At 70.8% G+C, this 110,471-nt stretch carries 113 protein-coding genes and 1 tRNA gene (2 of these 114 cut by a window edge); 62 read left to right on the top strand and 52 right to left on the bottom strand.

What is annotated here, in order from left to right; all coding sequences use genetic code 11:
* A protein-coding gene (locus tag AC4NN1_RS09215; RefSeq protein WP_491955111.1) for an amidase crosses the window boundary here: on the bottom strand, positions 1–1,356 show its 5' portion. 357 nt of this gene lie to the left of the window's left edge; 1,356 of the gene's 1,713 nt are visible here — the first part of the coding sequence; it begins with the start codon at positions 1,354–1,356; the stop codon falls past the left edge of the window.
* The gene (locus AC4NN1_RS09210) at positions 1,353–2,387 is read right to left on the bottom strand and encodes an agmatine deiminase family protein (protein ID WP_491955110.1); all 1,035 of its coding nucleotides are present in this window, start codon (positions 2,385–2,387) and stop codon (positions 1,353–1,355) included. Before AC4NN1_RS09210 ends, AC4NN1_RS09215 begins: the two co-directional genes overlap by 4 nt.
* Before the next feature lie 66 nt (positions 2,388–2,453).
* On the opposite strand from AC4NN1_RS09210, the gene AC4NN1_RS09205 reads away from it, so the two are divergent.
* A complete protein-coding gene (locus AC4NN1_RS09205) occupies positions 2,454–3,077 on the top strand; it encodes a TetR/AcrR family transcriptional regulator (RefSeq protein WP_491955109.1) in 624 nt (207 codons plus the stop codon).
* A gap of 74 nt (positions 3,078–3,151) precedes the next feature.
* On the opposite strand, the gene AC4NN1_RS09200 is transcribed toward AC4NN1_RS09205, so the two are convergent.
* Together AC4NN1_RS09200 and AC4NN1_RS09195 are read right to left on the bottom strand one after the other, a co-directional pair.
* Entirely contained in the window at positions 3,152–3,787 is a 636-nt protein-coding gene (locus tag AC4NN1_RS09200) for a hypothetical protein (RefSeq protein WP_491955108.1), read from the bottom strand.
* 1 nt (position 3,788) lies between these two features.
* The gene (locus AC4NN1_RS09195) at positions 3,789–4,490 is read right to left on the bottom strand and encodes a WXG100-like domain-containing protein (RefSeq protein ID WP_026302753.1); all 702 of its coding nucleotides are present in this window, start codon (positions 4,488–4,490) and stop codon (positions 3,789–3,791) included.
* A 284-nt stretch (positions 4,491–4,774) separates the two neighbouring features.
* Between AC4NN1_RS09195 and AC4NN1_RS09190 the strand changes: the two genes are divergently transcribed.
* Both AC4NN1_RS09190 and AC4NN1_RS09185 read left to right on the top strand, forming a co-directional pair.
* Positions 4,775–5,389, top strand: coding sequence for a hypothetical protein (locus tag AC4NN1_RS09190; RefSeq protein WP_336125971.1), 615 nt, complete (start codon positions 4,775–4,777; stop codon positions 5,387–5,389).
* 97 nt (positions 5,390–5,486) lie between these two features.
* Positions 5,487–6,329: a sulfurtransferase gene (locus AC4NN1_RS09185; RefSeq protein WP_491955107.1), complete on the top strand. Its 843-nt coding sequence runs from the start codon at positions 5,487–5,489 to the stop codon at positions 6,327–6,329.
* Here AC4NN1_RS09185 and AC4NN1_RS09180 read toward each other — a convergent pair.
* The gene (locus AC4NN1_RS09180; RefSeq protein WP_491955106.1) at positions 6,320–7,564 is read right to left on the bottom strand and encodes an NAD(P)/FAD-dependent oxidoreductase; all 1,245 of its coding nucleotides are present in this window, start codon (positions 7,562–7,564) and stop codon (positions 6,320–6,322) included. The genes AC4NN1_RS09185 and AC4NN1_RS09180 overlap by 10 nt on opposite strands.
* Before the next feature lie 52 nt (positions 7,565–7,616).
* Between AC4NN1_RS09180 and AC4NN1_RS09175 the strand changes: the two genes are divergently transcribed.
* The 5 genes from AC4NN1_RS09175 (at position 7,617) to AC4NN1_RS09155 (ending at position 11,938) form a co-directional block, all read left to right on the top strand.
* A complete protein-coding gene (locus AC4NN1_RS09175) occupies positions 7,617–8,651 on the top strand; it encodes a zinc-binding dehydrogenase (RefSeq protein ID WP_491955105.1) in 1,035 nt (344 codons plus the stop codon).
* Positions 8,648–9,604, top strand: a complete 957-nt coding sequence (locus AC4NN1_RS09170; RefSeq protein WP_491955104.1) for an aldose 1-epimerase family protein — start codon at positions 8,648–8,650, stop codon at positions 9,602–9,604. Before AC4NN1_RS09175 ends, AC4NN1_RS09170 begins: the two co-directional genes overlap by 4 nt.
* 27 nt (positions 9,605–9,631) lie before the next feature.
* A complete protein-coding gene (locus tag AC4NN1_RS09165; RefSeq protein ID WP_491955103.1) occupies positions 9,632–11,107 on the top strand; it encodes a serine hydrolase domain-containing protein in 1,476 nt (491 codons plus the stop codon).
* A gap of 49 nt (positions 11,108–11,156) precedes the next feature.
* Positions 11,157–11,801, top strand: a complete 645-nt coding sequence (locus AC4NN1_RS09160) for an asparagine synthase (protein WP_116228122.1) — start codon at positions 11,157–11,159, stop codon at positions 11,799–11,801.
* Between the two features lie 64 nt (positions 11,802–11,865).
* Positions 11,866–11,938, top strand: a tRNA-Arg gene (locus AC4NN1_RS09155).
* A 59-nt stretch (positions 11,939–11,997) separates the two neighbouring features.
* Here AC4NN1_RS09155 and AC4NN1_RS09150 read toward each other — a convergent pair.
* Positions 11,998–12,345 carry a DUF2185 domain-containing protein gene (locus tag AC4NN1_RS09150; protein ID WP_018185514.1) on the bottom strand — a complete coding sequence of 116 codons (348 nt, stop codon included), beginning with the start codon at positions 12,343–12,345 and terminating at the stop codon, positions 11,998–12,000.
* 16 nt (positions 12,346–12,361) lie between these two features.
* Positions 12,362–12,991 (bottom strand): ThuA domain-containing protein, encoded by a 630-nt coding sequence (locus tag AC4NN1_RS09145; protein WP_491955102.1) that lies wholly within the window; start codon positions 12,989–12,991, stop codon positions 12,362–12,364.
* Between the two features lie 100 nt (positions 12,992–13,091).
* On the opposite strand from AC4NN1_RS09145, the gene AC4NN1_RS09140 reads away from it, so the two are divergent.
* Positions 13,092–13,514, top strand: coding sequence for a MarR family winged helix-turn-helix transcriptional regulator (locus AC4NN1_RS09140; protein ID WP_020097976.1), 423 nt, complete (start codon positions 13,092–13,094; stop codon positions 13,512–13,514).
* A gap of 13 nt (positions 13,515–13,527) precedes the next feature.
* Positions 13,528–13,950, top strand: coding sequence for an organic hydroperoxide resistance protein (locus AC4NN1_RS09135; RefSeq protein WP_020097977.1), 423 nt, complete (start codon positions 13,528–13,530; stop codon positions 13,948–13,950).
* A gap of 12 nt (positions 13,951–13,962) precedes the next feature.
* On the opposite strand, the gene AC4NN1_RS09130 is transcribed toward AC4NN1_RS09135, so the two are convergent.
* A complete protein-coding gene (locus tag AC4NN1_RS09130; protein WP_491955101.1) occupies positions 13,963–15,393 on the bottom strand; it encodes an alpha-amylase family glycosyl hydrolase in 1,431 nt (476 codons plus the stop codon).
* A 45-nt stretch (positions 15,394–15,438) separates the two neighbouring features.
* Positions 15,439–17,490 carry a prolyl oligopeptidase family serine peptidase gene (locus AC4NN1_RS09125; protein WP_491955100.1) on the bottom strand — a complete coding sequence of 684 codons (2,052 nt, stop codon included), beginning with the start codon at positions 17,488–17,490 and terminating at the stop codon, positions 15,439–15,441.
* Positions 17,491–17,629: 139 nt separating this feature from the next.
* Between AC4NN1_RS09125 and AC4NN1_RS09120 the strand changes: the two genes are divergently transcribed.
* The gene (locus AC4NN1_RS09120; RefSeq protein ID WP_018185508.1) at positions 17,630–18,079 is read left to right on the top strand and encodes an Hsp20/alpha crystallin family protein; all 450 of its coding nucleotides are present in this window, start codon (positions 17,630–17,632) and stop codon (positions 18,077–18,079) included.
* A gap of 71 nt (positions 18,080–18,150) precedes the next feature.
* On the opposite strand, the gene AC4NN1_RS09115 is transcribed toward AC4NN1_RS09120, so the two are convergent.
* Positions 18,151–18,579, bottom strand: a complete 429-nt coding sequence (locus tag AC4NN1_RS09115) for a MarR family winged helix-turn-helix transcriptional regulator (protein ID WP_018185507.1) — start codon at positions 18,577–18,579, stop codon at positions 18,151–18,153.
* Between the two features lie 192 nt (positions 18,580–18,771).
* Here AC4NN1_RS09115 and AC4NN1_RS09110 point away from each other — a divergent pair, with 192 nt between their 5' ends.
* Entirely contained in the window at positions 18,772–20,598 is a 1,827-nt protein-coding gene (locus AC4NN1_RS09110) for an acid phosphatase (RefSeq protein ID WP_018185506.1), read from the top strand.
* A 200-nt stretch (positions 20,599–20,798) separates the two neighbouring features.
* On the opposite strand, the gene AC4NN1_RS09105 is transcribed toward AC4NN1_RS09110, so the two are convergent.
* Entirely contained in the window at positions 20,799–22,052 is a 1,254-nt protein-coding gene (locus AC4NN1_RS09105) for an acyl-CoA dehydrogenase family protein (RefSeq protein ID WP_018185505.1), read from the bottom strand.
* 241 nt (positions 22,053–22,293) lie between these two features.
* Between AC4NN1_RS09105 and sfnG the strand changes: the two genes are divergently transcribed.
* Positions 22,294–23,442, top strand: a complete 1,149-nt coding sequence (sfnG, locus tag AC4NN1_RS09100; RefSeq protein WP_491955099.1) for a dimethylsulfone monooxygenase SfnG — start codon at positions 22,294–22,296, stop codon at positions 23,440–23,442.
* On the opposite strand, the gene AC4NN1_RS09095 is transcribed toward sfnG, so the two are convergent.
* The 3 genes from AC4NN1_RS09095 to AC4NN1_RS09085 are packed head-to-tail and all read right to left on the bottom strand — an operon-like array spanning position 23,443 to position 26,267.
* Positions 23,443–24,477 (bottom strand): zinc-binding dehydrogenase, encoded by a 1,035-nt coding sequence (locus AC4NN1_RS09095; RefSeq protein WP_081416952.1) that lies wholly within the window; start codon positions 24,475–24,477, stop codon positions 23,443–23,445.
* Positions 24,478–24,501: 24 nt separating this feature from the next.
* Positions 24,502–25,029 (bottom strand): cyclophilin-like fold protein, encoded by a 528-nt coding sequence (locus AC4NN1_RS09090; protein ID WP_491955098.1) that lies wholly within the window; start codon positions 25,027–25,029, stop codon positions 24,502–24,504.
* Positions 25,026–26,267, bottom strand: a complete 1,242-nt coding sequence (locus tag AC4NN1_RS09085; RefSeq protein WP_491955097.1) for a multidrug effflux MFS transporter — start codon at positions 26,265–26,267, stop codon at positions 25,026–25,028. Before AC4NN1_RS09085 ends, AC4NN1_RS09090 begins: the two co-directional genes overlap by 4 nt.
* 101 nt (positions 26,268–26,368) lie before the next feature.
* Between AC4NN1_RS09085 and AC4NN1_RS09080 the strand changes: the two genes are divergently transcribed.
* A complete protein-coding gene (locus AC4NN1_RS09080; protein ID WP_491955096.1) occupies positions 26,369–27,250 on the top strand; it encodes a helix-turn-helix transcriptional regulator in 882 nt (293 codons plus the stop codon).
* 12 nt (positions 27,251–27,262) lie between these two features.
* On the opposite strand, the gene AC4NN1_RS09075 is transcribed toward AC4NN1_RS09080, so the two are convergent.
* Positions 27,263–29,329, bottom strand: coding sequence for a PhoX family protein (locus AC4NN1_RS09075; protein WP_491955095.1), 2,067 nt, complete (start codon positions 29,327–29,329; stop codon positions 27,263–27,265).
* 108 nt (positions 29,330–29,437) lie between these two features.
* Between AC4NN1_RS09075 and AC4NN1_RS09070 the strand changes: the two genes are divergently transcribed.
* On the top strand, positions 29,438–30,481 hold the full coding sequence (locus AC4NN1_RS09070; protein ID WP_491955094.1) for a S66 family peptidase: 1,044 nt from the start codon (positions 29,438–29,440) through the stop codon (positions 30,479–30,481).
* A 10-nt stretch (positions 30,482–30,491) separates the two neighbouring features.
* On the opposite strand, the gene AC4NN1_RS09065 is transcribed toward AC4NN1_RS09070, so the two are convergent.
* The 3 genes from AC4NN1_RS09065 to AC4NN1_RS09055 all read right to left on the bottom strand — a co-directional run bounded on the left by AC4NN1_RS09065 (position 30,492) and on the right by AC4NN1_RS09055 (position 32,757).
* Positions 30,492–31,559 carry a sodium:calcium antiporter gene (locus AC4NN1_RS09065; protein ID WP_491955093.1) on the bottom strand — a complete coding sequence of 356 codons (1,068 nt, stop codon included), beginning with the start codon at positions 31,557–31,559 and terminating at the stop codon, positions 30,492–30,494.
* A 64-nt stretch (positions 31,560–31,623) separates the two neighbouring features.
* The gene (locus AC4NN1_RS09060) at positions 31,624–32,136 is read right to left on the bottom strand and encodes a DUF2087 domain-containing protein (RefSeq protein ID WP_491955092.1); all 513 of its coding nucleotides are present in this window, start codon (positions 32,134–32,136) and stop codon (positions 31,624–31,626) included.
* Positions 32,137–32,145: 9 nt separating this feature from the next.
* On the bottom strand, positions 32,146–32,757 hold the full coding sequence (locus tag AC4NN1_RS09055) for a GNAT family N-acetyltransferase (protein WP_018185495.1): 612 nt from the start codon (positions 32,755–32,757) through the stop codon (positions 32,146–32,148).
* A gap of 74 nt (positions 32,758–32,831) precedes the next feature.
* Between AC4NN1_RS09055 and AC4NN1_RS09050 the strand changes: the two genes are divergently transcribed.
* From AC4NN1_RS09050 to AC4NN1_RS09040, 3 genes are all read left to right on the top strand, one after another.
* The gene (locus tag AC4NN1_RS09050; RefSeq protein ID WP_491955091.1) at positions 32,832–33,446 is read left to right on the top strand and encodes a TetR/AcrR family transcriptional regulator; all 615 of its coding nucleotides are present in this window, start codon (positions 32,832–32,834) and stop codon (positions 33,444–33,446) included.
* A gap of 67 nt (positions 33,447–33,513) precedes the next feature.
* Positions 33,514–35,223 (top strand): long-chain-fatty-acid--CoA ligase, encoded by a 1,710-nt coding sequence (locus AC4NN1_RS09045; RefSeq protein WP_491955090.1) that lies wholly within the window; start codon positions 33,514–33,516, stop codon positions 35,221–35,223.
* A gap of 76 nt (positions 35,224–35,299) precedes the next feature.
* Positions 35,300–36,184, top strand: coding sequence for an aldo/keto reductase (locus AC4NN1_RS09040; protein WP_491955089.1), 885 nt, complete (start codon positions 35,300–35,302; stop codon positions 36,182–36,184).
* A gap of 105 nt (positions 36,185–36,289) precedes the next feature.
* Here the strand turns inward: AC4NN1_RS09040 and AC4NN1_RS09035 are convergent, their stop codons facing one another.
* Positions 36,290–38,008 (bottom strand): RecQ family ATP-dependent DNA helicase, encoded by a 1,719-nt coding sequence (locus tag AC4NN1_RS09035; RefSeq protein WP_491955213.1) that lies wholly within the window; start codon positions 38,006–38,008, stop codon positions 36,290–36,292.
* Positions 38,009–38,074: 66 nt separating this feature from the next.
* On the opposite strand from AC4NN1_RS09035, the gene AC4NN1_RS09030 reads away from it, so the two are divergent.
* Positions 38,075–38,647 carry a cysteine hydrolase family protein gene (locus AC4NN1_RS09030; RefSeq protein WP_491955088.1) on the top strand — a complete coding sequence of 191 codons (573 nt, stop codon included), beginning with the start codon at positions 38,075–38,077 and terminating at the stop codon, positions 38,645–38,647.
* 44 nt (positions 38,648–38,691) lie between these two features.
* Entirely contained in the window at positions 38,692–40,776 is a 2,085-nt protein-coding gene (locus AC4NN1_RS09025; protein ID WP_491955087.1) for a S9 family peptidase, read from the top strand.
* Between the two features lie 21 nt (positions 40,777–40,797).
* Here AC4NN1_RS09025 and AC4NN1_RS09020 read toward each other — a convergent pair whose 3' ends face one another.
* The 3 genes from AC4NN1_RS09020 to coaBC all read right to left on the bottom strand — a co-directional run bounded on the left by AC4NN1_RS09020 (position 40,798) and on the right by coaBC (position 44,790).
* Positions 40,798–41,694: a DUF1295 domain-containing protein gene (locus AC4NN1_RS09020; RefSeq protein WP_116228139.1), complete on the bottom strand. Its 897-nt coding sequence runs from the start codon at positions 41,692–41,694 to the stop codon at positions 40,798–40,800.
* A gap of 25 nt (positions 41,695–41,719) precedes the next feature.
* The gene (locus tag AC4NN1_RS09015; RefSeq protein WP_491955086.1) at positions 41,720–43,522 is read right to left on the bottom strand and encodes an AMP-dependent synthetase/ligase; all 1,803 of its coding nucleotides are present in this window, start codon (positions 43,520–43,522) and stop codon (positions 41,720–41,722) included.
* A 62-nt stretch (positions 43,523–43,584) separates the two neighbouring features.
* Positions 43,585–44,790 (bottom strand): bifunctional phosphopantothenoylcysteine decarboxylase/phosphopantothenate--cysteine ligase CoaBC, encoded by a 1,206-nt coding sequence (gene coaBC / locus AC4NN1_RS09010; protein WP_491955085.1) that lies wholly within the window; start codon positions 44,788–44,790, stop codon positions 43,585–43,587.
* A 42-nt stretch (positions 44,791–44,832) separates the two neighbouring features.
* Here coaBC and AC4NN1_RS09005 point away from each other — a divergent pair, with 42 nt between their 5' ends.
* Together AC4NN1_RS09005 and AC4NN1_RS09000 are read left to right on the top strand one after the other, a co-directional pair.
* Positions 44,833–45,534, top strand: coding sequence for an NRDE family protein (locus AC4NN1_RS09005; RefSeq protein ID WP_311858972.1), 702 nt, complete (start codon positions 44,833–44,835; stop codon positions 45,532–45,534).
* A complete protein-coding gene (locus AC4NN1_RS09000; protein WP_491955084.1) occupies positions 45,510–46,208 on the top strand; it encodes a YdeI/OmpD-associated family protein in 699 nt (232 codons plus the stop codon). Before AC4NN1_RS09005 ends, AC4NN1_RS09000 begins: the two co-directional genes overlap by 25 nt.
* Here the strand turns inward: AC4NN1_RS09000 and AC4NN1_RS08995 are convergent.
* On the bottom strand, positions 46,188–47,129 hold the full coding sequence (locus AC4NN1_RS08995; protein ID WP_491955083.1) for an NAD(P)/FAD-dependent oxidoreductase: 942 nt from the start codon (positions 47,127–47,129) through the stop codon (positions 46,188–46,190). The two genes, AC4NN1_RS09000 and AC4NN1_RS08995, sit on opposite strands and share 21 nt — an antisense overlap.
* Before the next feature lie 67 nt (positions 47,130–47,196).
* Here AC4NN1_RS08995 and AC4NN1_RS08990 point away from each other — a divergent pair, with 67 nt between their 5' ends.
* Both AC4NN1_RS08990 and AC4NN1_RS08985 read left to right on the top strand, forming a co-directional pair.
* Positions 47,197–47,748, top strand: a complete 552-nt coding sequence (locus AC4NN1_RS08990; RefSeq protein ID WP_491955082.1) for a helix-turn-helix domain-containing protein — start codon at positions 47,197–47,199, stop codon at positions 47,746–47,748.
* A 31-nt stretch (positions 47,749–47,779) separates the two neighbouring features.
* The gene (locus AC4NN1_RS08985; RefSeq protein WP_491955081.1) at positions 47,780–48,361 is read left to right on the top strand and encodes a DinB family protein; all 582 of its coding nucleotides are present in this window, start codon (positions 47,780–47,782) and stop codon (positions 48,359–48,361) included.
* Between the two features lie 3 nt (positions 48,362–48,364).
* On the opposite strand, the gene AC4NN1_RS08980 is transcribed toward AC4NN1_RS08985, so the two are convergent.
* Together AC4NN1_RS08980 and AC4NN1_RS08975 are read right to left on the bottom strand one after the other, a co-directional pair.
* Complete coding sequence (locus AC4NN1_RS08980; protein ID WP_491955080.1) at positions 48,365–48,736, bottom strand: VOC family protein; 372 nt, start codon at positions 48,734–48,736, stop codon at positions 48,365–48,367.
* A 172-nt stretch (positions 48,737–48,908) separates the two neighbouring features.
* Positions 48,909–49,541 carry a hypothetical protein gene (locus AC4NN1_RS08975; RefSeq protein ID WP_491955079.1) on the bottom strand — a complete coding sequence of 211 codons (633 nt, stop codon included), beginning with the start codon at positions 49,539–49,541 and terminating at the stop codon, positions 48,909–48,911.
* A gap of 176 nt (positions 49,542–49,717) precedes the next feature.
* Between AC4NN1_RS08975 and AC4NN1_RS08970 the strand changes: the two genes are divergently transcribed.
* Entirely contained in the window at positions 49,718–50,941 is a 1,224-nt protein-coding gene (locus tag AC4NN1_RS08970) for an HNH endonuclease signature motif containing protein (protein WP_491955078.1), read from the top strand.
* Between the two features lie 9 nt (positions 50,942–50,950).
* On the opposite strand, the gene AC4NN1_RS08965 is transcribed toward AC4NN1_RS08970, so the two are convergent.
* From AC4NN1_RS08965 to aztA, 3 genes are all read right to left on the bottom strand, one after another.
* Complete coding sequence (locus tag AC4NN1_RS08965) at positions 50,951–51,214, bottom strand: hypothetical protein (RefSeq protein ID WP_491955077.1); 264 nt, start codon at positions 51,212–51,214, stop codon at positions 50,951–50,953.
* Positions 51,215–51,315: 101 nt separating this feature from the next.
* A complete protein-coding gene (gene pgi, locus AC4NN1_RS08960) occupies positions 51,316–52,998 on the bottom strand; it encodes a glucose-6-phosphate isomerase (RefSeq protein ID WP_491955076.1) in 1,683 nt (560 codons plus the stop codon).
* Positions 52,995–53,696, bottom strand: coding sequence for a zinc ABC transporter ATP-binding protein AztA (gene aztA / locus AC4NN1_RS08955; protein ID WP_491955075.1), 702 nt, complete (start codon positions 53,694–53,696; stop codon positions 52,995–52,997). Before aztA ends, pgi begins: the two co-directional genes overlap by 4 nt.
* 54 nt (positions 53,697–53,750) lie before the next feature.
* On the opposite strand from aztA, the gene aztB reads away from it, so the two are divergent.
* From aztB to aztD, 4 genes are read left to right on the top strand one after another with little or no spacing between them, the layout of a single operon-like run.
* Entirely contained in the window at positions 53,751–54,596 is an 846-nt protein-coding gene (aztB, locus tag AC4NN1_RS08950) for a zinc ABC transporter permease AztB (RefSeq protein WP_491955074.1), read from the top strand.
* Positions 54,593–55,786 (top strand): hypothetical protein, encoded by a 1,194-nt coding sequence (locus tag AC4NN1_RS08945; protein WP_491955073.1) that lies wholly within the window; start codon positions 54,593–54,595, stop codon positions 55,784–55,786. The genes aztB and AC4NN1_RS08945 overlap by 4 nt, the downstream gene beginning before the upstream one ends.
* Positions 55,783–56,679, top strand: a complete 897-nt coding sequence (locus AC4NN1_RS08940) for a metal ABC transporter solute-binding protein, Zn/Mn family (RefSeq protein ID WP_491955072.1) — start codon at positions 55,783–55,785, stop codon at positions 56,677–56,679. The genes AC4NN1_RS08945 and AC4NN1_RS08940 overlap by 4 nt, the downstream gene beginning before the upstream one ends.
* Before the next feature lie 23 nt (positions 56,680–56,702).
* Positions 56,703–57,875: a zinc metallochaperone AztD gene (aztD, locus tag AC4NN1_RS08935; RefSeq protein WP_491955071.1), complete on the top strand. Its 1,173-nt coding sequence runs from the start codon at positions 56,703–56,705 to the stop codon at positions 57,873–57,875.
* Positions 57,876–57,960: 85 nt separating this feature from the next.
* Here aztD and AC4NN1_RS08930 read toward each other — a convergent pair whose 3' ends face one another.
* From AC4NN1_RS08930 to AC4NN1_RS08920, 3 genes are read right to left on the bottom strand one after another with little or no spacing between them, the layout of a single operon-like run.
* Positions 57,961–58,818, bottom strand: coding sequence for a hypothetical protein (locus tag AC4NN1_RS08930; protein ID WP_491955070.1), 858 nt, complete (start codon positions 58,816–58,818; stop codon positions 57,961–57,963).
* Positions 58,815–59,507, bottom strand: coding sequence for a LuxR C-terminal-related transcriptional regulator (locus tag AC4NN1_RS08925; protein ID WP_491955069.1), 693 nt, complete (start codon positions 59,505–59,507; stop codon positions 58,815–58,817). The genes AC4NN1_RS08930 and AC4NN1_RS08925 overlap by 4 nt, the downstream gene beginning before the upstream one ends.
* Positions 59,495–60,766 carry a sensor histidine kinase gene (locus tag AC4NN1_RS08920; protein ID WP_491955068.1) on the bottom strand — a complete coding sequence of 424 codons (1,272 nt, stop codon included), beginning with the start codon at positions 60,764–60,766 and terminating at the stop codon, positions 59,495–59,497. Before AC4NN1_RS08920 ends, AC4NN1_RS08925 begins: the two co-directional genes overlap by 13 nt.
* Before the next feature lie 102 nt (positions 60,767–60,868).
* On the opposite strand from AC4NN1_RS08920, the gene AC4NN1_RS08915 reads away from it, so the two are divergent.
* The 7 genes from AC4NN1_RS08915 to AC4NN1_RS08885 all read left to right on the top strand — a co-directional run bounded on the left by AC4NN1_RS08915 (position 60,869) and on the right by AC4NN1_RS08885 (position 65,628).
* Positions 60,869–61,699, top strand: a complete 831-nt coding sequence (locus AC4NN1_RS08915) for an aldo/keto reductase (protein ID WP_491955067.1) — start codon at positions 60,869–60,871, stop codon at positions 61,697–61,699.
* Between the two features lie 144 nt (positions 61,700–61,843).
* The gene (locus tag AC4NN1_RS08910; protein WP_491955066.1) at positions 61,844–63,097 is read left to right on the top strand and encodes a hypothetical protein; all 1,254 of its coding nucleotides are present in this window, start codon (positions 61,844–61,846) and stop codon (positions 63,095–63,097) included.
* Between the two features lie 154 nt (positions 63,098–63,251).
* The gene (locus AC4NN1_RS08905; RefSeq protein ID WP_491955065.1) at positions 63,252–63,689 is read left to right on the top strand and encodes a hypothetical protein; all 438 of its coding nucleotides are present in this window, start codon (positions 63,252–63,254) and stop codon (positions 63,687–63,689) included.
* Positions 63,674–64,393 carry a S1 family peptidase gene (locus AC4NN1_RS08900; protein WP_491955064.1) on the top strand — a complete coding sequence of 240 codons (720 nt, stop codon included), beginning with the start codon at positions 63,674–63,676 and terminating at the stop codon, positions 64,391–64,393. Before AC4NN1_RS08905 ends, AC4NN1_RS08900 begins: the two co-directional genes overlap by 16 nt.
* Positions 64,394–64,518: 125 nt before the next feature.
* Complete coding sequence (locus tag AC4NN1_RS08895) at positions 64,519–64,854, top strand: hypothetical protein (protein WP_491955063.1); 336 nt, start codon at positions 64,519–64,521, stop codon at positions 64,852–64,854.
* Positions 64,851–65,429, top strand: coding sequence for a hypothetical protein (locus AC4NN1_RS08890; RefSeq protein ID WP_491955062.1), 579 nt, complete (start codon positions 64,851–64,853; stop codon positions 65,427–65,429). The genes AC4NN1_RS08895 and AC4NN1_RS08890 overlap by 4 nt, the downstream gene beginning before the upstream one ends.
* A gap of 49 nt (positions 65,430–65,478) precedes the next feature.
* A complete protein-coding gene (locus tag AC4NN1_RS08885) occupies positions 65,479–65,628 on the top strand; it encodes a hypothetical protein (protein WP_491955061.1) in 150 nt (49 codons plus the stop codon).
* Between the two features lie 3 nt (positions 65,629–65,631).
* Here AC4NN1_RS08885 and AC4NN1_RS08880 read toward each other — a convergent pair whose 3' ends face one another.
* Positions 65,632–66,426 carry an aspartyl protease family protein gene (locus AC4NN1_RS08880; RefSeq protein WP_491955060.1) on the bottom strand — a complete coding sequence of 265 codons (795 nt, stop codon included), beginning with the start codon at positions 66,424–66,426 and terminating at the stop codon, positions 65,632–65,634.
* A 20-nt stretch (positions 66,427–66,446) separates the two neighbouring features.
* Positions 66,447–67,013, bottom strand: a complete 567-nt coding sequence (locus AC4NN1_RS08875; RefSeq protein ID WP_491955059.1) for a TetR family transcriptional regulator — start codon at positions 67,011–67,013, stop codon at positions 66,447–66,449.
* Positions 67,014–67,094: 81 nt separating this feature from the next.
* On the opposite strand from AC4NN1_RS08875, the gene AC4NN1_RS08870 reads away from it, so the two are divergent.
* Positions 67,095–68,219, top strand: a complete 1,125-nt coding sequence (locus AC4NN1_RS08870) for a zinc-binding alcohol dehydrogenase family protein (RefSeq protein ID WP_491955058.1) — start codon at positions 67,095–67,097, stop codon at positions 68,217–68,219.
* Positions 68,220–68,241: 22 nt separating this feature from the next.
* Here the strand turns inward: AC4NN1_RS08870 and AC4NN1_RS08865 are convergent, their stop codons facing one another.
* Together AC4NN1_RS08865 and AC4NN1_RS08860 are read right to left on the bottom strand one after the other, a co-directional pair.
* Positions 68,242–69,078: a GNAT family N-acetyltransferase gene (locus tag AC4NN1_RS08865; RefSeq protein ID WP_491955057.1), complete on the bottom strand. Its 837-nt coding sequence runs from the start codon at positions 69,076–69,078 to the stop codon at positions 68,242–68,244.
* A gap of 25 nt (positions 69,079–69,103) precedes the next feature.
* The gene (locus AC4NN1_RS08860; protein ID WP_091351737.1) at positions 69,104–69,316 is read right to left on the bottom strand and encodes a hypothetical protein; all 213 of its coding nucleotides are present in this window, start codon (positions 69,314–69,316) and stop codon (positions 69,104–69,106) included.
* Positions 69,317–69,384: 68 nt separating this feature from the next.
* Here AC4NN1_RS08860 and AC4NN1_RS08855 point away from each other — a divergent pair, with 68 nt between their 5' ends.
* Positions 69,385–70,206, top strand: coding sequence for an alpha/beta fold hydrolase (locus tag AC4NN1_RS08855; protein WP_491955056.1), 822 nt, complete (start codon positions 69,385–69,387; stop codon positions 70,204–70,206).
* Positions 70,207–70,209: 3 nt separating this feature from the next.
* Here AC4NN1_RS08855 and AC4NN1_RS08850 read toward each other — a convergent pair whose 3' ends face one another.
* Both AC4NN1_RS08850 and AC4NN1_RS08845 read right to left on the bottom strand, forming a co-directional pair.
* On the bottom strand, positions 70,210–71,145 hold the full coding sequence (locus AC4NN1_RS08850; protein ID WP_491955212.1) for a DNA-3-methyladenine glycosylase family protein: 936 nt from the start codon (positions 71,143–71,145) through the stop codon (positions 70,210–70,212).
* 61 nt (positions 71,146–71,206) lie between these two features.
* Positions 71,207–71,923, bottom strand: coding sequence for a winged helix-turn-helix domain-containing protein (locus AC4NN1_RS08845; protein WP_018186821.1), 717 nt, complete (start codon positions 71,921–71,923; stop codon positions 71,207–71,209).
* 422 nt (positions 71,924–72,345) lie between these two features.
* On the opposite strand from AC4NN1_RS08845, the gene AC4NN1_RS08840 reads away from it, so the two are divergent.
* Entirely contained in the window at positions 72,346–72,645 is a 300-nt protein-coding gene (locus AC4NN1_RS08840) for a GNAT family N-acetyltransferase (protein ID WP_018186822.1), read from the top strand.
* On the opposite strand, the gene AC4NN1_RS08835 is transcribed toward AC4NN1_RS08840, so the two are convergent.
* Positions 72,642–72,974 carry a hypothetical protein gene (locus AC4NN1_RS08835; RefSeq protein WP_018186823.1) on the bottom strand — a complete coding sequence of 111 codons (333 nt, stop codon included), beginning with the start codon at positions 72,972–72,974 and terminating at the stop codon, positions 72,642–72,644. The genes AC4NN1_RS08840 and AC4NN1_RS08835 overlap by 4 nt on opposite strands.
* Before the next feature lie 120 nt (positions 72,975–73,094).
* On the opposite strand from AC4NN1_RS08835, the gene AC4NN1_RS08830 reads away from it, so the two are divergent.
* Genes AC4NN1_RS08830 through AC4NN1_RS08805 form a run of 6 tightly spaced genes read left to right on the top strand, consistent with a single transcriptional unit; the run spans position 73,095 to position 79,623 of the window.
* Positions 73,095–73,352 (top strand): hypothetical protein, encoded by a 258-nt coding sequence (locus AC4NN1_RS08830; RefSeq protein ID WP_116228164.1) that lies wholly within the window; start codon positions 73,095–73,097, stop codon positions 73,350–73,352.
* A gap of 42 nt (positions 73,353–73,394) precedes the next feature.
* The gene (locus tag AC4NN1_RS08825; protein ID WP_116228165.1) at positions 73,395–73,712 is read left to right on the top strand and encodes a DUF2277 domain-containing protein; all 318 of its coding nucleotides are present in this window, start codon (positions 73,395–73,397) and stop codon (positions 73,710–73,712) included.
* Between the two features lie 42 nt (positions 73,713–73,754).
* Positions 73,755–75,236: an MFS transporter gene (locus AC4NN1_RS08820; protein ID WP_491955055.1), complete on the top strand. Its 1,482-nt coding sequence runs from the start codon at positions 73,755–73,757 to the stop codon at positions 75,234–75,236.
* A 55-nt stretch (positions 75,237–75,291) separates the two neighbouring features.
* The gene (locus AC4NN1_RS08815) at positions 75,292–76,440 is read left to right on the top strand and encodes an exonuclease SbcCD subunit D (protein ID WP_491955054.1); all 1,149 of its coding nucleotides are present in this window, start codon (positions 75,292–75,294) and stop codon (positions 76,438–76,440) included.
* A complete protein-coding gene (locus AC4NN1_RS08810; protein WP_491955053.1) occupies positions 76,437–79,439 on the top strand; it encodes an AAA family ATPase in 3,003 nt (1,000 codons plus the stop codon). The genes AC4NN1_RS08815 and AC4NN1_RS08810 overlap by 4 nt, the downstream gene beginning before the upstream one ends.
* 4 nt (positions 79,440–79,443) lie before the next feature.
* Positions 79,444–79,623 (top strand): hypothetical protein, encoded by a 180-nt coding sequence (locus tag AC4NN1_RS08805; protein WP_018186829.1) that lies wholly within the window; start codon positions 79,444–79,446, stop codon positions 79,621–79,623.
* A 15-nt stretch (positions 79,624–79,638) separates the two neighbouring features.
* Here AC4NN1_RS08805 and AC4NN1_RS08800 read toward each other — a convergent pair whose 3' ends face one another.
* Positions 79,639–80,196, bottom strand: a complete 558-nt coding sequence (locus tag AC4NN1_RS08800; protein WP_018186830.1) for a nucleosidase — start codon at positions 80,194–80,196, stop codon at positions 79,639–79,641.
* Between the two features lie 22 nt (positions 80,197–80,218).
* Positions 80,219–82,285 (bottom strand): NAD(+) synthase, encoded by a 2,067-nt coding sequence (locus AC4NN1_RS08795; protein ID WP_491955052.1) that lies wholly within the window; start codon positions 82,283–82,285, stop codon positions 80,219–80,221.
* A 56-nt stretch (positions 82,286–82,341) separates the two neighbouring features.
* Here AC4NN1_RS08795 and AC4NN1_RS08790 point away from each other — a divergent pair, with 56 nt between their 5' ends.
* Together AC4NN1_RS08790 and AC4NN1_RS08785 are read left to right on the top strand one after the other, a co-directional pair.
* The gene (locus AC4NN1_RS08790) at positions 82,342–83,241 is read left to right on the top strand and encodes a hypothetical protein (protein ID WP_491955051.1); all 900 of its coding nucleotides are present in this window, start codon (positions 82,342–82,344) and stop codon (positions 83,239–83,241) included.
* 22 nt (positions 83,242–83,263) lie between these two features.
* A complete protein-coding gene (locus AC4NN1_RS08785; protein ID WP_491955050.1) occupies positions 83,264–86,800 on the top strand; it encodes a TM0106 family RecB-like putative nuclease in 3,537 nt (1,178 codons plus the stop codon).
* Here AC4NN1_RS08785 and upp read toward each other — a convergent pair.
* On the bottom strand, positions 86,785–87,417 hold the full coding sequence (gene upp, locus AC4NN1_RS08780; RefSeq protein WP_018186834.1) for a uracil phosphoribosyltransferase: 633 nt from the start codon (positions 87,415–87,417) through the stop codon (positions 86,785–86,787). The two genes, AC4NN1_RS08785 and upp, sit on opposite strands and share 16 nt — an antisense overlap.
* A gap of 68 nt (positions 87,418–87,485) precedes the next feature.
* Between upp and tadA the strand changes: the two genes are divergently transcribed.
* Entirely contained in the window at positions 87,486–87,914 is a 429-nt protein-coding gene (tadA, locus tag AC4NN1_RS08775) for a tRNA adenosine(34) deaminase TadA (RefSeq protein WP_018186835.1), read from the top strand.
* Between the two features lie 9 nt (positions 87,915–87,923).
* Here the strand turns inward: tadA and AC4NN1_RS08770 are convergent, their stop codons facing one another.
* A complete protein-coding gene (locus AC4NN1_RS08770) occupies positions 87,924–89,036 on the bottom strand; it encodes an alpha/beta fold hydrolase (protein WP_491955049.1) in 1,113 nt (370 codons plus the stop codon).
* A 59-nt stretch (positions 89,037–89,095) separates the two neighbouring features.
* On the opposite strand from AC4NN1_RS08770, the gene proC reads away from it, so the two are divergent.
* Positions 89,096–89,929, top strand: coding sequence for a pyrroline-5-carboxylate reductase (gene proC / locus AC4NN1_RS08765; RefSeq protein ID WP_020098032.1), 834 nt, complete (start codon positions 89,096–89,098; stop codon positions 89,927–89,929).
* Positions 89,930–89,938: 9 nt separating this feature from the next.
* Here proC and AC4NN1_RS08760 read toward each other — a convergent pair whose 3' ends face one another.
* On the bottom strand, positions 89,939–91,195 hold the full coding sequence (locus AC4NN1_RS08760) for an MFS transporter (RefSeq protein WP_311869151.1): 1,257 nt from the start codon (positions 91,193–91,195) through the stop codon (positions 89,939–89,941).
* Between the two features lie 65 nt (positions 91,196–91,260).
* Between AC4NN1_RS08760 and AC4NN1_RS08755 the strand changes: the two genes are divergently transcribed.
* A complete protein-coding gene (locus AC4NN1_RS08755; protein ID WP_018186839.1) occupies positions 91,261–91,758 on the top strand; it encodes a MarR family winged helix-turn-helix transcriptional regulator in 498 nt (165 codons plus the stop codon).
* Positions 91,759–91,767: 9 nt separating this feature from the next.
* Here the strand turns inward: AC4NN1_RS08755 and AC4NN1_RS08750 are convergent, their stop codons facing one another.
* On the bottom strand, positions 91,768–92,466 hold the full coding sequence (locus tag AC4NN1_RS08750; protein ID WP_371130025.1) for a potassium channel family protein: 699 nt from the start codon (positions 92,464–92,466) through the stop codon (positions 91,768–91,770).
* Positions 92,432–93,874 (bottom strand): TrkH family potassium uptake protein, encoded by a 1,443-nt coding sequence (locus tag AC4NN1_RS08745; protein WP_020098035.1) that lies wholly within the window; start codon positions 93,872–93,874, stop codon positions 92,432–92,434. Before AC4NN1_RS08745 ends, AC4NN1_RS08750 begins: the two co-directional genes overlap by 35 nt.
* A gap of 67 nt (positions 93,875–93,941) precedes the next feature.
* On the opposite strand from AC4NN1_RS08745, the gene AC4NN1_RS08740 reads away from it, so the two are divergent.
* The 5 genes from AC4NN1_RS08740 to AC4NN1_RS08720 all read left to right on the top strand — a co-directional run bounded on the left by AC4NN1_RS08740 (position 93,942) and on the right by AC4NN1_RS08720 (position 95,467).
* Entirely contained in the window at positions 93,942–94,346 is a 405-nt protein-coding gene (locus tag AC4NN1_RS08740) for an ArsR/SmtB family transcription factor (RefSeq protein WP_018186842.1), read from the top strand.
* Between the two features lie 99 nt (positions 94,347–94,445).
* Complete coding sequence (locus tag AC4NN1_RS08735; RefSeq protein WP_018186843.1) at positions 94,446–94,637, top strand: helix-turn-helix domain-containing protein; 192 nt, start codon at positions 94,446–94,448, stop codon at positions 94,635–94,637.
* An 80-nt stretch (positions 94,638–94,717) separates the two neighbouring features.
* Positions 94,718–94,816, top strand: coding sequence for a 30S ribosomal protein bS22 (locus AC4NN1_RS08730; RefSeq protein ID WP_003792170.1), 99 nt, complete (start codon positions 94,718–94,720; stop codon positions 94,814–94,816).
* A 97-nt stretch (positions 94,817–94,913) separates the two neighbouring features.
* A complete protein-coding gene (locus AC4NN1_RS08725; RefSeq protein ID WP_020098036.1) occupies positions 94,914–95,171 on the top strand; it encodes a glutaredoxin family protein in 258 nt (85 codons plus the stop codon).
* On the top strand, positions 95,168–95,467 hold the full coding sequence (locus AC4NN1_RS08720; RefSeq protein WP_020098037.1) for a Dabb family protein: 300 nt from the start codon (positions 95,168–95,170) through the stop codon (positions 95,465–95,467). Before AC4NN1_RS08725 ends, AC4NN1_RS08720 begins: the two co-directional genes overlap by 4 nt.
* Positions 95,468–95,472: 5 nt before the next feature.
* Here the strand turns inward: AC4NN1_RS08720 and AC4NN1_RS08715 are convergent, their stop codons facing one another.
* From AC4NN1_RS08715 to aspS, 6 genes are all read right to left on the bottom strand, one after another.
* Entirely contained in the window at positions 95,473–96,585 is a 1,113-nt protein-coding gene (locus tag AC4NN1_RS08715; RefSeq protein ID WP_491955048.1) for an ABC transporter ATP-binding protein, read from the bottom strand.
* Positions 96,582–97,385 (bottom strand): ABC transporter permease, encoded by an 804-nt coding sequence (locus AC4NN1_RS08710; RefSeq protein ID WP_491955047.1) that lies wholly within the window; start codon positions 97,383–97,385, stop codon positions 96,582–96,584. Before AC4NN1_RS08710 ends, AC4NN1_RS08715 begins: the two co-directional genes overlap by 4 nt.
* Positions 97,382–98,287 carry an ABC transporter permease gene (locus AC4NN1_RS08705; protein ID WP_491955046.1) on the bottom strand — a complete coding sequence of 302 codons (906 nt, stop codon included), beginning with the start codon at positions 98,285–98,287 and terminating at the stop codon, positions 97,382–97,384. The genes AC4NN1_RS08710 and AC4NN1_RS08705 overlap by 4 nt, the downstream gene beginning before the upstream one ends.
* Positions 98,284–99,417 (bottom strand): ABC transporter substrate-binding protein, encoded by a 1,134-nt coding sequence (locus tag AC4NN1_RS08700; RefSeq protein WP_491955045.1) that lies wholly within the window; start codon positions 99,415–99,417, stop codon positions 98,284–98,286. The genes AC4NN1_RS08705 and AC4NN1_RS08700 overlap by 4 nt, the downstream gene beginning before the upstream one ends.
* A 114-nt stretch (positions 99,418–99,531) precedes the next feature.
* Complete coding sequence (locus AC4NN1_RS08695) at positions 99,532–100,704, bottom strand: mechanosensitive ion channel family protein (protein WP_491955044.1); 1,173 nt, start codon at positions 100,702–100,704, stop codon at positions 99,532–99,534.
* Between the two features lie 88 nt (positions 100,705–100,792).
* Positions 100,793–102,133 (bottom strand): aspartate--tRNA(Asn) ligase, encoded by a 1,341-nt coding sequence (gene aspS, locus AC4NN1_RS08690; protein WP_311869167.1) that lies wholly within the window; start codon positions 102,131–102,133, stop codon positions 100,793–100,795.
* A gap of 108 nt (positions 102,134–102,241) precedes the next feature.
* Between aspS and AC4NN1_RS08685 the strand changes: the two genes are divergently transcribed.
* Genes AC4NN1_RS08685 through AC4NN1_RS08655 form a run of 7 tightly spaced genes read left to right on the top strand, consistent with a single transcriptional unit; the run spans position 102,242 to position 108,656 of the window.
* The gene (locus tag AC4NN1_RS08685; protein ID WP_311859030.1) at positions 102,242–102,931 is read left to right on the top strand and encodes a DedA family protein; all 690 of its coding nucleotides are present in this window, start codon (positions 102,242–102,244) and stop codon (positions 102,929–102,931) included.
* Positions 102,932–102,991: 60 nt separating this feature from the next.
* Complete coding sequence (locus tag AC4NN1_RS08680) at positions 102,992–103,621, top strand: histidine phosphatase family protein (protein WP_028497478.1); 630 nt, start codon at positions 102,992–102,994, stop codon at positions 103,619–103,621.
* Positions 103,618–104,217 carry a TlpA family protein disulfide reductase gene (locus AC4NN1_RS08675; RefSeq protein ID WP_018186854.1) on the top strand — a complete coding sequence of 200 codons (600 nt, stop codon included), beginning with the start codon at positions 103,618–103,620 and terminating at the stop codon, positions 104,215–104,217. The genes AC4NN1_RS08680 and AC4NN1_RS08675 overlap by 4 nt, the downstream gene beginning before the upstream one ends.
* Positions 104,214–105,020: a cytochrome c biogenesis CcdA family protein gene (locus AC4NN1_RS08670; RefSeq protein WP_020098046.1), complete on the top strand. Its 807-nt coding sequence runs from the start codon at positions 104,214–104,216 to the stop codon at positions 105,018–105,020. The genes AC4NN1_RS08675 and AC4NN1_RS08670 overlap by 4 nt, the downstream gene beginning before the upstream one ends.
* Positions 104,998–106,734, top strand: coding sequence for a cytochrome c biogenesis protein ResB (resB, locus tag AC4NN1_RS08665; RefSeq protein WP_491955043.1), 1,737 nt, complete (start codon positions 104,998–105,000; stop codon positions 106,732–106,734). Before AC4NN1_RS08670 ends, resB begins: the two co-directional genes overlap by 23 nt.
* A gap of 28 nt (positions 106,735–106,762) precedes the next feature.
* On the top strand, positions 106,763–107,782 hold the full coding sequence (gene ccsB / locus AC4NN1_RS08660) for a c-type cytochrome biogenesis protein CcsB (RefSeq protein ID WP_491955042.1): 1,020 nt from the start codon (positions 106,763–106,765) through the stop codon (positions 107,780–107,782).
* A 4-nt stretch (positions 107,783–107,786) separates the two neighbouring features.
* Positions 107,787–108,656, top strand: a complete 870-nt coding sequence (locus AC4NN1_RS08655) for an alanyl-tRNA editing protein (RefSeq protein ID WP_020098049.1) — start codon at positions 107,787–107,789, stop codon at positions 108,654–108,656.
* 60 nt (positions 108,657–108,716) lie between these two features.
* Here the strand turns inward: AC4NN1_RS08655 and AC4NN1_RS08650 are convergent, their stop codons facing one another.
* A protein-coding gene (locus tag AC4NN1_RS08650; protein WP_491955041.1) for a YhgE/Pip family protein crosses the window boundary here: on the bottom strand, positions 108,717–110,471 show its 3' portion. 549 nt of this gene lie beyond the right edge of the window; 1,755 of the gene's 2,304 nt are visible here — the last part of the coding sequence; the start codon falls outside the window, past its right edge; it ends in the stop codon at positions 108,717–108,719.

The raw sequence follows: 110,471 nt of genomic DNA, 5'->3' as shown, positions 1-110,471 counted from the left end.
GGTGCGGCGGACATCTTCGAGTGCGCGGAGGCCGTCAGCCAGCTCGGGCATGTCGTCGAGCGTCGCGCCCGGGTGCGATCGCACCCAGTCGGGGTACTCGCCGATGTCGTCGTCGAAGCCGGCGTAGCGGTCGGAGAGGGCGCCGGGCGGATGCGGGAAGATCGTCGCACCGTCGACGTCTGCGAGTGACGAGAGTGCGGGATCGCCGTTCGCGTCGAGGAAGTCCTCCCACGCCCACGCCGACAGGTCGACGATCTCGCGGCCCAGGTATCCCGCCGGGAGGCGGTCCTCGATCGTCCTGGCGCCCACGCGGTCGCCCTCGTAGTCGCTCACGACGGGGAAGTCGACCTCGACGACGGTCGCTCCCGCAGCCTCGAGGTCGGCACGGGCCGCGCGCCACAGCTCGAGCACCGACTCCCGCGTCTCGATGCGCTGACCGGTCGGACCGCCGATCGTCGTGCCCGTCCCGGCATCCGGGTCCTCACCGATGTACATGCGCGGGATGCCGAGGCGCACCCCGTCGAGCGAGGCGCCCTGCGCGAGCGCCGGGTACGACGGGGGCCGCACGGTCGACGCGGTGGGGAGCTCGACCCAGGGCTGAACGCGCCAGAAGTCGCCGCGCGTCTCGGGATCGTCGGCGACGACGACGTCGAGCACCTCGAGCAGGTCGGCCATCGTGCGCGTGTGCGGCACGACGACGTCCATCGTCGGGACGAGCGGCCAATTGCCGCGCACCGAGATGACCCCGCGGGACGGGGTGTAGGCGCAGAGCGCGTTGTTCGAGGCGGGACCGCGGCCCGACGACCAGGTCTCTTCACCGAGGCCGAACGCGGCGAAGCTCGCGGCCGTCGCGGTGCCCGAGCCGTTCGACGAGCCGCTCGCGAACGGAGCGGTGAGCCAATTCGCGTTGTAGGGGCTCTCGGCACGGCCGTAGACCCCACGCTGCATGCCGCCGTTCGCCATCGGGGGCATGTTCGTGAGGCCGAGGCAGATCGCCCCGCCGGCGCGGAGCCGTTCGATCGTGAACGCGTCGCGCTGGGCGACGAGCTCCGCGAACGCGGGGGAGCCTGCCGCAGCAGTGAGGCCCCGCACGAGGTAGCTGTCCTTCGCCGTGTACGGGATGCCGTCGAGCGGACCGAGCGTGTCGCCGCGGGCCCGACGGGCATCGGATGCCGCGGCCTCGGCGCGCGCGTCGGGGTTGTGCACCACGACGGCGTTCAGCGCCGTCTCGGTGTCAGGCCCGTCGTACCCCGCGATGCGGGCGAGGTAGGCGTCGACGAGCTCGACCGCGGTCGTCTCGCCGGATTCCAGCGTCGCGCGGAGCTCGGCGATCGTCGCTTCGACGACGTCGATCATCGGGTTACCTTCGGCTGCTGCTGCGTGATGCAGTGGATGCCGCCGCCGCGGGCGAACAGGCCACGGGCATCGACCGTGACGACCCTGCGGCCCGGGTACGCCATCGCGAGGATCTCCCTCGCCTCGGCATCCGCCCGCTCCTCGCCGAACCCGCACGCGATGACGCCGCCGTTCACGACGAGGTGGTTGACGTAGCTCCAGTCGACGGGGCCGTGCGCGTCGGTGAGGGTCTCGGGTGCGGGGAGCGACACGATCTCGAAGCGGCGACCGGCGGCATCCGTCTGCGCCTCCAGTTCTCGGCGCAGCGTTGCGGTGACGGCGTGATCGGGGTGCGCGGGATCGCGCTGATCGTGGAGCAGGATGCGGCCCGGCGAGGGGATCGTCGCGACGATGTCGACGTGCCCGTTGGTGCCGAGGTCGTCGTAGTCGCGGGTGAGCCCCTGAGTCAACCACACGGCGTGGGTCGCGCCGAGGGTGCGTGCCATCTCGGCTTCGATGCGCGCGCGGTCGGCAGTGGGGTTGCGTCGCGGGTCGAGCTGCACGGTCTGTGTGAGCAGGACGGTGCCCTCGCCGTCGACGTGGATGCCGCCACCCTCGTTGACGATGTCGGAGGGGATCAGCTCGGCACCGACCTCGCCGGCGATCAGTCGGGCGTGGGCCGCCGACTTCTGCCACTCGGCCCAGTCGGGGGCGCCCCACCCGTTGAAGATCCAGTCGACGGCGCCGAGGACGCCGGGCCGCTCGTCGTCGACGACGAAGGTAGGGCCGTGGTCCCGCATCCAGAACTCGTCGACGGGGGCCTCGACGATGGTCACGTCGCCCGGCAGCATGCGGCGCGCGCGGGCCGTCTCGGTCGGATCGACGACCATGGTCACCGGCTCGAAGCGCGCCACCGCGGCGGCGACGGCCGTCCAGGTCGCGTAGCCCTCTTCGCGCTCGGAATCGGTGTCGCCGAGGGTGAAGCCCTCACGGGGGAAGGCCATCCAGGTGCGCTCGTGCGCGGCGGTCTCGCTCGGCATGCGCCAGGCCATGGCGGGCTCCTCGATCCTCGGGTAACTTATTGATCAATTGATCAACAAGGGGAGGCTACCGAGTCGATGTCTCAGGCGTCAACTGCCCGGCGGGCCCGCAAGAGCCCCGCCGAGCGTCGCGAGGAGATCGCCCTCGCCGCTCGAGAGATCGCGCTCGCGGACGGTCTCGACGCCGTCACCCTGCGCGCGGTCGCCGCCCGGGTCGGCGTCGCGCCCGGGCTCGTCGCGCACCACGCCGACGGGATGGACGCGCTCGTGGCTGAGGCCTTCGGCGCGATCGTCTCCGAAGAGCTCGCCGCCGTCGTCGCCGCGATGCGGGTGACGGATGCCGCGACGACGCGCCTCGGCATCCTGCTCGACACCGTCTTCGGTGAGGAACCGAACGACGTCACCCTCGTGTGGGTGCAGGGGTGGGCGCTCGGCACGCGCAACGAGGAGCTCGCCGTGCGGGTGCGCGCCGAGATGGACGCGTGGCAGCGTGCGCTCGCCGCCGAGATCGACCGCGGCCGCGAGCGCGGCGAGTTCGGTGCGATCGACGCCGACGCGATCGCCTGGCACCTGCTCGCGATCATCGACGGCCTCGGCGCGCAGGGTCTCGTGCGCTGGCGCGCCGACCCCGCGCGCACCGACCTCACCCGCCGCGCGCTCGCCGCGCTGCTCGGCGTCGCGCCCGACGCATTGCGCGGCTGAGCCGTCGCCGAGGCGTCGCAGATGGTCGTCCCGCCGCCTTCACCGCGACCATCTGCGACCCCTCGACCGGCCGGTCACTCCTCGGGGCGGGAGACGTCGATGGTGACGAAGGTGGTTCCGGGTACGGGCCGGACCTCCCACGTCGCGCCGTCCAGCGCGCCGGGCGTGAGGCCGAACCGGTCCTCGATGCCGGCCTGATTCAGTCCGCGCAGGTCTGCCGCCTCGCCGCTGGGAGCAAGGAACTCCATGTCGCCACGGGTCTTCTTGCCGTACGCGTCGGGGTTGTCCTGCCCGATGGCGTCCTCGTACAGCTCCTCGACGACCTGCCCGGGGATCTTCTTCGGGGTGCCGAGCACGTCGTCCAGCACTTCGCGCGGGGTCTCTCGCACCGCTTTGCCGACCGAGGTCCCGAGGTCGTTGGCGACGTTGTAGTCGGGCGCAGCGTGGCGCCCGGTGCGGCCGAGCTGGTCGACTCCGCGACTGACATCCGTGAGCATGTCGTACTCCGCGGCGTGGGTGGCGACGGGTGCGTCGCGCCGGTGCTGCCCGGCGTCGGCGCTGTTGCGTCGGTCCGTGCCCCGGATGCGTGCGGCGTCCGCGCGGTGCTTGCCGCCGCGCTTGCGGAACGCGCCCCCGAACCCCTTCTTGAACTCGCGACCCGCGCCGTCGACGGCGTCGACGATCTCGCGCATGAGGCTCTTCATGGTCATGTCAGTCTCCCGAGATCTGCAGGTTGGCGAGGTCGGCGAGGAGCCGATCGGTGCGGTCCTCGATGTCGACGGCCTGCGCGTCCATCTCGTCGGCGGCTGCTTCCAGCGCCTCGAGGTCGGCTTCGAACTCGTCCACGTCGCCGATGGCACCCTCGACGACGGGGGCGTCCATGAGGGCCATGACGATCACCGGGACCTGCTCGGCGAGCGGCTCGACCGCTAGCGGCAGCACCTCGTTGATCACCTGCTCGATCGTCGCTTCCATCGCCATGGAGAGGAGCTTCTTGCGTGCGAGCAGCAGCAGCGCCGCGCCGCCGGCGCCGAGCGGGCCTGCGGCGAGCAACGGCACGAGCTGCATGAGGGTCAGGGTCACCTCGGCGATGACCTTGATCTTCATAGCGAGGACGATGCCACCCGCGATGTCGATCCCCGTCGCTGCGGGGCCGAGCACATCGAGGAGCTTCTGCATGTTGTCGGAGCGGTTTCGATTCCACCCCTCGACCTGTGCCGTGCCGGCGTTGCCCTGCAGCGCCGTGGCCAGGTCGCCGTTCACGCGGCTGTCGACGGCTTGGATGATCGACTCCATGTCGTCGCGGTACCCGCGCACGAGGTCGGCTGCCTTGTGGACCTCGTCCTCGTCGATGTCGGGCCACTCGAGCCCCATCTTGTCCATGATCCAGATCAACTCATTGGGCAACATCATCCCCACGGCGACCACCTCCGCCATCGACAGTAGTGACGGCACGCCTTCGGGCGCGATGGGGAGAACGCCCCATCGCGGTGGTCTCACCTGCGTCGGCTCGGCGGCGCCGCGGGGCGCCTCATAACAACTTTTCAGGATGCCGCTCGTCGCCCGGAATCCTGCGGGACGCGTGGGCTGGTCACCGCCCGGTCGGCGGCTGCCGCGGCATCCGATCCAATCCGATCTGCGGCCCTGACCGGACAACCGATCGTGCGAAAGCCGCACTGAAGGAAGGAAAACACACCATGCGTACCAACCTGAAGCGGACCATCGTCCTCGGCTCGACCGGCCTCGCGGCCGTCGCTCTCACCGCCGGATTCGCCCTCCCGGCGAACGCCGCGCAGAGCGAGGACACCACCACCACAACCACGGCGGCCGAGGGGTTCACCGACTTCCTCAACGCCAACAAGGCCCTCGAGAGCTCGATCGGCTCGCTGCTCGACGGCCCCCTCCTGGGCGACGTCTCTACGGGCGACCTGTCCGTCGGTGACATCGGCTCCGGCAACGACGCCCCCATCGGCTCGGGCAACGACGTGAGCGCTCCGCTCGGCTCGGGCAACGACACCAAGGTCGACGCGCCGCTCGGCTCGGGCAACGAGGTCGGCAACGGCAACGACGTGGGCTCGGGCAACACGACCGACGTCTCGCCCAAGACCGACGTCTCGCCCAAGGCCGACGTCGCCCCGAAGACCGATGTCTCCCCGAAGACGGACGTCTCGGGTGAGGTCGGCGACGTCACGAGCGATGTCTCCTCGAAGACCGGCGACCTCGTCAAGGACATCACCGGTGACGTCGACAGCACGGTCGGCGACGTCTCCTCGAGCGTGAACGACCTCGTCGACGGCGTTCTGGGCAACTGATCGCCTGCGCGCGGTAGATCCGCACTCCCACGCACATGCCGGGGCCCCGTCCGACGGGGCTCCGGCATCGTCGTGTCCGGCGTCGTAGGGTCGGGGCATGACGCGTGCGCGACTGATCAGCCCTGCAGAGCTCGACGACATGATCCGGGATGCCGCTGCGCTCACGGTCCTCGACGTCCGGTGGCGTCTCGACCGCCCCGACGGACGGGACGACTACGAGGCGGGTCATATCCCGACGGCGGTGTACGTGAGTCTCGACGACGAACTCGCCGCCCATGGCGCGCCAGAGGACGGCCGGCATCCGCTGCCCGAGATCGCCGACCTGCAGACGGCCGCGCGGCGCTGGGGCGTCGACCGCGGTGACACCGTCGTCGTCTACGACGACTGGCAGACGTTCGGCGCGGCGCGTGCCTGGTGGGTGTTGACGGATGCCGGTGTGCCCGACGTCCGCGTCCTCGACGGCGGCCTGCAGGCCTGGCGCGACGCCGGGCTTGCGCTCGAGTCAGGGACGGTCCACGCCGCCCGCGGAGACGTCGCGCTCACCCCGCGGCACCTCACCCGCCTCGACATCGACGAGGCCGCGGAGCTGCCGACCAGCGGCATCCTGTTCGACGTCCGTGCGCCCGAGCGCTACCGGGGCGACGTCGAACCGATCGACCCGCGCGCCGGTCACATCCCGGGCGCCGTGAACGCGCCCACCGGCGGGAACGTCGACGAGCACGGCCGGTTCCGTTCGCCGGAGGAACTCCGCGCACGCTACGAGGCGCTCGGCGTCACGGGCGACACGACCGTCGGCGTCAGCTGCGGCTCGGGGGTGTCGGCCGCGCAGGCGGCGTTCGCGCTCAGCCTCGCCGGCATCGACGCCGCGCTGTACGGCGGGTCGTGGAGCCAGTGGTCGAACCACCCCGACCGCCCCGTCGCGACCGGCGATCAGCCCTGACCGAGCACCGACGCTGCCGCGCGCTCGCCTGACACGAGGGCTCCTGCGATCGACGGCGTCTCGCGGTGATCGCCCGCGACGACCACCCGCTCCGACAGTCTCACCGGGGATGCATGCCGCATCGGCGGCGCGAACGCGGGCAGCGCGTGCGGGATGTCGTCGCGCCGCAGCAGCTCCCACGTCGCCGCCTCGCCGCCCCACATCCGCGCGAGCTGCGCGCGCACGCTCGTCTCGTCGGCGGCATCCCGCAACAGGCAGCTCGCGGCGACGAGGTGCCTCCCCGCGGGCGCGTACCCGGGAGCGGTGCGTGACATCACGACGCTGTTCACGATCGGACCCGCGCGCTCGCCGTCGACCGCGAGCAGAGCGGATGCCGGTGCCCCCGCCCCCGTCCCGAACCACCACGTCTGCAGACCCCGCATCGGCGGCGCCGGCTCGCCCGTCAGCCGCGACAGGTGCTCACCGCCGACCGCGACGATCACCTCGCGCGCCGTCACAGGCTCCGCGCCGCCGAGGTCGACCCGGTCGCCGTTCACCGTCACGCCGTCGACCGGGTGCGACAGTCGGATCTCCGCGCCGGCCGCGCGCGCGAGCTCGGCGAGCCGCCGCGGCAGCGCGGCGACGCCCGCCGCCGGAACGCCCGGCCGCCCGAGCGCGAACAACCGCGCGATCAGCGTCGCGTAGGCCGCCGAGGTCGCGGCGCCGTCGTCGGCGAGCACTCCGGTCAGGAACGGCTCGAGCACCGACCGCCGCAGCGGCCCCGTGAGGCCGACGCGGTCCCACGCCTCGTGCAGCGTCTGATCCGGGCCGTGGGCGACGGATGCCGGTCGCACGAGCCCCGGCAGCAGCCACCGCACGGCGCCCACGACGTCCGACGGCGTCACGAGGCCCGACAGCGCGCCCGCGATCGTGGCGGGCAGCATCCCGGGGTGGCGCACGGGGTGAGCGAGGACGTCCGACCGGGCGCCGCGCACCACGCGGACGCCGACGGGGAACGGCCGCAGATCGAGGTCGGCGGGGTCGACCGCGCGGGCCAGCGCGTCGTAACGGGGATTGATCACCTGGAACCCGCGGTCGAGCAGGAATCCGTCGACGCGGTCGGTCCGCTGTCGGCCGCCCACCTCGTCCTGCGCCTCGAGCACCACGACGTCCCGCCCGGCGCGGGCGAGCAGGGTGGCGGCGCGGAGCCCCGCGAGACCCGCGCCGACGACCGCCACATCATGGACCGCGCTCATGCCCACAGCCTGGCACGGCGCGCGGGCGCGGCATCCGTAGTTGAATCGGAGGATGCGAGCTGCTTACATGTACGGCCCCGGTGACGTCCGCGTGGTCGACGCACCCGAGCCCCGGATCGAACAGCCCACCGACGCCGTGCTCCGCACCGTCGTGGCGTGCGTGTGCGGCAGCGACCTGCACCCGTACCACTCCATGCAGCCGAACGACGCGGGCCGCTCGATGGGGCACGAGATGATCGGCGTGGTCGAAGAGGTCGGCGCCGACGTCCGCACCGTCTCGCCGGGTGACGTCGTCATCGTGCCGTTCGTCTTCTCGTGCGGCGAGTGCGAGTTCTGCCGAGCGGGCCTGCAGACCTCGTGCGTGAACGCGGGCACCACGAAGCCCACGGGAGCCGGCGGCGCGCAGGCCGAACGCCGCCGCGCCCCCTTCGCCGACGGCACGCTGTACCGCGTTGACGTCGCCGAGGACGACGAGCGGATGCCGGGGCTCCTCACGCTGAGCGACGTGTACGGCACGGGCTGGCACGCCGCGGTCACCGGTGGTGTGGAACCCGGCAAGGACGTGGTGGTGATCGGCGACGGTGCCGTGGGCCTGCTCGCCGTCCTGTCTGCTCGGCAGCTCGGCGCGGAGCGCATCATCCTCATGGGCCGTCACGAGGCGCGCACCGACCTCGGCCGCCGTTACGGCGCGACCGACCTCGTCGCCGAGCGCGGCGACGAGGGGGTCGCGGCCGTCCGCGGGCTCACGGGCGGGCTCGGCGCGCACGTCGTCATCGACGCCGTCGGCCACCTCCCCGCCTACGAGCAGGCGCTCGGCGCGGTGCGCGCGGGCGGCACGATGTCGCGCGTCGGCGCCCCGCAGTACACCGAGGCGCCGCTGCAGCGCGTGCAGTTCGAGAAGAACGTCACCGTCACCGGCGGCGTCGCGCCGGTCCGTGCCTACATCGACGAACTCCTGCCGGGCGTGCTGGACGGTACGGTCGATCCCGGGGCCGTCTTCGATCGCGAGCTGAGCCTCGGCGAGGCCGCCGACGGCTATCGCCTGATGGATGACCGCGCCGCCCTGAAAGTGATGCTCCGCCCGTGACCACCGCCACCCCGCCCCTCTCCGGCACCCAGCACACGATCCGTTCCGGCGCCTACGAGGCGGTCATCGCCTCGACAGGCGCCTCGCTCCGTGTGCTCCGCCACGGCGACCGCGACCTCATCGTGTCGTTCGACGCCGACGAGGTGCGCCCCGATTACCGCGGCACGACCCTCGCCCCGTGGCCGAACCGCATCGTCGACGGCACCTACACGTTCGACGGTCAGGAGATCGTCGCCGCCCTCACCGAGCCCGAGCGTTCGCACGCCCTGCACGGTCTGGCCTCGTGGGTGGACTTCGCCGAGGTCGCGAGCACCGAGAGCAGCGTCACCCTGGCGACGACGATCGTGCCGCAGTCGGGGTACCCGTGGCGGGTGCGGGTCGAGACGACCTACGCGCTCGCCGCGGACGGCCTCACCCAGACGGTGCGCGCCCGCAACCTCAGCGCGACGCCGGCCCCGTTCGGCACCGGCCCGCACCCGTACCTGAAGGCCGGCCCCGCGCCGCTCGACGAATGGACGCTCGCGCTGCCCGCGGCATCCGTCCTCGAAGTCACGCCCGACCGGCTCAGCCCCGTCGCCCTTCACCCCGTCACCGACCACGACCCCGACCGGTTCGACCGTCGTGCGCCGCGGCCCCTCGGCGACGTGCAGTTGGACCACGCGTTCACCGACCTCGAGACGGATGCCGCCGGAACCGCCGTCCTGCGCCTGACCGATCCGTCGGGCGTCGGCGTCGAGGTCACGTGGGGTGCGGAGTGCCCGTGGGTGCAGGTCTACACCGGCGACAAGCCCGACGGCGCCGCGAACCCCGCGCACCGTAACGGCGTCGCCGTCGAGCCGATGACCTGCGCGCCCGACGCGTTCAACGCGGCCGCGTACGATTACGACGCGGGACTGCTGGTGCTCGAGCCGGGTGCCGAGTTCGCGGCATCCTGGCGCATCTCGGCCCTCTGAGGGGGAAGCCCTTCGTAGGATGACGGCATGACGTCGATGTCCTCATCCCTGCCCCGGTCCACTCCGTCAGAGCAGGGAGTGGATGCCGCCGGTGTCGATCGTCTGATCGATGCGATCGGTCAGACCGACACCGAGATGCACAGCCTCATGGTGCTCCGCCACGGGCACGTCATCGCGGAGGGGTGGTGGGCGCCGTTCGCGCCCGATCTGAAGCACCTCGTCTACTCGCTGTCGAAGACGTTCACCTCGGCCGCGGCGGGCCTGGCGATCTCGGAGGGGCGCTTCGGGCTCGACGACGTGATGGTCGACCATTTCCCCGAACTCGTTCCCGACGACCTCGATGAGAAGTACCGTCGGTATCTCGTGCGGCACGCGCTCTCGATGTCGAGCGGTCACGAGAGCGAAGCCCTCGACCGCGCCGCGATGGCCTCGCGCGACGCGGGCGGCGATCTGCTCGGCGGCTTCTTCCGCGTCGCGCCGGATCGGGAGCCGGGCACGGTCTTCGCCTACAGTCAGCCGACGATCTACGGCGTCGGGCGGTTGGTCGCCAAGACGACCGGCGGCACGATCCTCGACTACCTGCGCCCGAGGCTGCTCGAGCCCCTCGGCATCGACGAGGCGCAGTGGATGATGATCGGCGACGTCGAGATGGGCTTCAGCGGCATCCACGTCTTCACCGAGTCGCTCGCCAAGACCGGTCAGCTCATGCTCGACAAGGGGCGTTGGCAGGGCGAGCAGATCCTCGACCCCGAGTGGGTCGCTGCGGCGACCTCGAAGCAGATGGACAACGACACCGCGCACCGCGGTCCCGGAGCCCCCGACCCGATCGACTGGCAGCAGGGCTACGGATTCCAGTACTGGATGAACCGGAACGGCTTCCGCGGTGACGGCGCGTACGGGCAGTTCATCATCGTCTGGCCCGAAGAGGACGCCGTCATCATCACGACGGCCGAGACCATCGACATGCAGACCCTCCTCAGCCTCATCACCGAGCACCTGCGTCCCGCGATGGCCGGTGCCGGCTCGAAGGACGCGGATGCCGCGCTCGCCGAGCGGCTGTCGTCGCTGGCCCTGCCGTTGCCGGATGACAGCGGCACGGGCTTCTCGGGAACGTTCGACGTGGACGCGGCCGTCTACCCTCCCGGACCCTTCACGAGCAACGGGCCGGTTCCCGGCGCTGAGCGCGTCGAGGTGACCGAGGCCGACGGCGGCTGGAGCATCCGATTCCTGGGCGAAGGGATCGACGTGACGCTGCCGATCGGGCGAGGCGACTGGGAGGCGGGGGAGTGGCCCGCGCCCGCCGCGGGACTCGACGCGGTGCCGTTCCGCTCCGTCGCCGGCGTCGGTGCCGACGGCACGTGGCACGCACGGCTGCGGATGATCCAGACCCCGCACACCCTTCACGTCGACATCGCGCCGAACGGCCCGGCGTCGCTCGCGTGGCGGTTCCCGCCGCTGCGCGGAGACGGGCCCGCAGGCCACGCGCTGCCGTCGCTCAGCTGACCGGCATCCGACACCCCCTGCTCGGTAGACTGGAGGCAAGGGGTGAGCGTTGACGGACAATGAGCGGGTCAGGACCCGGGACGTCGTCGCCGAGGGGCTCTACATCGCGTCCGCGGCGACACGTTTGGCGTTGAAGAACCGCATCCTGGTCGACATCCTCGTCGACGGCGACGACTTCGATTCCGATCGCTTCGTCGGCGATGCCCGCGACATCCTGATATCCCTCGCTGAAGAGGCCGAAGCGGATGCCGCCCGCACCGAGCGCGAGCGCAAGGCCGCCCGCAACCGCTACTCCGACTCGAGCGGCACGCACGACTACCGCAGTCGCGACGTCCGCAACCTGCGCCGCCGCCGCAAGCAGTCCCTGCACGTCGCGAAGGAGCTGCGCGTCCGCGCCGAAGATCAGGAAGAGCTGCGCAAGCTCATCGCCGATGCGCGCGATGCCGCCTGGGCCGAGGTGTCGAAGAACATCGACCGCTCGCTGAGGATCGCCGCGGCTCGTCCCGACCTGGACGCCGACTACGAGCGGATGCGGGTGGCCCGCATGCAGGCGCTGCGCCTGGTCGACCTGCCGAAGCTCCGCGCGCACCGTCGGAGCGTCGCGAAGCAGCAGGCGCTCCGCGACGGCGGCGTCGAACCCGAGCCGATCCTCGAGTCCGATCCCGCCGGGATCGACCCGGGAGAGCTGGAGTAGCGGCCCGATTTCGGATTGGGGCCCGACGTGACGTATGCTGTTCCTCGGCCCGGAAACAGGCCATGCGCCCGTAGCTCAATGGATAGAGCATCTGACTACGGATCAGAAGGTTAGGGGTTCGAGTCCCTTCGGGCGCACACTGTGTTGAGACAGTCCAGTAAAGGCCCCGCTTCGGCGGGGCCTTTACTGTTGACGGTCAGATGCCGGGGATGGCGGCCGGCTGACCTGTCTCGTTGTCGATGATGACGATGCGTCCGCCGTCCTGCCGGACGATCGTGAGGTCGGTGCCGACGGGCATGTGCAGGATCGGGAGCACCGCCGGTTCGAGGTGGATGACGGTGTTGAAGCTTACGACCGCCATGTTCGCGGCGTCGTTGATGTAGTCCTCGTCGTCGATCTCCGAGAGGAAGCGCCAGCCGTTGTCGACGGCATCCGCGGCGTCCTCCCGGAAGGCCCAGCGAACGGGCGCACGATGCTCGAGGACGTTCTTCGACACGACCGAGCCGCCGGAGTTCGGGATGTACTCGGGGATCTGCGGGGTCATGGGTCTCCTTCGATTCTCAGGCGAGCAGCCAGCGGGTGAGTCGCCGGATGACCTCCGGCGCGAGCGACGACGCGTAGGCCTCCGCGTCGTGTCCGAGCGCGCTGTAGGCGGCGCGGCATCCGTCGTTCTCGTGCGTCCAGGCGAGCGCGTGCGCGACTCCGTCGGCGTCGTCGTGCACGAGAAGGACGTCGGCGTCGGGAGAGACCCGCAGCGCCGTGTACGCCTCATCCACCGTGTCGAGGTCGGCCAGATCCGCCACGGATGCCGAGACGGGCCGCACGTGCAGCGGTCCGCGCTCGGGGTGAAAGGTCACGTCGCGCACCCAGCGTCCGCCGAGCCGTGCCTCCCACGCCGCGTGCTCCGGCAGCAGCGTCGCCGCGACGTGCAGGACGAGAAGCGGACCGCGGTACCCCGCGAGGATCTCGGCCAGGCGCGAGTCGAGCGGATGCGGCGCGGTGCCGCCGCCCGCATTGATCACGAGTAGGTCCGCAGCGTCGATCCGCGCGGCGAGGTCTTCAAGCGTGTCGACGACGGTGGCGTCGCCCTCCTCCCGGAGCACCTCCGCGACGATCGCACTCGTTTCGACGAACGGATGCCACGGGTCGGCGTAATCCGCACCGCCCGAGAAGACGAGTACACGACGCATCCGCTTACTCTACGAACGATCGCGAGGATCGTTCACCCTCAGTTAAGTTGTGCGCAACTCAATTGCGTGCAACCATAAAGACATGAGAGCGATCGAGCAGATGGTGTGCTTCGGGGTGTACTCGGCCAGCCACGCCTTCGGACAGGCGTATCGGCGCGTGCTCGCGCCGTGGAAGCTGACGTACCCGCAGTACCTCGTCATCGTCGCTCTCGGCGATCAGGAGCCCCGGTCGGTCAAGGAGTTGGGCGCTGAGCTCTTCCTCGATTCCGGGACCCTCTCGCCGCTCATCCGCCGCCTCGAGGCGCGCGGCATCGTCTCCCGTTCGCGCAGCCCTCACGACGACCGTGTCGTCGAGGTCTCGCTGACGGACGACGGCCGTGCGCTCCGCTCGGAGCTGTCCGTCGTCGGCGCGGAGATCGCGCGCTGCACCGGACTCGACGAGGAGAAGGCGCGGATGCTGCTCGACGTGGTCCACGACCTGAACCGCGTCATGCGTACCACCGACGAGGCAATCGCCTCCTGACCCGAAGGACATCATGGAAGCTCTCTACACCGCAGAAGCACTCGCAACCGGAGGCGGCCGCAACGGACACGTCCGCACCGTCGACGGCCTCGTCGACACCGACGTGCGCGTTCCCAAGGAGATGGGTGGCGCCGGTGGCGCCCCGAACCCCGAGGTGTTCTTCGCCGCGGGCTACGCCGCGTGCTTCCACAGCGCCCTGCAGTCCGTCGCCCGCGCGCAGAAGGTGACCCTGGAGGACACCAGCGTCGGCTCGCGCGTCAGCATCGGCTCCAACGGCGAGGGCGGCTTCGGTCTCGCTGTGCAGCTCGAGGTCGTCATCCCGAACCTCCCGCACGACCAGGCGCAGGCGCTCGCCGACGCCGCACACCAGGTGTGCCCCTACTCGAACGCCACGCGCGGCAACATCGAGGTCACCGTCACGGTCGTCGAGGACTGATCTCGGCCGGACTCAGACGACAGGGCTCACGCGCAGCCAGCGGAATCCGCAGGCGGGCAGCGTGAGCCCTTCGTCGATTCCGATCTCGACACCCTCGACCAGGTCGAGGGCGGCAGCTGCGAAGCCGGACAGCGTCACCGCCGGAACGTGCGCGGGCTCTGAAGCGATGTTCGCGAGCACCAGCACGACCGACCCGTCACCGGGGCGCTGATACGCGACGACCGACGGAGCGGGGACGTCGAAACCGATCAGGCGCGTCCCGTCGAACTCCGGCGTCGTGTGGCGGACGGCGATGAGCTTCGTGAGGTCGCGGTGGATGCGGCCGGCCGAGGTGGCGGCATCCGTCTTCTGCGCGTAGCGGTCACGCGGCTTCTGACCGCGATGCGTCCAGCGCGGGTCGTCGCGGCGCTCGGGATCGTCGCGGAACGTCGGGTCGTTCAGCTGACCGACCTCGTCGCCCAGCCACAGCACGGGAAGACCCGGCACGCTCAGCGCGAACGCGTGCGCGAGGGCCACGCGGGCTTCGCCGAGCGGGTCGCCCGCCTCGACCCCGGCGAGCGACGCGGTCGTTCCGGCCACGCCGTCCGCGGTCGCCAGGCCGCGCCCGAACGAGGAGCCGCCCGTGTAGCGAGCGGTGAGCTCGGCGGCATCCGCTCGCCACACCACCGCGTCCGCATCCCGCACCGCGGCGACGTCGATACTGCCGTCGCGTGCCTCGAGCGCGCGCTGCAGGGGTGTCGCGTCGCCCGTGGCGAGCGCGTGCCAGAGGGGAGCGGAACCGGGGGATGCCGGGAGCACATCGACTCCCGGTGCACCGATCGCCAGCACGGGGGCGAGGACGCCCACCGTGTCGCGAGCCGGAAGGAGGAAGACCTCGACCCCGCGCCCGGCGAGGAAGAGGAGATCGTCCACGAGTCCAGCGAGATCGTCGCGCGCGGGGACGTCGACCGCGAGCGAGATGCCGGACAGACGAAGGTGGGCAGCCAGGTCGGAGAGGCGGTCGATCGATCCGAGACCGGGGTCGCCGCGACGGAGGTCGATCGTGCCGTCCTCCCGGCGGGCGAACGGTGACTGGACGTGCAGCACGCTCAGGCCGAGGTCGCGGAGCGCGGGGATCTCGTCACGGAGCCCGGCGAGGTTGCCGGCGTACCTGTCGGCGTAGCAGGCGGCGCCGAGGGCGAACCGCGAACTCGTGCGCACGGGGTTCGCGGCGCGCTGCTCGCCGTGCACCTTGAGGTCGAGGGAGCGACCGTTCGCGGCGACGACCGCCGCCGTCACGAGGTCGACGAGATCGGCAGACGATCCGCGTCGGGCCAGCGCCGCGCGCAGCCCGGGGACGTGCTGGCGGATCCGCTCGGCCGCGGCGTCGTCGATGCGGACGCGCTCCGCGACAGCGGACAGCGTCGCCGCGAGGTCATCCTCGACGGCCCCGATGGTGCTCATGCGGTGGACCTCCCGCCCCCAGCGTAGAGGGCGGGCCCCCGCCGCTCAGTCGGCGCGCGCCACCGTGCGGTCGAGGAACGCGTGGATCGTCGCGTGCAGTGCGGCGGTCGAGGCCGCGTCGATCGCTCCGGAGTGACCGCCCTCGATGGGCTCGAGGTAGTGCACCTCGGCATCCGTCTCGTCTGCCAACCGTGCCGCCATCTTGCGCGCCTGCACGGGGCCGACCCGGTCGTCGCTCGCGGCCGCATAGATGAGGGATGCCGGGTACCGCCGCCCGGGCTCGATGAGGTGATACGGCGAGAAGGTCTTCACGAACTCCCACTCGGCCGGGTCGTCGGGGTCGCCGTACTCCGCGATCCAACTGGCACCGGCCGACAGTCGCGTGTACCGCCTCATGTCGAGGAGGGGCACGCCGCAGACGATCGCCCCGAAGTCGTCGGGGTACTGGGTCAGCATGTTGCCGACGAGCAGGCCGCCGTTGCTGCGGCCGTGGCAGGCGATGCGGTCGGGGGTCGAGACGCCGCGTGCGACGAGGTCGCGCGAGACGGCGGCGAAGTCCTCGTATGCGCGGTGGCGGTTCTCGCGCAGGGCGGCCAGGTGCCACTCGGGTCCGAACTCCCCGCCGCCGCGGATGTTCGCGACGACGTACACGCGTCCCTCCTCGAGCCAGGCGGGGCCGACGATCGTCGGATACTCCGGGGTGAGCGCGTGCTCAAACCCGCCGTAGCCGTTCATGAGGACGGGGAGAGTGCCGGAGCGCTCCCGCGGACCGACCTCGAAGTAGGGCACGCGCGTGCCGTCGGCCGACGTCGCCCAGTGCTGCTCCGCGACGAGTCCGGACGCGTCGAAGGTGGGGCGGCTGCGGTCGACGACGCGGGGCTCGGCGCCGGGGGCGATCACCAGGAGCGTCGGGGGAGTGAGGAAGCCGCGAGCGACCACCCACAGCTCGTCGTCCTCGTCGTCGTCGACGGTGGCGACGCTCGCGCTGAAGAGATCGGCGTCGCCGAGGCCCAGGTCGATGTCGACTCCGGTCAGCGTCTCGGGATCGAGCGACACGAGCCGGCTCTGCACGCGGTCGAGGATCGTGAGGACCAGGCGCGTGCGGGTCCACGTCCACGTTTCGAGCACCGCCGTGTCGCTCGGGGCGAAGGCGACGCGCAGGTCCGACCCGTCGCCCTCCGTGACGGTCTCGAGTGGACCGATGAGGAGGGTGCCCGACGGATGCGTCGTCTCGCCGATGCGCCACGGGGTCGTGGTCCGCACGGTGACGAGGTCGCCGTGAACATCGACGTTCGCGTCCTGCGGCACGGCGATCAGACGCGGCTCGCCGCCGTCCCAGACCCACGATTCGGAGTGGAAGAAGTCGTGCGCGATGACCACGATCGGCGTCGCCGTACCGCCGGTGCGGTCGACGTGCGCGAACACGCCGACGTCCGAGGCGACACCCGTCACGATGGGCGGCGCGTCCGCGAGCGACTCGCCCCGTCGCCAGGCGCGGGCGCTGATCGGATACCCCGAGTCGGTCACGCCGCCGCCGTGCAGTGCGGTGGCGACGAGCAGGGTGTCGCGGTCGACCCACGCGATCATCGTCTTCTCGGCGTCGAGGGCGAACGGGGTGTCGTCGACGAAACGACGTGCGTCGAGGTCGAACTCGCGCACGACGGTGGCGTCGCCGCCGTCGGGGCTCAGCCGCACGAGCGCCCGCCCGCTGCCCGCAGGTCCGTGAGCCGCGCCCGCGAACGCCCACGCCACGCCTTCCTCGCGGCCGAGCGCGTCGACGTCGAGCAGCACCTCCCAGGTCGGTTCGCCCGCTGCGAAGGCGGCGCGGGATGTCCGTCGCCACAGGCCGCGGGGGTTCGCGGCATCCCGCCACAGGTCGTACATGAGATCGCCGTGGCGGCTCGGGACGACGAGTCGATCGGGGTCCTGAAGGATGCCTGTCAGGCGGTGCTCGAGCGCGGTGCGGGTGTCGCCCGAGAAGGCCGCCTCGGTCTCGGCGGTCCGTTCGGCTGCCCAGGCGCGGGCCTCGGGTCCGTCGATCTCCTCCAACCAGAGGAACGGGTCGGCGGGCTCGGGGGCGGTCTCGTGGGCGCTCATGTCGCCAGCCTAAGGCCGTCTCCGACGTGGGCGTTCGCCGTGCGAGAACCGTTGGCACTCGGTGGGTCAGAGTGCTAATCTGAACGTACTTGAGCCGCAGGGGCTCAACTTTAAGACCACATCACCGAAGGAGAGAATCATGGCAACCTACGACCCGTTCCGTGACATCGACCGCCTGGCGTCGACCCTCTTCGACACGCGCCGCGGCCCGCGACGGATGCCGATGGACCTGTTCCGCGACGGCGACCACTACGTCCTGAACGCCGACCTGCCGGGCATCGACCCGGGCTCGGTCGACATCGACGTGGACGGCCAGCTGCTCACCATCCGCGCCGAGCGCACCGTGGGGGCGGCCGACGGGGTGAAGTGGATCACGCGCGAGCGTGAGACCGCGAGCTTCCTGCGCCAGCTGAACCTCGGCCAGGGCATCGACACCGACGCCATCACGGCGACCTACAGCAACGGTGTGCTCACCGTCACCATCCCGGTGAGCGAGAAGGCCAAGCCACGCAAGGTCGAGGTGGTCGCCGACGGTTCGGCCCCGACCATCTCCGCCCGCGAGAGCGATCCGCAGCCGATCGACCAGTGATCACCGCGGCATCCTCGCACTGACGCGAATCGCCCCGCATCCCGTCTCGGATGCGGGGCGATTCGCATGTGTCACACGCCGCGAAGGCGCGCGGTCAGCTTCTCGAGCTGTGCGAGTTCGTCGTCGGTGAGGACCGACATCCGTTCGGCGATCGTCCGACCGTGGACCGTCGCCAGCCGACGGAACATCGTCGCGCCCTTGTCGGTCGCGCGGAGGATCGCGCCGCGGCCGTCCTGCGGGTCGGGCTGCTTGGAGACGAGCCCGCGTGCCACCATCCGGTCGACCAGCCGCGAGACGCTGGGCTGGCTGATGAGCATGTTGGCGGTCACGTCGCGCAGGCGTGCGGTGTGCTCATCGCAGCGCGTCACCGTCAGCAGGACGTCGTACTCGGCACCGGACAGCTGATCGTCGTCGAAGTCCCGGGAGATCTCGGCCATGACCTCGTGCTGCGCGCGGAAGAGGCTCTCCCACGCGGCGATGGCGAGGCGTCGATCGGTCATGGCGTCAACTGTATCGCCGCGGGCAGACGCGCCGAGCGCCGATGGTCGCCTCGGCTTCACCGCGCCGTCACGTGCCGTTCGCACGCTCAGGAGAGCATTCTCATGAACTGTGTTGTCGCTATGTCCTGACAAACCCGCGTGTCATCGATAGTCTGCGACGACTCCCGCAACCGATGGAAGTGAGGCGCGCCCGTGAGCGTGAAGAAACAGACAAGACGAGCAGGCAGCCGGACTCGCGGCGCGATCGGGGGCCTCGGCATCCTCGTCGCGTGCACTCTGGCAGCCGTCCCCGCCTTCGCGGCGGACGGATTCACCGAGGCGCAGAAGACGGCGACCTACTCGTCGGACGCGACCGCCTCGACGGGCGATTCGAGCGCTCCCAGCGCCGACAACTGGTCGGTCCGGATGATGGATGTCTTCCAGAACCTCCGCACCGACCGCGGCCCAGGCGGCAATGCGGCCGTCATGGACTACAACGACGAGCTGACGAGCGAGATCAACCGGACGGCCTCGAAGGCGCAGGTCCAGCGGGCCATCGTCGACCAGTACCAGGACATGTCCGTCAGCATGGGCGACGCGTTCGGGAAGAAGCTCGGCGCGATCTACGCCGAGGCCATCGCCGACGGCGAACTGCCCAAGGTGACCTGGCTGCTCAACAAGGAGGGCGGCAAGCTCGGCTCGACCTCGTCGACGAACCCGCCCAAGAACTACTTCGACTACGACCGGCCGTACATCCGTCTCGACAAGACGAAGGACCTCGTCTACCGCGACAAGGAAGGCGGCGACGCGTGGGGTTCCACGAGCGGCTCCTTCCCGTCGGGCCACACGTCGCAGGCGTACTGGCAGGGCACGGCGCTCGCCGAGATGCTGCCCCAGCTCGCGCCGCAGATCCTCGCCCGCACGGCCGAGGCCGGCAACAACCGCGTCGTGATGGCTGCGCACTACCCACTCGACGTCATCAGCGGCCGCATGATGGGCCAGAAGATCATCGCGCTCCGCCTCGCCGACCCGGCCATGCGCGCGCTCGTCGACGAAGCCGCCGACGAACTGCGCGGCGTTCTGGAGCGCGGCTGCGGCGACACCCTCGAGAACTGCATCAAGAAGGACGTCCCGTACCTGCCGACCGACAAGGCGCTCGCGTACTACGAGGAGCACCTCGGGTACGGCTTCCCCGACATCGGCCCCAAGGGTGAGAAGGTCGTGGTGCCCGCGGGAGCCGAGGAGCTGCTCGTCTCGTCCCACCCCGACCTGACGCCGGCGCAGCGTCGACAGGTGCTCGCGCTGACCGCCGAGGACTCCGGCAACCCCCTCGACGTGGGTGAGCAGGAGAGCTGGCAGCGGATGAACCTCGCGGCGGCTATGGCCGCGAAGGTCACCGTGAAGGCGGACGGCTCGGTCGTGATCGGCGACGGAAGCGTCGAGCCCACCCCGCAGCCCCAGCCGAGCCCGGGCCCGCAGCCCGAGCCCACCCCGGCCCCGGAGCCGACGCCGGCTCCCACGGCTGAGCCCACTCCCGCGCCCGCACCGACCGGTTCGCCCGAGCCGACCCCCGCTCCCCAGCCGACGCTCCCGTCGACCGGCGGCACCCCTGGTGCGCCGGTCGCGAACGGTGACGACCTGCCGGCTGCGGCAGAGGGCGGCATCCAGGCGTCCGTCCGCGGCGACCGCGTCGTCGTCTCGGGGCTGACGGCCGGCGAGCGGTACTCCGGGTTCCTGTACTCGACGCCGACGGCGCTCGGACAGGTGACGGCGGATGCCGCCGGTGCCGCGAGCTTCGCGCTGCCGAACGACGTCGAGCCCGGCGCCCATCGGGTCGCCGTCGTCGACGAGTCCGGCGATCTCGTCGGATGGGCCGCGGTGACCGTCTCGAGCGGTGCGGTCGCGGCGGCTGACGGCGACGAGCTGGCGTCGACCGGTGGTCAGGCCGGGCCGCTGTGGGTCGCAGGCAGTGCCGGTGCGGCGCTTCTCGCGCTCGGGACGGTGCTCGTGATGCGCCGCCGCCGGAGCGAGACCGCCTGACGGGTGATGCAGTAAGGGCCGGCTGGAGAGGCATCCAGCCGGCCCTTGTCCCTTTGCACCAAGAGTGTCCTGCAATCACATGTCGGTAGCTGCCACAGCAAAACATCTACCGTGCAATGACTGTATAACGGCGAGATAACGGTGGCAAGGAATTCCTGTTATCAATTTGTGATGAGCAAGCTCGGTGTCCGGTGTGGCCCTCACCGCGCCGCGGCGGCGGTCGTCCGCTGCTGCCCGATCGCCCACACATAGGGGACGGGCGTGCCGTTGATCGCCCAGTCGCCGACGATGCGTTGCTTGAAGATGACGGGGTTGTGCGACGACACAGCGCGGGCGTTGCGCCAGAAGCGGTCGAGGCGCTTCGTCTCGGAGACAGCCGACGCGCCGAGCGCGTTGAGCACGGTGCTCGTCGCCTCGAGGGAGAGGGACGTGAGGACGATCTGTCCCTGGGCGGACTCGATCTCGGCGCGCTGATTGGCGCGTTCCTCGGCCTCGGGATCGCTCGCGAAGCGCGCCACGTAGGCGTCCTGCGCGGATTCGGCCGCCCGCACCGCGACCGCCCGGGCAGCGAACCCCTGCGCCGTCGCCACCCCGACGGTCTGCTGCACGAGCGGATCCTCTGCCCAGGTTCCGGCGGAGCCGTGGCTGAAGACACGCGTGCGGGCGCGGGCGTGTGCCGCGACCTCCCGCGCCGCGCCCGCGACGAGGCCGGCCTGCGTGGCGAGGTGGACGAGCTGGTAGAAGGCCGTCTGGTAGCGGAAGCGATCGGCGAAGACGGTGATGTCGTCGGGATCGACGCGGGCGTCCTCGAGGATCGTCGTGCCGCTGCCGGTCGTGCGCTGCCCGAAGCCGTCCCAGTCGTCGTGGACGGTCACGCCGGGTTGATCGGCGCGCACGATCGCGATCACGGGGACGCCGTCGTGCTCTGCGTACACGTCGAGCCAGTCGGCGAAGATGCTCCCGGTGCTGTAGAACTTGGTGCCGTTGACGACGAGGTCGTCGCCGCGACGGGTGACCTTCGTGTTGACGTCGCCGACCTTCACCTCGCCGATCTCGGTCCAGGCGTTCCCGGCGATCTCGCCCGAGACGAAGCGCGTGAACCAGGCCGACTGGTCGACGGTCGCGTGCTGGTTGAGGCGGTCCTCGACGTAGGCGAAGTGGCCCCGCAGCGCCTGCGGGATGTTGGAGTCGGCGGCAGCGAGCTCGGTGAGCAGCTCGATCAGCTGGGGGAGGGATGCCCCGGACCCGCCGTACGCACGCGGGACACGGACGGCGCCGAACCCGGCATCGGTGAGCAGCCGGATCTCCTCGCGCGGCAGCCGACGGTCGTTCTCGCGGTCCACCGCGCCGTCGGCGATCTGCGCGAACAACGGCCGGAACCGCGCCGCGAGCGTCTCGTAGTCGGTGCCGAGCGAGAGCTCGTCGTGGCGTGCGGGGTCGTGATGCCGGGTCATGTCGTCGCCTCTCAGCAGTGGGGGTCGTGGTCGTCGCACCCTTGCTACTCGCCGAATCCGCGCGGGGCGCGTTTGTGACGTGAATCGCGGCATCCCGTCGTCACGGGCCGACACACACCGTCACGCCCCGACACACGCGTTCACATCGATTGACACTGCCCGGCGCCCGGGCGGAAGGTTCCGGGGAACCCATCCGATCGCGTCGCCCGCCCGCCCGCGTCGCCAGCCCACGGAGAACACCATGACCGAGCAGACATCCTCGTTCGACCAGGCCTCGACCCACGAGCCGCTGAAGTTCGCGTACTGGGTGCCCAACGTCAGCGGCGGCCTCGTGGTGTCGAACATCGAGCAGCGGACGTCGTGGGACTACGACTACAACGTGAAGCTCGCTCAGACGGCCGAGCGCGTCGGGTTCGAGTACGCCCTGAGCCAGGTGCGCTACCTGTCGAGCTACGGCGCGGCTCAGCAGCACGAGTCGACGTCGATCAGCCTCGCCCTGCTCCTCGCGACCGAGAAGTTGAAGGTCATCGCCGCCGTCCACCCGGGCCTGTGGGAGCCGGCCGTGCTGGCCAAGTTCATCCTCACGGCCGACCAGTTCTCGAAGGGCCGCGCGGCCGTCAACGTCGTCTCGGGCTGGTTCAAGGACGAGTACACGAAGCTCGGCCTCCCGTGGCTCGAGCACGACGAGCGCTACCGCCGCTCCGCCGAGTTCATCGAGGCGCTGCGAAAGCTCTGGACCGAGGAGAACGTGCAGTTCCACGGCGACTTCTATCGCGTGAACGACTTCACGCTGCGCCCCGGCCCCTACCCGGTGCCCGGCCGCCCGCATCCGGACATCTTCCAGGGCGGCAACTCGACGGCCGCGCGCTTCAATGGCGGCGCTCATGCCGACTGGTACTTCTCGAACGGCAAGGACTTCGACGGGTTCACCGAGCAGTACGACGACGTCACCCGGGTCGCCGCTGAGCACGGGCGCACCGTGCGGTTCGGTCTGAACGGGTTCGCGATCGTCCGCGACACTGAGGCGGAAGCACGTGAGCAATTGCGCGAGATCATCGCGCAGGCCGATCCGGCGTCCGTCGAAGGCTTCCGCAAGTCGGTGCAGCAGGCCGGGGCATCCACCGCGGACCGCAAGGGGATGTGGGCCGACTCCTCGTTCGAGGACCTCGTGCAGTACAACGACGGCTTCCGCACCCAGCTGTTCGGTCCGCCCGAGCAGGTCGCCGAGCGCATCATCGCCTACAAGAAGCGCGGGGTGGACCTGTTCCTGCTCGGCTTCCTGCACTTCCAGGAGGAGCTCGAGGCGTTCGGCGAGAAGGTCATCCCGATCGTCCGCGAGCTGGAGGCCGACCTCGCCCGCACCGGCGACCCGATCGGCGTCGCCCGCTGATCAGGGGCGGATGAGGACCTTCAGCGCCTCCCTCGAATCCATCAGGCGGTAGCCCTCGGCGATGTCGTCGAGGGGGAGCTCGCGGTCGAAGACTTTGCCCGGCTCGATGGTGCCGTCGAGCACCTGGGGGATGGCGCCCTCGAGGTAGGCGCGGACGGTGGCCGGCCCGCCGGTGAGGGTCGCGTTCTTGCCGAACAGCGAGGTGAACCCGACCGCGGCATCCTCGTACTGGGGGACGCCGACGCGCGAGATGACGCCGCCGGGGCGGACGATGCCGTAAGCCTGCTCGTATGCCGGCATGTGGCCGACCGCCTCGAGGACGACATGGGCGCCCTCGCCGCCGGTGATCTCGAGCACCTTCGCGACGCCGTCCTCGCCGCGCTCGGCGACGACGTGTGTCGCCCCGAACTCGCGGCCGAGGTCGGTGCGGGCGGTGTGCCGGCCCATCAGGATGATGGTCTCGGCGCCGAGCTGCCGCGCAGCCAGCACGGCGGAGAGGCCCACCGCTCCGTCGCCGATCACCGCGACGGTCTTGCCCGCCTCGACGCCGCCGCGGATAGCCGCGTGGTAGCCGGTGAGGTAGACGTCGGACAGCGTCAGCAGCGACGGCATGAGCGCCTCGTCGGTGCCGGCCGGGATGGCGACGGCGGTGCCGTCGGCGTACGGCACCCGCAGCTTCTCGGCTTGGGTGGCGGATGCGGCGCCGTCGAAGAAGCCCCCATGGATGCAGGAGGTCGTGATCCCGTCGCGGCAGAACGTGCAGGTGCCGTCGGACCAGGCGAAGGGGACGATGACGGTGTCGCCGACCCGGAGGGTCGTCACGTCCTCGCCGATCCGCTCCACCACGCCGACGGCCTCGTGCCCCATGCGGCGTCCCTCGGGGGTGTCCTCGAGGTCGTGATACGGGTGCAGGTCGGAGCCGCAGACGCACGCGTAGGTGACGCGGATGATCGCGTCCGTGGGCGCTTCGAGGGTGGGCTCGGGTACGTCGATGACGCGGACGTCGCCCGCGGAGTACATGAGGGTTGCGCGCATGACTTCTGTTCCTTGTCTCAGTGGTCAGTCGATGATCTCGACGGTGACGGGTCCGCCCACGAGGAGCGCCAGTTGTTCTTCGGTGGCGTCGTAGGTGCCGATGTGGAGCGTGTCGTCGGAGTACTCGATCCCGGAGGCGTCGTAGTAGAACCCGAGGTTCCCCCAGGGTGAGTAGTAGATGAGGTCGCCGTCCTCCGGGTCGGAGCCCGATGATCCCTGCCAGGCGAGTTCGCGGGGCAGGGAGGCGATCTTCTCCCGGCTGTTCAGGTCCTCGAACGACAGCTCGGCCGGGAGGAGGGATAGGAGATCGCGCACCGCCGGGCTGTCCTCGCCGATCGTGACGTCGATCGTGGTGCGGTCGGACGAGAACCGGATGCGCGTCCCCACGACCTCCGCCGGAACGGATGCCGAGGCCGAGGGCGCGTCCGGGCGGGTCGCCGCGGGCTGCGGAGTGGGTTCGGCGGCGCAGCCGCCCAGCAGGGCCACGCCGAGCAGCCCGAAGCCGACAGCTGCCCTGCGGCGCGGCATCCGTCCGCGGGGGTCGCCGATCACGAGGCGCTCCCGACCTGCGGGGAGCGGACCGCCGATGCGGTGCGTCCGCGGGCGAGGAACAGGAAGGAGGCGCCCGCGAGGAGGACGGAGACCGTTGTGACGATGCCGAGCGGCAGGATGCTGAGGGCACCGGCGACCCCGACCAGCGGAGCCGCGACCCCCCCGAACCCGAACCTCACCATCCCGAGGAGGGATGAGGCCGTGCCCGCCATCCGCGGATAGTCGGCGAGGGCGAGGGTCGTCGCCGGGGGAGACGAGATCGCGACCCCGCCCGCCAAGAGGAACAGCGACACGATGACGACCCACAGGGGAAGGGCGGTGAGGCCGGCGACGAGGAGTCCGATCGCGCCGACACCTGACGTCAGGACGCCGGCGGTCAGGGTGCCGGGAATGCTCCACCGCTCGGCGGAGCGCCCGGCGAGGTGTCCCAGGGTCATGAAGCCCGCCGAGTTCAGCCCGAAAGCGAGCGCGTAGCCGAGCGGGGACAGCCCGTAGACGTCCTGCAGGACGAAGGTCGATCCGGCGAGGTAGGCGAACAGGGCGGCGTAGAGGAACCCCTGGTTCAGGACGGCCCCGACGAATGCCCGGTCCCGCAGGAGCGTCCGGAAGTCGGCGACGGTGTGCGCGAAGCCGCCGGCGGTCCGCTCCTCGGGTGCCAGCGTCTCGGGAAACATCCGCAGCGTGACGACCAGGATGGCCGCCCCGATCGCGGCGAGGAAGACGAACAGGCCGCGCCAGTCCGTGACCGCGTCGAGGAGTCCGCCGAGGAGGGGCCCGATGATCGCGGCGAGGCCGCCGACGACCGTCAGGCGCCCGTAGAACCGGATCAACGCGCCGCCCGTGTACACATCGCGGCCCGCGGCCTGCGAGATGACGATGCCGACCCCGCCGGCCAGCCCCTGCACGAACCGGGCCGCGATCAGCAGTTCGACCGTTGGGCTCAGCGCGCACACCGCCGACATCAGGACGTACGCGGCGATGCCGACGAGCAGGATGCCGCGGCGTCCGAACCGGTCCGAGAGGGGGCCTGCGATCAGCTGGCCGGCGGCGAGCCCGATCAGGCAGGCGGTGACGGTGAGCTGAGCCACGGAGGTGACGGCGTCGAGCTCCGCCGTCAGCGCGGGGAGGGCCGGGAGGTAGAGGTCCATCGAGATCGGGCCGAACACGGTCAGCAGCAGGAGCAGGGTCGGCAGCGCCCTCCGGGAGCCGGTGCGTTGCGTGAGAGCGGATGCGGTCATGTCCTTCAGCGTCGTCGCGCTCGGGCGCGGGCGGGAGTCCCTGCCGGAAGGTGTACCGAGAGGGCATCCCTGATCCGGCTCGGCCGATCTAGCCTGTGGGCATGGACAATCGAGCCGAGGTCCGTGAGTTCCTCATGACGCGTCGGGCACGCGTGACGCCGGATGCGGCGGGGATCCCCGCGGGACCGGGCCGAAGGGTCGAGGGGCTCCGGCGCAGCGAGGTCGCTGCCCTCGCCGGCGTGAGCGTGGAGTACTACGCCAAGCTCGAACGGGGAGCGATCGCGGGCGCGTCCGGTGCGGTGCTGGAGTCCCTGTCCCGCGCCTTGCACCTCTCCGACGCCGAGCACGCGCACCTTCTCGACCTCGCACGCAACGCCGACGGGATTCCCGCCTCGGGGCGCCACCGTCGTCGCGCCTCGAAGTCGGGGCCGGTCCGTCCGAGCCTCGAGTGGGCGCTGTCGTCGATCACGGATGCGGTGGCCGTCGTGCGCGACCAGCGTCAGGACCTGATCGCGTTCAACGATCTCGGCCGAGCCTTCTACTCGCCTCTCATCGGTGACGGCGGACGCGTCCCGAACTTCGCACGCTTCCAGTTCCTCGATCCCGTCGCGCGGGACTTCTATCCGGACTGGGATCTGTTCGCGGACATGTGCGTCGCCGTCATCCGCGCCGAGGCCGGCCGCGACCCGCAGGACAAGGGCATCCAGGATCTCGTCGGCGAACTGTCGACCCGCAGCGACGAGTTCCGGAAGCTGTGGGCCGCCCACAACGTCCGTGCCCACGGTTCCGGGAAGAAGCGCTTCCGGCATCCCGCGGTCGGCGAACTCACCCTCGTGTACGAGGAGCTCGCCGTCACCGCGGAGCCCGGTCGTGTCCTGTTGATCTACAGCGCCGAGCCCGGCTCACCCTCGGCGGAGCGGTTGGGGCTGCTCGGGTCGTTGGCGGCGGACGATCGCTCCCGCGTCAGCCCGCCGGCGGGCTGACGCTGGCTCCGATCAGCTCCGGTACACCTGCACGACCGACGGTCGAGGCGCGTTGGGGATGTCGCCCCGTCGCGTCGAGCCGTAGTCGGGGAACAGCGAGGTGGGAGCTGCGACGGTGCCGTTCTCGCCGGGATGCTGCACCGCGACGAACACCAGCTGTTCCCGCGCGTGGATCACGGGGCCGCACGTCTCGGCCTCGCGGGGCACGGCGAGGAACTGCTCCACGTGGCCGCGCTCCCGTCCGGTGAGCGGGACCCGGAACAGGCCGTCGTTGAACCCGATCGTGCTCGGGGCGCCGTCGGTCGAGATCCAGAGGTTGCCGTCCTCGTCGAACGCGAGGTTGTCGGGGCAGGAGATCGGCGACACCTTGTCCTTCGGGTAGCCCGCGAAGTAGGTGCTCGGGTCGGACGGGTTGCCGCACTGCAGCAGGATGCTCCAGCCGAACGACGTGCCCGCCTGACCGTGGCGCTCGGTGATCTCGAGCACGTGACCGAAGCGGTTGCCGGTGCGGGGGTTCGCCTCATCCACCATCGACGTCTTGCCGCGGTCGGAGTTGTTCGTCAGGGCCACGTAGATCTTGCCGGTGCGGAGGCTCGGCTGCACGTCCTCGGGGCGATCCATCTTCGTCGCGCCCATCTTGTCGGCGGCGAGGCGCGTGTAGACGAGGACCTCGTCGATCGTCATGCCGGGGACGACGCTCTTGCCGTGCCGGGTCAGCGCGATCCACTCGCCCGTGCCGTCGAAGGCGCCGTCGGAGGGAAGCTTCCCGGATCCGTCGATCTGGCTCGCGGGGGAGTCGCCGCGGAATCGCGCGACGTACAGGTCGCCCTCCGAGAGCAGCGACATGTTCTTCTTGCGCGACGAGCTGATGCGGTTCTTCGACACGAACTTGTAGAGGTAGTCGTTGCGCTCGTCGTCGCCCATGTAGGCCACGACGCGGCGGTCCTCCGCGACGATGACGTTCGCGCCCTCGTGCTTGAACCGACCCATCGCGGTGTGCTTCTTGGGCGTCGAGGTGGGGTCGTCCGGGTCGATCTCGACGATGTACCCGAAGCGGTTGGGTTCGTTGACGTAGCCGGGGTCGAACGAGTTGAACCGCGGGTCGTAGGCCTCCCAGCCGGTCGAGGTCGTCCGCGAGGCGCTCGCCTGGTAGCGCTTCTGGCCGGCCGTGTCGGCGGCCCACGCGAAGTAGCCGTTGAAGTTCTCCTCGCCCGAGAGGATCGTGCCCCACGGGGTCGTGCCGCCCGAGCAGTTGCCGAGCGTGCCGTGGACCCAGCGGCCCTCGGGGTCGGCGGCGGTCTTCACCAGGTCGGAGCCGGCGGCGGGGCCGGTCAGTTCGAACACGGTCTCGACCGTGATGCGCCGGTTGCGGCGGCCGTCGACCACGTAGCGCCACGGCTTGCCGCGGCGACGACGCGTGATCTCGACGACCGACATGCCCTGGGCCGCCTTGAACACCTCACCGCGACGGCGGAGCTCGGCGGCATCCGTCGACGGCGGGAACATGATGTTCGGGTTGACGTACTCGTGGTTGTTGACGAGGACGCCGGTCTTGCCGGAGCGGTCGGCGAGGACGTCGAGGTAGTCGCTGTTGTAGCCGAACTGGCGCTCCTGCGCGGCGCGGCTCTGCCCGTCGAGCGAGAACGTCGGCGCGTCCGAGAACAGCGGGTCGCCCCAGCGGATGATCGGCGACCACGTGTAGCCCTTCGGGACCGTGAGCGCGTCGACGGTTGCCGGGACCGGAGCGATCGGCTGGAACGGCAGGCTGTGGTGATTCCAGCCCCAGTGGGACTCGACCGCCCCGCCCGTCGTGGCGGCGGATGCGGCCTGGGGGGTGAGGACGCCGAACGCGTCCGTCGCGACCACGACGGCGCCCGCGGCCGCGGCGCCGATGAGCATGCGGCGCGAGAGAGCGAGCTCGGCGATGCTGCGGAACGTCGGGTTGTCCGACCCGTTGCATTCGGGGCCGAGGCACGCGTTCGCGCACTTGAACTGGCAGGTCACGGCGGAGCGCTTTCCGACGGCGTGAGCCGCGAGGGGAAGCGTCGTGCGGGTGGTGGGGGGTTCCACAGTGGTCACAGGGGGGTCCTCTCGTGCAGATCCGTTCCAGGATCCGTCGGCGTTCCTGCGACGGGGTGAATCACCGGTGAACAGCGCGTGACGGTCCTCGGGTGCCACGATGAGGGCGTGCCCCGCTCATTCCGAACCCTTTCGAAGCTCCGCCCCGGCGACCGCGTCGCCGTGCTCTCGCCGTCGTTCGCGGCGCCCGGCTTCGCCCCCGCGGTGCACGAGCAGGCGCTCCGCCGCATCCGCGACGAACTCGGGCTCGAGCCGGTCGAGTATCCGACGACGCGGATGCTGGGGGCCGACCCGCGCGCCCGCGCCACCGACGTCGAGGCGGCGCTCGCGGCATCCGACGTCCGTGCCGTCTTCGCGAGCATCGGCGGGGACGACCAGATCACGGTCGTGCCGCACGTCGACCTCGCGGGTGCGCTCGCCGACCCGAAGCCGTTCGTCGGGTACAGCGACAACACACACCTGCTGAACGCCCTCTGGCAGGCGGGCGTGCCCGGCTTCTACGGCGGGTCGACGCAGGTGCACATCGGCGCGGGGCCGGGGGTCGACGGCATCCATCTGCAGTCGCTGCGCGCCGCGCTGTTCGACGGCGGCGAGCTCGAGCTGACCGAACCGGGCGAATCCGAGGACACCGGTGTGGACTGGCTCGACCCACGGGCGCTGATCTCGTACGGCGACCGCGTCCCGACCGAGCCGTGGACGTGGTCCGGGCCGACGCAGGTCGTCGAGGGCCGCACCTGGGGCGGGTGCCTCGACGTGCTCGACGAGATCGGCCTGGCGGGACGGATGCCGGAGCTCGAGGACCTCCGCGGTGGCATCCTCCTGCTGGAGACGAGTGAGGAACTGCCCTCGCCCCGCCTCGTCGCGCGCTGGGTCCGCGCACTGGGCGAGCGCGGCGTGCTCGGCGCCGTCGCGGGCGTCGTCGCGCGGCCGCCGGTCAGCACATTCGGCGACGAACCGGATGCCGAGACCCGGCGCGCGCGCCGCGAGGCGCAGCGCGAGGTGGTCACCGGGCTCGTCGCCCGCTACAACCCCGACGCCGTCGTCTGCGTCGGCGTGCCCTTCGGGCACACGCGTCCGCAGTGGATCGTGCCGTACGGCGGGACGATGCGCCTCGACGGCGTCGAGCGGCGCGTGTTCGCCTCGTACGACTGACCTGGCGGGCTCAGCCGGAGGCGACCGCGAACAGGCCCGCGACCCCCACCGCGTAGAGCACGAGGACCGTCAGCGAATCGACGCCCATCCCCAGTATCCGCCGCGAAGGACGGAAGATGAGCCCGACCACGTAGACCAGGGTCAGCAGGGCAGCGAGGGCGGTGAGGTAGATGTCCGTCGCGCCCGCGCGCGGCAGGACGGCCTGGCCCGAGATGACGGTCGCGACGAGGAAGAGCACCGGAAGGAACGCGTTGCCCCCGAAGATGTCGCTCATCGCGAGGTTGTCGTCGCCCTGCCGGATCGCCTGCAGGCCTGTGGAGATCTCGGGGAGCGAGGTCGCGAGGGCGAGGAACGTGGCGCCGAACAGGACGCCCGAGAGCCCGATGTCCTCGGCGATGGCGTCGCCGGCGCGCTCGAGGACCACACCGGCGCCGAGCGTCGCCGCGGCGGCGACCAGGAAGATCGTGACGACCAGCCATGTCGGCCGGCTCTTGTGGGGGTGCTGCGGCTTCGAGCGGCGGTGTCCGGGGGTGTGCGGCGACGCATCGTCGACGGTTCCGCTGCCGCTCCAGGGCAGGTGGCGACCGGCGCGCTGCACGAGCAACAGGCCCGCGATCCAGAGCGCGGTGATGAGGACGACGTCCGGCGTGAGGCGCAGGGCGACGAGTCCTTCCGGCAGCTGGCTGCCGGCCACGACGGCCGCGAGCACGGCCACCACGACGAGCCCTTCGAGGACCAGCACGAGGGATGCCGCGCGGTAGGTCAACGGCTTCACCCCGCGGCCCCGGCGGCCGAACGCGTCGAGTACGACGAGGACGACGGTCTGCAGTGCGATGCCACCGAGGATGTTGCCGACCGCCACCCCGAGGTTGCCCGCCGCGGCGGCGCTGACCGTGATGGCGATCTCGGGCAGGTTCGTCGCGACGGCGAGGATGATCAGCCCGCCGAAGGCGCTGCCGATGTGCCAGCGCGCGTCGAGCACGTCGGTGGTCTTCGAGAGTTGGATGCCGGCGACCCAGACGACGGCGGCGGCTGCGACGAAGACGACGACGACCAGCCAGAACGGGAGCGAGTTCACCGCACCAGTGCACACCCGGAGGCGGCCGTCCGTATAGCGGTTGACGGCGCCGGCAGAGCGTCTCCTACGAGGACGGGTCGACGACCAGCGCGTACTCGGTACCCGACCGCGTGCGTTCGACGAGGTCGTGGTCGACGAGGTGCCGCCGGAGGGCGGCGACGTCGTCGGTGAGGGCTTCGAGCCGCTCGTTGATCCCGCGCTCGTCCAGGACCTCGCCGGGGGCGAGGATGCGGGCGGCGAGGAGAATCAGGAGTTCGCGGCGTTCGTCCGGATTCGACGGATACCCGATCAGACGTCCGTCAGGTGAGAGGTAGCGCGCGATGCCCGTCGGCCTCGGCGCGGAAGGCGCGGCGGCCAGGACGCGGGCGAACGCCCCGCCGTCCGCCCGCAGGTCATCCGTGAGCAGCCCGGCGCGCTGCAGCGTCTCGACCACGTGGCGCCGACGCGACGGCGACAGGCCCTCGAGGGCGTCGTCCGCAGTGGCCCCGAGTGTCAGCCGGGCGAACGCCTCGCGAACGCGGTCGTTCGCGAGCGCGGCCACGAGCGGACGCCACTGGTCATCGCCCGATCGGTCCATGCCAGCACGCTATCGCGCGGCGGGCAGCCTCAGCATCGCGACCGGCCGCGCCCCCGGCACGCCCTCGATCGGGCTGAGCTCCTCGAACCCGAGGCGTCGGTAGAGGCGACGGTTGTCGGGAGTGGAGGATTCGAGGTACGCGCTCTGACGTGTGGTGTCGAGCGTGTCGAGCTGCGCCGACAGCAGCGCCCCGCCCACGCCCCTGCCGCGCGCCGCGGCGCTCACTCCGATCTCGGCGAGGTACCAGTGCGGGGCGCGCGGCCGGTGGCGCGCGAGGCGAGAGAGCAGGGACAGGGCCCGCGGCATCCCGAGCCAGCCGAGCGCCCGCGCGAAGCGGGGGAGCTCCGACGCCTGGCGTGCGAGCGCCCCCCGCTCGGCGTGCGGCCCCTCCCACGCGGCGACGCCGAGGATCGTGCCGTCCGCATCGCGCGCGAGGTCGACCGTGCCCGTCGCGTACGGCCCACTGGCGAGCAGGCCGTGGAACAGATCGGTGAGCCGTTCGTGCCGACGCCGCGTGCCCGGCACGACGGCCGCCATGACGGGGTCCTGCGCGAACGCTTCGGCGAGGATCGCGGCGGCGGGAGCGAGGTCGGTGGCACGGGCGGGGGTCACGCTGATCATGAGATCTCCTCAATTGGTCCGAGTGGATAAAACTAGTATGGATGCCACCACGCGCCGCACGCTCGGAGATCACTGTGAACGACCCGTCACCTCGCCGGACCTATCTCGACGTCGACGATCGCCGACGCCAGCTGCTCGACGCCGCGGTCGAGGTCATGGTGCACGACGGGGTCGCCGCGCTGTCGCTCCGCAGCGTCGCGCAGCGAGCGGGTGTCGCCCATCGCGTCGTGAGCTACGCCTTCGGGTCGAAGGCCGATCTCGTGACCGCCCTGCTCGAGCGGGAGTCCGGGCTGCTGACGCACCGGCTGTGGGCCGAGCCGCTCGCACCGCTCCCCCTCGGCGATGCCGTCGCTGCGGCGCTCCACACCTTCGTCGCCGAGCTGCGGCGCGAGCGCGTGCGACACGAACGTCTCGCCGAGCTCACCGCGATGGCCCGCTCATCCGAGGCGCTCGCCGGTGCCGCACGGGCCGAGACCGAGGCAGTCCGCGGGGAGATCGAGCGGCTCGTCGAGGCGTGGATCGCGTCCCGCGACGGTGTGCTGACCGCGCCGACGGCGACGCTCGTGGCCGTCGTGCATGCGGCGGCCGAGGGACTCGCCGCGTGGTGGCTCGCGACCGGAGACGACGACCACGTCGACGATGTCATCCGGGTGTTCGCCGCGGGGCTCGCCGCATTCGAACGCGCGTAGCGGACGCACAGCAGACGCATCGAAAAACCGCCCTACGCTGGCGGGACACCGAGGAGGACACACGACGATGACTTCGACACCGCCGGCATCCGATCTGCAGGAACGCCCCTGGCTGGCCGCTTACGCGCCCGGCGTCCCCGCAGACATCGACCCCGTCGACGAGACGCTCGTCGACCTGCTCGACCACTCGGTCGCGCGCTACGGGTCGAAGGTCGCGACCGAGTTCTTCGGCGCCGAAACCACCTACGCCGAACTCGGCGAGCAGGTCTCGCGCGCGGCGAACGCCCTGCGCAAGCTCGGCGTCAGCGCCGGCGACCGCGTCGCGCTCGTCCTCCCGAACTGCCCTCAGCACATCGTCGCGTTCTACGCCGCTCTGCGCATCGGCGCGATCGTCGTCGAGCACAACCCGACCTACACGGCCCGTGAGCTGCGGCACCAGTTCGAGGTGCACGAGGCCGTCGTCGCGATCGTCTGGGACAAGATCGCCGACATGGTCGCCGAGTTCCCGAGCGACATCGCGCCCGCCGCGATCGTCGCCGTCGACATGACCGACGCCCTGCCCTGGGCATCGCGCACCGCCCTGCGCCTGCCCGTCCCCGCCCTCCGCGAGCGACGCGAGGCGCTGACCTCGAAGCCGACCGCGCGGGGGATCATCCGGTGGTCGCAGTTCACGAACGCCCGCCGGCTGCCCCGCAAGTACGCGCGGCCCGTCCTCGACGACACCGCGCTCCTGCAGCTCACGAGCGGGACGACCGGGATGCCGAAGGCCGCCGTCCTCTCGCACCGGAACCTCCGCTCGAACGCGGAGCAGGGGCGCGCGTGGGTGCCGGGGCTGACCGAGGGCGAAGAGACGTTCTACGCCGTCCTCCCGATGTTCCACGCCTACGGGCTGACCCTCTGCCTCACCTTCGCGGTGTCGATCGGGGCACGGATCGTGCTGTTCCCCAAGTTCGACGTCGACCTCGTCGTGGGCGCGTTGAAGAAGTCGCCGCCGACGTTCCTGCCGGGCGTGCCGCCGATCTACGACGCGCTGTCGCGGGCCAGCACCCGCAAGGGCGTCGACCTCTCGACGATCCGCTTCGCGATCTCGGGTGCCATGAGCCTCCCGGTCCCCACCGTGACCCGGTGGGAGGAGGTCACGGGCGGCCTGCTCGTCGAGGGCTACGGCATGACCGAGACCTCGCCGGTCGCCCTCGGCAACCCGATCGGCGCGACGCGCCGCCCGGGCACCGTCGGCGTGCCGTTCCCCAGCACGGACATCCGGGTGGTCGACCCCGACGACCCGAACGTCGACCGTCCCGCCGGTGAGGCGGGCGAGCTCCTCATCCGCGGGCCGCAGGTGTTCCAGGGCTACTGGCGCCGCCCCGAGGAGACCGCCGCGGTCCTCCTCGACGGCGGATGGCTGCGCACCGGAGACATCGTCACCGTCTCGGAGGACGGCTTCGTCACCGTCGTCGACCGCGTCAAGGAGCTCATCATCACGGGCGGGTTCAACGTCAGCCCGAGCGAAGTCGAGCAGGTTCTGACGCTGCACCCCGACGTCGAGTCCGCCGCGATCGTGGGCGTCCCACGGGCCACCGGCGGCGAGGACGTGGTCGCGGCTGTCGTCATGAAGCCGGGGACGGCGTTCGAGGCATCCGCCCTCAAGGACTTCGCCCGCTCGCACCTCGCCGCCTACAAGGTGCCCCGCAAGGTCGTGCAACTCGACGATCTGCCGCGCTCGCAGATCGGCAAGGTGCTGCGCCGCCAGGTGCGGGAGCAGCTGACCGCGGGCTGATCTGTCAAGGGTCGTCGCGCTGGGCGGTGTCGACTGGCAGGGTGGATGCCGCACCCCACCCCGTCGAAGGAGACTCATGTCGCAGCGCACACTCGGACCGTTCACCGTCTCGGCCATCGGACTCGGCGCGATGCCGGTGTCGATGAACGGCAACGGTCTGCCCTCGCACGACGACGCCGTCGCGACGGTGCGCGCGGCGCTCGACGCGGGCGTGACGCTCGTCGACACCGCCGACATCTACGCCCCCAGCTGGGACGAGATGGGCCACAACGAGCGGATCGTCGCCGACGCACTCGCCGGCTGGGACGGCGACCGGTCGTCGATCGTCGTCGCCACGAAGGGCGGCATCACCCGGACGGCCGAGAAGGACTTCGGCCGCGACGGATCTCTCGGCTACCTCCGCAGCGCCGTCCAGAAGTCGCTCGCCAACCTGCAGGTCGACGTCATCGACCTGTACCAGTACCACCGCCCCGACCGCTGGATGGTCTACGGCGAGGTCATGCAGAACCTCAAGACGCTGCAGGACGAGGGACTCGTCCGCACCGTCGGCATCTCGAACGCCAGCGTCGAGGAGATCCAGATCGCGCAGGAGGTCCTCGGTGAGGGCAACCTGACGAGCGTGCAGAACGAGTTCTCCCCGCGGCATCCCGGCAGCTACGGCGAGCTCCGGTACTGCGTCGAGAACGGCATCGCCTTCCTGCCGTGGAGCCCGCTCGGCGGCATCGGCGGCGCCGGCTCGATCGGGGAGCGGTTCACGGTGATCGCCGAGATCGGCCAGGCGCACGGCGTGAGCCCCCAGCAGGTCGTCCTCGCCTGGGAGCTGTCGCTCGGCGAGACCGTCATCCCCATCCCCGGGGCGAGCCGCCCGGCATCCATCACCGACTCGTTCCAGGCGCGCAACCTCGAGCTGTCGGCGGACGAGCTCGCCCGCTGCTCGACCGCCGTCGGCATCGAGGTCTGAGGCGCGTTCGGCCCTGGGGCTCGGTCGCCGTGCCCGATGCAGGTTCAGCGTGCGAAACGGCGGCCGTGGCGGCCCCAAACCACCTCTGGACCTGCACTCGGCACGTCAGCCGGCCTTGAGCAGGTGCTCTCGCTCGACGATCTCGAGCGAGAGCACCTTGTAGCCCTCGCTGTCGAAGAACACCCGCATGCGGTCGTCGTCGATCGAGACGACCGTGCCCGGGCCCCAGTCGCGGTGCGACACCTTCTCATCGATCTCGAATCCCGCGTCCGAAGCGGATGCCGGGGCCCGAACGGCGTCTGCTGCTCCTGCCGCGCAGGTGTCGCAGTTGCCGCATGGCTCGTCGAGGTCCTGCCCGAAGTAGCCGAGCAGCACCTGCCGCCGGCAGCGCCGCGTCTCGGCGTACTCCCGCATCGTCTCGATTCGGGAGCGCTCGATCCGCTCGCGCTCGTCGACCCGCTCGAGCGCCGCCTTCACGGCCGCGCGCTCGTCGAGGTTCCGCCGGAGCGACACCCCGGACTTCGACGCGCGCGCCGATCCGGTGTCGATAAGCAGGGTGAGCAGTCCCGTGACGCGGCGCGGCGAGAGTCCGGATTCTTTCGCGAGAGCGGACTTCAGGCGTGCCCGCGTCGACATCGCCCGCATGAGGCGGCGGAGCTCGGCGGCATCCGGATTCTTCGTCGCGAAGTAGCGCCGCAGGGCGAGGTCCTCCGCGCGGTAGTGCAGGGTGCCGTGGGCCTCGTCGCCGTCGCGGCCGGCGCGGCCGAGCTCCTGGAAGTAGGCGTCGATCGACTCGGGGACGTCGGCGTGGATGACGAAGCGCACGTTCTCCTTGTCGATGCCCATGCCGAACGCGCTCGTCGCGACGACGACGTCGAGCTCGTCGCAGAGGAACTGCCGGTGCACCTCCGCCCGCTCCTTCGACGGGAGACCGGCGTGGTACGCCCGGGCCCGCTTGCCGCGCTCGGTCAGGTCGTCGGCGTACTGCTCCGCCGAGCGCCGCGTCGATGTGTAGAGGAGCCCCGGGACGGGAAGCGAGGCGACCTCGTCGACCACGGCTGCGCGCTTCTCACGGTCGTCGCCGTGCCGGCGGACGCCGAGGCGGATCGACGGACGGTCGACGTCGCCGATGTGGATCGACGGGTCGACGAGTCCGAGGCGGGCCGCGATCTCCTCTCGGACGGGGGTGGATGCCGTCGCGGTCAGCGCGAGGATCGGTGGCCGCCCGAGGCGCTCGGCGACCTCGCCGAGACCGAGGTAATCGGGACGGAAGTCGTGCCCCCAGGAGGCGATGCAGTGCGCCTCGTCGACGGCGAGGAGCGCGATGTCGAGGGTGGCGAGCTCGGCGACGACCTCGTCGCCTGCCAGTTGCTCGGGTGCGAGGAGCACGTAGGTCGCCTCGCCCTCGCGCAGGCGGCGCCACGCCTCGGCGCGGGCCTTCTCGCCCCGCCCGGAGTTGAGGGCGACGGCCTTCGGCGCATCGGGGGCGTGCGCGAGACCGGCGAGCTGGTCCTCCTGCAACGCGATGAGAGGAGACACGACGACGGTGACGCCGGGCCGCAGCGCCGCGGTCACCTGGTAGACGGCGGACTTGCCCGATCCGGTCGCCCAGACGACCATCACGTCGCGCCCGCCGGCAGCGGCCTCGATCGCGTCGAGCTGCGCCGGTCGCAGATGCGTCAGCCCGAACCGCTCAGCGGCGACGCGCTCGACCTCGGCGCGATCGGGGGCGGACGATGCAGAGGTGGAGCGGCGTGGCATCCCTCCACGGTCGTCGACGCCGCAACGTCCGAGGACACCCTTGACACCGGATGCCTCGGGCACCAAGCCTGGCAGGATCCCGCCGTTCCCTGACCGCCGCACGGGAGGACCGCGTGCCAGGCTCGATGCGTGCAGATCCCGCCGCGACACCTCACCCTCGACCGCGCTGCGCTCGTCGTCATCGACGTGCAGCGCGGCTTCGACGACACCGCGCACTCGGGTGAGCGCGACAACCCCGACTGTGAGGCGAACGTTTCCGCACTCCTCGACCGCTGGCGTGAACGCGCGTGGCCGGTCGTCTTCGTCCGGCACGACTCGACGTCGCCGGTGTCGCCGCTGCGACCCGGTCAGCCGGGCAACGACGTCAAGCCGGAGGTCACCGGCATCCCGGATCTGCTCGTCACGAAGAGCGTGAACTCGTCGTTCCACGGGACGCCCGACCTCGACGCGTGGCTGCGCGCGAACGGGATCGAGCAGATCGTCGTCACGGGCATCTCGACGAACCACTGCTGCGAGACGACGGCCCGCGTGGGTGGCAACCTCGGCTACGACGTGTACTTCGCCCTCGACGCCACCCACTCGTTCGACCGGACGGCGCCCGACGGCACCGTCGTCACCGCAGCGACGCTCGCGGCGATCACGGCGACGAACCTCGACGGGGAGTTCGCCACCGTCTGCTCGAGCGCCGACCTGCTCCGCTGAACCAACCCTGTCGCCGCGACGGGGTCCGCGGTTAGCGTGGAGGGATGCCGCAGAACCCCTTCGCCTCGCTCGAGGACTACATCGCCCTGCCCCGCATCGACGCCGTCGCGCTCTCGCCCGACGGCACCCGCGCCGTCCTCACGGTCGCGACCCTGAACAAGGACAAGACCGGATACGACCGGGCGCTGTGGGAGGTCCCGGCGACCGGTGGCGGCACGCCCCGCCGGCTGACCCGCTCGGCGAAGGGCGAGCAGGGCGCCGCGTTCACCGCGGACGGCGACCTGCTGTTCGTGAGCGCCCGTCCCGATGCGGAGGGCGACGGCGAGGACGAGGCCGCGCAGCTCTGGCTCCTCCCTGCGAAGGGCGGCGATGCGCGCGCGATCACACGCCTGGCCGGGGGAGTGTCGGGCATCGCGGCCGTCGCGGATGCGGCATCCGTCGCTGTCCTCGCCGCCGACCTGCTGCCGTCGGCGGACTCGCTCGAGGCCGACGCGAAGCTGCGGGCCGAGCGGAAGAAGCGCAAGCTCTCCGCGATCTTGCACACGACGTACCCGGTCCGCTACTGGGACCACGACCTCGGACCCGCCGAGCCGCACCTGCTCTCGCTCGACCTCGACGCGCTCGCCGAGACGATCGGATCGCTCGCCGCTTCGGACACGGCGGAGGACGAACCGGATGCCACGACCCCCTACCCCGCGTCGCTTCCGCGCCCGCGTGACCTGACGCCCGCCCCCGGCCGCACGGCGGACACCGCCGGGACGGCGCTCACCCCCGACGGCCGCACGCTCATCGCCGCGATGCGCTTCCCGCAGGGCCGCGCCGAGCGGTTCGCGATCGTCTCGATCGACGTCGCGTCGGGCCAGCACACGACCCTGTTCGAGGAGCGGTCGACGTACTTCGAGTCGCCGGCCGTCAGCCACGACGGCCGGTCGATCGCCTACGGGCGGGCGGCGTTCTCGGACCCGACCGGCCCCGCCGATCAGGAGCTCTGGATCGCCGGCATCGACGGCTCGGAGCCGCGCCGGATCGCGGAGGGCTGGGACCGTTGGCCGACCAGCATCGCGTTCGCGCACGACGACACCGCGCTCATCGTGACCGCCGACCAGGACGGGCGCGGGCCCGTCTTCCGCGTGCCGCTCGACGGCGGCGCCCCCGTGCAGCTCACGACCGACGACCACGCGTACTCGAACGTGTCCGTCGACCGCGCGACGGGCGCGCTCGTGGCGCTCCGCTCGTCGTGGATGGTGCCGCCGCATCCGGTCCGCATCGACCCCGACGGCACCGTGACCGCGCTCGCGACGCCCGCTGCGCTGCCGGCGCCCGCCGGCACGATGACCGAGGTCGAGACGACGGTCGAGGACGGCGCCCGGGTGCGCGGCTGGCTGCTCCTGCCCGAGGGGGCGGATGCGGCATCCCCCGCGCCTCTCCTGCTCTGGATCCACGGCGGGCCGCTGAACAGCTGGAACGCGTGGAGCTGGCGCTGGAGCCCGCAGCTCGCGCTCGCCCGCGGGTACGCCGTGCTGCTGCCAGACCCGGCGCTGTCGACCGGGTACGGCCTCGAGTTCATCGCCCGGGGCTGGAACAGCTGGGGAGAGAAGCCGTACACCGACCTCATGTCGATCACCGACGAGGTCGTCGCCCGCGCGGACATCGACGAGGCGAAGACCGCCGCGATGGGCGGCTCGTTCGGCGGGTACATGGCGAACTGGGTCGCCGGTCACACCGACCGCTTCCGCGCCATCGTGACCCACGCGAGCCTGTGGGCCCTCGACCAGTTCGCCGGGACGACCGACGCTTCGTCGTACTGGCAGGAGATCTTCACGCCCGAGGCGATGGCCCTGAACTCACCGCACCGCTACGTGAAGGACATCTCCACACCGCTGCTCGTGATCCACGGCGACCGCGACTACCGAGTGCCGATCGGCGAGAGCCTGCGCCTCTGGTCGGAGCTCAACGAGCACTTCGGCGAAGACGACGGGTCGACCGTGCACCGGTTCCTGTACTTCCCCGACGAGAACCACTGGGTGCTGAAGCCGCAGCACGCCGTCGTCTGGTACGAGACGGTGTTCGGCTTCCTCGGCGAGCACGTGCACGGCACGCCCGCGCCGAAGGTCGCCGGGCTCGGCTGAGGCGAGCCCGGCGGACCTGCGTCAGTGCGCGGCGACCTTCGCGCGTCCGAGCGAGGGCACGAGGACCGGCGTCGCGGTCTTGTACGCCTCGTAGTCGGCGTCGCCTCCCCAGCGCTTGTCGGCCTTCTTCTCGAGAAGCGGGATACCGCTCACCCGGGTCAGCAGCAGGATCACGAACACGGGCGAGAGCAGGCCGATCCACTGCCAGCCCTCGAAGACCGGTGCGGCGACGATCGCGACGCCGACCCACGCGAGGATCTCGCCGAAGTAGTTGGGGTGGCGGGAGCGCGACCACAGCCCGGTCCGGATGAAGCGGCCCTTGTTGGCGGGGTCCGCCTTGAACGCGTTCTTCTGCAGGTCGGCGACGACCTCGATGAGCATGCCGACGATCCAGATCACGATGCCGATGCCGGCGAACACGTCGAACGAGACGCGGTCCGCGGGCTCGGTCGCCATCGCGATCCACGCCGCGGCGGCCGTGATGCTGACCCAGAGGCCCTGCATGATCCAGACGCGCAGGAACGACAGCGGGTGAACCTTGATGTCGTCGAAGCGGTCGTCGCTGCCGGAGCGGTGGATGCGGATGAAGAGGAACGAGCCGAGGCGGGCCGCCCAGATGATCACCATCGCCGCCAGGGCGAGCGAGCGGGCGTCGGGCGACGGCGACAGGAGGGTGACGCCGAGCGTGACCAGGATGAACGTCGCGCTGCCGGTGGCGTCGAAGAAGCGCTCGGTGCGAGCGATCGCCGACGGGATGTAGACGAGCACCTGCACGGCGAACGCGGCGGCGACGGCGAGGGCGAAGACCGGGATGCCGCCGACGGTCGCGCCTCCCTGGCTGCCCGCGAGCGCGACGAGCGCGCCGATGACGAGCCCGACGACGACGGTGATGACGGCGGAACGGTTCTGCGAAGACATGGTGGCCTTTCGAGGCGGGGGAAGGTCAGCTGTAGAGGGCGGCGACGACGTCGGAGCCGCGCTCGAGGAGGACGCGGCGCTTGATCTTGAGCGTCGGCGTGATGATGGTGGTGTCGGCGAGGTCGGCGGCGATGACCGTGAAGCGGCGCACCTGCTCGCTGCGTGAGACGAGCGCGTTCGCGGCGTCGATGCTCCGCTGGATCCGCGCCCGCAGGCCTTCGTCGGGGATCTCGCGCAGTTGGCCGGCGGCGGGCGCATCGCCCTGGCGGGCGGCCTCGTCGGGATCGAGGACGATGAGCGCGGTGAGGTACGACCGTCCCTCGCCGACCATGACGGCGTGCGAGACGAGCGGGTCCGCTTCGACGGCGAACTCCCACGGGGCGGGGACGACGGTCTTGCCGGTCGAGGTGACGATGACGTCCTTGACCCGGCCGTCGATGATGAGCCGGCCTTCGGCGTCGAAGCGGCCGAGGTCGCCGGTGCGGAAGAACCCGTCGACGAAGGCGTCGGCGTCGTGCGCAGGGTCGCGGTAGCCGCGGAAGACGCCGATCCCCTTCGCGAGGATCTCGCCGTCGTCGCCGATCCGGACGGTCGAGCCGGGGAGGGGTCGACCGACCGTGCCTGCACGGATGTCGCCGGGCAGGTTGCCGGTGAGCGGCGCGGTCGTCTCGGTGAGGCCGTAGCCCTCGATGACGGGAACCCCGATGCCGCGGAAGAACAGCGACACCTCGGGGTCGAGCCGCGCACCGCCCGAGAGGATGTAGTCGACCCGTCCGCCCATCACGGCGCGCAGGCGGCGGAAGAACAGGGTCTCGAACAGGCGCTGACGAACGGATGCCGGTGCCCGCCCGTCCGTGCGCTGCTCGGCCGCGCGTCCGCCCGAGACGGCGGTCGCGACAGCGGCGCGCCACACGCGGCCGAGGTGCGCGGCATCCGCCTTCTGCGCGGCGGCTGCCTGAATGCGCTCCAGAACGCGGGGGACGACGACGAGGAACGTCGGCCGGAGGACCGACAGCGTCTCGACGACCGTGCTCGGGTCGCTCAGATGCGCGATGCGCATGCCGTTCGCGAGGCAGATGAGCTGCAGTCCGCGCGCGAGGACGTGCGCGAGCGGAAGGAAGATGATCGTGTTGCCCTGCTCGTAGACGACCTCGCCGTAGGCCGCGGCGATGTTGAGCACCTGGCCGAGGAAGTTCCGGTGCGTGAGCACGGCTCCCTTGGGCTCCCCGGTCGTGCCGGAGGTGTAGACGATCGTCGCGGGTGCGTCGAGGTCGGCCGCCGTGCGGTGGCGCTCGAGGTCGGCATCCGTCACGTCGTCGGCCCGCGAGCGCAGGTCGTCGAGGGTCCGGATGCCGCCGGCCACCCGGTCGGCCGGGTCCATCGCGTAGGCGCCCAGGCGTCCCGCGCCGGTTTCGGCGAAGGCGTCGGCGAGGCGGCGGGTCTGGGCTTCGGTTCCGCCGACGCCCAGCACGACGCCGGCGTCGGCGACGATGCCGGCGACCTGGACGGGCGACGACGTCTCGTACACGGGCACGACGACGGCGCCGGCGAACCAGGCGGCGAGGTCGGTGACGGCCCATTCGTAGCGGGTGGAGGCCATGATCGCGAGAGCGTCGCCGGGGGCGACACCCGCGGCGATGAAGCCCTTCGCGAGCCGGCGGACCTCGCCGAGGAACCGGACGGTGGATACCTGCCGCCACGAGCCGTCGCCGGTGGCGACGTCGAACGCGGCGTGGTGGGGAGCCTTCTCGGCACGCTGGACGAGGAGGTCCGTGACGTTGCGATGCCCGTCCACGGGCGCGAGAAGGGGAGTGTGTATCTGCGGCACACAGATGATTCGGAGCCCGAACCGAATCGGATGCCGCTATCTTTCGCCCGAGCGCGAGAGGGTCAGCGCAGGCGCAGGACCGCGTCCCACAGGGCGTCGGCGACGACGCGCTTGGTCCCCGCAGCCTGCGACGCGACCTCGTCGGTGGCGTCGACGAAGAGCACGCGGTTCTCGGCCGTCTCGAAGCCCTCCTGCCAGCCGACGCGGTTCACGGCGAGCAGATCGACGCCCTTGCGCGCCCGTTTGCGGATGCCGCGTTCGCGGAGCTCCGCGTCGTCGGCAGCCGTCTCGGCCGCGAAACCCACGATCGTCTGACCCGGACGGCGCGCCTGGACGAGCCCGATGAGCACGTCGGGGTTCTCGACGAGATCGAGGGTGACGGTGCCGTCCTCCTTGCGGATCTTGACGTCCGAGACCTCGGGGACCGAGAAGTCGGCGACCGCGGCGGCCATGACGACGACGTCGGCCTCGGTGCTCGCGGCGCGCATCGCGGCATCCATCTCGACGGCGGTCACGGCACGTTCGACGGCGATCCGCGGGTGGTGGAGGGCCCTGTCGAGCACGCCCTCGTCGACGTGCGCCGCGACGAGGTGGACGTACGCGCCGCGGTCGGCGGCGGCGAGGGCGACGGCCGCCCCCTGCTTTCCGCTGGACCGGTTGCCGAGGAAGCGGACGGGGTCGATGGGTTCGCGCGTGCCGCCGGTCGACACCGCGACGCGCAGATCGGCGAGATCGGATGCCGGGGCTCCGGCGGCAGCGAGGGCGGCCGCGACGATCTCGTCGGGCCCGACCATGCGCCCGGGTCCGCTGTCGCCGCCGGTCAGCGGGCCGTCCGCAGGGCCGACGATGTGCACGCCGCGCGAGCGGAGCGTCGAGATGTTGGCCTGCGTCGCGGCGTGGTCCCACATGGCGGTGTGCATGGCGGGTGCGACGACGACGGGCGCGGTCGTGGCGAGGAGGGTCACGCCGAGGAGGTTGTCGGAGATGCCGGCGGCCATCTTGGCGAGCGTGTTCGCGGTCGCCGGCGCGACGATCACGAGATCGGCCTGTGTGCCGAGGGCGACGTGGCGGACTTCGGCGACGTCGTCGTGCACGCTCGTCGTGACAGGATGGCGGCTGATCGCCTCCCACGTGGCGGTCCCGACGAAGCGCAGCGAGTCCTCCGTGGGAACAACGTGCACCTCGTGCCCGTTCGTCACCAGTGCACGGACCACCTGCACCGTTTTGTACGCGGCGATGCCGCCCGAGACGCCCACGACGACGAACATGGTCCGATCCTCCCACGGGGTCGGACGCGAAAGGCCACCACGATGTGCACCGTGATCGTCCACGTTCCCGAGGACACCACGGCGGCGATCCGCGTCCTGGCCGTCCGTGACGAGGATCCCGCCCGTGCGTGGGATCCGCTCGGGCCGTGGTGGCCCGACCTTCCCGGGGTGATCGGCGTGCGCGACACCCGCGCGGGCGGCGCGTGGCTGGCGGCGGACCCGTCGGCATCCCGCCTCGCCGTCGTGCTCAACCGGGCCGACCTCATCGACGACTCGCTCGCGACCGGCTCCCGCGGGCACATCGTGCTCGACGCGGCGGCCGGACGCGGGCTGTCCGACGCGCCGCCGACGCACGGCTTCAACCTGCTGACGGTCACGCCGGGTCGCGCCCGCGTCTCGATGTGGGATGGCGAGTCGGTACGCGCAGTCGATCTCGCACCGGGCGTCCACATGATCGCGCACGACGACGTCGACGACCCGAAGACGGCGCGCATCGTCGCCTGGCACGACGCGTTCGCGGCGCCGTCGGGAGACGACTGGATCGCGGAATGGCTCGGCGCGCTCGAACGCACCACGGCGCTGGAACCGACCGACGACCGCGCCATCATCCGCGACAACCGCCCCCACGGCTACCCGACGCTGTCACTCCTCGTCTGCGCGGGATCGGTCTCCGCGAGCGGAGCCGAGGTCGTCTACGGCGAGTTCGACGAGCCCGGGGCGTGGAACAGCCTGCAGCTGCGCTGACCGCGTCGGATGCCGGTGGTACCGTCGCGACCATGGTGGAACCGGCATCCGACCCGATCTTCTTCGCCTCGGCGGCGGAGTTCGGCGACTGGCTCGAAGCCCACCACGAGACGGCTGTCGAGGTGTGGACGGTCTTCTACCGGAAGGGCGATCCGCGGCTGGGTCTGACGTGGGCCGACGCGGTTCCCGAGGCACTGCGTTTCGGCTGGATCGACTCCGTCAGCCGCGGCATCGGCGACGGCGCCCGCGTCCAGCGCTGGACGCCGCGAAAGTCCCGGTCGATCTGGAGCGCCGTCAACATCGCGCACATCGAGCGGCTGCAGGCCGAGGGGCGGATGCACCCCGCGGGAATCGCCGCCTTCGAGCGACGGACCCCCGACCTGTCGGGCGTCTACTCGCACGAGCAGCGGAACGAGCTCACGCCCGAGCAGGCGGGATCCCTCGCCGCGAGCCCGGCCGCCCAGGCGTTCTGGGATGCCGCCACGCCCTCGTATCGCCGGACCGTGGCGCACTGGGTGCAGAGCGCGAAGCGCGAGCAGACCCGCACCGACCGGCTCGCGACGCTCGTCGAGGACTGCGCGGCGGGCAGGCTCGTGCCGTTCCAGCGGTACGGCGAACCGCCGGCATGGCTGGCCCGCGCCGCCGCGGCGGCCTCAGCTGCGCAGGGTAGCTGAAGCGCGCAGGGCTGAGGCGGCGTCCTCCATGACGAGCGCCGCGTTGAGACCGGCGCCGGCCATCGAGCCCTGGCCCATCGAGAGCGGCACGTTGCCGAACGGGGTCACGACGTTGCCGGCGGCGAACGCGCGTGGATGACTCGTCGCCCCGCGCATGTCGACGCGGAGTCCTTCGCCGGGCTCGGTGGATACGGCGAGGTCGAGGTTCGCCGCGTAGTCCAGGTGCAGGCGCGGCGTCGGCGCGGTGAACAGCGCGTCGATCGCGTGCGCGGCGCCGTCCGCCGTGAGGGCTGCGGTCACCACGTCGTCGTCGGTCCGGAGCTCTGTGATCGGGCTGTCGACGAGGCGGATGCCGCGCCCCGCCAGGCGTGCGGCGACCGTGTCGTCGACGTCGCCGAGACCCGCGGTGAACGCGGTCACGTCATCGCTCCACTGCCGGACGAGCTCGATCTGGTGCAGGCTCGCGGGCGAGGTGGCGAGCACGCCGAGGCGGCGCCCGGCGACCTCGTAACCGTGGCAGTAGGGGCAATGGATCACGCCGCGACCCCACTGCTCGCGCAGGCCCGGGACGTCGGGGAGGTCGTCGACGACGCCGGTGGTGAGGACCGCGCCGCGCGCGGCGAGAATGCCGCCGTCGTGCGCCACGGTGAGGTGGTCGCCGGCGTCGTCGATCGAGGTCACGGTCGTGTCGAGGAACTCGACGCCGTACCTCTCCGCCTCTGCTCTGCCGATGCGCAGGAGCTCGGCGGGGGAGCGGCCGTCGTGACCGAGCACGCCGTGCATGTGCGCGGCGAAGCGGTTGCGGGGAGCGCCGGCGTCGATCACGAGGACGCGGCGGCGCGCGCGCCCGAGCATCTGCGCGGCACTGAGTCCGGCGGTGCCGCCGCCCACGATGACGGCGTCGTAAAGGGTGTCTGTCATGACGCCACGCTCCCGCGAGGAGGGCCGAAATGGCAACTTCCTTTGCAGAAGTGGCAAACTCGACCTCATGACGACGGATCTGAACCGGGTGGGGCCGCGCCTGCGCGCGGCGCGGCAGCAGCGCGGCTGGACGCTGGCCGACCTCGCGCAGAAGGCGGGGATGTCGATCAGCACGCTGTCCCGACTCGAGGCGGGGCGACGACAGGCATCCCTCGAGCTGCTGCTCCCGCTGGTGTCGGTCCTCGACCTGCGGCTCGACGACCTCGTGCGCGGGGAGCCCGTCGACCCGCGGGTGCGCCGCGCGACCGAGCGTCGGCACGGCATGGTCGTCGCGCCGCTGACCCTCGAGCATTCGCCGGTGCAGACCTACAAGATCCGGTACGCCGCGGCATCCGCCGCTCCGGCGCCGAAGGTGCACGACGGGGTCGAGTGGTTCTACGTGCTGAGCGGCACGATCCGGCTCCTGCTCGACGGGGAGGAGCATCGGATCGGGGCGGGGGAAGCGGCCGAGTTCGACACGGGCCTGCCGCACAGCATCAGCGCCACCGAGGACGGTTTCGCCGAGGTGGTGAGCATCTTCACCGCGTCGGGCGAGCGGATCCACGTGCACGGCTCGTGACAGTGTCGGCGGCCGGTCGTACGGTGTCGACATGAGAACCGACGAACTGTTTCTCGAAGCGGATGCCGCGTTGCGCTCCGTCATCGATCGCATCGATCCGGCCGACCTGTCGAAGCCGGCCCCGAAGGAGTGGACGTCCACTCCCGATCCCACCTTCCGAGACATCGTCTTCGCGCACGCGTACGACGAGGCCTGGGTCCCCGACGTGCTCGCCGGGAAGTCTCCCGCCGACGGTGACGAGTTCCGGAACGCCGACCTCCTCGGCGACGATCCGATCGAGTCATACGACCGTCTGAACGACACCGCGACGGCCGCGGTGCGGGAGGGTGTCGCGCCCGGGACGACGTTCCGGTTCCAGTACGGCGACTACTCCGTCGAGGAGGGGTTCGCCCACCTGGCGACGTATCGCGCGTTCCAGGCGTGGATGATCGCAAAACATCTCGGCATCCCGTTCCGCATGTCTCCCGAGCTCATCGCGGGGCTGAACGAGAACGTCGTCCCGCACGCCGACGAGTGGCGGCAGTTCGGGGTGTTCCCGCCGGCGATCGATCCGCCCGCGGATGCCGACGACGAGACGCGCCTGCTCTGCACCCTGGGCTTCTGGGTGTCGTGACGGTCAGCGCTCGTGGACCGCGAGGACGTTGCCCGCGGGGTCGCGGAACCACGCGATCGTCGGCCCGTTGCCGCGCATGATGCCCTTCGAGTCGGTGGGCATGTCGTCGTAGATCGCGGTCTCCACCCCCTTGGCGTTGAGGTCGTCGACGGCGGCCTCGACGTCGTCGACGGGGAAGTTCAGGATCGTGAACCCTGCAGGCTCGTGGTGCGGTTTCCCGTAGACGAGCACCGTGCCGCCTGACGCGAGGTTCAGGTGGAGGAATCCGCTGTCGAGCGTCGACACGTCGAGGCCGAGGGTGTCGGCGTAGAAGGCTTGCGCCGCATCGAGATCGTCGACCGCGAATCCGCTGTAGGCGCCGTCGTTCTGGAACATGGCCGTCTCCTTCGTCCGGGGATGCGACCAGGGTGGCGCTCGCGGCGGGGCTTGTCCAGGGGAAGGGTGCCGTTCTTCTGCGCTCGCGCGGAGATCTGCGTTCCCGCGGAGGCTCCGCGCCCCGGACGTCCGCGCGAACGCGGATCTCCGCTCGACGGCAGGGGGTGCAGGTTCAGGAGCCCGGCGGCGGCTCCGAGGGTGACGAGTAGACCGGGACGGATGCCGGTCGCTCCGACGCGACGGCGAGGAGTGCCACGATCCCGAGTCCCAGTGTGCGGACGAGGAATCCGATCACGCCGAGCGCCGACGAGAGCCCGACGAACTGGACGGCCGTGGCCTGGTCGGCACCCGCGACGACCACCAGGCTGAGTGCGTCGCACGCAACCGAGACGGCGAGGGCGATCGCCGGCGCCCACCGCCAGGCGCGCGGCGCGACGGACGCGCGGCCGATCTGCACGACGGCGACGAGGCTCAGGGCGAGCGGAACGAAGGTGGATACCTCCCACGGGATGAGCGGGATGGGGTTCATGGGGTCCTGGAACAGGCCGACGATCCGCAACGCCAGGGGCCAGAGGGCGACGAGCGCGAGCGTGATCATCCCGAGGGGGCGACGAGCGACCACGCTGTCGCGGGGTGACGTGCCGATCGCGAAAATGAGAACCGCAGCTGCCCAGAGCAGGTCGACGGAGAATGCCAGGACGTCGGTCAGTGACGAGCCCAGCGTGGCACTGAGCAGGATGCCGGCCACCCCGCACGCGATCAGTCCGGCGCCGCCGATGGTCCAGGTGAGTCTGCGTCCGCGCATGCCTGCACGCTATCGGGTGAGGTCGGCGGGCGGTGGTCAGGCCGGGGCGGGCTGCGGGCGAAGCTCGCCCGTCGCAACGTGCCGTGGGATGCGGTCGGTTGTGACAGGGGAAGGGGTGGATGCGGGGTCGGGCCGGTGTCGGAACCGATGTCGGAACCCCCTTCTAGTCTGGGACTATGTCCAGCCCTTCCCCGTATGTCGATGAGGTCCCCGAGGGGATTCCGACGACCCTGGACTGGGTTGTGTTGAGCGCGGACATGGCGACGATCCATGCGGCGCAGCGGTATGCGTGCATCGTCGAGTTGTGGGATGACGCGATCCGCGCGGCGACCCGGGATGAGGGTGCGTCGGTGCTGGTGGAACGGTCGGTGCGGCTCGAAGTCGCGTCGGCGTTACGGATCAGCGAGCACGCCGCGGGACGTCTCATGGGGGTCGGGCGGGCGTTGGTGAAGCGGTACCCGGCGGTGTGGGAGTCGATGAGCCACGCGGACATCACCGACACCCACGCGACGATCATCGTCGACGGGCTCGATGAACTCGACGTCGTGCGGGATGACCTCATCGGTGAGGTGGTGGCGCTGGCCGAGGAGGTGCCGACCGGGCCGTTCCGCCGCGCAGTGAAACAGATCGTGGACCGAGAGCGTGAAGCGACGATCGCGGAACGTCACTCGGATGAGGTCGCCCGCCGGCACGTGCGCGTCGAACCCGGTGCGGACGGGATGGCGTGGCTGACCGCGTACCTCCCCGCGGTCGAAGCGCACGCGATCCACGGCAGGCTCACCGCTATCGCGAACACCCTCGATGATGAGCGTTCGCTGGACCAGAAACGTGCCGACGTGTTCGGCGACCTCCTCATCGACGGGGAGACCGAATCCCTTCCCGACACGGTGCGCGGCATCCGCCCGACCGTCACGGTCACCGTGCCCGCTATCACGCTCCTCACCGGTGACGGCTCTGCCGCGCAGGTCGACGGCGTCGGCCCGATCCCGCTCGACCGGGCGCGGGAGTTGTGCGGGGCGGCATCCGGGTGGATGCGGGTCCTCACCCACCCCGACACCGGGGTCGTCCTGTCCGTCGGACGTGAACAGTACCGGCCTCCCGTGGACCTTCGCCGGCTCGTCGCGTGGCGGGCTGCCCGGTGCATGGCCCCCGGCTGCGGGATCCCGGCGGATCGGTGCGACATCGACCACACCGTCGACTGGCACCACGGCGGACACACCGACGCCGGCAACCTCGCACCCCTCTGCCGCGGGCACCACACCCTCAAACACCACACCGACTGGCAGGTCACAGCCAGACCGGGCGGGGCGCTTGAATGGACCTCGCCCGCAGGCCGGATCTACCTCGTAAAGCCCGAACGACGCATCCCGCAGTTCACCACCGACCCACCACCGTTCTAGGACCGACGGTCAGTTCTGCACGTCCACGGTCACGATGAAATCGTCGTCCGACACGACGACGATGCGGTCGGTGTACATCTCGATCACGTCGCCTGCGTCTTCTTCGTCCATCCCGCGCAAGGCGCGTCCGCTGGGGATACGCGTGATCGGTATGCGGGAACCATCACGATCGATGGCCTCCAGCTCCACGATCGTGCCGGCGACCTCGATGACCTTCAGGCCCTCCGACTCCTCCAGGCCGTGATGCGTCTCGACGAAAGGACCGTCAGCCACGGGGACGACAGTCCATTCCACACGCGTGAACCGGACGAGTTCGGGGCCGCAGCAATCGTGCTCCCACCCACCGACTTCGACCTCGAGACGCGTCACGAGCCTCAGGCGCGGTGGTCGCGGTAGTACTCCAGGAGCGCCTTGGTCGAGGAATCCTGCGACTCGAACGCGTCGCTGTCGCCCTCGATCGCGGGCGCGATCTGCATGGCGAGCTGCTTGCCGAGCTCGACGCCCCACTGGTCGAACGAGTTGATGCCCCAGATCGCACCCTGCGTGAACGTGATGTGCTCGTACAGGGCGACCAGTTCGCCGAGCACCGTCGGCGTCAGCGACGGCGCGAAGATCGACGTCGTCGGACGGTTGCCGGGGAACGTCCGTGCCGCGACCAGCGCACCGGTCGTGCCCTCGGCCTCGACCTCCTCGGCCGTCTTGCCGAACGCCAGTGCCTTCGTCTGCGCCAGGAAGTTCGCGAGGAACAGGCCGTGCACATCCCGGTCGCCGTCGGTCAGCGCGTAGGCGGGGTTCGCGAACGCGATGAAGTCCGCCGGGATCAGCCGCGTGCCCTGGTGGATCAACTGGTAGAACGCGTGCTGCCCGTTCGTGCCCGGCTCACCCCAGAACACCTCGCCGGTGTCGGTCGTGACGGGGGAGCCGTCCCACCGCACCGACTTGCCGTTCGACTCCATCGTCAGCTGCTGCAGGTACGCGGCGAACCGGCTCAGCTGCTGCGCGTACGGCAGCACCGCGTGCGACTGCGCGCCGAGGAAGTTCGTGTACCAGACGTTCAGCAGGCCCATCAGGACAGGCACGTTCTGCGCGAGCGGCGTCGTCCGCACGTGCTCGTCCACCGCGTGGAAGCCGGCCAGCAGCTCGCGGAACGTGTCGGGCCCGAACTCGATCACGAGCGACAGCCCGATCGCCGAGTCGACCGAGTACCGGCCGCCCACCCAGTCCCAGAAGCCGAACGCGTTCGCGGTGTCGATGCCGAAGTCCGCGACCTTGTCGAGTGCCGTGGACACCGCGACGAAGTGGTGGGCGACGGCATCCTTCTTCTGCTCGTCGCTGCCGTCGATGGCCCCCGCCGACGCGAGACCCTCCCACAGCCAGTCACGGGCGAGGCGCGCGTTGGTCAGCGTCTCGAGCGTCGTGAACGTCTTCGAGGCGACGATGAACAGCGTCGTCTCGGGGTCGAGGTCCTTCGTCTTCGACGCGATGTCGAACGGGTCGATGTTGGATACGAAGCGCGCCGAGATGCCGGCATCCGCATACGGCTCCAGCGCCGCCGAGATCATCACGGGCCCGAGGTCCGACCCGCCGATGCCGATGTTGACCACCGTCTCGACCTTCTTGCCGGTGATACCGGTGAACTCGCCCTTGCGCACCCGGCCGGCGAACTCGGCCATCGCGTCGAGCACACCCTGCACGTCGGCGTCCACGTCCTGACCGTCGACCGTCAGCGACGGCGTCGCGTCAGCGGGACGGCGGAGAGCTGTGTGCAGCACGGCACGATCCTCGGTCGTGTTGATGTGCTCGCCCGCGAGCATCGCGGCGTACCGCTCGGCGACGCCGGTCTGCTCGGCGAGGCGCACGAGGGCGGCGACGATCTCGTCAGTCACGAGGTTCTTCGACAGGTCGACGTGCAGGTCGGCGACGTCGTGCGTCAGTGTGGCGACGCGCTCCGGGTCTGCCGCGAACCAGCCGCGCAGATCGGGGGTGAAGCCGGCTTTCAGCGACTCGAGTTCAGCCCAGGCGGACGTGGTGGTGGCATCGATCGGAGCGTTGGTCACCCCTCAACGCTACTCACGTTCCGACCCCTCCGCCCCCGCGTGTCGTACGCGGTCGGCGCACCGACCATCCGACCCGCCGCGAGCGTCACGACGTCATCCACCTCGCCGAGCTCGCCGAGGTCGTGCGTCACCACGACGACCGCCGCACCCCTGTCGGCCGCGACGCGCAGAGCGGATGCCGCGGCTCGCCGCGACGCATCGTCGAGACCGCTCGTCGGCTCGTCGAGGAGCAGCAGATCCGCGTCCTGCGCGAGCGCCTGGCCGACGAACGCCCGCTGACGCTGACCTCCCGAGAGCGCACCGAGCGGACGAGAGGAGTACGGCCTCAGCCCGACCGCGTCGATCGCCTCGGCGACGCGCTCCCGGTCCCTCCGCCGCAGCGGGCGAAAAGCGCCGCGCTCGCGCCAGCGGCCCATCGACACGAGATCGGTGACGGTCAGGGGCAGGCGAGCGGTGTCGGCGGTGTGCTGCGGCACGAGTGCGATCGCCGTTCCCGGGCGCATCTCGACCGTGCCCGACGTCGGCGCGCGGAGCCCCGCGAGCACGGATACGAGCGTCGACTTCCCCGACCCGTTCGCACCCACCACGGCCGTGAGCACGCCGGCGCGAACGTCGAGATCGACGCCGTCGAGGGCGCGGTGCCCGTCGATGTCGACGCAGACCTCACCCAACCGGACGACGACCCGTGAGCTGTGCATCCGACCAGTATTGCAAATGAAAACCGTTCTCAATTACGTGTACAGTCGGGCACCGTGTCCGTCCTCCTCGATCCGTTCGCCGTCGCCTTCGTCCAGCGCGCCCTCGTCGGTGGCGCCCTCGTCGCGGTCGTCTGCGCGGTCGTCGGCACGTGGGTCGTCCTCCGCGGAATGGCCTTCCTCGGCGAGGCGATGGCCCACGGCATGCTGCCCGGGATCGCGGTCGCCACGCTCACCGGGTTCCCACCCGTGGTCGGCGCGGCCGTCAGCGCGGCGGCGATGTCGCTCGGCGTCGGAGCCCTGCAGCGCCGCGGCCGGCTCTCGGCCGACACCAGCATCGGCCTCCTCTTCGTCGCGAGTCTCTCGCTGGGGGTCATCGTCATCTCGGCCTCGCGCAGCTTCGCGACGGATGCCTCGGCCATCCTCTTCGGCGACATCCTGGCGATCGAGCGGGGCGACCTCGTGCTCCTCGCCGTCGCTGCGGCTGTGACCCTGCTGGTCGCCGCCGCGGGCCACCGTTCCTTCGTCGCCCTCGCCGTCGACCCCCGCCAGGCGCAGTTGCTCGGCCTCCGCCCCCGACTCGCGCACATCCTGCTCGTCGGACTCGTCACCCTCGCTGTCGTCTCGGCCTATCAGGCCGTCGGATCGCTCTTGGTTGTCGGCATGCTCCTCGGACCGGCCGTCGCCGCCGGCGCGTGGACCCGCCGCATCGTGCCGACCATGGCGCTCGCGGCCGTCATCGGCACCGCCGCCGTGGCCGTCGGCCTCGTCCTCTCATGGCACCTCGGCACCGCCGCGGGAGCCACCGTCGCCTTCACGGCGATCTGCTCCGGCGCGGTGTCCACCGGCATCCGCGCCCTCATCCGCCCCACCCGCCCCGCCCTCGACGAAAGGACCGCATGAACCGCCGCGCCCCGATCGCCCTCGTGCCCGCCCTCGCCCTCGCCCTCGCCCTTACGGCCTGCCAGTCGGCACCGGCATCCGTCCCCGAATCGACGGGCGAGGGACACGGCGCCATCGCGGGCGCCACCGAACTCGCCGAGCCCGCCCTGCACCTCACGAGCGTCACCCCGGGCGGTGAGGTCCGCCACCTCGACCTGCTCGACGAGACGACCGACGCACTCGGCGAGATCACGCCGCCGACCTCGCTCGAGACCGACGGCCGGTTTCTCTACGCGGGGCGCGACGGCGGCGTCGGGATCGTCGACAGCGGCGTCTGGACGTGGAACCACGTCGACCACTTCCACTACTACGAGGCTCCCGCAGTGATCCTCGGCGACCTCACCGGCGACGGCGAGCCGACCGTCGTCGCGAGCGACCTCGGTGCGGGGATCCGGTTCGACGGGGGAGAGGCCGTGCTCCTCGACCTCGACGCGCTCAAGAAGGGGCGCATCGAGGAGCGCTTCCGCCTCGATGTCCCCGCCGGCTCGGGCATGGTGGTCCCGCTCCCGACGGGCGCCCTCGTGACGGATGCCGACGGTCTCCGCCACGTCGACGCGACCGGCGCCGACGTCGAGACCGTGCCCTGCAATGATCCCGCCGGTTCGATCGCCACGAACGTCGGCGTCGTCGTCGGATGCGCCGACGCTGCGATCCTGGCGGTGACGGATGCCGACGGCACCTCGTTCGAGCGGATCCCCTACCCCGAGGGTGCCGACGACCGCGCGCTCTCCTTCGCCGCACGCGAGGGGCGGCCGACGGTCGCCGGCCTCACCGGCGGCGACGCGTTCTGGCTGCTCGACACCCGCGAGCGCGCGTGGACCCGCGTCGATGCCGGCGAGCCGCTCGCCCGCGTCGCCGCGGTCGACGACGCCGACCAGCACGTCGTCGCCCTCACGACGAAGGGGGAGGTTCTCGTGATCGACGGCGAGAGCGGCAAGGCGATCGCGCGCACGAAGCCGCTGGTGACGGCATCCCTCGCCGACCCCGTCCTCGCGGCGGGCGTGACCCTGCAGATCGACGCGAACCGCACCTACCTGAACGGACCCGCCGAGAACGCGATGTTCGAGATCGACCACGCCGACTCCGCGCGCATCGCGCGCACGTTCGAGACGCCGGATGCGCCCGCCTTCGTCGCGGAGACGGGCCGATGAGGCGCGCGCTCGCCGCGCTGGTGGTCGCCGTCGTCGCCACGCTGACCGGCTGCGCTGCGGCCGGCAGCGACCGGCCGACCGTCGTCGTCACGACCGACCTGCTCGGGGACATCACGGCGAACCTCGTCGGTGACGAGGTCGATGTCGTCACCCTCATGCCCCGCGGCAGCGACCCGCATTCGTTCGAGCTCTCAGCGCGCGAAGCCGCCCGCATGCGCACCGCCGACCTGCTCGTCTCGAACGGGCTGGGGCTCGAAGAGGGCGTGCAGCACCACGTCGACGCCGCGGTGGCCGACGGGGTCGCCTCGTTCGTGGCGGGCGACCACATCGAGCCGCTCGACTACGCCGACTCGGATGCCGTCGACCCGCACTTCTGGACCGATCCCACGCAGACCGCCCGCGTGGTCGAGGCGCTCGCGCCGCAGCTCGCGCAGATCGCCGGGGTAGAGGCATCCGTCGTCGAGAAGGCGGCCGAGGCCTACCTCGACGAACTCGACGAGCTGGATGCCGACATGGCCGACACCCTCGGTGCGATTCCTGCCGAGCGCCGGGCGCTCGTCACGAACCATCACGTCTTCGGCTACCTCGCCCGGCGCTATGACGTGCGGATCCTGGGAGCGGCGATCCCGGGTGGGACGACGCTCGCCGCGCCCAGCGCCTCGGACCTGAAAGGCCTCGTCGACGCGATCGACGACGCCGGCGTGACGACGATCTTCGCCGACTCGTCGCAGCCCGACCGGCTCATGCGGGTGCTCGCCGACGAGGCCGGCCGCGACGTCGACGTCGTCTCACTGTTCACCGAGTCCCTCGCCCCCGAAGGCTCGCCGGGCGGCACCTACCTCGACATGATGCGACGCAACCTGCAGAGCATCGCCGACGGCCTCACCCCGTGAGGCATTCCCTGGAAAGGAAACCCATGAAGAAGACCCTGCAGTTCGGTGCCCTCGCCGGCGCCGCTGCCCTGCTCCTCGCGGGCTGCGCGTCCGCAGCGCAGCCCGCATCCGACCCCGCCGACAGCGCGGCCGTACCCGACGGCCCCCGTGTCGCCGTCGGGTACGAGGGGGGCGTGCTCGTCCTCGGTGGCGACGACTACGCGAATCTCGGCGAGTTCGACTCCGAGGACTTCATCCGCCTCAACGCCGCCGGCGACGGCCGACACGTGATGGTGACGACCTCGAAGGGCTTCCAGCTGCTCGACGCGCAGCAGCCAGAGCTCACCGACCTCGTCGTGCCCGCCGCCACCGCGGGGCACGTCGTCTCGCACGCCGGCAAGACGGTGTTGTACGACGACGCGACGAGCGACACGACGATCTTCGACTCGGCAGAGCTGGCGAAGACGGGCGATGCCCTCCCGAAGGCCGACGTCATCGCCGGCGTCACCGCGCACCACGGCGTCTCGGTCGAGCTCGAGGACGGCACCCTGCTGACGACCGTCGGCGACGAGTCAGGGCGCACCGGCATCCGCGTCCTCGACAAGGACCGCAACGAGATCGCGTCGAACGACGAGTGCCCCGGCGCGCACGGTGAAGGCACTGCGAAGGACGAGGCCGTCGTCTTCGGCTGCGAGAACGGCGCCCTCGTCGTGAAGGACGGCGAGATCACGAAGCTCACGTCGCCCGACGAATACGGCCGCATGGGCAACGCCTACGTCTCCGAGGACAGCCTGCTCGTCGTCATGGACTACAAGGACGACCCGGATGCCGAGGGGTACCTCCTCCGTGACATCGCCCTGATCGACACAGCAGCGAAGACCCTGAAGAAGGTCGCGCTCCCCGATGGTGTCGAGTACACCTACCGGGGCGTCGGACGCGGGCCGGACGCCGAGGCGGTCCTGATCGGCACCGACGGCAAGCTGCACACGATCGATCCGGCCACCGGAGAGGTCGTGTCGTCGCTGAAGGTCGTCGACCCGTGGGAGGGACCCGCCGAATGGCAGGACCCGCACCCGTCCGTCAAGGTCGCAGGGTCGTTCGCCTACGTGACCGATCCTGCCGACAGCGAGATCGTCGTCGTCGACCTGGCCGCCGACAAGATCGCGAAGACCGTGGCGCTCGACCACGTCCCGAACGAGATCGCCGTCGTCGGCTGACCCCTGACACACCGCGAGCCGTCGCGGATGGTCGTTTCCCCGGTTCGGGGGCGACCATCTGCGACGGCTCGTCGTACGTAAGGGGCTAGACGCCGGGGCGGAGGGTGACCGTACCGGCCGAGACGGTGGCGTCGATGGTGCGCGTGGCGCTCGTCGAGGTCTGCAGACGGTTGTCGAACGTGCCGACGGAGACGTCGGACGTCACGCGGTACGCCTCGTCAGGGAGGGTCGCCACGAGGGTCCCCGCGCTGACATCCACACGGACGTCGTCGAGGTCCTCGCCGCGGAGGTCGGCAGTGATCTGACCCGCGCCGATGGTGAGATTCGCGCGCTGTACCCCGTCGACAGCGACGTCGGCATCACCGGCGCTGACATCGACCCGGACGTCGTCCGCGGAGCCGGTCACCGTCGCGTCGCCCGCACCGACCGACACGTCGAGGAGCCCGTAGGTGCCGTCTGCCGTGACCGATCCCGCCGCGACGTTGACGTCGGCATCCAGCTTCTGGTCCGCCATCTCCTCGGGGAGGGTCAGCGTCGCGCGGTTCTCGGTCGCGTCGAAGCCCACTTGGAGCATCCACCACGGGCGCGAGTTGGAGAGCGACAGCGTCTCGCCGCGCCGCTCGAGCTTCCAGTCGCGGTTCCCGTCGACGGTGAGGGTCGCCTCGTCGACGTCCGCATAGTCGACGACGACGTGACCGGCCGAGACGTCCAAGGACAGGCCCGTCACCCCCGCGACATCGGCCGACTGATCGCCGGCGCCGCGATTCGTGCTCGCGTAGGCGATCGAGCCGATGCCCGAGACGAGCGTCCCGAGCAGCAGTACGCCGCCGAGCGACATCGCGATGATCGAGACGATTTGCGCCGACGCGCGCCGCGGCTGCTGCGGTGGCTGCGGGGCAGGCGTCGTGGGAGCGGTGGGCGGGGGAGTGAGGTCGATGCTCATCGGTTCGTTCCATTCTGATCGGGATGCCCGGCGGCGGGCGAGGTGCCGTGTTCGAGGTGGACGAGAGCCGCGAGCACCCGTCGGTTGCCGTGCTCATCCTGTTCGAGGCCGAGCTTCTGGAAGAGCGAGGTGATGTACTTCTCGACGCTCGCCTCCGAGACGAAGAGCGCCGTGGCGATGGCCGCGTTGCTCTTTCCCTCGGCGATGAGCGCGAGGACGGAGCGTTCCCGGTCGGTGAGGCGCGACATCCGCTCGTCCCGCGCTCGGCGGGTCAGCAGCTGGGCGACGACCTCGGGGTCGAGGACCGTGGCCCCGGCGGCGATCCGGTCGATCGAGTCGAGGAAGTCCTTGACGTCGGCCACGCGGTCCTTCAGCAGGTACCCGAGGGCGGCGTTCTGCCCGGTGATGAGGTCGCTCGCGTAGCGCTCCTCGACATACTGGCTGAGCACCAGCACGGGGAGGGTGGGATGCTGCGCCCGCAGCGACAGCGCGGCCCGGATGCCCTCATCGGTGAACGTCGGCGGCAGCCGGACGTCGAGGATGCAGAGCTCCGGCGCCGACGCGGTCACCGTCTCGACGATGTCGCCGGCGTGGGGGAGGGCGGCGACCACGGTGTGGCCGGCGTCCTCGAGCACGCGGACCAGGCCTTCGCGCAGCAGCGTCGAGTCCTCGCAGATCAGGATGCGCACGGGACCGTCACCTCCAGAGCCGTCGGTCCACCGATCGGGCTGTCGAGCGTCGCGGTGCCGCCGGCGGCGAGCACCCGGTTCATGATCCCGTCGATACCGCCGCCGGGCAGCACGCGTGCGCCGCCGATGCCGTTGTCCTCGACGCGCGCCCAGATGAGGCGTCCGGCCTGGGCGTCGTCGCGGCTGCGGACCACGACGCGCACCTCGGTGGCGCGGGCGTGCTTGGCGGCGTTGGTGAGCGATTCGGCGATGACGAAGTACACCGCCGCCTCCGAGGTCGCGCTGCAGCGTTCGTCGAGACGGACGTCGAGGGCGACGGGGACGTGAGACCGTGCCGCGAGGGCCGAGAGGGCGGCATCCAGTCCCCGGTCGTCGAGGACCGAGGCGTGGATGCCGCGAGCCAGCTGACGGAGCTCGGTTATGGCCGCCTTCGTCGAGGTGTGAGCCTCATCGATGAGCGCCTTCGCCGCAACCGGGTCGGAGTCGATCTTCTGCTGCGCCAAGCCGAGGGTCATCCCGACCGAGACGAGCCGCGGCTGGACGCCGTCGTGCAGGTCGCGTTCGATGCGGGTGCGCTCGACCTCGCTGGCCCGCACCGCACCGGCCCGCTGGGCCCCGGCGGTCCGCGCCTGCTCGGCGAGGACGGCCTCGCGCGAGGGCACGAGGATCGACCGGGTCAGAAGGTCGTCGAGCAGGGTGACCCCGAACAGGATGCCGAGGCTCACCAGGACCGCGAGTATGCCGCCCGCGACGGCCCAGCCGCCCGTGACCGGGATGCCGAGGACCGGCAGTCGGCCGCCCGCGGCGCCGACGAGAGGCGAGACGGCGAGTCCGATGCCGGTCACGACGGCAGACGTGGCCCCGATGACGATCCAGCCGAGCACGGCGGCGATCGCGAAGCTGCCGATGCCGCGCCACATCGCCCCGTCGGTGAACTGGAGCCACAGCGTGCGGAGGAAGCCTCGGAAGCCCGGCTGACCGCTCGCGCGGATCGCCAGCGGCGGGATGCCGTGGCCGTACAGGCCTTCGGCTCGTTCATGCTCGAGCCAGGCCGCGGCCCACGCGACGTAGAGCGCAGCGATGATCAGGACGAGGCCGATACCCAGGACGAGCGCCAAGCCGATACCGGTGCCGAAAAGGGTGGCGGCGGTGGTGAGGATGCCGATGCCCACCAGGGCGATGGCGGCGAGCTGCGCGAGCGCGCCCAGGCGCCGCAGCGGCCGGAGCCGCCGGGGAGGCGCGGAGGTGTCGGAAGTCATGTCCCCACGCTAGGGGCGACCCCGAGACCGCCACATCGGGGCGGACCCGAGACCTCCTTTCGGGTTATCCCCCAAAGGGCGGATCCGGCGTACGGTGGCGGAATGGTCAGCATCCCCACGGTCTCCCTCAACGACGGCACCGCGTTCCCGCAGCTCGGTCTCGGCACCTACAACCTCCGCGGCGAGGACGGCACGCAGTCGATCGTCACCGCGATCGAGGGTGGCTACCGGTTGCTCGATTCGGCCGTCAACTACGAGAACGAGCGCGAGGTCGGCGAGGCCGTGCGGCGCAGCGGCATCCGGGACGACCTCATCGTCACGACGAAGGTCCCCGGTCGCGATCACGGCTACGACGAGACCCGCCGCAGCGCCGAGGGATCGCTCGAGCGCCTCGGGCTCGAGCGCATCGACCTGTACCTCATCCACTGGCCCAACCCGAGCGTCGACAAGTACGTCGACACCTACCGCGCGATGGTCGATCTGCAGAAGGAGGGGCGCGTCGGATCGGTCGGCGTCTCCAACTTCACCGAGCCGATGCTCGCCCGGATCATCGAGGCGACCGGCGTCGTGCCGGCGGTCAACCAGGTCGAGCTGCACCCGTACTTCCCGCAGGCGCACCTGCGGGCGTTCCACGCCTCGCAGGGCATCCGCACCGAGAGCTGGAGTCCGCTCGCCCGGCGCTCGGAGCTGTTGAGCGAGCAGGTTGTCATCGACATCGCGGCCGCGCACGATGTCACGCCGACGCAGGTCGTCCTCCGCTGGCACGTCCAGCTCGGCAGCACGCCCATTCCGAAGTCCGCCGACCCCGCCCGCCAGGCCGAGAACGCCGACGTGTTCGAGTTCTCGCTGACGGACGAAGAGATCGCCGCGATCTCGGCCCTCGAGCGCGGCCGGCTGTGGGACGGCGACCCCGACACCCACGAGGAGATGTGAGCGCCGCCGCCCCCTCCGGAAGCGGAGCAATCTCTGCCCTGTCCACCGAACGGCCTACAGACGCCGCCTCGCGCCCGGCGCTAGCGTCCACGTGCGGCGTGGTGCTCCGACTAGTCAGTCGGTATGTCTGGGGGAAAAATGAGGATGGCAACAAGCGCACTGTTCGTTATGGGGTCGGTGGCCACGTTGGTGACAAGTCTGCTCTCCTCGCCTCCGGTCGCAGACGACGCCTTGACCGATCTTCCGGCTCAGGTTCCGGCGGCCGCTATAGAGGAGCTTCCCCCAAGCGAGGACCTGGAGGACGCTCCGTCGCTTGTCGAAGGGGAGACTGACGCCCTCGGTGCGAATGGCGGCACGGTGATAGCTCAACTCTGGCCGAGCGAGGACGTGCTCGCGCAGCAAGAGGTAGGAGCTACTTTCAACCTTCTTCCAGTTGCGCGCGCCGATGTCGATCCAGATGGAACGTTCGACTTGAGGGTGAGTCCTGAGGATGTTCCTCTCGAATACGTAGGCGAGGACGGAATTCTCGATGTCGCGGTGATGGCGTGGGATGGCAACACTGTCCTCGAGACGACCACCTCCGTGGCAATCGACGAAGAGACTGAGACCTTCATCGAGCCGCTCGCGGCCAGCGCGTTGGAGGAGGTGCGAGAGGAGCCCGCCGCCACCCGTTCCGCAGAGGAAGAGGCCGAGTTCCTCTCATCCCCTGAGGTCGACATGGCGGATGCAGTGCAAACGGATCAGCTGTCCCTCGACAAGTCGACATTCGACAAGCCTTGGATTGACTGCGAATCGAAGCTGGTCAAGCGTGGAATCTACGAGTCCGCAATCATCGCAGATGGGCTGCCGGGTGGGGCAGGGCAGAAGGCGTCCGCGAAGTTCACCTCGTCTCAAACAGTGACGCTCGGTGTCGCAGTCAGCGCGACGGCCAAGGCCGGAACATGGTTCGCTTCCGGGGATTCGAGCAAGTCGTCGAGCTACAGCCAGACCTGGGAAGCGAGCGAAACCAAGCGGTATTTCCGCGTCGAATCCGAAATGGCTCGGTACACCTCCAAGTGCTACCAGAACAACGGGGGTTCAAGGTCTTACGTTTACACTCAGCACACCATGCGTCCCCTACGGCTGACCGGCGGAACATCCACGCTCCCGACGTCGTACGGGTGGCCATGGACGAAGTGTCGCGACGTGGCGGCGGGTTCTTGGACGCGCGACACCACGGACAGCTACGCCAACTCTGCTGGTGTCTCGCTCGACGCGCCGGTGAGCATCAGCGTGAAAACGGCAAGTCAGTGGTCGCGAACTCACAGTGTGACCTACACCCAGAAGGCCGGATTCCAGCTGTGCGGTAACGACGACATTCCGTCGTTCGCGAGCCGCATCAAAGGCAAGAAGAAGTGATGGTCGTGACCGTATGAGGCGGAGCGTCATTGTGATGTGCTGCGTGATGTTGGCGGCTCTCACAGGATGCGCCGCAGCAGAGGTGCGCCCGAACGAATCTCAGCCGATGAGGGTCGGCCTCGAGGACACGTCCAGTTCTCCAGAACCGAATTGGGTGACTGGCGTCTCGTGGTGGACGAAGAGTGAACCGAGAACCGTGTTCGGGGTCGATGTGTGCATGGTGGACGGTGCCGAGGCGAAGATCATCGCCGTCGAGCCGGTTGAGAAGGTAGGAAGCATCATCGATCTGCCGCCGCTCGTGCTAGCCGCGCCATCGCCAGAGGGCGGCGTGATATCCGCAACTGGATATCCGCCCCTGGCTTCAGACGACGTGACCTTTGTCAATGCCAAGGATGCGCAGTTCACCTATGCGTGCGGCTCACGCGGAAGGGTGCAACAGATCGTCATCGGACTCGAGGCCACCGGGCCTGAGGGTGGTGGGTGGAAGGGAATTTCTATTCGCTATTCCGTGGGTGGTGCAACCCACGAGCTCGTGGTTCCGCTGAACGCGTTGATGTGCGGAACGGACACCGAACCATGCGGACGGCCGTAGCGCTCCTGGCTCTGATGTGCGTGTCTGCTCTTCTAGCAGGGTGTAGTCAGGGTGAAGAAGTGTCAGCCTATGTTCCCGGCCCCACTGTCGACGGCCTTGTCCTTCTCGTACATGAAGGCACCCCTTTGGGCGCTGAGCAATCAGGGGCCGTTTGCAGCGGCAGTCTTGTGGGGCGATCCGTCGTCACCGCTGCGCACTGCGTTGTAGAGAATGTTGAAGTTGCTTTCCCAGACTCGGACTGCCGCGTCGGTCCTTCGGGCCGCGTTCCGTTAGGGGTCCCGCAGATCGCGCCCGGACACGACTTGGCAGTCCTCCCTCTATTGGGCGATCCTCCGAAGCCCCCAACGACTCCCGAACCTGAAACCGATGAGACGCTAAGTGTGCATGGGTGGTCGAGTCAGAACGCTGGTGGAGTCCGAGTCTGCGGCTTACAGGCGGTCCAGGTGAGTTTGATCAGCGCACGCGAATGCGACCGCGGCACGAGCAGTGGGGCGATACTGTGCGCGCGATCGACTGGACGCGATGTTTGCTCGGGAGACTCTGGGGCGCCGCTGATCGACTCGGCCGCGCGCTTGATCGGAGTCGTTTCCTACGGGTTCGGCTGTCGAGTTGAGGGAGTCTCGGCTTACGAACCGGTATGTCCGATGAACGAAAGCCTTACGCTTTTGCGTTGCAGCTACCCGAGCTCCGGTCGTCGCGGATAGAAGAGCTGACTCTTCCGCCGCTCGCTCTGGGGCGCTAACGTTCGAGGCATCGCGGACGGCATCGGGGGATGAGCATGCGGGAACAGTCAGCGGGGGCGTCGGCCGGTGGCCGCTTCAGCGCGATAATGAGACCGGTCGATGCACGCACCGGGGTCGCGCTGGCGTGGACGCTCGCCCCGCTGTCGGTCGTCTCCGCCGGCGCACCCGACCTCGCGGGCGCGGCGTACGTCGTGTGGTTCGCCGTCTTCCTCGGGCTCGCGGTCGCGGGTGCGTTGCATCGGCGCGAGGCTCCGCAACGAGCGCGCCTCGGTCCCGCTCTGATCGTGGCGCCGCCCGTCGTGCTCGGGTATGTGCTCGCCACGGTGTCGCACGGGATCGTGCCCGCAGTAGTCGGGGCCATGCTGTCGACGGCACTCGCCATCGGCTTCGCCGCACGGATGCCGCGCGTCGGGCGCCTATGACGATCCACGCGCGTGCGCTGACCGGATTGGTCATCGTGGCCGGCGCCGTCCTCGCGGGATGTTCCGCGGCGCCCATCGAAAGCGCCACGTCGGTCATCGACTATGCGAGGTATGAATCGGTCGAAGCACTGCGGACCGAGGCAGATCTGATCGTCGAGGTCGTGCTCAGCGCACCGCGGAACGACGTCCTCGTGCCGGAGTACAGCGGCGATGACCCCAGGGGCAACCCTTTCGCCGGCACGGACGAGACGCCGAACCCCGAGGACGGGGCCGTCGCGATCACTGTGTACGAAGCGTCGGTGACCTCAGTCCTCGCGGGTGACGCCGAGGTGGGGACGGTTTTCGATGTCGCGCAGACGGGCGGCACCCTCGACGGCGTCCACTACGCGGTCGCGGACGTCGCCTCTCTGACCGCGGGAGTGCCGACCCTGCTCTTTCTCAAGACCCCTCCCGATTCGCCCGCCTTCATCGTCGGCGAGGATCAGGGGGCCTTCGAGCTCGAGGGCGACACGTACGCGTCGCTCGCGGAGGGTGGGCTGTTGCTCTCGCGGGCCGAGATGGGCGCGCTCGGCTGACCGGATTGGTCACCGTGCGCGTGTCCTCCGCGTGTGGCAGGGTGGCCGCATGGGTGGACTCGTCGGCTGGCATCTGCTGATCCTCCTCGGAGTCGTCGCGATGATCGCGCTGCTCGTCTGGGGGATCTACTGGGTCGTGCGGCTCGCCGCGCGCCACGGAAGTGAGGATGCCGCCGACCGTCGGTCACGCGTGGGCTAGGGTTCAGGCGAGATATCCCCACCAGCCGGCGCGCAGGTCGACGGCCCAGTCCGCGTGGCGGAGCACCGGCATCCCCAGGATGAGCTCGAACGGCGGATCGTCCGGTCGGGTGAGCCCCGCGATGTCGGCGACGGCGGCGATCGATGGAGCGAACCGACGACCTGCGATCGTCACCTCGAGGAGCAAGACGAGGGGAAGCTCGTTCGCGTCACCCGAGGCATCCGTCCCCTCCGCCTCGCCCGCAGGACGGAAGTGTTCCGGATGCCGCGCCACCACACCCCGGTCGATGACGCTCACGCTCGCACCCGAGTCCCAGATGGCGGGCCACGCGCCGCCCGCCCATGCGACATCGACGTAGGGATGCCCTCGCGAGGACTGCACCAGGGCGCGCCGCTCGTCCACGGGCGACTCGGCGTCGAGCTCGAGCAGCGCGGCGTCGAAGCGGAAGTCCAGCCGGTGGCGACGCAGCACATCGAGCCCGAGCAGCGACGGCGCCGCGGGATTCGGTTCGAGGTCGAACACCGGCCGCTCGACCACGAGGTCGCCGATGCGCAGCTCACGCGCGGTGACGCGCTCTCTCGACCCGGCCCGGGAGAAGACCCCGCCGCCGCCCGGGTCCTGCGGTGTCAGCCGCTCGAGCCCGGCCGTGAGCGGACCGTCGACGAGGCCGCTGCGCGCGCCGCCGGTGTCGACGATGAGGCTGTGGATCGTGCCGTCGATCTCGGCCACCACCCGCACCGCGATCGCGTCGGGCAGGTCCGGATCGGCATCCAGGTCGAGCGGGATGACTGTGCTCACGGCATCACCCTAATGAGCGCTCAGAGCGACTGCAGCAGCACCCGCATCCGGCGGAGCACCTCGTCGAGGTGATCGTTCAGAGAGGCGCCTGCGGGCTCGGATGCCCATGCCTCCAGTGCTGCCTGCAGGGCTTCGACGGTGACTCCCGCGATCGCCGCCGCCGTCGCCTCGTCCTCGCCGCGGCGGCGGAAGCCCTCCCTGATGGCGTCCCGCAGATCCGCCTGCTTGCGCAGGTCCCGCTCGCGCAGCGCCGGCTCGGATGCGATCACCTGGCGGGCGAAGCGCATCTCGGCACGCCGGGGCTCGAAGCGCTCGCGCGCCAGCATCCGGAGACCGTCGATCACGACCTGCATCGGCTGCGCGTCCCGCGGCGCCTCGGCGATCATGCGGGTCGCGAGCTGCGGGATCTCGTCGTCGTCGAAGAAGACCTCGCGCTTGTCGCTGAAGTGGCGGAAGAACGTGCGGCGCGTCACGCCGGCCCGGTCGACGATGTCGGGCACGGTGGTCGCCGCGTAGCCGCGCTCCTCGAAGAGCGAGAGCGCCGCCGCTCGCAGTCGTTCCCGGGTGTCCGGTGCCCATCTGGCCATCCGGACAGCATAGTGACGACACCCTGTGTCATGCGAGGTACAGTGATGACACCACGTGACATCACGACCGGAGGAACCGACATGCCCCGACACCACGACGCCGCCGTCCTCGCCGCGCCCCGCGCGCGTCTTTCCGTCGAGCGGATGCCGACGCCCGACCCGGCGGCACGCGAGGTCCTCGTGCGCGTCCACGCCGTCGCGGTCAATCCGGTCGACTGGGTCATCCAGGGCACGGGTTCGGTCACCTACCGGTGGCTGCCGACGCCGGCGGTACTCGGCTCCGACGTCGCCGGCGACGTGGTCGCTATCGGCTCCGAGGTCACGCGGTTCCGCGTCGGTGATCGTGTCTTCGGGCTCGCCACGGGAACGGATCGCGGTCGCGATTCCCGGCGCGAGGGCGCGTTCCAGCAGTACACGACGCTCCTGGAACACCTCACGGCCCCCATCCCGGACGGCATCTCGGACGTGGAGGCCTCCGTCCTTCCCGTCGGCGTCTCCACCGCCGCGTGCGCGCTGTTCCAGCCGCGCCATCTCGGACTGGCGATCCACGACCCCGCCGACGCCCGTCCCCGCGACCGCGGGGTCGTCGTCGTGTGGGGCGGGTCGACGAGCGTCGGCATGAACGCGATCCAGCTCGCCCGCGCGGCCGGATGTGACGTGGTCAGCACGGCGTCGCCGCGCAACGCCGACCTCGTCAGGTCGCTCGGTGCCGACGTCGTCGTCGACCACGGTTCCCCCCGCGCCGTCGACGATCTCGTGGCGGGGATCGGCGGGCGCCCCGTCGTCGGTGCCGTGGCCCTCGGCGAGACGTCGACCGCCGGATGCCTCGAGGTGCTGCGCCGGACGGGCGGTTCGGTTCTCGCGATGGCGAGCATGCCCGTCTCGCTCGCTGAGCTCGCCGGGCGCCGCCGGCTCTTCCCCGCGATGCTGCCCACGTTCGCACGCCTGGGGCTGAGGACGCTTCTGCTGAACGCTCGCGCGCGTCGGGCTGGCATCCGAGCCGCCTTCATCTGGGGGACGAGCCTGCGCGACGACGAGATCGGGCGCCGGCTGTGGGGGCGACTGCTGCCGCAGTGGCTGGCGGACGGCACCGTCCGTCCGCTGCCCGAGCCGGTCGTGGCCGGCGACGGGGTGGGTGCGATACAGGAGGCGCTGGATCGTCAGCGCGCGGGGGTCTCTGCGCGGAAGATCGTCGTGACCCTCTGAACCGGAGCGGATCGCCCGGCGATCACACCGGGATCTCGACGAGGCGGAACCAGCGGCCGGTTGGCTGCAACCGGGCGAGAACGGGAAGGAAGTGCGGATCGCTGACGTGACCGTCGAACTCCACGTCCGCGATCCCACGCTCCGCCAGCACGTCGAGCGAGCGGCGGACGCAGGCTTCGACGAGGTGCTCGCCGTCGGGGGCCGCGGCATCCGTCGTCTCCGCCGTCAGCAGCGGGGTCTCGCCGTCAAGGTAGACGAGGGCGAGCGCGAGGACCCGACCGGTCGCATCCCTCACGACGGAGGATGCCTCGGTGTCGATCTCGTCCCACAGGTCCTCGTTGAGCGCATCGGCGAAGGCGGGTCCGACCGGGCTCCACGACGCATGCGTCCACTCGTAGATCCGGGCGTTCGCCGCCTCGATCACCGTCCGGTCGACCGCGTCGACGGCGATCACAGCCGGATCGGCGCGCAGGGCGGCCCGCGCCGTGGTCGTCGACTCCGCAGGCGGCACGACCTGGATCGTCCGTGCGCCGAGCGCGTCGGCGAAGGCGAGCGCGGGGTCGTCCACGTATCCGCGTGTCATGAGGGGGAGGGGCGCGGCGCGAAGGCCTGTGAGGTGCCGGACGGCGGCGGTGCCGATCCCGCGACGACGGTGCGCGGGGTGCACCACGACGTCCACCCAATAGCGGTCGCCGTGCACGCGGCTCGTCCACATGATCCCGACGGCGACGATCTCGTCGGTCTCCAGGGCCACGGCTCGGGTGTGCTCGCCGCGCCAGAGATCCGGTCGGAGCTCGTGTCGCGCCGTCCACTCGGGGGCCGACGTCAGATCGGTCTCGCGCAGCGGTCTGAACTCCACCGGAGGATCCTTCCGCGCGTCGGGGTCAGAGCTGGGCGCCGTCGTCGTCACGGTCGTAGATGCCCTGATTTCGCCCGCGGCGCGACTCGTAGGCGATGAGCCACCCGATCGAGATCGCCGCCGCCAGGACGAGGCCGACCCATACGTTCTGCAGGATCAACCCGAACACGATTCCGCCGGCGAACAGCAGAACCGTCCCGAGGATCCAGAACCCGCGTCCCCGCTGTCGCTGCACCATGCGGCCAGCCTACGGTTCCCGTCGCCCGGCGCTCGCGCATCGGACCGCAGACGGTTACCGTGACGCGCATGAGGCTCATTCGTCCGGAGCTGGCCGACCACGTCGTCCACGCGAGCGTCGACCGGCCGGGTGCGGAGCGCCCGGTGCTCCTGTGGCATCACGGCTCCCCGCAGACCGGTGCCGTCCTACCGCCCGTGGCCGCAATGGCGGATGCCGCAGGCTTCGACGTCGTCTCCATCGCCCGGCCGGCGTACGGGGGAGCGCCCCGCCTGCCCGGGCGAAGCGTCCGTGACGCGGCCGCACGGGCCGCCGACGTGTTGGACATCCTCGACCTTCGGGACGTCGTGTCGGTGGGAGCCTCCGGGGGCGGACCTCATGCGCTCGGCGTCGCTGCACTCTCACCCGAGCGCGTCGCCGGCGTCGTCACCCTGGCGTCGATCGCCCCGTTCCGCCCCGGCGACGCGTCGTGGTTCTCGGGCATGGCCGATCCGTCCGGTCTTCGATCCGCCACCGCGGGGATCGCGTCGCGCACGGCTCACCTCGAGGTCGAGGAGTTCGATCCGACCAGCTTCGTCGAGGCGGACTACCGCGCGCTCGAAGAGACATGGGCGTCGCTGGGCGAGGACGTCGCGGCATCCGCACAGTGGGGGTCGGACGGATTGGTCGACGATGACGTCGCCTTCACCCGGCCGTGGGGGTTTGCGCTCGCCGATGTCGTCGCTCCGGTGATGGTCGTGCAGGGCGAGCTCGATCGCGTCATCCCGCCGTCGCATGCGACCGCGATCGCCGGCGGCATCCCTCACGCGACGCTGCTGCGGATCCCCGACGTCGGGCACATCGCGGTCCTCGACCATCTGCGCGCCGCACTCGCTGCGCTCCCCCGGATCTGACGGTCAGCGGCCCCGGTGGTCCTCCGGGGCGAGGCGGGGACCGCGTCGCGGCTCGATGACGCCACTGGCCCCGATGAGGCGGATGACACGCTGCCGGTGCCCCTTCCACGGCTCGAGGAGTTCCTGCATCCCGTCGTCGTCGACGCGTGAACCGGTCAGCGCGTAGCCCACCTGATGGGCGACGTGGTAGTCGCCGAAGCTGACCGCGTCGGGGTCGCCGAAGGCGCGGATGCGGGTCTCGGAGCTCGTCCAGACGCCCACGCCCGGCAGGCTCGTGAAGACCCGGTCGCGGTCGTCTCCCGTCGTCGCCGCGGCGGCGGCACGCTCGATCGAGGCGCGGCGGCGTGCGGCATCGACGATCGTGCGCGACTGCGGCGGTTCGAGGCCGGCGCGGTGCCACGACCAGCTCGGGATCATCCGCCAGTCCGCCGGGGGCGCATACATCGGCCGAGGCGTCGGGCCGGGCGCGGCCTCGCCGTAGTGGGTCAGGATCCAGCGCCACGCACCGAAGGCCTGGAGCCCGGTGACCTTCTGCTCGAAGACGCTGCTGACGAGCGCGTCGAAGACGAGGTCGGTCGCCCCGATCCGCAGGTCGGGCCGCCGGTGGTGGGTCGCCGCGATGAGCGGATGCCGAGACGCATCGAAGTCGCCGGGGTCGTCGTCCGCGCCGCACAGCCGCGGCAGCTGGTCGAGTGTCCACGCGGCACCCGGTCCCCAGGCGGCCGCCCGGACCGTTCGCAGACCCGGGCGGATCGCGATCGTCGCGAGCCCCTCGGGAGTACGGGTCGCCCGCCAGATGACGCCGTCCGCCGTGGTCTGCGACGGGTCGTGCGCTCCGCGCTGCTGATACCGGATCGCGCCCGCCACGTCGGTGGGGACCTTCGGGCGGTACTCCGCCTCGAGCGGCTTCAGGTGCGAGGACGGCGACGGATGCGGCATCCGTTCACGCAGTCCCGACCTCATGCCGACACCCTACGTCCGGGCGCCGACAGCGGCCTGATCAGAAGCGGTCGGGCGAGGGGGTGCCGTGGCCGTAGCGGATCACGACGTCGGCGTGCCGGTCGAAGCGGTAGCCGATGCCGCGCACCGTGCGGACGATGTCCTCGTAGCGGCCGAGCTTGGAGCGCAGGCGGCGGACGTGGACGTCGATCGTGCGCTCGCCGGGAGCGTCGTCGCCGTCGGTGTGGCTCCACAGCGATGAGACGAGCTCGGTGCGCTCGATGGTGCGGCCCTCGCGCAGCACGAGGTACTGCAGCAGCTCGAACTCCTTGAAGGTGAGCGACGCGGTCTCGCCGTCGATGTGCACGCGGCGACGGGAGATGTCGATCGTCACGCCACCGGGCACGTGCTCGTCGAGGGGCTCTTCGGGCTTGGTGCGGGCGACGGCGGCGGGCTCGTGCAGGGCGAGTCGCACGACGTCGACGTCGCGGCCACCGGCGCCGACCGGGGCGAGGGCGACCGTCGCGTGGGTCTCGGCAGACGGGGCGAGCTCGGCGATCGTCCGGCGGAGCGCATCGACGATGACCGAGAGGCTGACGCCGTCAGCGGCGGCCTTCAGCTCGTCGAGACCGACGTAGAGGGCGAACCCGCGGGGGGCGGTGCCTGCGGGGAGTCCCTTAGGAGCGGGGCGCTCCGTCACAGGCGGCGTGGCGATGTCCTCGACGGCGCGGAGGTGACGGGGAGCGGCGGGGGCGGAGAGGAGAGCGGAGGTCGACATGGCGATGTCCTTCGAAGGGGGAACCCGGAGCGGGACGCGGGTTCGAGAGTGTTGCGCGGGTGGCCTCGCATAGGCCGATGTGCGAGAAACCGGCATCCGCGTTGTGGGCGGCAAAGCTGGAGTCTCGGGGGTCGGACTCGCCGTGTTCAGAAACGGCGGCGCGACCCGGCGGGGATCACCGTGTCAGCGACACATTCGGCAACACATGACAGCACGCTGCGGCATCATGATGCCGGCAGTTCCGTTCGCCTCCCGGGCGGACAGAGTGCGTGCGAAGTCAGTCATGTGGCCGATTATGACGAACCGCGTCGGGATGTGTCAAACCGCCCGCCCCCGAGGAGCTCCGCATGACGGAATGTGACAGATTGCTCAATCCGTCGGAGATCGTGTGTGGCACCCGGCGATCGGCGTAGCGTGAGCGCATGAGCGAGCTGATCTTCACCGACGAGAAGGATGCCGCGCGGTACAGCCTGCACCGCGGCAAGGATCTCGTCAGCATCCTCGATTACAACGACGACGGCACGACGATCGCGTTGACCCGTGCGTACACGATCCCCACTTTCCGCGGGTCCGGGTACGCGGGAGAGTTGGTGCGGCGGGTGGTGTCGGATCTCGAGCGCCGTGGTGATCGGCGCGTCATCCCCGTCTGCTGGTACGTCGCCGACTGGTTCGACGCGAACCCGGGTCACGAGTCCCTCCTGAAGGAGCGGCGGACGGCCTAGGCCTCACCGGGCTTCGGATCGCGGATCCGCCAGCCCAGGTTCTCGAGTGCTCCCTTGAGCCTGTCGGCTGCGGCCCGGGCGACTGCTGTCGACTCGTCGGAGCAGACGTCGATCGCGAGCGGCGGGGGGTCGGCGAACTTGGGGATCTGGACTTCCGCCCACGCGCCGGGGGAGAGGCTCACGCGCGGATACGCGGTACGCGCGTGCTCGACGACACCGTCGCACGCGAACGCGATCGTCTCCAGAGCGTCGGGCTTCGTGATCGGCAGATCGACGACGAGGGTCACCACGAACGGCCCGCCCGCCGTGTCCCGACCGTGTCCCGACATCCCGCTCCCTCCGCCCCGTCCTCTTCGTTCGTAGTCGCGACCCGGCGACCGGGTCAAGCCCATCGACCGCCCGACGCATCCGGGCGAGCATGGCTAAACGACCACGACGAGGAGACGGCCATGGACAACGACGCAACCGACCGGACGAGCGAAGCGGCCGCCGCCGGTGGATGGGCGGAGGAGGACACCGCCGTCGTCGCCTCCGGTGCCGTCACGAATGAGCAGAAGGAAGCGGCCGACGAGGCCGATCGAGGCCGGGGCGAAGGTGCCCCGATGCCGGAGCCCGCATCCGACCAGTTCGTCGAGAGCGCCGAGATCCAGCAGGGCCTCGACCCCGACGTGCTGACGGATGAGCAGGCGGATCGTCGCGCCGAGTAAGCCCCCTGGTGGACGCGGACACGCGGGCGTACCGTGACGGCCATGTGCCGCAACATCGTTCCGCTCCACAATTTCGAGCCGGCGGCGACGGATGCCGAGTGCCGCGACGCCGCGCTGCAGTTCGTCCGCAAGATCAGCGGGATGAACAAACCGTCGCAGGCGAACACCGAGGCGTTCGACCGCGCCGTCGACGAGATCGCCGCGGCGACGCGACGGCTCCTGGACGACCTCGTGTCGACGGTCCCTCCGAAGGATCGCGATGAAGAGGCGGAGAAGCGCCGTGCCCGCTCCGCGGACCGCTACGAGGCCCTCCGGGAGTTCCAGGACCGGAAGAAGGCGGAGCGCGTCGCCGCATCCTGACATCGCCCTCGTCCGCCGGGCTGCCGGTAACGTGGGACGGTCATGACATCGCCTGTAACAGCCAGCATCCCCCTGTCCTCCTCGCAGCGCTGGCGGGCGTTCTGGGTCTGCGTGTCGGTGGCCGCGTTCACGATCCTCGATCTCAGCAAGGTCAACGTCGGGCTCCCCGCCATCGAGACGTCCCTCGGTGCGACCTCGACCCAGCTGCAGCTCGTCGTCTCGGGGTACATCCTCACCTTCGGCCTCGCACTCGTCCCGTTCGGCCGCCTCGGAGACCAGCGGTCGCGCAAGGCCCTCTTCATCATCGGCCTCAGCCTCTTCACCCTCACGAGCGCCGCGTGCGCACTCGCGCCGAGCATCGAGGTGCTCATGGCGGCCCGACTCGTGCAGGGCATCGCGGCCGGCATCCAGATGCCGCAGGTCATGGGCACGATCCAGCAGCTGTTCACGGGCAAGGAACGCGGCCGTGCATTCGGCCTCTTCGGTGCGACGATCGGCATCGCGACCGCGTTCGGACCCACCCTCGGCGGACTGATGATCGCGATCGGCGGAGAGACCGACGGGTGGCGCGGCATCTTCTGGTTCAACGTGCCCCTCTGCCTGCTCGTGCTCGCCGGCGTCATCTGGCTGCTGCCGCAGACGCGCACCGCGAGCGGAAAGCGCCTGCAGCTCGATCCGGTCGGCATCGTCCTCTTCGCGTTCACGGTCATCTCGTTGATGTGGCCGTTCCTGTTCACGACCGGCTCGCCCGATGACGACCCCAACCGCTGGTGGCTCCTGACCGCATTCGTCCTGTTCGCGACGCTGTTCTTCTGGTGGGAGCGGCGGTACGCGGCATCCGGCCGTCAGCCCCTCATCCCGTTCCGGATGTTCCGCATCCCCTCGTATCGCAACGGCACATTCGTCGTGGTGGCCTACTTCACCGCGATCCCGCCGATGTTCCTGCTGGGGACCCTGTTCCTCCAGATCGGTGTGGGCCTCGAGCCGGTCTTCGCGGGCATGGTCTCGATCGGCTTCGCCGTCGCCAGCGCTTTCTCGTCGTATTACGGCGGACTGCTCGTCAACCGGTTCGGTCGCCAGCTGGTGACCATCGGGCTGCTGACCGTCCTCGTCAGCGTCGTGGCGCTCACGATCGTGGCATACACGATGCCGCCCGAGACCGTCGCCTACGGCATGGCCGCCGCGCTCCTGGTCGCGGGCGCGGGAGGTGGCCTCGTGGTCTCGCCGAACCAGACCCTCACCCTGTCCGAGATCCCGGTCCGCGAAGGCGGACTCGCGGGATCCGTCGGCCAGCTCGGCCAGCGCGTGGGCACCGCCGTCGGCACCGCCATCGGACTGTCCCTGTTCTACGCGACGATCTACCGCGAATCGGATGCCGGCCTCGAATCCCTCGCCGTCTTCCACGACGCGTACGCCTACGGGATGGCGGCGGTCGGGCTCTTCCTGGCGATCGCGACCCTCATCTCGGTCGTCGATCTGATCAACCTGCGTCGTCGAGGAGCGGTGTCTCCCGCCTCCGAGTGACGCCTGCGCGGCACGCCTCGGCGGCGATGTCGGAGCCTCGACCTAGCGTGTGAGCATGCGCATCCTGCACACCTCCGACTGGCACATCGGGCGGACCTTCCACGGTCACTCCACGCTCGATGCGCTCCGAGGTGTGCTGAGCGAACTGACGGCGCAGGTCCGCGAGCACGGCGTCGACGTCGTGATCGTCGCGGGTGACGTGTTCGACTCCGCGACCCCGGCCGCCGCGTCGTACACGCTCCTGTCCGACGTCCTCCGCGGCATCGCCGACGCGGGTGCACGGGTCATCGTCACGAGCGGCAACCACGACTCCGCGGCGCGGCTCGGGTTCCAGGCAGGGCTGCTGCGCGACGGCATCCACGTCCTGACCGATCCGGATGCCGTCGGTACCCCGCTCACGATCGAGGACGCCGACGGGCCGGTGCGGTTCTACGGCATCCCGTACCTCGAGCCGGCGCTCCTGCGTCACCGGTGGGAGGGGGTGCGGACCCAGGCCGCCGTCCTCGGGCGGGCGATGGACCTCGTCCGCGCCGACCTCGCCGAACGGGGCGGGCGGTCGGTGGCGATCGCGCACTGCTTCGCCGCGGGCGTCGAGCCGACGCCTCAGCTCGAGCGCGACATCCAGCAGGGCGGTCTCGATGTCGTGCCGCTGTCGGCCTTCGACGGTGTCGACTACATGGCGCTCGGGCACATCCACGGGCGGCAGCGTCTGTCCGAGAGTGTCCGCTACGCCGGCGCGCCTCTGCACTACAGCTTCGGCGAGGGCGACAAGCCCCGCGGCTCCTGGCTCATCGACCTGGATGCCGACGGCCTCGCCGGCGTCGAGTGGCTCGACCTGCCGGTTCCCCGTCGCCTCGTGACGCTCCGCGGTCCGTTCGCCGAGATCCTGGCCGACGAGGCGCTCGCCGCGCATGCGGAGGCATGGGTGTGCGTCGAGTACACCGACGATCTGCCCGAGGCCGACCCGCTCCGTCGGCTGCAGCAGCGGTTCCCCTTCTGCGCGAAGGTCGTGCACGCGCCTGCCAAGGTCCGCACCGGCGACACGGCGACCTACGTCGACCGCGTCCGCGCGGCGCGCTCCGACCGCGAGTTGGTCGAGGCCTTCCTCGAGCACGTGCGCGAGGGGCAGGGGGCGACCGAGCGCGAGGCCGGGCTCATCGACGAGGTGCTCGACGAGCGCGTGCGCCAGGAGGCGATGGCGTGAAGCTGCACCGCCTCGAACTCACCGGGTTCGGGCCGTTCCGCGAGCGTCAGGTCGTCGACTTCGACGCGTTCGACGACGACGGTCTCTTCCTGATCTCGGGGCGCACGGGCGCCGGCAAATCCAGCATCCTGGACGGCGTCAGCTTCGCCCTCTACGGCTCGGTACCGCGCTACGAGGGCGGCGACCGGCGTCTCCGCAGCGACCACAGCTTCCTCACCGACCCGACCGAGGTGCGCCTCGAGTTCACGGTCGGGGGCACCCGCTGGCGCGTGACGCGCGCGCCCGAATACGAGCGGCCCGCCAAACGCGGCGGCGGTCTGACCCTCGAACCGGCGCGCGCCGAGCTCGAGGAGTGGGTCGACGACCGGTGGGTCGGACGTGCCGCAAAGCAGCGCGAGGTCGGGATCGCCCTCGACGAGGTGCTCGGGCTCAGCGCGCAGCAGTTCCAGCAGGTCATCCTGCTCGCGCAGAACAAGTTCTCCCGGTTCCTGCTCGCGGCCAACGCTGAACGCCAGCAGCTGCTTCGCACCCTCTTCGGGACCAAGCGCTTCGAGGCGTACAAAGACGCTCTCGACGAGCGACGGCGCGACGCGCAGAAGCGGCTCGACGAGACCGGCGCCCGGGTGCGCACACTCCTCGAGGTCGCCGAGCGCGAGGTCGCGGCCCACGACCTCCACGGGACCGATAAGGGCGACGCGCCCCTCGAATCCGACGTCCTCGGACGTAAGGACGCCGTCGAGCGCGCACTCGCCCGAGCCGAGTACCGGGTCGACGCCCGCGGTAACGAACGAGCGGTCGCGACGTCCCGGGCCGAGGCGGCGGCCGCGGAGCATCGGCGGCTCGTCCAGATCGCGGAGCGTCTTGCCGACCTTGAGAAGGCGCGCACGGATCTCTCCGCGCGCGAGTCCGAGTCCGCCGAGATCGACGCCCTTCGGGGGCGCCTCGACCGGGCACGCGCTGCGGAGGCGCTGCGCGCTCCCGTCGAGAACGCGACGCGTGCGGCGGGAGTGCTGGCTGCGGCGCAGACGGATCGTCGTGCCGCAGAGGACGCCTGGAACGCCGCGGGCGGTTCGCCGGACGACGACCTCGCCGCGACGGTCGACGATCTCACGAGCCGCATCGCCCGCGCCCAGGCTGCCGCCGAGGCGGAGCGGGATGCCGCGGCCCTCGGTGACGCGCAGCAGCGTCGCCGCGACGAGCTGGCCGGCTTCGATGAGGCACTCCGCGAGCTGGATGCCGCGCTCTCGGCCGTTCCCGAGCGCAGGCAGCGCGCGGCGAAACAGCTCGCAGAAGCCCGCGCCATCGCGGGGCGGCACGATGACCTCGCCGCCTCGCGCATCGATCTCGCCGCGCGACTCGACGCCGCCCGGTCGCTCGAGCGGCTGACTCCCCGCGCGGCCGACGCCGACGCCGCGTACGTCGACGCCAACGCGGCCTCCGCCGCGGCATCAGCTCGCGTCGGAGAATTGCTCCGCCGCCGCCTGCGCGGGTACGCGGGCGAGCTCGCGGCATCCCTCGTCGACGGTGAACCGTGCGCGGTCTGCGGCTCGACGGCGCACCCCCGCCCGGCCGTGCACGACAGCGAACCGGTCACCGACGACGACCTCGCGGCCGCCGAGAAGGCGCGGGACGACGCCGCAGCGGCGGAGAAGGATGCCGCGACGGCGGCCGCCGCAGCGCGAGAAGCCGTCACGACGGCCGCGGCCACGGCAGGCGGTCATGGGGCCGACGACCTGGCTGCCGCCCTGGCCGACCTCGACGACGAGCTCGCGGCCGCTGCGGCGGCGCGTTCGCGCGTCGACGAAGTGACGCGCGACGCCGAGCAGATCGACGCGCTCGAGGCCGACGCCGTCCGCGAAACCGCGGCTCTTCGAGAGCGCGCGGGCGCTCTGCGCGAAGAGCTCGCGACGGTCGAGGGCACGCTCCAGACCGCGCGGCGAGCGGTCGAGGCGGCGCGCGGCGATCACGAGAGCGTCGCCGCGCGCATCGCCGCCGATGAGGAGCTCCGCCGTCTCGCTGCGCGTCTGCTCGAAGCCCGTCGTGACGAGCAGACCCGTCGAGAGGCGGCGGACGCCGCCGCGGGCGACCGCGACGCGCGCATCGCCGACACGGTGTTCGAGACCCTCGACGACGTCGTCGCGGCGTTGCTGCCGGCCCACGAGACGAGCCGACTCGCGCATCGGGTCGAGGAGCACGCCGCCGCCCTCACCGCCGCGCGGGCGCGCGCTCTCGAACTCGAACTCGAGACCGCCGACGCACACGTCGAGCCCGAAGCCCTGGCCGCCGCGGCACGCGCAGCGGCCGAGGCGGACGAGGCCCGCTCCGCCGCGATCACCGCCGAGGCCGACTCCGTCAACGTCGCGACGGGCCTGCGTGACCTGGTCGAGCGCATCGACGCCGCCGCGGGCGCCGTTGCGAGCCAGGCCGAGGATGCCGCCGCGATCACGCGTCTCGCCGACACCGTCGCGGGCAGGGCTCCCAACACGATGAAGATGGACCTCGAGACCTTCGTCCTCGCGGCCGAGCTCGAGGAGATCGTCGCCGCCGCGAACCTGCGCCTGGCCGAGATGTCGTCGGGCCGGTACACCCTGCGTCACTCCGATGCGAAGCAGGCTCGGGGCGCGGCATCCGGTCTGTCCATCGAGGTCCTCGACGCGCACACGGGACGGCTCCGCTCGCCGCAGTCGCTCTCGGGCGGCGAGACCTTCCTGGCCTCGCTCGCGCTCGCCCTGGGACTCGCCGAAGTGGTCACGTCGCGTGCCGGCGGCATTCGGCTCGACACGCTGTTCATCGACGAGGGCTTCGGCTCGCTCGACCCCGAGACACTCGAGCTCGCGATGCGGACTCTTGACGAGCTGCGTGCCGGCGGCCGTATCGTGGGCGTCATCAGCCACGTCGAGGCGATGAAGGAGCAGATCCCCGCCCAGCTCGTCGTCGAGGCGACCCCCGAAGGCCCCAGCATCGTCCGGCAGGACGTCGTGGCGCAGCCCTTAGGCTGAAGGCATGAGAAAAGGCACGATCTGGACCATCCTCGGCGTCGTCGTCGCGGTGATCATCGCGTGGATCGTCGTCGACATCGCACTCAAGGCGATCTTCCTCGTCGGCAAGCTCCTGCTCGTCGCCGTCGTGGCACTGATCGTCTTCTTCGTGCTGCGTTCGCTGTTCAGCCGCCGGGACGCCTGAGCCCTCTCGCGGACGTCAGACGCCGTACAGCTCGCTGATGCGCTCGCGCAGCTGACCGCTGCAGATCGCGACGGCGTCACGCCAGTCGGTGATCGCATCGTCCTGCGCGCTGTCAGAGACCGCCTTCAGGATGCGGATCGGCACACCGAACTGCTGGGCCACCCAGATGTAGGCGTATGCCTCCATGTCGACGAGTGTTCCGCCGAGGGCGCGGATCGCCTCGACCGTGTCGGCGTCGTCGACGAAGTGGTCGCCCGTCGCGATCGTCGTCCCCTCGCGGCCGGCGATCGACACCGTCGGCGGCAGCGAGACGTGTTGACCTGCGACACCGTCGACGTCCGACACGTCGTGCTGCAGGGCGGTGGTCACCTCGTGCACACCCACCGTCTCGGCATCCACCGATCCGGCGGTGCCGACGACCACGATCTCGTCGTAGCTCGCGCGGTCCAGCGCTCGCGTCAGGGCGTACGTGGCCTGCAGCTTGCCGGGCCCGGTGACGAGCCGGTCGAAGCCGGGGAGCTCCTCGGGGAAGGCGACGAGTTCGGAATCCAGAGCGGCGACGAGGAGCTTCACCGAACCATCATCCCACCGTGGATCAGGACGCTTCGCCGGGGAAGGCCGCATCGAGCTCCGCGAGCCACGCCGTCGCGTTGCCGTCGGACGGTGCCCGCCAGTCGCCGCGCGGCGAGAGTGAGCCGGCGGGCGACACCTTCGGCGCGTTCGGGACGGCGCTGCGTTTGAACTGCGCGAACCCGAAGTAGCGCTTCAGGAAGACCCGCATCCACCGCACGATGGTCGCGCGGTCGTAGGCGAACCGCTCGTCGGCGGGGAAGCCCGGAGGCCACGCTCCGGTCTCCGCGTCCGACCAGGCGTGCTCGGCGAGGAAGACGATCTTCGACGGGCGGAAGCCGTAGCGGAGCACGTGGAAGAGCGTGAAGTCGTGCAGGGCGTACGGCCCGATCGTGCTCTCGGTCGACTGGACTTTGCCGTCCTGACCGGCCGGTACGAGCTCGGGGCTGATCTCGGTGTCGAGGACGGCCTGGAGCACCTCCTTCGCACGGTCGGTCAGGGTCGCGCCCGACTCGTCGCTGTGCGCGATCACCCAGCGGATGAGGTGCTGGATGAGGGTCTTGGGCACGCCCGCGTTGACGCCGTAGTGGGCCATGTGGTCGCCGACGCCGTAGGTCGCCCAGCCGAGGGCGAGCTCCGACAGGTCCGACGTGCCGATGACCACGCCGCCGCGCTGGTTGGCGAGGCGGAACAGGAAGTCGGTGCGGGCGCCGGCCTGCACGTTCTCGAACGTCACGTCGTAGACGGGCTCGCCCTTCGCGAACGGATGCCCGAGCCCGGCCAGCAGCTCGGTCGCCATCGGACGGATGTCGATCGTCTCGATCGTCGCGCCGATCGCCTCGGCGAGGGCGATCGCGTTCGACTTCGTGTGCTCGCCGGTCGCGAAGCCCGGCATCGTGAAGGCCAGGATGTCGCTGCGCGGTCGCCCCATACGGTCCATGGCGCGCGCGACGACGAGGAGGGCGTGCGTCGAGTCGAGCCCGCCCGAGACGCCGATCACGGGCTTCGGCTGCCCGATCGCGCGGAGGCGCTGCTCGAGACCTGACACCTGGATGTTGAAGGCCTCGTAGCAGTCGAGGTCGAGGCGGGCGGGGTCGTCCGGCACGAAGGGGAACCGGTCGAGCGGGCGGCGGAGCCCCGAGACGGATGCCGCGGGCCCGACCGTGAAGGGGATGCGATTCGACCAGGTGGATTCGCTGCGGGCGTTGTCCTCGAAGGTGCCCTGACGCAGGCGATCCTGGCGGAGGCGATCGAGGTCGATGTCGGCGATCGCGTGCCGCGGTCCGTCGGGGAAGCGCTCGGTCTCGGCGAGGAGCGTGCCGTTCTCGTAGATCAGCGTCTGCCCGTCCCACGAGACGTCGTTCGTCGACTCGCCCTGGCCGGCGGCGGCGTACACGTAGGCGGCGAGGCAGCGGAAGGACTGCGACTGCGCGAGGACACGGCGGTCCTCGGCGCGGGCGATCGTGATCGGGCTGCCCGAGAGGTTCAGGAGGACGGTCGCGCCGGCGAGGGCCGCGTGCGAGGACGGCGGCACCGGCACCCAGAAGTCCTCGCAGATCTCGGCGTGGACGACGAGTCCGGGGACGTCGGTCGCCTCGAAGAGCAGGTCGGTACCGACCGGCACCTCGTCGCCCGCAAGCGTCACGGTGTCGGGTGCGCCGTCGCCGCGTGCATACCAGCGGGATTCGTAGAACTCGCGGTAGGTGGGCAGGTGCGACTTGGGCGCGACGCCGAGCACGCGCCCGCGGTGGATGACGACGGCGCAGTTGTAGAGCCGGTTCTGGATGCGCAGCGGTGCGCCGACGACGAGGAGGGGGGAGAGGTCGACGGATGCCGCGACGAGCGTCTCGATGGCCGTGAGGACGGCGTCGAGCACGACGTCCTGCATGACGAGGTCCTCGATCGCGTACCCCGAGAGGCCGAGTTCGGGGAAGACGGCGACGGCCACACCCTCGTCGTGGCAGGCGCGGGCGCTGGTCAGGACCGCCTCGGCGTTGGTCGCCGGATCGGCGATCGCGACCGGCACCGTGCACGCGGCGACGCGCGCGAAACCGTGCCGGTAGGGGTTCTCGAACGGGAGGTCCTGGGTCACGGCTCCAGTCTGTCAGGTGCCCGCCCGCGTGCGGCAGCCTGTGCTTTCATCGTCAGGTGCCCACCCGTGCCGTCGGATACCCGCCGCTCCCGCCGCCGTATCCGCTCCCGAAGGACTGGCGGGTCGGCACGCCCACCCGCATCCGTCCGTGGACGGTCGTGATCTACAGCCTGGTCGTGCTCGGGAGCGCTGCGGCGCTCGCGTTCGCGGTGCTCGGCGGGAACGTCGGTGCCGCGACGTGGTGGGTGCTCGTCTTCGCGGGCGCGACGCTCGGGTTCGGCGTCCACTTCGAGCGCGCCGGCGGTGAACGGGGCATGCCGGAACTCCTCAACGCCGTCGCCCTGACGCGAGCGGAGAAGCGCCCTCCCGACTCGTGGGTGCACTTCTTCCGCGAGCGCGGTGCCGGGTCGTGGGTGAGCGCGTGGTTCACCGTGGCGGGCGTCGTGTCGACCGCGGCGTTCGTCTGGGCGATCGTCCGGTCCGTGACGACGGATGCCGCCCTCGCCCTCATCTGGCTCATCCCGCTGCTCCTGGGGGCTCTCGTGGTCCTCCTGGCGGGCAGCATCGCGATCGTCTCGACGTGGCGCGCGGCATCCTTCGGTCGGCTGCCTATCGGCGTCGGGATCGGACCGTCGGGCGTGACCCGCTACTACCTCGATGACACGGACGACATCGACTGGGCCCGCATCGCGCGCGTCGCCCCGACGGTGTCGGCCGTCGACGAGACGACGGGGGACTTCACCCCGTCCGTCGAACTCCGAGCCGCCGACGACGAGATCCTGCTCGACCTGAACATCAGCGGCTTCCGCGCCCACGCGTGGCTCATCTACGCCTCTATCCGGTTCTGGGCGGAGCATCCCGAGATGCGCCACGAGCTCGGGACGACGTTCGCGCAGCAGCGCATGGACGGGTGGCGTCGCGGCATGCTCGGGAAGAGTGTCGGCGACCGCGGATAGTGTCGATTCCCGAGAGGGGATCATGCGATACATCGAAGACGACGGCCGGATCGTCTGGAGCGCGAGCGACCTGAAAGCCGCGGCCGAGTGCGAATTCGCCTGGCTGCGGGCGATCGACGCGAAGCTCGGCCGGATCGCGGCGGTCGACGATCCGGAGGACCTCACCCTCGAACGCGCGGGCCGCCTCGGCACCCAGCACGAGCGGCGGGTGTACGAGGCCTACCGCGTCGCGCACCCGGGGGCGGTCGTCGAGATCCCCGAGACGAGATCGTCGGATGCCGCGGGCCTGGCGGCGGCGGTCGCGGCGACCGATGCGGCGCTCGCCGATCCCGCCGTCCACGTCGTCTACCAGGCGGCGTTCTCGACCGAGGAGTTCGTCGGCTTCGCCGACTTCCTCGTCCGCGGCGACGACGGCCGCTGGATCGTGCAGGACACCAAGCTCGCCCGCCACGCGCGGGTCACGGCCCTCATGCAGCTGGCGGCATACGTGGATCAGCTCGACCGACTCGGTGTGCCCCGCGCCGACGAGGTGCAGCTGCTCCTCGGCGACGGCACGACCTCGACGCACGCCGTCCGCGACCTCATGCCGGTCTTCTCACTGCGACGCGAGCGCCTCCGCGCGCTCATCGCCGACCGGGACCTCGCCGCCGGTGCGGCAGGCGAGCCCATCCCGTGGGGCGATGACCGCGGCGAGCTCCGGGTCGTCGCGTGCGGACGGTGCGCGACGTGCGATCTCGAGGTCGTCTCCCACCGCGACCTGTTGCTGGTAGCCGGCATGCGTCCCGTCCAACGCGACCGCCTCCGCGCGGCGGGCATCACGACGATCGACGACCTCGCGGCATCCCGCGAAGCTCCTCCTCGGATGTCGTGGGACACGTTCTCGGGGCTCCGGACCCAGGCGCGCCTGCAGCTCGAGAGCCCCGCCGGCGGCGTCGACGACGCCCCCGCCGGGACGGCGCCCGCGACCCCGACGTTCGACGTCGTCTTCCCCAAGGCGCTGGGAGCACTGCCGCGACCCGACCACGGCGACCTGTTCTTCGACTTCGAGGGCGACCCGCTCTACACCGAGGGCGCCGCCGTGCAGTGGGGGATCGATTACCTGTTCGGCTGGGTCGACGAGACCGAGCAGTACTCCGCGCTGTGGGCCCACTCGTTCGCCGACGAGAAGCGCGCGCTCGAGGACTTCCTCGAGTTCGTCGCCGTCCGTCGCCGTGCCCACCCGGGCCTGCACATCTACCACTACGCACCGTACGAGCCGACGCACCTGCTCGCCATGGCGGCACGGCACGGCGTGGGCGAAGCGGCCGTCGATCGGCTGCTCCGCGACGGCGTGTTCGTCGACCTCTACCCGATCGTCCGGCGTGCCCTGCGCGTCGGCTCGCGGTCGTACTCCATCAAGAAGCTCGAACCGCTCTACATGGGCGACGAGGTGCGCACGAGCGACGTGCAGCGCGGGGACGACTCGATCGTCCGCTACGTCGAGGCCCGCGGATTGCAGGATGCCGGCGATGACGAGGCCGCCCGCACGATCCTCGACGACCTCGCCGACTACAACCGCTACGACTGCGTGTCGACGCGTCGACTGCGCGACTGGCTCGTGGAGCGGGCCCGCGAGGCGAACCTCGTGCCCTCGCGGGAGCCCGACGCCGGCGAAGCCGTCTACGAGCCCTCGCCGCGCGCGGATGCGCTCGCCCGGTTCGCCGCCGACGCCGAGGACGAGTCGGTCGCGCAGGCGCTCCGACTCGGGGCGGCGGCGATCGACTACTACCCGCGCGAGGCGAAGACCTTCTGGGCGACGCATTTCCTCCGCCTCCGCGAGCCGGTGTCGGTCTGGGAGGACACCCGCGACGTCGTGGTCGTCGATCGCGACCGCTGCCGGGTGCTCACCGACTGGCACCGTCCGGAAGGGCTGACCGCCGTCCGCCGTGTCGTCGAAATCCGGGGCGAGTTCGCCCCCGGCACGCGGGTGACCGTGGGGCAGAGCCCGTACGCCGTCTACGAGCTGCCGGCGCCGTTCCCCATCGAGACGAGCCCGCGGTGGATCCACGCGGCGCGGTCCATCTCCGTCGTCGACGTCCTCGACGACGGTGTCGTGATCGAGGAGAACGCCTATCAGGGGTTCACCTGGCAGGAGTTGCCCGTCGCGCTCACGCCGCCCGCGCCACCGCGAGCAGGCAGCCAGCAGGCCGCCATCGACGAGTGGGCCGACGCCGTGCTGGCCGCGGCGCCGGCATTGCCGACCGATCCCGCGACCGACCTGCTGCTCCGCCGCCCGCCGCGCCGTGAGACCCCGTTGCCGCGCACCGGCGACGACGTCGCCGACATCTCCGCGGCGCTCGCTGAGGCGACCGACGGCTACCTCGCCGTGCAGGGCCCTCCGGGGACGGGCAAGACCTACGTCGGGTCGCACGTCGTGGCGCGCCTCGTTCGCGAGCGCGGCTTCCGCGTCGGCGTCGTCGCGCAGTCGCACAACGTGGTGGAGCACATGCTCGACCGGATCGTCGAGGCGGGGGTGGATGCCGCGCAGGTCGCCAAGGCGCCCAAGGGGCCCGCCACCGGGCAGGAACGCTTCACCGTCATCGCCAAGAACCAGCTCGCCGCCTACATCGACTCCCAGCCTGCGGGGTTCGTCGTGGGCGGCACGGCATGGGACCTCACCCACACCGGACGGGTCGGGCGCCGCTCGCTCGATCTGCTCGTCATCGACGAGGCGGGTCAGTTCTCGCTCGCCTCGACCATCGCGGTCTCGGCCGCCGCGAAGCGGCTGCTGCTCCTCGGCGACCCGCAGCAACTGCCTCAGGTCAGCCAGGGCACCCACCCCGAGCCCGTCGACACGTCGGCACTCGCGTGGGTGATGGACGACCATGCGGTCATCCCGGCAGATCGCGGCTACTTCCTCGCCCGCACGCGACGGATGCGGCCGGAGGTCGCCGAACCCGTGTCGCAGCTCGCCTACGAGGGTCGGCTCGAGGCCCACCCCGACACGGCACTCCGGCGGCTCGAGGGCGTGCCCGCGGGTGTGATCCCCGTGCCGATCGCCCACACGCGCAACGCGACGCAGTCACCTGAGGAGGCGGAGGAGGTCGTCCGGATCGTCCGCGACCTCAGCGGCACCCCCTGGTCCGACGGCGACGCCACCCGTCCCCTCGCGCCCGAGGATGTCATCGTCGTCACGCCCTACAACGCGCAGCAGGTGCTCGTCGAAGAGGCGCTCGTCGCGGCAGGGTTCCCCGGCGTGCGCGTCGGGACGGTGGACCGGTTCCAGGGGCAGGAGGCGGCCGTCGTCGTCGTCTCGCTCGCGGCGTCGTCGGGTCGCGATGCGCCACGCGGGCTCGAGTTCCTACTGCTGCAGAACCGCATCAACGTCGCCGTCTCGCGTGCGATGCACACGGCCTATGTCGTCTACAGCACGGGCTTGCTCGACGACCTGCCGCGCACGCCCGACGGGGTCGCGCGTCTCAGCGCGTTCGCCCGGCTGGTCGGGACGGCATCAGCCGAGGGGGCGGTGCCGCCCCGGACCGAGCTGTCTCAGACGGTGCCGCCTCAGACCGTCCCGTAGAGACGGTCGCCCGCGTCGCCGAGGCCGGGGACGATGTAGCCCTTCTCGTTGAGGCGCTCGTCCATCGCGCCCAGCACGAGGGTCACATCGCGGTCGCCGACCTGCTTCTCGATGGCGGCGACGCCTTCGGGAGCGGCGAGGATGCAGACCGCCGTGACGTCCTGCGCGCCGCGCGCGAAGAGGAAGTCGATCGCGGCACCGAGCGAGCCGCCGGTGGCGAGCATCGGGTCGAGGACGAAGCACTGCCGATCGCTCAGGTCGTCGGGAAGCCGTTCGGCGTACGTGTACGGCTCGAAGGTCTCCTCGTTGCGAGCCATGCCGAGGAAGCCGACCTCGGCCGTCGGCAGCAGCGTCGTCATGCCCTCGAGCATGCCGAGACCGGCGCGGAGGATCGGGACGACCAGCGGGCGGGGCTCGCTGATCTTGAGTCCGGTCGTGCGGGTGACCGGGGTGTCGATCTCGATCTCCTCGACGCGGACGCCGCGGGTCGCCTCGTACGCGAGGAGCGTGATGAGCTCCTCCGTCAACTGGCGGAAGACCGGTGAGGTGGTGCGCTTGTCGCGCAGCACCGTGAGCTTGTGGGTGATGAGGGGGTGGTCGGCGACGTGCACACGCATGAGCCCAAGGGTACCGGGGCTACGCTGACCTCGTGAGTCTGCCCGTTCCCGCCGCCGATGATGCGGCGATGACGAGGGCGCTGGAACTCGCGGCATCCGCCCCCGCCCACGGTGACGTCCCCGTCGGCGCGGTGGTCACGCGGGCGGGCGAGGTCATCGGCGAGGGTCGCAACCTGCGCGAGCGCGACGGCGACCCCCTCGCGCATGCCGAGATCGTCGCGCTGCGGGCCGCGGCATCCGCTCTGGGGTCCTGGAACCTCGAGGACTGCACCCTCGTCGTCACCCTCGAGCCCTGCGTCATGTGCGCCGGGGCGATCCTGCAGACGCGCGTCGGCCGGGTCGTGTTCGGTGCCTGGGACGAGAAGGCCGGCGCCGCCGGATCGGTTCACGATCTGCTGCGCGACCGCAGGATGCCGCACCGCGCCGAGGTCCTCGGCGGCGTGCGGGCCGAGGAGGGTGCGACGCTCCTGCGCGCGTTCTTCGACGAGAAGCGCTGATCCCGCGCGTCAGTCGGACGAGCTGAGGATGATCGCCTCGGTCGGCGGGGCGGGGGATGCCGGCGACCCGATGTACCCCGTCAGCTCGAGCAGAGCGCGACGGAAGACCGCGGGACGCTCGAGGTGCGGCGTGTGGCCCACGCCGGGGAGCGCGAGCTCGGTGGCGACACCCCCGGCATCCGTGTAGCGGCGCAGGACCTCACGGGTCTGCGACACCATCGGCTGGGCGGGCGCGATATCGGCGCCGGGCCAGTCCGGCAGGATGCCGAGCGCGCCGAGGTGGTTCGGGTCGGAGAAGGATGCGTCCGACACGATCGGGTCGAGGACGCCGCGCACCCACAGGATGGTCGGCTTGACGGGCAGCTCGACGATCGCCGACACGTCGAAGTTCGACGGCGCGAGCGCGTTGAGCACGCCGAAGCGGCCCGGAGCGTATCCGGGCCAATGCGGGCTGGTGACGGCCTCGCCGGGGTAGTTGCCGGTCGCCGTCGAGGTCGACAGCATCGCCTCGACCCACAGGTCCTCGTGCTCGGTGGTGAACCCCTCCGCCACGAAGGACGAGCGGAAGATGCTCCGCGGCGAGGTGGGGGACTCCTCGTCGGATTCGCGGGCGTTGAGTCGGCGCACGAACTCCGCGTTCGCCATGCCCGCGCCGCAGCCGGCGTCGTCGTCGGTCAACCGGGTGCCGTCCAGGCGCGTGCCGCCGAGCCCGTAGGGCGAGATGGGGGACTCGAGCAGAATCGTCCGCACGGGGTGGTCGAGGGCGAACTGCAGAGCGACCGCTCCGCCGAGATCCCAACCGACGAGATGCGGTGCGTCGATGCCGAGCTCGGCCAGCCCGACGGCGACGTCGTCACTGAGGTCGCGGACGCCGCGGCTCGCGTCGACCGGCATGTGCTCCGTACCGCCGAACCCACGCAGATCGACCGCGACGACGCGGAACTCCGCAGGCAGGTCCTGCATGAGCTCCTGCCAGACGAGGGCGGAGGAGAGCCCGCCGTGCAGGAGGACGACGGTGCGGTCGGGCGCGGTGCCGGGGTCGTCGCCGATGCGCTCGAGGATGTTGACGCCCAGGCGGTCCGTGTCGATGATGCGGGACGAGATTCCGTCGAGGAGGGTCATGACCCGATGATAGGCGGCCGCCGCATCCATGCCGAGGGCGTCGATGACAGGATGGGTCCATGACGCACCACCTCCCGCCCGTCGCCATTCTCGGAGCAGGTTCGATGGGGGGTGCGATCGCCCAGGGCATCTCACGCTCGGGAGAAGCATCGTCGGTCGTGGTGACCAACCGCACCGCCGCCAAGGCCGGCGAGCTCGACGGGCTCGACGCCGTCACCAGCGTGGCGCTGGCGGACGAGCCGAGCGCGAACACGGATGCCGCGGCATCCGCCGACATCGTCCTCATCGGGGTGAAGCCCGCCATGGTGCCCGACGTGCTGCGCGAGATCGCGGGCGCGCTGCGCCCCGGGACGATCGTGGTGAGCCTCGCGGCGGGCGTCACGATCGACACCTTCGAAGCGATCGTCGGCCCCGGCATCCCCGTCATCCGTTCGATGCCGAACACGCCGGCCGTCGTCGGCAAGGCCGTCACGGGCCTCGCTGCCGGCTCGACCGCGACGCCCGAGCACGTCGCCCTCGTGCGGCGGCTGTTCGAGACGTGCGGCGTCGTGATCGAGGTTCCCGAGGCGCAGATCGACGCGCTCTCGACGATCTCGGGGTCGGGCCCGGCCTACGTGTTCCTGCTCGTCGAGGCCCTCACCGAAGCCGCGCGCGGCAAGGGGTTCGACGAGGCCGATGCGCGGCTCATGGCCGAGCAGACCTTCATCGGGGCGACCGCGCTGCTCGCGGCATCAGGGGAGGATCCCGCCGAACTCCGCCGCCGCGTCACGAGCCCGAAGGGGACGACCGAGCGCGCCATCGGCGTCCTGCAGACGGGGAACCTCGACGGTCTCTTCGCGCAGGCGACGGATGCCGCGCTGGCCCGCGCGCGCGAGCTGGCGACCGGCGTCTGAGGCCGGCGCTCAGGCGTCGCCGAGGGTGAGGTCCTCGGCCGTCGTCCGCTCGCTGAGCACCGCGGTGTGGTCGGCCCGGCCGACGACGCGGCGAACGGCGAACAGGATGGCTGCGCCGACCGCGGCCGACACCGCCGCGGCCTCGTAGGGGGCGCCGACGCCGTACACCGCGAGGGCGGTGCCGACGGGTGCGCCGATGGCGCCGCCGAAGAAACGGAATCCGGAGTAGGCCGAGCTCGCGACGGCACGCGGCAGGGTCGTCGCCTCCATCGCCGCTTCGGTGAGGATCGTGTTCACCGCGCCGATCTCGACGCCGAGGAGCACGACGCAGACGACGAGCAGGGGACGCGAGCCTGCGCTGAGCGAGGCGGCGACGTGGGTTGCGGCGAAGGCGACGAGGAACCAGAACAGCACCCAGACGACCGAGTACCGCTTCGTCAGGCGCGGGGCGATGAGGACGCCGGCGATCGCGAGGCCGATGCCGAAGCCCATCATGACCAGGCCGATCCCGACGGCCGGTAGCTCGAGGGCGTAGGGCGTGTACGACAGTGTGACGAAGAAGCCGGCGTTGTAGAGGAAGGCGACGACGCTGATCGCGAGCAGCCCCTTGTCGGCGAAGGCGCGGAAGGGCGCGCCGATCGAGCTGCGCTGCGCGGCGTGCCCGGGGTCGCGGACGAGGGTGAGGAGGGCGACGACGCCGACGGCGAGGAGGGATGCGGTTCCCCAGAACGCCGCGAACCAGCCGATCTCGCCGAGCAGGCCACCCACGAGCGGGCCGACGGCCAGCCCGATGCCGAGTGCGGCCTCGTAGAAGATGACGGCGTGCTCGCTGCGTCCGCCGGAGGCCGAGACGATCGACGCGAGCGCGGTCGAGAGGAACAGCGCGTTGCCGAGGCCCCACACGGCGCGGCAGGCGATCAGGGCGCCGATGGTCGGAGACAGCGCGCAGCCGACGGCGGCGAGGGCGATGACGGAGAGCCCCAGGATCATGACGGCGCGCGTGCCGATACGTGTCGACAGCCAGCTCGTGAAGAACATCGCCGAGGCGGTCACGGCGAGGTAGCTCGTGAACAGGAACGACGTCTCGACGGGGGCGGCGTGCAGCGTGGCTGCGACCGTGGGCAGGATGGGGCCGACGAGCCCGATCCCCATGAACGCGATCATCGCGGCGAAAGCGATGGCCCAGACGGCGGGCGGCTGCGAGAGCAGGCGCGGAGCGGTCGTCTCGGGGGCGGTCGAGGTGGTTCCGGTGTCGAGGGCGGTCATTCGTCCAATTGTACACCGATGATTTACTAGTGAACTAAATAGGTGCGCACGGCTACAGTGGACCCGTGACCGAGCGCGCCGATCTGATCGACCGCATCCGCGCCGCCTGGGCGTCGTCGATGCCCGAGATGGACACGTCTCCCATCGATGTCTGGGGGAGGCTCAATCGCACGAGCGCGCTCGCGACCGCGCAGATCGAGCGCCTCCTCGCCGACAGCGGCGTCTCGCGCTCCGAGTTCGACGTCCTCTGCGCCCTGGCCCGCATGGACCGACCCCTGCGGGCGAGCGAGGTGACAGCCGAGACGATGCTCAGCGGGGCGGCGACGACGAAGCTCACGACGCGACTCGAGTCGGTCGGGCTGCTGCGCCGCGAGCGCTCCGACCGGGACGGCCGAGCCGTCCAGCTGTCGTTGACGGATGCCGGCCGTGCCGTCGTGGAACGCGAGATGCCCCGTGCCCTCGCTCACGACGAGCGGCTGCTCGACGGATTCTCGCCCGCCGATCGCGACGCCCTCGCGGGCCTCCTCGCGCGCCTCCTCGCCAACGCGCAGCGCGAGATCTGACCGAGGTCCTCAGCGGTCGAGCGACGCGAACCGCTCGATGTCGGAGTTCGTCCCCGACACGATGATGAGGTCGTGGTTGGTCACGACGGTCGTCGCTTCCGCGTACCGGAAGGGCTTGCCGGGGCTCTTCACGCCGACCACGGTCACGTTGTACTTGGAACGGACTCCGGACTCGTTCAGGCCGACGCCGCGGATGAAGCGCGGCGGGTACATCTTGGCCAGCACGAAGTCGTCGTCGAAGCGGATGAAGTCGAGCATCCGGCCGCTCACGAGGTGGGCGACGCGCTCGCCGGCCTCGCGCTCGGGGTAGATCACGTGGTTCGCGCCGACGCGGGCGAGGATCTTGCCGTGCGACTGCGAGACCGCCTTCGCCCAGATCTGCGGGACCTTGAGGTCGACGAGGTTCGCCGTGATGAGGACGGATGCCTCGATCGAGGACCCGACCGCGACCACGGCGACCTGGAAGTCCTGTGCGCCGATCTGCTTCAGCGCATCGATGTTGCGCGCGTCGGCCTGAACGGCGTGCGTGACGCGCTCCGACCACTTCTGCACGAGGTCGAGGCTGTCGTCGATCGCGAGGACATCACGATCGAGACGGTCGAGTTCGCCGGCGCACGCGGCGCCGAAGCGACCGAGTCCGATGACGAGGACGGGCGAATCGCTGCGCAACTGCTCAACCAACGATGGGCCTCTCCACGGGCAGCGCATAGTGCTGCGTTCGATTGGTCGCGGCCACCGCCGCGGCGAGTGTCACTGTACCAACGCGCCCCATGAACATCGTCAGGGCCATGACGAAGACGGCGGGGTCGGGGAGTTCCTGCGTCAGCCCCGTCGACAGGCCGACCGTCGCGAAGCCCGACACCACGTCGAAGAGCACCTCGTCGAGCGGCGCCTTCGTCAGGTGGGCGATGGTGATCGTCGACAGTGCGACGATCGTCGCGCCCCACGCGACGACCGAGAGGGCGACCCGCTGCACGTCGCTCGGGATGCGGCGTCCGAACGCCGAGACGCTCGGGCGGCCCTTCGCCTCGGACCACACCGCGAGTGCGAGGACGGCGAGCGTGGTGACCTTGATGCCGCCCGCCGTCGACGCGGATCCGCCGCCGACGAACATGAGCATCGACCCCACGACGAGCGAGGACTCGTGCATCTCGCCGATGTCGATGATCGAGAATCCGCCCGAGCGTGTCATGGCCGACAGGAACAGCGCCTGGAACGTCGTGTCCCAGGCATCCATCGTCCCGAAGGTCTTCGGATTGCCGTATTCCAGGATCACGAAGGCGACGGCGCCGGCGAAGAACAGGACGACCGTGGTGATCAGCGTCAGCTTGACGTGGATCGACCATTTGCGCAGGTGCCACTGGTGCTTCCAGAGTGCGTAGATGACCGGGAAGCCGATCGACCCGAGGAAGACCCCCGCCATGAGGACGGTGAGGAGCAGGTAGTTCTGGGCGAAGGGCGCGAGCCCCTCGGCGTTCGGCGCGAAACCGGTGTTCGTGAAGGCCATCGCCGCGTAGTACGGCGCTTCCCAGAGCGCGGTGACGGCGTCGACCCCGCTCGCCAGCAGCAGCGGGTAGAGGAGGATCGCGAGGGCGGCTTCGATGACGAGGGTCGAGAGCGCGACCGTGGCGAGCAGCTGACCGACCTCGCCCAGGCGCACGGCCTGGCCCTCGTTGACCGGGCCGCCGTGCGCGCGCATCGGGTTGCTGTCGCCCGCGGCGAGGAGCTTGGCCCGGAGTCCGAGTCGCTTGGAGATCACGAGGCCGAGGATCGAGGCGAGAGTCAGCACGCCGAGGGCGCCGACGTTGACGCCGATGAACACGACGACGTGACCGAGGGGCGACCAGTGGGTCGCCATGTCGACGGTCGAGAGGCCCGTGACGCAGATCGTCGACACCGCCGTGAACAGCGCGTCGGGGAGCGGGGTCACCCGGCCGTCCGAGGCCATGATCGGCAGCGAGAAGAGAGCGGTGAAGACGAGGATCAGCGCCGAGAAGACGAGGACGGCGAACCGGGACGGCGATGCCGTGGCCAGGTCGCGCATCGCGGAGGACGCGCGGCGATGCCACGCCGGTCCGCGCCGTCGGGCGCGCTCGTCGACGGATAAGCCCGTCATCCGCGCCCCTTCCTCGTTCGGATCGTTGTCATGGTACTCCCGCGCGCGGGCGGGCTAACCTAATGCCATGGCGGACATCTTCGACGTGATCGCCGACGGAACCCGTCGGGACATCCTGCAGTTGCTCCGCGAGCGCGGGGCGTCCGGGGGTAACGGGACGAGTGTCTCGCAGATCGTCACCGCGCTCGGCGTCAGCCAGCCGACCGTGTCGAAGCACTTGAAGGTACTGCGCGAGGCATCCCTCGTCTCCGTCCGCGAGGACGGCCAGCACCGTTACTACAGCCTGTCGCCCGAGCCGCTCGACGCGGTCGACGATTGGCTCTTCCCGTTCTTCGCGGTCGCCGACGACGAATACGCCGCCGGCGCGACGCTGACGGAGGGAGCGGCGCACGCCGCCGAGGTCGTGGGGCGGGCCGCCGCGTCGGCCAAGCACGCGGTCACCAGCGTCTTCAACAAGCTGCCGGGTCGCTGACCCGCCTTCCGTCACACCGGTCACACAGGTTTACAGGCGTCCCAGCGAACCCCTAATGTGGAGGGACTCGCGGGGATGAAAAATTCAAAGGGGACACACATGTCGGACATCTCGGATGTGCGCTTTCTCACGGTCGCCGAGGTCGCAGACCTCATGCGCGTCTCGAAGATGACCGTCTATCGTCTGGTGCACTCCGGCGAGCTCCCCGCTGTCCGCTTCGGTCGCAGCTACCGCGTCCCCGAGACGGCCGTCACCGCAGCGTTGCAACGTCCCATCGCCGACGTCGGCTAGACTGATCCGAGGCATTTTTCGTTCTGCCGTTCCCGGACGCCGATATCGGGCGTCCAGACCCCTACTTAGTGAGGTTTACCGTGGGTTCAGTCATCAAGAAGCGCCGCAAGCGCATGGCGAAGAAGAAGCACCGCAAGCTGCTTCGCAAGACTCGCCACCAGCGCCGCAACAAGAAGTAAGCGGCATCGCACACCAAGCGCCCCCGTCCGGTCAGCCGGTCGTCGGGGCGCTTCGTGTTGCGTCCGGGGCATCCATTCCCGGGTGAGAATGGATGCCGTGACCGCACTCACCCTCATCTCGAAACCCGACTGCCACCTCTGCGACGTCGCGCGCGAGATCGTCGACACCGTCGTCGCCGATCTCCCCGAGGGGCAGGTCGAGGTCCGGGAGCTGTCGATCGCCGACGACGCCGAGCTGTATTCGACGTGGTGGGAGAAGATCCCGGTGGTCCTCATCGACGGAGACCTGCACGCCCACTGGCGACTGTCTGCGGATCGCCTCCGTGCCGCCCTCGCAGAGAAGGACCGCGCATGATCCGGCACACGGTCATCTGGCGGATGGCCGCCGACGACGCCGAGACGAGAGCCGAGCACGCGGCCGAGGTCGCGCGCCTCCTCGAGGGCCTGGTCGGCGTCGTCCCCGTGATCCGCTCGCTGAGCGTCGGCGTGAACGTCGCCGTGCCCGAGAGCAACGCGGACGTCGCTCTCGTCATCGACCTCGATGACCTCGCCGCGCTGGATGCCTACCAGACGCACCCCGCTCACCAGCAGGTGGCCGGTTACATCCGCAGCGTCACCGGTGACCGCCTGGCGGTCGACTTCGAGGTCTGAGGCCGTTAGCGGGTCTGCCGAGGCGTCGCGACGACGGGAACCGGCCGGACGGCGATGCGGACCCGCTCGCCGAACTGGAGCCTCTCGTCGGGCGCATGCTGCAGGCGGACGAGCGACCCGTCGTCGGTGCGCACGAGCGACCGGCGGATGCTGCCGAGGAACATGCTCTCCTCGACGACCGCCCCCACACCTGATCCGGCACCGACCAGATGAACGTGCTCGGGACGGAGCAGGACGTCGACCTCCCCGTCGGGGACGTCGCTCTGGAGCGGCACATCCGTCCCCCACACGGTGGCCGTGCCGCCCGCGGCGACGCCGGGCACCGAGCTCGACAGCCCGATGAACGCGGCCACGCGGGGTGTGGCGGGTCGGAGATAGAGCTCTTCGGGGGACCCGATCTGCTCGATGCGCCCGGCATCCATGACGGCGATGCGATCCGACACCGCGAGGGCCTCCTCCTGGTCGTGCGTCACGAAGACGGTCGTGGTGCCGAGGCGGAGCTGGATGCGCCGGATCTCGTCGCGCAGTTGGACGCGGACCTTGGCGTCGAGGGCCGACAGCGGCTCGTCGAGCAGGAGGACCCGGGGCTCGGTCACGAGCGCGCGAGCGAGCGCCACGCGCTGCTGCTGCCCGCCCGAGAGCTGGTGGGGGTAGCGGTCTGCGAGGTGGTCGAGGCCGACCAGCTCGAGCGCTTCACCGGCCCGGCGACGCGCAGCCCGGGCATCCACTCGGCGTCGGCGGAGCCCGAAGGCCACGTTGTCGCGCACGCGCAGGTGGGGGAAGAGCGAGTAGGCCTGGAACACCATGCCGATGTCGCGCTTGTTCGTCGGCGTCCGCGAGACGTCGGTTCCGCCGAACGAGACGGTTCCCGCCGTGGCGTCCTCGAGGCCGGAGATCACGCGCAGCGCGGTCGTCTTGCCGCACCCGGACGGCCCCAGGAGCGACACGAACTCGCCCGGTGCGATGTCGAGGTCGACGCCGTGCAGCACCCGGGTCGGACCGTAGTCCTTCACGATGCCGCGCAGCGCCACGCGGGTGCCGTCGCCGGCGGCGGCGAGCAGGTGGTTGTCCGCGGTCTGGGGCAGAGCGCGGGCAGCGGGTGTCACGTCGAGAGTCATGAGGTCTTCCTTCCGGCGCCGACGCGTCCCGCGCGGCCGATGATGAGCAGGAGCCCGAAGGCGAAGGCGAGCGCCAGCAGGGTGAAGATCGCGGAGGCCCAGGCATCCTGCTTGTTGACGAGGACGAGTCCCGTCTGCAGCACCTGCCGGTTCAGCAGCGAGGCGATCGTGAACTCGCCGAGGACGACGGCGACCGTCATGAGGGATGCCGCCAGCAGCCCCTGTCGCAGGTTCGGCGCGATGACGCGGATCAGGACCGCCGGCCAGCTCGCGCCGAGCGTGCGCGCCGCCTCGGCGAGCGTCCGAAGGTCGACGGCGTCGATCGAGGCCTGGATCGACCGGTAGGCGAAGGGGAGGACGACGATGCCGTAGGCGAAGGCGAGACTCCACGTCCCGGTGCCGAACGTCCTGCCGATCGCGAGGTAGATGGGTGCCAGACCGACCACCAGGACGATGGCCGGGATGGTGATCGGCAGCAGGGCGAAGAACTCGAACATCCGTCGGAGAGCGGGGTAGCGCAGGGCGACGAGCACCATCGTGGGCGCGAGGACGACGAGGACGATCGCGACCGTCACCACCGCGAGGACGAGGGAGTTGACCAGGCCCGCCCAGACGGGCACGTAGGCCGCGGCGCGGGCCGGGTCGAACAGCGCGGTCCAGCGGTCGAGCGTCAGGCTGCCGTCGGCGGCGGTCAGGGTGAACAGCAGGGTCGCTGCGAACGGGACAGCGAACACCGCTCCGACGAGGATGCCGATGGTCCACCGTGTCGCCCGGGAGGGGGCGAGGGGCGAGCGGGTCATGCCTGCCACCTCGAGGCCCGCCGCTGGACCAGGTTGTAGAAGACCATCGCCGCCGCGACGACCAGGATCATGCCGAGCGCGAGCGACCCCGCGAGGTTCTCGCGGCCGAGCACGGTCTCGCTCGTGAGCGCGGTGCGGATCTGCAGCGGCACGATCGACGAGCCCTGGCTGGCGAGTGCGGCTGCCGTCGCGTAGGACGAGAACGCGTTCGTGAACAGCAGGAGGAAGCTCGCGAGGAACGAGGGCGCGAGGACGGGGAAGCCGACGTGTGCCCAGAAGCCGGCGCGCGTGCCGCCGAGGGTCATGTGCGCTTCGGCCCACTGGGGGCGGAGGGCGGCGAGGGCCGGCATGAACGTGAGGACCATGAGCGGCACCTGGAAGATGATGTACGCGGGGATGAGGCCCGGCAGTCCGTAGATCCAGGCGCCGTCCGCGAAGATGTCGATTCCCAGAGCGCCGGCGATCAGGCGGGTGATGACACCCTGCGTGCCGAGCGTCGCGACCATCACGAAGGCGAGCATGACGCCGCCGAACTGCGCGAGGACACCGGATGCCGCATCCACCGCGGCGCGGATCACTCCGGTCTCGGGCAGCCCCAGCAGAGCGAAGCAGACGAGCGATCCCGCGATCGCGCCGATGGCCGCGGTGAGCAGCGAGACCCAGGTCGAGTTCCAGAACGTCTCGGTGATCACCGGATCGACGAGGGCGGTCAGGTTGTCCCACGTGAACGCCCCGGTGTCGTCCTGGAAGCCCGTGACGACGGCGAGGACGGTGGGGAGGAGGAGGAACAGGGCGAGGTAGGCGAGGAAGGGGACGAGGCCCAGCCATGACCATCCGATCCGCCGCGAGCGGGGGAGCGGGGAGCCCGTGACCGGGCTCCCCGCGGGGGCGACAGCGGTCACTGGACCGCGGCCGCCCATTCCTTGCCGAGCAGCGTGCCGGCCTTCGTCGACTGGTCCTCGGTCGGGACGACCGTGTCGGCGGGCGCTTTCGGGAGCTTGGCGGCGAGGGCGGCGTCGATCGTTCCGGCCTTCGTCATCGCCTCCATGCGGACGGGACGGGCGCCCCCCTTCAGCCACAGGTTCTGCACCTCGTCGCTGTAGAGGAACTCCTCCCACAGCCGCGCGGCGGCGGGGTGGGGGGCGTCGGCGTTGATGGCCTGGTTGTAGTAGCCGGCGTAGCCCACGCCGTCGAACACGACCGTCTTCCAGGTGGGGACGTCGGCGGAGTGCGCCGCGTTCAGGTAGTCCCAGTCGAAGACGACGGGCGTCTCACCGCTCGCGACGGTGGCGCTCGTGACGTCGAGCTTCAGCATGTTGCCGGCCTTGTCGAGCTTCGAGAAGAAGTCGATCCCCGGCTGGAAGTCGTCGAGCGACCCGCCGGACTGCACGGTAGCGAGCCCGACGGCGGCGAAGGCGGCACCGGCCTGCGTCGGGTCGCCGTTGATGGCGACCGAGCCGCGGAACTCCGAGCTCAGCAGGTCGCTGAGCTGCGTCGGCGCGGCGAACTTCGAGGAGTCGTACCCGACCGACATGTACCCGCCGTAGTCGCCGACGAACAGGCCCGTCGACTCCTTCAGCTCCGCGGGGATGTCGTCCCAGGTCTGGACCTTGTACGGCGCGAAGCGGTCGGTGTTCTGGAGGGCGACGGTCAGGCCCAGGTCGAACACGTCGGGCGCGGTGTCGAGGCCCTCGTTGGTCTTGGCCGCGGTGATCTCTTCGGCGCTCGAGAAGTCGGGCGACTGCTCGGTGACGGTGATCTCGGGGTAGCGCTTGGCGAACAGGTCGAGGATCTCGCCGTAGTTGGCCCAGTCGCGGGGGAGGGCGATGACGTTCAGGGCGCCCTCGGCCTTGGCCGCCGCCTCGAGCTTGTCGAAGCCGCCGAGGTCGCTGACGCTCTTCGCGGTCGCCGCGGCGGGCTTGGCGCCGGAGGCGTTCTCGGCGCCGGTGGCACCGGCGCAGCCGGCCAGGGACAGCGCGGCGATGGTGGTGAGGGCGAGCGTGACGGCTCGCCGCCGGGACATGCGGGACATGCGTTTCCTCTCGGGTGTTCCGGCGTCCGCGGATGCGGGGCGCCGGGGGGAACGAGGGGAAGCTACGTCCGGCCGATGACCCGAGGACTCCCGATGCGTGAACGGTCGGTGACGTTACGTCGACGGCTCCGCGTCGTCGTCCCGCAGGATCGGGATCGCGTTCGTGAAGGTGCTCGCGCGTCGCTCGGCCTCGGCGCTGCCGGTGAACAGGCCGTCACCGGTGGGCGTCGGGTCGGTGGGCGTCCGGGGTGCGGGGGCTGCGGCATCCGTCATCAGGACGCGCTGGACCGGCAGGGCCTGTGGCATCGATTCCTGCACCCACGCGACCATGGCCTCGCGGACGAGGCAGCGGAGGTCGAACAGGGTCGGCGCATCCTTCGCCGTGACGAGGATGCGGACGCGCACGTAGCCGGCGACGGCATCCGTCACCTGCAGGACCGACGTCCGTCCGTCCCACAAGTCGGTGCGCTCGAGGACCTGCCGCAGGTGCGCGCGCATGAGGGCGGGCGAGACGTTCCAGTCGAGGTCCATCTCGACGGCGCCGAGGAGCTCCGATCCCTTGCGAGTCCAGTTCTCGAAGGGGGTCGTCGTGAAGTACGTGCACGGCAGGACCAGGCGTCGGTCGTCCCACAGGTCGAGGACGACGTAGCTCAGGGTGATCTCGCCGACTCGGCCCCACTCGCCGTCGGCGACCACGACGTCATCGACCCGGAGGGCGTCGCTGAAGACGATCTGCAGACCCGCGAACACGTTGGCGAGCACGGACTGCGCGGCGAGGCCCGCGACGATCGAGGCGATGCCCGCGGACGCGAGCACGCTCGCACCGATCGCGCGGACAGAGTCGAACGTCAGGAGCACGGCGCCGATCCCGATGATGACGATGATCGCGATCGCCAGACGCCGGACGACGAGGGTCTGCGTGCGAATGCGGCGGGCCACCCGGTTGTCGGGCACGTCGATGCGGTACCGCCCGAGCGCCACGTCGGTGGCGACGACGACCAGCGAGGCCAGCAGCCACGCGCTCGCCGAGATGATGAGGATCGTCAGGATCTGGCCCAGGATGCCGCGCCACGTCTCGTCGGGGAATGCCACCCGGACGGCGACCCAGAGCGCGACCACGAGCAGCAGCATCCGGAACGGAGCGCGGGACTGCCGGCTCAGGACCCCCGCCCATCGCCGGCGGCGTGCGACGACCGCCAGCACGATCGTCGCGATGACGGCGACGACGATCGCGACGCCGATCCCGACGACGGCCGCGATCCCGAAGTCCACCCATCCATCCCACATACCGCTGATCCTTCCGTCGGAGAGTCAGCCACCATACGACAACCGCCCGGCCGGAGCCGAGCGGTTGCCGAGAGTGCGGGGTGCCGTGTTACGGGGCGAGACGCGTGGGTCCGCGGAAGAGGTACGTGACCTCGCGGATCGAGTCCTGGCCGAGCAGCAGCATCAGCACGCGGGCGAGGCCCATGCCGAAGCCGCCGTGCGGCGGCGCACCGAAGCGGAAGAAGTCGAGGTAGAAGTCGAGGTGCTCGGGGTCGAGACCCTTCTCTTTGGCCTGCTCGATCAGGACGTCGACGCGGTGCTCGCGCTGCGCACCGGTGGTGATCTCGACGCCGCTCATGAGCAGGTCGTACGACTTCGTCAGCCCGGTCTCCTCGTCGCGCATGTGATAGAACGCCCGGATCTCGGGGTGGTAATCGGTGATGAAGACGAACTGGTGACCGTAGGTCTCCTGCACGTGCGCCGCGATCTGACGCTCGCCCTCGGGGTCGAGGTCGCCGTCGGTGCGGGGGATCTCGTAGCCGCGCGCTGCGACGATCTCGCGCGCCTCGGCGAGCGGGATGCGCGGGAACGGCAGCTCCGGGACGACCACATCGATGTCGAACAGGGCCTTGATCTCGTCGCCGTGCTTGTCGGCGACGGCGCGGATAGCGGTCTGCAGGAGCTCCTCCTGCATGCGGGCGACGTCCTCGTGCGAGTCGATCCAGCTGATCTCGGCGTCGATCGAGGTGAACTCGGTCGCGTGGCGCGAGGTGAACGAGGGGTCGGCGCGGAAGGCGGGCGCGATCTCGAAGATCTTGCCGAAGCCGGCGACCTGGGCCATCTGCTTGAAGAACTGCGGGCTCTGCGCGAGGTAGGCCGTCTTGTCTTCGAAGTAGGGCACCTCGAAGAGCTCGGCGTTGGACTCCGACGGCGAGGCCATGAGCTTGGGGGAGTGGACCTCGATGTAGTCGCGCTCCACCCAGTAGGTGCGCATCGCGTGCTCAAGGGTCGTCTGGATGCGGAAGACGAGGTTGTTGCGACGCTGGCGCAGGTCGATGAAGCGCCAGTCCATGCGCTTGTCGAGGCCGGAGTCCGCCGCGATCGGCGTCTCGGGCAGAGCGGCGGCCGCGATGTCGAGCCCGCCGATCTTGATCTCGACGCCGCCGAGCTTGACCCGCTCGTCGTGCTTGAGCTCACCGGTCGCGGTGAGGAAGGTGCCGGTCGACAGGTTGGAGATGAGGTCCGTCAGCGCCAGGGCCGCGGCATCCTGCTCACTGCCGTCCTCGGCGGGGCGCGTCGCGGGATTGACGAGCTGCACGGCGCCCGTCTCATCGCGCAGGATGACGAACTGCACCTTCTTCTGGTCGCGGACGGTCTCGACCCATCCGGAGACCGAGACGGGGCCGTCTTCACGGGACTGCAGCTGCTGGACGAGGGTGCGTTCACTCACGAGGGTCGAGTCTACGCGGCGCCCAGGTTCCGAAACCTCCCGCCCCGTAGGCTGACCCGACGGGGGGCCCGGCCGGGCATCCGATCACCGAGGGCGAGAGAGCACCCGATGACCGTTGTGAACATTGCCGCCACCTCCTCCTCGGGTGGCGGGTCGTGGCTGTCGGCCCTGGCCGACTGGCTCGTGATGCTGATGGAGACGATCGGTCCCGCGGGCGCGGCCATCGCCGTCGGCCTCGAGAGCCTCTTCCCGCCGATCCCCAGTGAGGCGGTGCTGCCCGTAGCCGGTCTCGCCGCGTCGCGGGGGTCGTTCACCCTCGCCGAAGCGATCGGCTGGACCACCTTCGGGTCGCTCGCCGGCGCGTACATCCTCTACGTGCTCGGCCGCGTCCTCGGCGCGGAGCGCCTCACGCGCGTCGCCGAGAAGCTGCCTCTCATGAAGGGGGAGGACGTCACCAAGACGGTCGCCTGGTTCGAGCGGCACGGCTCGGTCGCGGTCTTCTTCGGCCGGATGGTGCCGCTGTTCCGCAGCCTCATCTCGATCCCAGCCGGCGTCTCCAAGATGCCCTGGTGGAAGTTCGGGCTCCTGACGACGGCCGGCAGCCTCATCTGGAACTCGATCTTCGTGCTCGCGGGATTCTTCCTCGGCGAGAACTGGCACATCGTCGAGCAGTACGCCGGCGTCTTCCAGAACATCGTGATCGTCGTCGTCGTCGCCCTCGTCGCGTGGTTCCTGTTCGTCCGCATTCGCGCCGCCGTCCGTCACCGCCGGGAGTCGACGGAGGATGCCGCCGGCTGAGGCCCCGCGTGCGGTCGGCGCTCAGGCCCTGCATAGGACCCCCTCACGTAGACTGAAGGCGTGCCTGCCGCCCGCCTCCATCTCGTGCGCCACGGGGAGGTCCATAACCCCGACCGCGTGCTGTACGGGCGACTTCCGGGCTTCCACCTCAGCGACGACGGTCAGGACATGGCCCGTGCCGCGGCCGAGCACCTGAAGGCGCAGGGGCGTCCCGTCAAGTCGCTCGTCTCGTCCCCGCTCGAGAGGGCGCGCGAATCCGCCGCCCCGATCGCGGAGCTCTTCGGGCTGACCCCCGTGATCGACGCCCGTGTGCTCGAGCCGACGAACGTCTTCGAGGGGAAGCGGATGCGGAGCGCACTGCGCAACCCGCTCAACTGGTGGCACCTGCGCACTCCCGCGCTGCCGAGCTGGGGAGAGGCCTACCTCGAGGTGGTCGAGCGCATGCAGGCGGCGATGCGCGACGCGTGGAACCGAACGCCCTCGGGCGACGCGGTGATCGTCTCGCACCAGCTCCCGATCTGGATCACGCACCTGTCCGTCGCAGGACTCCCGCTCCGTCACGACCCGCGTCGCCGCCGGTGCGACCTGTCGAGCATCACGAGCTTCGAGCTCGACGGCGACGTCTGGCGCGAAGTCGACTACGCCGAGCCGGCCCCGACCGCCGGCGCTGTGGACGTGGGGGCCGTATGAGACGCCGCATCCTCGCCGCCGTCGCGGCTCTGACGCTCGTCGCGGGTCTCGCAGCCTGCTCGAGTGAGAACGACAACCTCTCCGACCTGTACCGCGAAGGCAACACGCAGGGCTTCATCTCGAGCGACGGTCGCGTCGAGACGATCCCCGCCGCTCAGCGCGGCGACGCCCTGTCGTTCACGGGAACGAGCACCGACGGGTCGGAGATCTCGAGCACCGACTTCGCGGGCGACGTCGTCGTCCTCAACTTCTGGTACGCCGCCTGCGGTCCGTGCCGGGCGGAGGCACCCGTCCTCGAGCAGACCTACCAGGACACGAAGGGCGACGGCGCCCACTTCCTCGGCGTCAACATCTACGACGGTCCCGAGCAGGCGACCTCCTTCGACGAGACGTACAAGATCACCTACCCGTCGATCCTCGCCCGTGGCGACGTCGACCTGAAGCTCGCATTCGCGGACTGGACCTCGCTCCAGGCGGCACCGACGACGCTCGTCGTCGACCGCAAGGGCCGGGTGGCCGCACGACTGTTCGGTCAGCTGCCCGATGCGACCACGCTCCGCGAGCTCGTCGACGACACCCTGGCGGAGAAGGGATGAACCCCGGTTCGATCGTGGTCGACGGGTCGCTGTGGATCGCGATCCCGATCGCGGCCCTCGCCGGACTCGTCTCCTTCCTCTCGCCGTGCGTGCTGCCGCTCGTCCCCGGGTACCTCGGCTTCCTCGGCGGAGCCATGACCCCTCGCGCCTCACGGGTGACATCGACGGATGCCGCCGGCACCGCCCCGGCGGGAGCCGCGACGCGGACCCGCGTCGATGCGCCGGCCCGCGGACGCCTCCTGCTCGGGGTCGCCCTCTTCATCGCCGGGTTCACCGTCATCTTCCTGATGATGGGCGTGTTCGCCGGCACCCTCGGACGTCTCTTCATCGAGTACCAGGACCTCATCACCCGCATCCTGGGTCTCGTCGTGATCGCGCTCGGACTGGTCTTCGTCGGCGTCTTCGGCTTCGCGCAGAAGATCTATCGTCCGCAGCTCACGCAGAACCTCGGCATCCTCGGCGCCCCGCTGCTGGGTGTCGCCATGGGGATCGGCTGGGCGCCGTGCATCGGCCCCACGCTCGCAGCGATCCTGACGATGGCCTACAGCCAGGCGGACCCCCTCCGGGCCGGGACGCTGGCGGTCGCCTACTCCCTCGGACTCGGGCTCCCGTTCGTCCTCCTCGCGCTCGGCGCGGGCTGGGCGACACGCTCGGTCTCGTTCGTGCGCCGCCACATCCGGACGGTCAACATCGTCGGCGGTTTCCTGCTGGTCGCGCTCGGGGTCCTCATGGTGACCGGGGTGTGGACGACGCTCATCTCGAACTTCCAGGGGGTGATCGGTGGTGTCCCGACCTTCTTCTGACCGTTCCGGCGCGACGGCCGTCGACGGACCGCTCCGACCGAGCGACCACCTCGACAAGACGGGCGAGCGGGGCGCGGCCGACGATGGCTCGCCGGCGCAGCCCGTGCTCGGCGTCGTCGGTTGGCTGCGGTGGGGCTGGCGGCAGCTGACGAGCATGCGGACGGCCCTCGTGCTGCTGCTGCTGCTCGCCATCGCGGCGATCCCGGGATCGCTCGTGCCGCAGCGCAGCGCCGACCCGAACGGCGTCACCCAGTGGCGGGCCACCAACCCCGACCTCTATCCGACGTTCGAGACGCTCCAGCTGTTCGACGTCTACTCGTCGGTGTGGTTCTCGGCGATCTACATCCTCCTGTTCATCTCCCTCATCGGCTGCGTGCTGCCGCGCACCAAGCACCACTGGAAGGCGTTGCGCGCCCGCCCTCCGCGCACCCCTGCGCGCCTGTCCCGCCTGGACGATCACGTCGAGTCGCGGGTCGCCGTTCCCGAGGGTGAGGATGCCGCGGGTCACGCGGCGCACGCGGTCGACCTCGCCGAGGCGCAGCTGCGCTCGGCCCGCTACCGCGTCGAGCGGTACGACCGGAACGGCGTCGCCTCGGTCTCCGCCGAACGCGGCTACCTCCGCGAGACCGGCAACCTGATCTTCCACGGCGCGCTGGTGGGAGTGCTCCTCTCGGTCGGCATCGGCGGCGGGTTCACCTACACCGGTCAGACGGTCATCACCGAGGGCGACGGCTTCGTCAACTCACTCGGCCTCGGCTACACCTCGTTCAACCCGGGTCGTTTCGTCGACACCGAGGCGCTGACGCCGTACTCCATCACCCTCGACCGCTTCGACGTGACCTACGCGCCGCCGCCGTCGGGGCAGGCGGGCGACTTCGCCGCTCACGTGACGACGCGCTTCCCCGGGCAGAAGGCCGAGGACCAGGTCATCGAGGTGAACCACCCGATCACGATGGCGGGCGACCGCGTCTACCTCATGGGCAACGGCTACGCTCCGACGATCACCGTCCGCAACGGCGCGGGCGACGTCGTCTTCAGCGAGTCGGTGCCGTTCCTGCCGCAGAGCCCCACGATGACCTCGTCGGGCGTCGTCAAGATCCCCGACACCGGCGGTGAGCAGCTCGGCCTCGTCGGCTTCTTCTACCCGACGGTCGCCACGCTCCAGAGCGGTGCCCTCACTTCGGCGTACGGCGATCTCGTCGACCCGCGCCTGACGTTCTTCGTCTACGAGGGCGACCTCGGCATCGACAACGGCGACGCGCGCTCCGTCTACGCGCTCGACACCGACGGCATGACCGAAATCGCCGGGCGCAACGCCGACACCCCGTCGCTCGAGCTCTCGCCGGGGCAGACCGTCCAGCTGCCGGGCGGCCGCGGCAGCGTGACCTTCGAGGACGAGACGAAGAACGGCGCCCCGGAGTCGGTGAAGCGCTACGTCTCGCTGTCGATCCACAACGACTCGAGCGCCCCGTGGGTGCTCGCGTTCGCGATCCTCGCGATGGTCGGTCTCTTCACGGCCCTGTTCGTCCCGCGCCGGCGCATGTGGGTCAAGGCGACCCCGGGCGGCGACGCCGTGACGCTCGAGTACGCGGGACTGGCCCGAGGTGAGGATCCTGCGATCGCGATCGCGGTCGCCGACCTCGCCCGGCGGCACGGCAGGGCGCTCGATGACGAACCGGCATCCGCCCCAGGCGTCCCCGCGAACGTAAACTGAACCCACCCATCTCCTCCGGAGGACCCTCATGTCGTTCGATGACATCTCCGTGCTGCTGCTGTGGACCGCGATCGCGATCTACACGCTCGGCTTCCTCGCGTTCACCGTCGACCTCGCCCGCCGTTCCGAGCTGGCGATCAAGGCGCAGGACGCGAAGGCGCGCACGCTCGTCGCGGCCGGCGGCGGTGGTCACACCATCGACGAGATCCACGCCGAGGAGGCGGCCGCCAAGGTCGCCCTCGAAGCCGCGCCGTCGAAGCGCGGCCGCTACCTGTTCGCGCGCCTCGGCGTCGTGCTGACGACGATCGGCTTCCTCTTCCACGTGGGCGCTGACGTCACCCGCGGCATCGCCGCCGGCCGTGTGCCGTGGTCGAACAACTACGAGTTCGCCCTCACCGGCACGATGCTCGTCGTGATGGTGTTCCTCACCGTGCTCGTGAAGTACGACCTCCGCTTCCTCGGCGCCTTCATCAACGGCCTCATCGTCATCCTCCTCGGCGGTGCCGCCCTGGCCTACTACGTCGAGGTCGTCCCGCTGTCGGACCCGCTGAAGAGCGTCTGGCTCGTCATCCACGTCTTCGTCGCCTCGCTCGCGTCGGCCTTCTTCGCACTGGCGTTCGCCCTGTCGATCGTGCAGCTCCTCCAGTCGCGACGGGAGCGCATCGCTCTCGCGGCCGTCGGGTCGGATGCCGCACCCCGCACCCGGCTGCCGTTCCTGCGGACGCTGCCCAGCGCCGAGGTGCTCGAGTCCCTCGCCTACCGCTTCGCGATCATCGGCTTCGTCCTCTGGACCTTCACCCTCATCGCCGGGGCGATCTGGGCGAACGATGCGTGGGGACGCTACTGGGGCTTCGACACCAAGGAAGTCTGGACCTTCGTGATCTGGGTGGTCTACGCCGGCTACATCCACGCGCGGGCGACCCGCGGGTGGCGGGGGACGCGGTCGGCCTGGTTGTCGATCGTCGGGTTCACCGCCGTGCTGTTCAACTTCACGATCGTGAACCAGTTCTTCCAGGGGCTGCACTCCTACAGCGGCCTGCCCAGCTGATCCCGTGACCGTCATCCCCGCCACCGTCGTGACCTACCCCGACGGGGAGCTCACGGGAACGGCCGACGTCGTCCACATCGCGCCGTTGCCCGACGGGCGTTCCGGCGTCGTGCTCGACCGCACCCCGTTCCACCCCGTCGACACGGCGTGGCCCGACCAGCCCGCCGACATCGGCGTGCTGCGGACGGCCGCGGGCGACGTGCCGGTGCTCGCGACGCTGACGGGCGGCATCCGCGACGGCGCGCTCGTCATCGGACCCGACCTGCCGGTCCGCATGGGGACGGAAGGGTGGACCTTCGTCGTCGTCCACGTCGTCGAGGGGTCGGCGCCCGCCGTCGGTGAGAGCGTCGACGCTCACGTCGACCCCGAGCTGCGCGCTGCGCTGTCCGCCGGGCACACCGCCTGCCACCTGGCATCCCTCGCCCTGGACGCCGCGCTCGAGGACGCCTGGACGAAGCAGGTGCCGACGGATGCCGCGGGTCGTCCCGCGTTCGACATGCTCGCCATCCAGACGTCCCGCATCACCCCGTACGGCTCCACCGACGTCTACCGCATCGGCAAATCGCTGCGGAAGAAGGGGTTCGACCCCGCTGCGCTGGCCGACCTTCGAGCCGTCGAAGCGCGCGCCGACGCGACCCTCGCCGAGTGGGCGGGCGCGCCGGGAGCCATCGGCATCCATCGCGACGACCACACGCTCGCGGGCCGACGCACCTGGCGCTGCGAGCTGCCCGAGGGCGCCGTCGAACTGCCCTGCGGCGGGACGCACCTGACATCCCTGGCGGGGATCGAGGCGATCACCGTGGCGCTCGCGTCGACCGAGGTCCCGGGCGGCCTCGAACTCGTCATGACGACGACGATCCGCCTCGCCGGCTGAGTCGCGCGCTGCCGTCGGCCGGGCGGCGCCGAGCCCTGCGGGCCCGACGCCGCGTCCGGCTCAGGCGGGCTGGGTGAGGACGGCCCGGGCCGACGTGGAGCGGTGTCGGGTGACGGCGAGGATGCCGGCGCCGATCGCCACGAGCGTCCAGAGGACGAGTCCCACGGCTGCGGGTGCGCCGCCCCCGGCATCCGTCAGCGCGGCCAGCATGGCCGTGTAGGCCGGGGCGGTCGGCAGGAGGCCGGCCACGTCGAGGAGCGTGCCGGGAACCGTCGAGACGATCCCGGTGGCGAGGGCCATGACTCCGACGAGCGCCGAGACCCACCGCCCGATGCCGCCGAACAGCGCGACGAGGGCGTGGTTGACCGCCGCGAACGCGACTCCGGCGAGCACGCACATCGCGGCGAAGAGCCACCAGGCGCCCCAGTCGTAGCCGGCGGCGAGCTGGACGACGGTGGCCACCAGGACGCCCTGCAGGGCGCCGAGCAGCGCTCCGGGGGCGAGGGCGCGCAGTGCGAGTGCGGCGGATGAGCGGCGCGACGAGAGTGCGGCGCGGGGGACGGCGCGAAGCACGATGAACGATGCCAGCCCACCGAACCAGAGCGCGAGCGTCGCGAGCAGCGGGACGGCGGAGGCGCCGAACAGCGAGGTGCCCGCGCCTTCGGCGACGACGGGGTTCGCGACGATCGACGCGAGGTCCGCCGCCTGGGACTTCGTGTAGCTCGGGACGCCGTCGACGGCCTTGTCGAGACCGGTCGCGAGGTCGCCGGTGCCGTCTGCGAGCTTGCCGACACCCGTCGACAGTTCGCCGGCGCCATCGGCGAGCGAGCCGACGCCGTCTGCGAGCTGGTCCGAGCCGTCCGCGGCGGTGCCGGCGCCGGCGGCGAGGGCCTGCGCACCGGTCGCGAGCTGGACTGCGCCGGACGAGAGCTTGTCGGCTCCACCCGCGAGCTTGTCGGCACCGCCGGCGAGCTGCCGCACGCCGGTCGCCGCCGCGCCCGCGCCGTCAGCGAGGCCCGAGGCGCCGCTCGAGAGCCCGCCCGCGCCGGTGGCGAGCTTGTCGGCCCCGTCGGCGAGCTGGTCCATTCCGCCGGCGAGCTTCTTCGCGGCGGCGGCCGACGTGCTGAGACCCTCGCTCAGGTTCGGGCCGAAGTTCGCGAGCGCGTCGAGGTCCTTCGCCAGCTGCTCCGAGTCGCCCACGGTGTTCTGCAGCTGGGGCAGCGCTTTGGTCGCCTGGGCCGCGGCAGCCGTCAACTGGTCGCACAGTGCGGTGCCCGCCTGCGCAGGGACGCACGCCTTCGCGGCGGACGACAGGGCGTCGACGATGGACGTCACGGCCTGGCTGTTCTGCTCGCCGTTGGCGGTGAGGGCCTTCACCCCGTCGACGAGTTCCGACGGGATCGCGGGGATCGCGGCGGTCTGCTCGGCGGCCTTGGCCAGGCCGTCGGCGAGTTCCTTCGTGCCGTCCGCGATCGGTCGCGCGCCCGCGGACCACTCGTCGAGACCGCGCGAGGTGGCGGCAGCGCCGTCCGCGAGCTGGTCCGCGCCACCCGCGAGGGTGTCGAGCCCGTCGGCCGCGGCGCCTGCGCCGTCGGCGAGCTGGTGGGCGCCGGTGGCGAGGCCCGACGCGCCGGTGGAGAGCGCGCCGGCGCCGCTCGCGATGCCGTCGGCACCGGTCTGCAGCTTACGGATGCCGTCGGCCAGGGAGTACCCGCCGTCGGACGCGGTCGACGCGCCGTCGGCGAGCTGGGCAGCACCGTCGGCGGCGCTCTGGGCGCCGTCGGTGAGCTGGGTCGCCCCGTCGGCTGCCTTGCC

Source organism: Microbacterium sp. MDV22-iso44 (genome assembly GCF_058629135.1).
This window is presented reverse-complemented; position numbering and strand designations above follow the sequence as displayed.

What these genes read in the sequence shown, in the direction of transcription:
- AC4NN1_RS09210 (WP_491955110.1), bottom strand. Translation starts at nt 2,387, where the DNA reads ATGGCCTGGCGCATGCCGAGCGAGACCGCCGCGCACGAGCGCACCTGG.
- AC4NN1_RS09205 (WP_491955109.1), top strand. Translation starts at nt 2,454, where the DNA reads ATGTCTCAGGCGTCAACTGCCCGGCGGGCCCGCAAGAGCCCCGCCGAG.
- AC4NN1_RS09200 (WP_491955108.1), bottom strand. Translation starts at nt 3,787, where the DNA reads ATGACCATGAAGAGCCTCATGCGCGAGATCGTCGACGCCGTCGACGGC.
- AC4NN1_RS09195 (WP_026302753.1), bottom strand. Translation starts at nt 4,490, where the DNA reads ATGATGTTGCCCAATGAGTTGATCTGGATCATGGACAAGATGGGGCTC.
- AC4NN1_RS09190 (WP_336125971.1), top strand. Translation starts at nt 4,775, where the DNA reads ATGCGTACCAACCTGAAGCGGACCATCGTCCTCGGCTCGACCGGCCTC.
- AC4NN1_RS09185 (WP_491955107.1), top strand. Translation starts at nt 5,487, where the DNA reads ATGACGCGTGCGCGACTGATCAGCCCTGCAGAGCTCGACGACATGATC.
- AC4NN1_RS09180 (WP_491955106.1), bottom strand. Translation starts at nt 7,564, where the DNA reads ATGAGCGCGGTCCATGATGTGGCGGTCGTCGGCGCGGGTCTCGCGGGG.
- AC4NN1_RS09175 (WP_491955105.1), top strand. Translation starts at nt 7,617, where the DNA reads ATGCGAGCTGCTTACATGTACGGCCCCGGTGACGTCCGCGTGGTCGAC.
- AC4NN1_RS09165 (WP_491955103.1), top strand. Translation starts at nt 9,632, where the DNA reads ATGACGTCGATGTCCTCATCCCTGCCCCGGTCCACTCCGTCAGAGCAG.
- AC4NN1_RS09150 (WP_018185514.1), bottom strand. Translation starts at nt 12,345, where the DNA reads ATGACCCCGCAGATCCCCGAGTACATCCCGAACTCCGGCGGCTCGGTC.
- AC4NN1_RS09145 (WP_491955102.1), bottom strand. Translation starts at nt 12,991, where the DNA reads ATGCGTCGTGTACTCGTCTTCTCGGGCGGTGCGGATTACGCCGACCCG.
- AC4NN1_RS09140 (WP_020097976.1), top strand. Translation starts at nt 13,092, where the DNA reads ATGGTGTGCTTCGGGGTGTACTCGGCCAGCCACGCCTTCGGACAGGCG.
- AC4NN1_RS09135 (WP_020097977.1), top strand. Translation starts at nt 13,528, where the DNA reads ATGGAAGCTCTCTACACCGCAGAAGCACTCGCAACCGGAGGCGGCCGC.
- AC4NN1_RS09130 (WP_491955101.1), bottom strand. Translation starts at nt 15,393, where the DNA reads ATGAGCACCATCGGGGCCGTCGAGGATGACCTCGCGGCGACGCTGTCC.
- AC4NN1_RS09125 (WP_491955100.1), bottom strand. Translation starts at nt 17,490, where the DNA reads ATGAGCGCCCACGAGACCGCCCCCGAGCCCGCCGACCCGTTCCTCTGG.
- AC4NN1_RS09120 (WP_018185508.1), top strand. Translation starts at nt 17,630, where the DNA reads ATGGCAACCTACGACCCGTTCCGTGACATCGACCGCCTGGCGTCGACC.
- AC4NN1_RS09115 (WP_018185507.1), bottom strand. Translation starts at nt 18,579, where the DNA reads ATGACCGATCGACGCCTCGCCATCGCCGCGTGGGAGAGCCTCTTCCGC.
- AC4NN1_RS09105 (WP_018185505.1), bottom strand. Translation starts at nt 22,052, where the DNA reads ATGACCCGGCATCACGACCCCGCACGCCACGACGAGCTCTCGCTCGGC.
- sfnG (WP_491955099.1), top strand. Translation starts at nt 22,294, where the DNA reads ATGACCGAGCAGACATCCTCGTTCGACCAGGCCTCGACCCACGAGCCG.
- AC4NN1_RS09095 (WP_081416952.1), bottom strand. Translation starts at nt 24,477, where the DNA reads ATGCGCGCAACCCTCATGTACTCCGCGGGCGACGTCCGCGTCATCGAC.
- AC4NN1_RS09085 (WP_491955097.1), bottom strand. Translation starts at nt 26,267, where the DNA reads ATGACCGCATCCGCTCTCACGCAACGCACCGGCTCCCGGAGGGCGCTG.
- AC4NN1_RS09080 (WP_491955096.1), top strand. Translation starts at nt 26,369, where the DNA reads ATGGACAATCGAGCCGAGGTCCGTGAGTTCCTCATGACGCGTCGGGCA.
- AC4NN1_RS09060 (WP_491955092.1), bottom strand. Translation starts at nt 32,136, where the DNA reads ATGGACCGATCGGGCGATGACCAGTGGCGTCCGCTCGTGGCCGCGCTC.
- AC4NN1_RS09055 (WP_018185495.1), bottom strand. Translation starts at nt 32,757, where the DNA reads ATGATCAGCGTGACCCCCGCCCGTGCCACCGACCTCGCTCCCGCCGCC.
- AC4NN1_RS09045 (WP_491955090.1), top strand. Translation starts at nt 33,514, where the DNA reads ATGACTTCGACACCGCCGGCATCCGATCTGCAGGAACGCCCCTGGCTG.
- AC4NN1_RS09040 (WP_491955089.1), top strand. Translation starts at nt 35,300, where the DNA reads ATGTCGCAGCGCACACTCGGACCGTTCACCGTCTCGGCCATCGGACTC.
- AC4NN1_RS09025 (WP_491955087.1), top strand. Translation starts at nt 38,692, where the DNA reads ATGCCGCAGAACCCCTTCGCCTCGCTCGAGGACTACATCGCCCTGCCC.
- AC4NN1_RS09020 (WP_116228139.1), bottom strand. Translation starts at nt 41,694, where the DNA reads ATGTCTTCGCAGAACCGTTCCGCCGTCATCACCGTCGTCGTCGGGCTC.
- coaBC (WP_491955085.1), bottom strand. Translation starts at nt 44,790, where the DNA reads ATGTTCGTCGTCGTGGGCGTCTCGGGCGGCATCGCCGCGTACAAAACG.
- AC4NN1_RS09005 (WP_311858972.1), top strand. Translation starts at nt 44,833, where the DNA reads ATGTGCACCGTGATCGTCCACGTTCCCGAGGACACCACGGCGGCGATC.
- AC4NN1_RS08995 (WP_491955083.1), bottom strand. Translation starts at nt 47,129, where the DNA reads ATGACAGACACCCTTTACGACGCCGTCATCGTGGGCGGCGGCACCGCC.
- AC4NN1_RS08990 (WP_491955082.1), top strand. Translation starts at nt 47,197, where the DNA reads ATGACGACGGATCTGAACCGGGTGGGGCCGCGCCTGCGCGCGGCGCGG.
- AC4NN1_RS08985 (WP_491955081.1), top strand. Translation starts at nt 47,780, where the DNA reads ATGAGAACCGACGAACTGTTTCTCGAAGCGGATGCCGCGTTGCGCTCC.
- AC4NN1_RS08980 (WP_491955080.1), bottom strand. Translation starts at nt 48,736, where the DNA reads ATGTTCCAGAACGACGGCGCCTACAGCGGATTCGCGGTCGACGATCTC.
- AC4NN1_RS08975 (WP_491955079.1), bottom strand. Translation starts at nt 49,541, where the DNA reads ATGCGCGGACGCAGACTCACCTGGACCATCGGCGGCGCCGGACTGATC.
- AC4NN1_RS08970 (WP_491955078.1), top strand. Translation starts at nt 49,718, where the DNA reads ATGTCCAGCCCTTCCCCGTATGTCGATGAGGTCCCCGAGGGGATTCCG.
- aztA (WP_491955075.1), bottom strand. Translation starts at nt 53,696, where the DNA reads ATGCACAGCTCACGGGTCGTCGTCCGGTTGGGTGAGGTCTGCGTCGAC.
- AC4NN1_RS08945 (WP_491955073.1), top strand. Translation starts at nt 54,593, where the DNA reads ATGAACCGCCGCGCCCCGATCGCCCTCGTGCCCGCCCTCGCCCTCGCC.
- AC4NN1_RS08940 (WP_491955072.1), top strand. Translation starts at nt 55,783, where the DNA reads ATGAGGCGCGCGCTCGCCGCGCTGGTGGTCGCCGTCGTCGCCACGCTG.
- aztD (WP_491955071.1), top strand. Translation starts at nt 56,703, where the DNA reads ATGAAGAAGACCCTGCAGTTCGGTGCCCTCGCCGGCGCCGCTGCCCTG.
- AC4NN1_RS08930 (WP_491955070.1), bottom strand. Translation starts at nt 58,818, where the DNA reads ATGAGCATCGACCTCACTCCCCCGCCCACCGCTCCCACGACGCCTGCC.
- AC4NN1_RS08920 (WP_491955068.1), bottom strand. Translation starts at nt 60,766, where the DNA reads ATGACTTCCGACACCTCCGCGCCTCCCCGGCGGCTCCGGCCGCTGCGG.
- AC4NN1_RS08915 (WP_491955067.1), top strand. Translation starts at nt 60,869, where the DNA reads ATGGTCAGCATCCCCACGGTCTCCCTCAACGACGGCACCGCGTTCCCG.
- AC4NN1_RS08910 (WP_491955066.1), top strand. Translation starts at nt 61,844, where the DNA reads ATGGCAACAAGCGCACTGTTCGTTATGGGGTCGGTGGCCACGTTGGTG.
- AC4NN1_RS08900 (WP_491955064.1), top strand. Translation starts at nt 63,674, where the DNA reads ATGCGGACGGCCGTAGCGCTCCTGGCTCTGATGTGCGTGTCTGCTCTT.
- AC4NN1_RS08895 (WP_491955063.1), top strand. Translation starts at nt 64,519, where the DNA reads ATGAGACCGGTCGATGCACGCACCGGGGTCGCGCTGGCGTGGACGCTC.
- AC4NN1_RS08890 (WP_491955062.1), top strand. Translation starts at nt 64,851, where the DNA reads ATGACGATCCACGCGCGTGCGCTGACCGGATTGGTCATCGTGGCCGGC.
- AC4NN1_RS08885 (WP_491955061.1), top strand. Translation starts at nt 65,479, where the DNA reads ATGGGTGGACTCGTCGGCTGGCATCTGCTGATCCTCCTCGGAGTCGTC.
- AC4NN1_RS08875 (WP_491955059.1), bottom strand. Translation starts at nt 67,013, where the DNA reads ATGGCCAGATGGGCACCGGACACCCGGGAACGACTGCGAGCGGCGGCG.
- AC4NN1_RS08870 (WP_491955058.1), top strand. Translation starts at nt 67,095, where the DNA reads ATGCCCCGACACCACGACGCCGCCGTCCTCGCCGCGCCCCGCGCGCGT.
- AC4NN1_RS08860 (WP_091351737.1), bottom strand. Translation starts at nt 69,316, where the DNA reads ATGGTGCAGCGACAGCGGGGACGCGGGTTCTGGATCCTCGGGACGGTT.
- AC4NN1_RS08855 (WP_491955056.1), top strand. Translation starts at nt 69,385, where the DNA reads ATGAGGCTCATTCGTCCGGAGCTGGCCGACCACGTCGTCCACGCGAGC.
- AC4NN1_RS08850 (WP_491955212.1), bottom strand. Translation starts at nt 71,145, where the DNA reads ATGCCGCATCCGTCGCCGTCCTCGCACCTGAAGCCGCTCGAGGCGGAG.
- AC4NN1_RS08845 (WP_018186821.1), bottom strand. Translation starts at nt 71,923, where the DNA reads ATGTCGACCTCCGCTCTCCTCTCCGCCCCCGCCGCTCCCCGTCACCTC.
- AC4NN1_RS08840 (WP_018186822.1), top strand. Translation starts at nt 72,346, where the DNA reads ATGAGCGAGCTGATCTTCACCGACGAGAAGGATGCCGCGCGGTACAGC.
- AC4NN1_RS08835 (WP_018186823.1), bottom strand. Translation starts at nt 72,974, where the DNA reads ATGTCGGGACACGGTCGGGACACGGCGGGCGGGCCGTTCGTGGTGACC.
- AC4NN1_RS08830 (WP_116228164.1), top strand. Translation starts at nt 73,095, where the DNA reads ATGGACAACGACGCAACCGACCGGACGAGCGAAGCGGCCGCCGCCGGT.
- AC4NN1_RS08825 (WP_116228165.1), top strand. Translation starts at nt 73,395, where the DNA reads ATGTGCCGCAACATCGTTCCGCTCCACAATTTCGAGCCGGCGGCGACG.
- AC4NN1_RS08820 (WP_491955055.1), top strand. Translation starts at nt 73,755, where the DNA reads ATGACATCGCCTGTAACAGCCAGCATCCCCCTGTCCTCCTCGCAGCGC.
- AC4NN1_RS08815 (WP_491955054.1), top strand. Translation starts at nt 75,292, where the DNA reads ATGCGCATCCTGCACACCTCCGACTGGCACATCGGGCGGACCTTCCAC.
- AC4NN1_RS08805 (WP_018186829.1), top strand. Translation starts at nt 79,444, where the DNA reads ATGAGAAAAGGCACGATCTGGACCATCCTCGGCGTCGTCGTCGCGGTG.
- AC4NN1_RS08785 (WP_491955050.1), top strand. Translation starts at nt 83,264, where the DNA reads ATGCGATACATCGAAGACGACGGCCGGATCGTCTGGAGCGCGAGCGAC.
- upp (WP_018186834.1), bottom strand. Translation starts at nt 87,417, where the DNA reads ATGCGTGTGCACGTCGCCGACCACCCCCTCATCACCCACAAGCTCACG.
- tadA (WP_018186835.1), top strand. Translation starts at nt 87,486, where the DNA reads ATGACGAGGGCGCTGGAACTCGCGGCATCCGCCCCCGCCCACGGTGAC.
- AC4NN1_RS08770 (WP_491955049.1), bottom strand. Translation starts at nt 89,036, where the DNA reads ATGACCCTCCTCGACGGAATCTCGTCCCGCATCATCGACACGGACCGC.
- proC (WP_020098032.1), top strand. Translation starts at nt 89,096, where the DNA reads ATGACGCACCACCTCCCGCCCGTCGCCATTCTCGGAGCAGGTTCGATG.
- AC4NN1_RS08760 (WP_311869151.1), bottom strand. Translation starts at nt 91,195, where the DNA reads ATGACCGCCCTCGACACCGGAACCACCTCGACCGCCCCCGAGACGACC.
- AC4NN1_RS08750 (WP_371130025.1), bottom strand. Translation starts at nt 92,466, where the DNA reads ATGCGCTGCCCGTGGAGAGGCCCATCGTTGGTTGAGCAGTTGCGCAGC.
- AC4NN1_RS08745 (WP_020098035.1), bottom strand. Translation starts at nt 93,874, where the DNA reads ATGACGGGCTTATCCGTCGACGAGCGCGCCCGACGGCGCGGACCGGCG.
- AC4NN1_RS08740 (WP_018186842.1), top strand. Translation starts at nt 93,942, where the DNA reads ATGGCGGACATCTTCGACGTGATCGCCGACGGAACCCGTCGGGACATC.
- AC4NN1_RS08735 (WP_018186843.1), top strand. Translation starts at nt 94,446, where the DNA reads ATGTCGGACATCTCGGATGTGCGCTTTCTCACGGTCGCCGAGGTCGCA.
- AC4NN1_RS08720 (WP_020098037.1), top strand. Translation starts at nt 95,168, where the DNA reads ATGATCCGGCACACGGTCATCTGGCGGATGGCCGCCGACGACGCCGAG.
- AC4NN1_RS08715 (WP_491955048.1), bottom strand. Translation starts at nt 96,585, where the DNA reads ATGACTCTCGACGTGACACCCGCTGCCCGCGCTCTGCCCCAGACCGCG.
- AC4NN1_RS08710 (WP_491955047.1), bottom strand. Translation starts at nt 97,385, where the DNA reads ATGACCCGCTCGCCCCTCGCCCCCTCCCGGGCGACACGGTGGACCATC.
- AC4NN1_RS08700 (WP_491955045.1), bottom strand. Translation starts at nt 99,417, where the DNA reads ATGTCCCGCATGTCCCGGCGGCGAGCCGTCACGCTCGCCCTCACCACC.
- AC4NN1_RS08695 (WP_491955044.1), bottom strand. Translation starts at nt 100,704, where the DNA reads ATGTGGGATGGATGGGTGGACTTCGGGATCGCGGCCGTCGTCGGGATC.
- AC4NN1_RS08685 (WP_311859030.1), top strand. Translation starts at nt 102,242, where the DNA reads ATGACCGTTGTGAACATTGCCGCCACCTCCTCCTCGGGTGGCGGGTCG.
- AC4NN1_RS08675 (WP_018186854.1), top strand. Translation starts at nt 103,618, where the DNA reads ATGAGACGCCGCATCCTCGCCGCCGTCGCGGCTCTGACGCTCGTCGCG.
- AC4NN1_RS08670 (WP_020098046.1), top strand. Translation starts at nt 104,214, where the DNA reads ATGAACCCCGGTTCGATCGTGGTCGACGGGTCGCTGTGGATCGCGATC.
- ccsB (WP_491955042.1), top strand. Translation starts at nt 106,763, where the DNA reads ATGTCGTTCGATGACATCTCCGTGCTGCTGCTGTGGACCGCGATCGCG.